Here is a 115,343-nt window from a genome sequence, read left to right on the forward strand (position 1 = left end):
CAAATTTCAACTGGTTTTTCTTCTTCCATTGGAGTTCCTTCAACGGCAACAAGTGCATTAATAGGCACTGATTCTGGTTGTGGGTTTAAAGTAGAAAGTGCTACTAGCATTCCTGCGCGGTCTTCGATGCTTTCTCCCATTCCGATAATTCCTCCACTACAAACAGTAACATTCGTTTTACGGACATTTTCTATAGTTTGTAAACGATCTTCAAATCCTCTTGTCGAAATAACGTCTTTGTAATATTCTTCAGAAGTATCTAAGTTGTGATTGTAAGCATATAAACCTGCTTCGGCCAAACGTTGTGCTTGATTTTCGGTAATCATACCTAGAGTACAACATACTTCCATATCTAGTTTGTTAATGGTACGAACCATCTCTAAAACTTGGTCAAATTCAGGTCCGTCTTTTACGTTTCTCCAGGCTGCTCCCATACATACGCGTGATGAACCTGTAGATTTTGCACGCAAGGCTTGTGCTTTTACCTGGCTCACACTCATTAAATCATTTCCTTCAACGCCAGTGTTATAACGTGCTGCCTGAGGACAATAGCCACAATCTTCTGAACATCCACCAGTTTTTATAGACAATAAAGTAGATACTTGAACCACATTTGGGTCGTGGTGTTCTCTATGAATGGATGCGGCTTCAAAAAGCAAATCCATCATAGGTTTATTATATATAGCAATAATTTCTTCTTTTGTCCAATCGTGTTTTGTAATACTCATTGAATTGTATTTTTTAATGGCTCAAAAGTAGTCAAATTGTTCAAAATAGCAATGCAATAGCTTTAAAAAGGGATTGGACAAAAAGAAGCTTTATGGATTAATCTGATGGATATTTTCTTTTCCAGAATAATAGTAATGAAAAGCTAACAATCATTACCGAAACGATTGCTTCAATAAATAAAGAAATAACATAAGTCATTACGGTAGCTTCTCCTGGATATAGTATGGTATAAGATAAACTTTCAATGAATTCATCACCACCTTTAGAATAAATATAGGCGGTTACACCAATAATACTTAAACTAATACCAATGAATCCCGTAACGAATGCTGAAATAGCATTTTTACCAAAATTGTTTTTTCCGTGTTTATAATTAGATTGTAAAGTTTTGTTGACTCCATAATAGACAAACAAGATATTCAGTAATCTTAAATAAAATACATCAGTAAGTTGGAGCATTTCAATCAACACAAAGTAAATAGCGATTCCTATAAAAATAATAATTCCGTTATATAATTCTTTTGGCAGTTTCATACGCTTAATTTTTTTAAGGTTAAAAAATAAATATTTGATATTAATTGGGCGTTCTCTATCAAATTTACGTAAAAAAAAGGAGGAATTTTAAAAAAACAGCAGTTTTTTATTGCAAATTAAGCGTATCTAGGTATATAAGCGTTTGCGTTTTGTCTTTCTCAATTTGCTCTTTCAATAATAGGATCGAATCAAATTTTTCTTCTCCCCGAATGCGTTTTAGTATTGAAACAGTTATTTTTTGATTGTATAAATCGCCTTCAAAATCTAAATAATGAATTTCAACAGATAAATCTTCGACGCCAACAGTAGGGTTGATGCCAATATTCATCATGCCATATATTTCTTGATTGTTGATTAGGCTTGATACAATATAAACTCCTTTTAGCGGAATAAGTTTGTAATCTTCCTCAATAGTAAGATTGGCTGTTGGAAAACCAATGGTTCTTCCGAGTTGTTTTCCTTTAATCACGGTTCCGGTCACAAAGTAGTTGTATCCTAGGTATTTGTTTGCTAAAATCATGTTACCCTCCTGAATAGCATTTCTAATTTTAGTGGAACTTACCGAAATTTCGTTGATTTCCTGAGCAGATATTTGTTCGACTTCAAAGTTGTATTTTTCTCCAAATTCAATCAAATTGTGGATGTCGGCCGTTCTGTTTCTTCCAAATCGATGGTCGTAACCAATAATTATCTTATGAATTTTAAATTGTTCGACCAATACCGTTTTTACAAATTCTTCGGCGGTTAATCTGGAGAAACTTTCATCAAAAGGATGAATAACTAGATTTTGTATTCCTAATTGTTCCAATAGACTTACTTTTTCAGAAATAGTGTTGAGTAATCTTATTTCTGAACGTTCTTGTAAAATCATTCTTGGGTGTGGAAAAAAAGTAAGTACAAGACTTTCGTATTCTTCGCCATGAGTATGCTGAATTACTTTTTCGAGTATTTTTTTATGTCCAATATGTACCCCATCAAAGGTGCCTAAAGTAAGGATTGTTTTTTTGGGAGAACTGAAATCTTTTATAGAATGAAAAATCTTCAAAGCAATTATTTTATAGTAGTGCAAATTTATGCTATCTTATTTGAATTTTAGGATATGCTGATTCTATTTTTTGAAGTATTTAGGTGGATTCTAACAAAAAAAGAAATATCATGTAATAAATCAACTGATTTCTCAGCTTTAATTAAAACCTATTTGGTGAATATATTTTGATTTAAATACTTTATTTTTGGAACTTAAATTTAGCTAGTCATGAAAATAAAAAGTCTATTCGTTTTTCTTTTATTGTGGTTTTCAGGTATTCATGCTCAAGAGAAAGAACCATGGAAAAGAATTAGTTCAACTACGAATAAACTTATTAGTAATTTAAATGTTAAGACTGCTGTTTTATTTCAATTGGATGAGGAAGTTTTAAACGAAAAACTTAAATTAATTCAGGATAAACAAGCCTTAAATACTACTATCGAAATTACAATTCCAAATGCTAATGGCGTTTTAGAAAAATTTTCAATTCACGAAGATTCTAATTTTGAACCTGAACTTCAGGCAAGATACCCAGATATTCGTTCTTATTCAGGAATTGGTATTACCGATGCAACTGCTTTCTTGAATTTTAGTATGTCTCCGCTAGGAATACAAACCATGATTGCCAGAAATGGAAATCAGATGGAATTTATTGAAAAAGATGCTGAAAACGAAGGTTTATATGTTGTTTTTGATTCTAAAAACAAATTAAAAGAACGCCTGCCTTTTAGTTGTACTACTGACAATGTGGTTAATTCGAACAAAAAAACAAACAGTCAAAGTGCAAAATTAGTTTCGAGCAATAAAACTTTTAGAACCTTACGATTAGCTTTGTCTTGTACGGGAGAATACGCTGTTTTTCACGGAGGTACTGTTAATGGCGCTTTAGCTGCTATGAATGCTACTATGACCAGGGTAAATGGGATTTTTAATAGGGATTTAGCGGTAAAACTATTATTGATTGCAAATAATAATCAGATTATATATACTAATGCTGCCACAGATCCTTATTCGGCAGCGAGTGCAGGTGTTGGAACTTCAACTACTCCAGGAGCTTGGAGTGCTGAATTACAAAATAATTTAACGAATGTTATAGGTAGTGCTAATTATGATATTGGTCATTTGTTTGGAGCAACAGGTGGTGGTGGAAATGCAGGTTGTATCGGTTGTGTTTGCGATGCCGACAAAGGAAGTGCCTATACTTCGCCGTCAAATAGTATTCCAAGAGGAGATGCTTTTGATATTGATTTTGTAGCTCATGAAATGGGGCATCAATTAGGAGCCAATCATACTTTTTCTCATGAAATTGAAGGAACTGCTGTGAGTGTGGAGCCAGGAAGTGGTTCTACTATAATGGGCTATGCAGGAATTACTACCGATTATGATGTAGAACAGCGTTCGGATGACTATTTTTCTTTTGCAAGTATTGCTCAAATCCAGAATAATTTGGCAACAAAAACTTGTCCAATTACTACAGTAATTAGTGCTAATGAGCCTGTGGTAAATGCAGGAGCTGATTATACTATTCCAAAAGGAACAGCCTTTGTTTTAAAAGGAACAGGAAGCGCCTCACCGTCGGTTACTTATGTTTGGGAACAAAATGATTCGGCTACATCTGCAAGTGGTGATTCTAGTATTGCTTTGAGTACCAAATCCAATGGTCCTTTATTTCGATCTTTTCCTCCTGTGAATACGCCAGTTAGATATATGCCTAGTTTCGAAAATGTATCTGCTGGAAAATTGACCAGCAGATGGGAATCGGTTTCTGATGTTGCCCGAACGCTTCATTTTGTTTTAACGGCTAGAGACAACGCTGCTGAGGGATTAGCTCAAACTATTTCAGATGAAATGGTAGTTAATGTAAGTGGAGCTGCTGGACCATTTGAAATTACTTCTCAAAATATAGATAATTTAAGTTGGTTTCAGAATTCGAATCAAAATATTACTTGGAACGTAAATGGAACTAGTAGTTTGCCGGGAGCTTCCAGAGTAAATATCAAGCTTTCTGTTGATAACGGAGTTAGTTTCCCAATTACTTTGGCTTCGGCTGTTGCCAATGATGGCTCTGAAACAATTACTGTTCCGGATGTTTCGGCTCAATTTTGTAAAATTTTGATAGAACCTACAGATAATATCTTTTATGCTGTAAATAGTAAAACCTTTGCAATAGGATATATAACCGAGTCCAGTTGCCAAACTTTTGATTTTGCAACGCCATTTGATATTCCAGAGCAAAGTAATTTTGCTACTAGAGAAATCGTAGTTCCTGCAACCAATTCTTTTGTTTCGGACCTAAATGTAAATGTAGATATTTCTCATCCTTATTTTTCCGATCTTCAAATGGAATTAGTAAGTCCAGAAGGAACGGTGGTGAAGTTGCTTTATAATGGCTGCGGAACAACAAATGGTCAATTAAAAGTTGATTTTGATGATGCAGGTGGAGATTTGTCTTGCGGAAACGCTACTTTGCAAACTGTAGCTCCTTTAGGTGTTTTGGGTAATTATAACGGCGAGAATCCAGAAGGAACTTGGTTGTTACGTATTCGGGATATTTTTACTAATGATAAAGGGGTTCTAAATGCAGCTTCGGTTACTATTTGTACTCAGGATTATACCTTAATAGCAGTTGATGAGATTAATAAAGATTTAAGAGTAAGTTCTAAGACTAATGATGGTAATTTTAATGTAAAATATATTAGTACTGCTGCTACAAGTGAGATTGAAATTTTGGTTTATGATGTTGCAGGGAAAAGATTGTTTGATGAAAAATATCCAAATAATGGGAATGTTAATCAAGATATTCAATTACCAAATAAACCTCAAGCAGGGATTTATTTTGTAGTTTTAATTGATGGAGGTGTTAAAAAAACAGCTAAAATAATTATCATATAAGAGCCTGTTTAAATTTATTTTTTTAATAAATTTTCTTTTTCCCCGTCCCTAAAGAGTGAAAAATTTATTAAAAATTCATCAAATATTACACCCTTTAGGGTTTGGGGAAATTAATTTTGATGAATTTTAAACAGGCTCTAACTCGAGATTCTTATTATGAAAAAGGCTGAAAATTTCTGTTTTCAGCCTTTTTTTTATTTTCCATTAAAAGAAGTCATGGTGTTTTCTAAACCTGCTGTTCCAAAAGATTTGATAATTTCAGAAGCTAATTCTAGCCGTTCGGGGAGTGCTTCATTTTCGGCAGCATTCCATTCTCCTAATACATAATCGACTTGTTTTCCTTTCTTAAATTCGTCACTAATTCCAAAACGAAAACGAGTGTAATCAGTTGTATTTAATGTGGCTTGAATACTTTTTAATCCATTGTGTCCTCCATCGCTACCTTTTTTTCTGATTCGTATGGTTCCGAAAGAAAGATTCAGATCATCCGTGATTACTAATAGATTTTCTAAAGGAATTTTTTCTTTTTCTAACCAATATTGAATCGCTTTTCCGCTCAAATTCATATAAGTATTGGGTTTTAAAAGTAAAAAGCTTCTTCCTTTGAATTTATATTCTGCCAGAGAACCTAATTTTACTGTTTGAAAATCAAGCCCTTCTTTTCGAGCTAAAAAGTCTACTATTTTAAATCCAATATTGTGACGTGTATTTACATATTCGGCACCAATATTACCCAATCCCACAATTAAATATTTTTTACTCACGTTTTTTATATTGTTTTTTTGGTGTTCGTGAACCTCCGGTTTCATATTGTCGATGTTCTCTTCTTTTGATGGTGATGAAAACAGTTTGGTGATCCATTTTATCATAGTGCAAAAATAAGTATAAATTTCAATTACAAGGGTCAATTTCAATTTCAATAATCAACTTAATGTGCATACTGTGGTTTACTTTTGTTTTTATATTGTACTTGTACTTAATTATTTGTTATTGGTATTGTTTCAAAAAAAAAGCACCAACCTTTCGATTGATGCTTTTAAGTATGATTGAAAAAAGATTATTTTTTCTTTCCTTTTGCAGGTGCTTTTGCTGCTTTTGCTGCTTCTTGAGCTGCTTTCATAGCCGCACGAGAGATCTTCACTTGACAAATAACAGTGTTATCTGGGTGCATGATTTTGAAATCAGGCGTAGGTACTTTAGTTACATATAACTTGTTACCCATATCAAGTGGAGTGATGTCAGCTTCAACAAAATCAGGAAGATTTTTAGGTAAAGCTTTAACTTTTAATTTACGGTTGTTGATACGTAAATCTCCACCAGCCATAACTCCTTTAGACTTACCAACGATTTTTACAGGAACTTCCATAGTGATTTCCTTGTCATCATACAATTGAAAAAAGTCAATGTGTAAAATTTTGTCAGAAACTGGGTGAACTTGAATGTCTTGTAAAATTGCATTGAATGATTTTCCTTTCTCAAGTTCGATCACAACTGTGTGAGCGTTTGGAGTGTAAACCAAGTTTTTGAATGCTTTTTCTTCTGCTGAAAAATGAACTGGTTGATCTCCTCCGTATAACACGCAAGGAACCGCTCCAGCATTACGTAAGGCTTTAGTCGCAACTTTGCCCACGCTTTCTCTTTCTGATCCTTTAATTGTAATCGATTTCATTTTAAATATTTATATAGTTATTAATTAAACTCTTTTTTTTAGCTCCAAGTACTTAGTCCCAAGTCCTTAGTTTTTAGTCTCTGGTTCATAGTCTAGTTCTCAGTTATCCACTAAGGACTATGTACTAAGTACTTTTTAGTTACATGATAAATTTTCCACTAATGGAATTGTTGTGTTGTACCATTTGCATTACTTCGGCAAAAAGAGGTGCACAACTCACGACTCTAATTTTCTTTGATTCTTTCTTTAATGGGATAGAATCCGTAACAATTAATTCGCTTAGTTTTGATTCTTCTATTCTTTCGTAAGCTTTTCCAGATAAAATAGCATGTGTGCAAATAGCTCTAACACTTAATGCTCCTCTTTCGATCATTAAATCGGCTGCTTTTGCTAATGTTCCACCTGTGTCAATCATATCATCAACAAGAATTACATTGCGACCTTTTACTTCGCCAATTAACTCCATGGTGTCAATAATGTTGGCTTCTTTTCTTTGTTTGTAACAAATAACCACATCCGATTCTAAGAATTTAGAATAAGCATACGCTCTTTTAGAACCTCCCATATCAGGAGAAGCAATGGTTAAATTTTCTAATTTTAAACTTTCTACGTACGGTAAGAATATTGTTGAAGCAAAAAGGTGATCTACTGGTTTTTCAAAGAATCCCTGGATTTGATCTGCATGTAAATCCATGGTCATGATTCTTGTTGCTCCCGCTGCTTCTAGCATTTTGGCAATTAGTTTTGCTCCAATTGGAACCCTAGGCTTGTCTTTTCTGTCTTGTCTTGCCCAACCAAAGTATGGCATAACTGCAGTAATGTGTCTTGCCGAAGCGCGTTTTGCAGCATCAATCATTAATAATAACTCCATTAAATTATCCGTATTTGGAAAAGTAGAGCAAACAATAAAAACGCGTAAACCTCTTATAGATTCTTCGTAAGAAGGCTGGAATTCACCATCACTATAATGTGACATAGAAACTTTACCTAATGGAATACCATATTCTTTAGAAATTTTCTCAGCTAGATAGACACTTTGTGAACAAGCAAAAATTTTAGCTTCTGGTTCTTTTTGTGACATTTAATTTGTTGTTTTTATTCCGCTGCGCTCCATACAATTTGGCTTTGCTTTTTTCTAAAGCTAAAATATGTATAAATACCTCGGGTGGAGTTAGTTAGTATATGCTGTTTTAACGAGCTGCAAATTTAGAAAATTAATTTAACTGTGAAAGTAAAATTTTAAGAAATTTTCTTAGAATCTTTAAGAATATTTTTTACATTTGCACCGTGTTAAAGGAAAAGATATTTAACTACCATTAAATATCTCTTTATTGCGTTGAGACAATTGTTTTTTTGTCTCTGTCTGCTAAGCCCGGATGGCGGAATTGGTAGACGCGCTGGTCTCAAACACCTGTGGGAAACCGTGCCGGTTCGACTCCGGCTCCGGGTACAAAACCGCTTCGAAAGAAGTGGTTTTTTTGTTTTTATACTTTTTTATTGTGGTTTTTTTGTTCGAAATAGACCTTGCCTAGAAGTTTTATTTGGAATAATAAACAAAATACTATTTTACTTCTAGAATTGTTTTCAGACTTGCATTTGTTGTAAATGTCAATTTTAATGTGCGTTTGCAGCTGTTTTTATGGATATACCCCTTGTATTGTATTGTAATACCCCTCTTTTCTTTTGAGGTGTTGCTTAAATTTGTAGTCCAGATATTATATTTTTATTTAGCTTGCTGCTTTAAGTTGAATTTAATGCATTTTTATGTGTTTTCAATTATTGTCAATAAGTTAGTTTAGAATAAAATTTCTGATGATATTAAAATTTAAAAATCCGAGTTAATAAAATAAAATGATAATGAAGAATATTGTAGTAGCGCTTGCTTTGTTTTTAAGTCTGCAAAATAATTTTGCCCAAAATAATGAATGGGAGAATCCTCAAATTGTTGATAGAGGAAAAGAAGAAGGAAGAAGTTCCTTTTTATTGTTTAGTAATGAAGCGGAGTTAAAAGCCAATAATCCTCAAAAATCAGAATTGTATCAAAGTTTGAATGGGAACTGGAAATTTAATATTGTTAAAAATCCATCTCAAAGACCGATGGATTTTTACAAAACAGAATTGAATGATAGCGATTGGAAAAACATTCAAGTGCCTTCCAACTGGGAAATCCAAGGTTATGATATCCCAATTTATACTAATGTTACCTATCCATTTCCTAAAAATCCCCCATTTATAACTGGAGATTATAATCCTGTAGGGACATACAGACGCAGTTTTACAGTTTCGGATTCTTGGAAAGATAAAGAAATTATACTTCATTTTGCATCAATTTCCGGTTATGCCAGAGTATTCCTGAACGGAAAAGAAGTAGGAATGACAAAGGCTTCTAAAACGCCTGCCGAATTTAATATTACTTCTTTTTTAACAAAAGGCAATAATTTGATTGCTGTACAAATATTTCGTTGGCATGATGGAAGTTATTTAGAAGATCAGGATTTCTGGAGATTAAGTGGAATCGAACGTGATGTTTATTTGCAAGCAATGCCTAAAACTACTATTTGGGATTATTTTGTAAAAAGCGAATTAGATTCTGAATATAAAAACGGAATTTTTAATCTGGATATAACTTTAAAAACGTTCGAAAATAATAAAATAAAAAATCCTGCGATAAAAGTGGATTTATTTGATAATGAAGGTAAAGTTGTTTTTTCGGAAAGTAAAAAAGTAAGTTCCAAAGAACAAAAAATTAGTTTTGAAAAAACCATTGAAAATGTAAAACAATGGAATGCCGAAACGCCAAATTTATACCGATACACCATTACTTTGCTTGATAATAAAGGAAAAGTAATCGAAATTGTCTCTAAAAAAACAGGTTTTAGAAAAGTAGAAATCAAAGACGCTCAATTATTAGTTAACGGCAAAGCAGTTTTGGTAAAAGGAGTAAATATTCATGAACATAGTGATACAAAAGGACATGCTCCAGATGCTGAATTAATGGTAAAAGACCTTCAGTTAATGAAGGAAAATAATATTAATGCTATCAGAATGAGTCATTATCCGCATGATACTCATTTTTATGATTTATGTGATGAATATGGCTTTTATGTAGTGGACGAAGCAAATATTGAAACCCACGGAATGGGAGCCGAGTTGCAAGGTTCGTTTGATAAATCAAAACATCCTGCTTATTTGCCAGAATGGGCTCCAGCGCATTTGGACAGAATTAAAAGAATGTTTGCATTTGATAAAAATCATCCGTCAATTATTATTTGGTCTTTAGGAAATGAATGTGGAAACGGCCCTGTTTTTTATGATGCTTACGATTGGTTAAAACAAGTAGATTCTACTCGTCCAGTTCAGTTTGAACAGGCTGGAGAAAATAGAAATACTGATATTGTAGCTCCTATGTATCCCGGTATTAAGAGCATGAAGGATTATGCAAGTGCCGACAAAAAGCGTCCGTACATTATGTGTGAGTATTCACATGCGATGGGTAATAGCAACGGAAATTTTCAGGAATATTGGGATATTATCAATAGTAGTAAACACATGCAAGGTGGTTTTATTTGGGATTGGGTGGATCAAGGATTGAAAACTAAAAATGAAAAAGGAATTACGTTTTGGGCTTATGGAGGAGATTTAGGCGGAGAAAAATTGCAAAATGACGAAAATTTCTGTGCGAATGGTTTAATAAGTGCCAATAGAATTCCGCATCCAGGTTTGTTTGAGGTTAAAAAAGTATATCAAAACATTCAATTTCAGTTGGATGATAAAGCTAATTTAGCAGTGACGAATCATTTTAATTTCACCAATCTTTCTAATTATACTTTTAAATGGGAGTTGATTAAAAATGGAAAAAAAGTAAAATCGGGAGAATTTAGTTTAGACGTAAATCCTGAAGAAACGAAACAAGTAGCTTTAGATTTAGGTTCACTTGATGGAAATTCAGAATGTTTTTTAAATGTTTTTGCAGTTTCAAAGGATGATGCTCCTTTGGTTATAAAAGGGCATGAATTTGCCAGAGAGCAATTTACAATTGGAAAAGGAAATTACTTTAAGAATACTATTGCTTCTGCAAAAAGTTCAGCAAAACTGAAGCATTCGATTAAAAGCAATGTACTTTTATTTGAAACCGAAACAATTATTGGAACATTCGATTTAAAAAAAGGAGAAATTTTGAAATATGGATCGAAAAAAGCAGAAGAGACAATGGTTAGCCATTTCCCAACACCGTATTTTTGGCGTGCTCCAACAGACAATGATTTTGGAAATAAGATGCAAAATAAATTAGTAGTTTGGAAAGAAGCATCAAATAATCCCACTGTTGTAAGTGTCAATTTAGATAAAAAATCTCCAGAAGGATTGCTCATAAAAGTAGTTTATCAATTAGCAAAAGTAGAAGTTCCGTATACAGTAGATTATTTAATTCAAAGTGATGGTTCAGTAAAACTTACTGCATCTATTGATATGACAGGGAAAGAATTGCCTGAATTGCCTCGTTTTGGAATGCGTTTAAAATTAAATGGAACTTATGATAATTTGAATTATTACGGAAGAGGACCTTGGGAAAATTATTCGGATAGAAATACGGCTTCGTTTATTGGAACTTATTCTGATAAAGTGATTAATCAGTTTACAAGAACTTATATTCGTCCTCAAGAATCAGGTTATAAGACTGATGTTCGTTGGTTGACTTTAAAAAATGATAAAGGGCAAGGTTTAAAAATAACCGGGCAACAGCCAATAGGTTTTAGTGCGTTAAATATTCCAACAGAAGATTTAGATCCGGGAAAATCCAAATCGCAACGCCACCCTTCTGATTTAGATTTGGATTCTAATGAAGCAGTTTACCTGCATGTAGATTACAAACAGAGAGGAGTGGGAGGAGATGATAGTTGGGGACGTTTGCCACATGATGAGTATCGATTGCTAGATAAAAAATACACTTATTCTTATGTAATTTCATTAGTTAATTAATTTAGCGTTTATTTATGTTTCTTTTGGAAAACCTATGATATTTATTCATAGGTTTTTCTAATTTTATGAATTAAACCACCGCTGTTTTATAACATTGATTAAATAATGTTAAAGCGAATCATAAAATTTGAATTAAAAAAATATACCAAACCAAAACCAAACTATATTTTGATAAATAGATTCTTGTCATTTTTTATGCTTTTTATCTGTTGTACGGTTAATTCACAGTTTGTGAATGGATTATCTGTGCCAAATGACAGTCATGAGAAGTATGAAATAGGATATATCGGCATTGAAAATGGATTGGCTAATAATGCAGTAACTTCAGTTTACAAAGATAAACGAGGTTTAATGTGGTTTGGAACTTATGATGGAGTAAGCAGGTTTGATGGTTACAATTTTCTGAATTATAGAAATGAACCACATGACGCTAATTCATTAATCAATAATAGAGTTGTAAGTATTTGTGGGACTCAAAATGAAATTTGGATAGGTACAAAAGGAGGAATAAGTGTTTATAATTATTTGACCAATCAGTTTAGTACAAGGCATTATATTAATCCCTTAACAGCTAAGAATGAAGTAATTGCTATTGCAATCAATGATATAAAAGATTATAAAAAAAGTATGTACATTGCTACTGCAGGTAGAGGGTTACTTTATTGTTCAGAAAATGAATCTAAAATCCATCCAGTTCCACTTTATGTAAACGGAAAAGTACAGTGGGATTACCATGTTCAGGGAATTGATTTCGATCAATCAGGTAGATTGTGGGGTTTTGTTCAGGGAGTTGGACTTGTGATGATGGAGTTTTCGGTAAAAAAATTATCTGTAGTTTATTCGGATATTTTAAGTGCTGGTTGTGTGTTTTATGATGGATTCTCAAATGTATGGGTTGCTACAGAAGCAGGTTTGTTAAAGTACAACACGGTTAATAAAACGTATCGGGTGTACCATAATCAAGAGGTTCAGTATCTTATTACTGATTTTATGTACAAACCAGACACAAAGGAACTTTGGATAGTTACTAATGGTAATGGAATTGTAAAGTATAATTTTACTTCAGATACTTTTTCTTTGCTAAGTGCCATTTTTAATAATGAAAAATTAAACAGTAATGCTGTTTCTTCTTTGTATTTAGATAGCGGGAATCGAGTTTGGATAGGCACTTTAAGAGGTGGTGTGAATAAAGTAGAAAGTAAAAAAAGTCCTTTTTTAACAATTTCGAGAAATGAAAAAATAAGCAACACATTACCCAGTGACTTTATTCTATCGTTATGTGAACAAGATAAAGATCATCTTTGGGTAGGTACAGATGGAGGCGGGGCTAGTTTATGGGATAAAAAGAACAATGTATTTACTAATTATTCCTATAGTCCAAATAACCCTAATTCACTGGCAAATAATTTTGTTGCTTCTATCGTAAAAGATGATAAAGGAGTATGGTTTGGAACTTATGGAGGAGGAGTTTCTCTTTTTAATTCTAAGACCCGAAATTTTAAGAGATATCAGCTTTTCAATCTCAGGTATAATATTGTTCAAAGAAATATCTGGGTACTTTTTAAAAGTAAAGATGGTGTTTTATGGGCTGGATCTCCTGATGAAGAAGGATTGTATCGCTACAATGATGCTACTGATCAATTTGATTTTGTAGATGCAAAAATTAGTGGGATTATTTCGATGGCAGAAGATACAAAAGGTAATCTCTGGTTAGGGAATTTTACTAAATTAATTAAACTCAATCCAAAAACATTGAAAAGCCAGAGTGTTGAGGTGAAATATCCTGTACGCTCCATTATTTCGGTATCTAATTCTAAAATGCTGATTGGCACAGAAGGAGGTGGTTTAATGATTTTTAATCCTCAAACTTTAACGAAGAGATTCCTGACTCAGCGAGATGGACTTTCCAATAATTCAATTTTAAATATTGTTCGGGATAATCAAGGTGCTTATTGGTGTAGCACTTATAATGGGATTTTTGTATATAATATTAATAATAATAAAATTACCAGTTATCATGATGTTGATGGACTTCAAAGCAATCAGTTTAATTATAATGCGGCGCTTAAACTTTCTACGGGGGAAATAGTTTTTGGAGGAATTAAAGGTTTTAATATTATTGACACAAAAATTAATAGTCAAACTCATGATTTTCCTAAACTAATTATTACTTCGATAAAAGTGAATAACAACGCTTTAGAAGAATCAGGATTAACCGCTTTTGGGGTAGACAAATTAATCCTTCCGTATGATGAATCGATGCTTAATATTGAATTTGCAGCATTAGAGTATAGTTTGCCCGAAAAAATATCGTATGCTTATTTTTTAGAAGGATGGGATTCTCAGTGGCATTATGTAGATAACATAAGAACTGCAAATTATTCCAGATTGACTGAAGGCAATTATACTCTGAAAATTAAATCTACAAATGCAGAGGGAATTTGGAATTCTAAAACCATTTTATTGCCTATTACCATATTGCCACCCTGGTATAGAAGTAATTTGGCTTACTTTTTATATGTATTAGCTATCGCTTTTGTAATTTATGTTGTTGATAAATACCAAAAAAAGCAAGCCCAACTTAAATATGAAGTACAACTTTCTCAAGATTTGGCTAAACAAGAGAAAGAATTGAACGAAAAAAAGTTAACCTTTTTCACAAATATTTCTCATGAGTTCAGGTCGCCATTAACCATGATTATAAATCCTTTGAAGGAAATAATTTATGGCAATAAACAGCAAATAGATTCAGGAGCTATAGAAATGGTTTATAGTAATTCGAGAAGATTATTGAGCTTAGTAGATCAGCTGCTGCTTTTTAGAAAAACAGAAACAGAAACAGGAAAACTTAAAATTGCACAAATTGATATTGTAGAACTTGGTAAAGAAGTGTTTAGTTGTTTTGTGCATCATGCCAAAACAAAAAAAATAGATTATAGTTTTAGTATTTCTGAAGAAAAACTATACGTTTATATCGATCGAGAAAAAATGGAAATGGCATTGTTTAATTTGATTTCGAATGCCTTAAAATTCACAGAGAAAGAAAATGGAGCTGTTGCTGTAAATATACGATGTGTGGGCAATGAGGTTCTAATAAATGTGGTTGATAATGGTGAAGGTGTTTCGGATGATGATAAAGACAAAATATTTAATTTGTTTTATCAATCCAATAGAAATATCAAAAATAATCGCAAAGGATTTGGTATAGGTCTTTATCTGGTAAAGCAATTTGTCAACCAACATCATGGAGAAGTAAGTTGTTATGATAATGAAAAAGGAGGAGCTATCTTTGAGATTAAACTGCTCCTAGGAAAAGAACATTTTGGAGATATCGAAATACGTGAAGATTTGAGCGATAGAACTTTGTTTTTAGAAGAAGTTTTGGAAGACAAAGTGATACAGGAAAATGTATTAGAAACGATTGAAGAGTTGGAAATCGACAATGATTTAGTAAAGGATGCTAAAAGTATTTTGATTGTAGATGATAATCCGCAAATAAGAAATTATTTAAAGCGAATATTGGCTTCTAAATATCGCATTACTGCTGTGGAAAATGCCGAAGCAGCATTAGAAATAATTAAAAAAATCCAACCCGATTTAGTTATTTCTGATGTGGTTATGGGAGACATGAATGGGGTAGCTTTTTGTAAACATATAAAAACAGATGAAGAGCTGAAACACATTCCTATAATATTGCTGACTGGAGGAACATCTGAAGACGTAAAACTGAAAGGAGCCGAAGTAGGAGCAGATGATTATATTACAAAACCATTTGATAATGATTATTTGTTAGCACGAATTAACGGAATTCTTACCCGCCGTGATAGTGAGCAGAATTATTTACTCAATTCGGTTACTAAAAATGTGGCAAGCCCGAAAATGTCAGATGAGGATAAAAAACTAATAGATAGAATTGTTGAAATAATTGATTCTAATTTAGATGTCGAAAGTTTTAATGTAAAAGATTTAGCAATTGAGTTAGGAATGAGTCATTCATTAATTTATAAGAAAATTAAAAAAATTACAGGAAAATCGGTTTCTGAATTTACACGAAATGTTCGATTGAGAAAAGTTGCTACCTTATTGATTACAACTGATTTGCAAATAAGTCAAGCTGCATCAATAGCCGGTTTTGGTGATATTAAGTATTTTAGAAAACAATTTCAGCAGTTTTATAATATGAATCCTTCTGATTTTAAGAAAAAATATCAAAATGTAAAAGATAATAAATATATATTGAATGAAAGTTTTTGGAAGTCTACTTGATTATAAATTTAGAGCAAGAAAAATTAGAAAATAAATTAAAATAACTATGATTAATTATCTAAAAAAAGTCGTTTTATTGATCTTCATCCTTTTTGGAATTAATAAAATTCAGGCACAGTCAAAAAAGCTTGAAAAAGATTCACCTGAAAAAGTACGTGCGTTTTTTGTCGCTTCTTTGGTTAAAATTGGAGATCCTGTTTTAGAGGCATTAAGTAAAAATCAATTAAAACAGTTAATGCCTGTCGAAAAATCACCAGGTGCTTGGGATGATAGAACACATGTAACTTATCTGGAAGCTTTTGGTAGGTTGTTGTCAGGTATGGCTCCTTGGTTAGAATTAGGTGCTGATGCAACGCCAGAAGGAAAACTAAGAGCAAAATATATTGATTTAGCTCAAAAATCAATTCAGAATGCAACGGATCCGAATGCTCCCGATTTTATGAATTTTGTAAAAGACAGACAACCTCTGGTTGACGCTGCTTTTTTTGCTCAAGCATTGCTTCGTGCGCCAAAACAACTTTGGGAGCCACTAGATGCAAAAACGAAAGAGAATGTTATTAAAGCTTTAAAATCATCTCGAGTAATTAAGCCATATCACAGTAATTGGTTGCTTTTTGCAAGTATGGTAGAAGCAGCAATACTTAAATTTGATAAGGATGAAGATAAAGAACGATTGAATTATGCTTTAGCTGAACATAAAAAATGGTATTTAGGAGATGGAACTTATGGTGATGGACCTGATTTTCATTGGGATTATTATAATAGTTTTGTTATTCATCCGATGCAATTAGACATATTGAAAATTGTAAATGAAAAAAATACCGACTATAAAACCGATTATGATACGGAGCTAAATAGAGCAAAACGTTATGCCGCTATCCAGGAAAGATTAATTTCTCCTGATGGCACTTATCCTCCTATCGGTCGATCATTAGCTTATCGATTTGGGGCTTTTCAATTGTTATCACAAATTGCACTTTGGAAAGAATTGCCAAAAGAAGTTACTCCAGCTCAAGTACGTTCGGCATTATATACAATGATTCACAATCAATTAAATGCAGCCGGAACTTTTGATAAAAATGGCTGGCTTCAAATTGGTTTTTATGGACATCAGCCTAATATTGGCGAAGGTTATATCTCAACAGGAAGTTTGTATTTGTGTTCCGAAGCATTCTTAGTTTTGGGGCTGCCAGCTACTGATTCTTTTTGGAGTGATGCCTATCAGCCTTGGACACAAAAGAAAATTTGGTCAGGACAAGAAATCCCTATTGACCATGCTTCAAAATAATAAACACCTAATCTAAATATAGTTATGAATTTTAAAAACTCATTTTTTATCCTAATGACTGCAGTTTCTCTAGTGGCTGTTAGTTGTAAAAGTACCGAGGTAAAACAAGGAACTTCTATTAAGCAATCTAAAGAAGAAGTAATTGCAATTATTGATAAAGTAAACAATCGTTGGCAAGATACACATCCTGAATTGGGTAATGCTTTCTGGAATGTTGCGGCTTATCACACTGGAAATATAGAAGCCTATAAGGTTACTAAAAACAAGAAATATCTTGATTATTCGAATGCTTGGGCGGAGAAAAATCAATGGATAGGAGCCAAATCCAATAATAAATCCGAATGGAAATACAATTATGGCGAAACGGATAAACATGTTTTATTTGGTGATTGGCAAATTTGTTTTCAAACGTATATCGATTTATACAATTTTACAGGAAAAAAAGATGATTATAAAATAGCTCGAGCTCGTGAGGTAATGGAATATCAAATGAGTACTTCGGCTACTGATTATTGGTGGTGGGTAGATGGCTTGTATATGGTAATGCCAGTGATGACGAAGTTGTATCATGCAACTGGTAACGAAATGTATTTAGAAAAACTACATGCCTATTTAACACATGCTAATAGCATCATGTATGATGATGAAACAAATTTGTATTTCCGTGATGCAAAATATGTGTATCCTAAACACAAAAGTGCCAATGGCAAAAAAGATTTCTGGGCAAGAGGAGACGGATGGATTTTTGCAGGCTACGCCAAAATTATCCAGGATTTACCAAATTCTTCTAAACATAAAAAAGAATATATCAATCGTTTTAAAGATATGGCCAAAGCTTTAGTTGCCGCTCAACAACAAGAAGGTTATTGGACAAGAAGTATTTTAGATCCAGAACATGCTCCCGGACCAGAAACTAGCGGAACAGCCTTTTTTACCTATGGTTTTTTATGGGGAATTAACAATGGGATTTTAGATAAAGCAACCTATTTCCCTGTAGTGGAGAAATCATGGAATTATCTAACTGGTTTTGCACTTCAAGCTGATGGAGCGGTAGGCTATGTTCAACCGATTGGCGAAAAAGCAATTCCTGGTCAAGTAGTCGATAAAAACTCCACTGCAGATTTTGGTGTTGGTGCTTTTTTATTAGCAGCATCAGAGATGTCTCGTTTTGTAAAATGATTTAATTAATTTTTAAGAGCCTTAAAAAGCGGTCTCGTTTCTAATGAAACGAGACCGCTTTTTTTTAACTTTTATTTATGAATAAAACCGTTATTTAGTGGTTTTTATCTTTTTGTCTGTTTCTTAATTAATTGATTATTATATAAAATTATTCTTATTTTAGGTGTAAAAATAAACATATTTTATTTGTAAAATACTAATTTGACCCTTAATTAATCTCATTTTACCCCCCTTTAGAAAATAGGTGTTATGTTAGATTTGTAATGTGAATTATTTGTTAATACATTCTGTTTTTCTAAAAGATATCAGAATTAATTTGGGCAGTATTCTAAACTTTTAAGAGGTTTAGGTTCTCTCTAATTGATTTAGAAGTATAATATGGGATGTCATGCTTTTTTTTGTAAGTGTTAAATAAACATTTATTTTTTATAAGTTATATAGATATGTTTTCATAAGAATACTAATTAATAACTAACCTAATTTAAATCATTAATTATATGGAATAGCCGTCTAAAGTATTTAACCAGTTTATCTACGAAAGTATAGTAAGAGTAGATAAGAAAAATTAACTAACCATTAAAATTAAAACCACACATGACAAACTTTATTAAATTAAAGAAAAAGACTCATAGCGTTTTAGAATTTGACCTGAAAAAGAATTTGACTACATTGTTAATTCTACTTTCTTTATCTCAAATTCAAGCGCATGAATTTAACGTTACAAGTGTAACAAAACTAAAGATAGCCCAGCAGCAAAGATCAATCAGTGGGCAGGTAACAGATGAAAATAATTTACCAATTCCAGGAGCAACGGTAGCTGTCAAAGGGACTCAAAATGGTGTAATGACAGATTTAGATGGAAAATTTACTTTAAAAATTAACGAAGGAGACAAAATATTAGTAGTGTCTTTTGTTGGTTATGAGTCAACTGAAACCTTAATTCTGACAAAATCAGTATTTGAAATCAACATCAAACCAAGTTTAGAAGGATTAAAAGAAGTAGTTGTTGTAGGTTTTGGAACTCAGAAAAAAGCCAGTATGGTGAGTTCAATTACAACTATTAATCCTAAAGAGTTAAAAGGACCTACAAGTAACTTAACTAATATGCTTGCAGGAAGAATTGCAGGTATGGTTGCTTATCAAAGAAGTGGAGAGCCAGGACAGGATAATGCTAACTTTTTTATTCGTGGTTTGGGTTCATTTGGTTCAGGAGCTTCTAATCCGTTAATATTAATTGATGGAATTGAGTCTTCTACAACTGATATGGCAAGATTACAGCCAGACGATATTGATGCTTTTTCGGTGCTAAAAGATGCAGCAGCAGCAGCAGTATATGGAGCCCGTGGAGCTAATGGAGTAGTGTTGATTACTACTAAGATGGGTAAAGATGGGATCACTAAGTTTAATTTTAGGGCAGAAACTAGAATGTCATCCAATTCTAGGAACTTTAATTTTGCTGATAACATTACCTACATGAAGTTAGCTAATCAGGCTAGAAGAACAAGAGATCCTTTATTAGGAGATCTTTACAATCAGAATAAAATTGATAGAACCGCAGCAGGAGATGATCCTTACTTGTATCCCAGTAACAATTGGATTGATGAATTAATCAAAGATTATACCGTAAATCAAGGCTATAATTTGAGTGTTAGTGGAGGTGGACAAAAAGCAAGGTATTATGTAGCCAGTACTTACAACGTTGATAATGGTGTACTGAAAGTAGATGGTTTAAATAATTTTAATTCTAATATTAAATTAAGAAATTATTCTTTAAGATCCAATGTGGACATGACATTGACACCTACTACCAAAGCAATTGTTCGTTTTTATGGTCAATTTGATGATTACAACGGCCCAGTAGGTGGTGGTGCTAATATTTTTAATCTTTCTATGTGGTCTAATCCAGTAGCATTTGCTAAAGTCTATCCTTCCAGTTATTTGCCTTTTATTAAACATCCTTTGTTTGGTGGTGCATTGACAGGAGGTACTACAGGTGCCATTTTAGTTAATCCTTATGCTCAAATGGTTCGAGGATACCAAGTGTCTAAAGCTTCTACAATACAAACACAATTAGAATTGCAACAGGATTTAAAGGCTATAACACCAGGTCTTAGTGCACGCACAATGGGGTATGTAAGAAGGTATTCTTATTTTGATGTTGCCAGACAGTATAATCCTTTTTATTATCAATCCTTCATAAGTCCCGTTACAGGAGAGCTTGAATTAAGTGTTATAAACGATGGCGGACCTGGTTCTGTAGGAACAGTGGGAACAGAATTTTTAGGTTATGCACAGGGAAGAAAAGATCTGGATTCTCGTATCTATCTTGAATCAGCGATTAATTATAATAGGACTTTTAGCGAAAAACATGCGGTAACAGGTATGTTACTCAATTTATTGTCAAGTTATGAGCAAGGAAATTCAGGTTCTGTAGAGAGTTCTTTACCTGCTAGGAATCAGGGGATTTCAGGACGTTTTACATATGGTTTTGATAATAAATACATGGCTGAATTTAATTTCGGGTACAACGGCTCAGAACGTTTTGCTCAAGGGAATCGCTATGGATTTTTCCCTTCTTTTGGTTTGGCTTATAATATTTCTAATGAGAAATTTTGGGAACCTATAAAAGATGTGGTAAGTAATTTAAAATTACGTACAACGTATGGTTTAGTGGGTAATGATAAAATTGGAGATGTAAATGATCGTTTTTTCTATTTATCCAATGTGACAATTGGAGATGGAAACTACGGTGCTGCATTTGGAGAACAATTTGGATTTTATCAACCAGGTGTTTTTGTAGGTCGTTATGCTAATAATAATATCGGTTGGGAAGAATCAAGACAACTCAATTTAGGTTTGGAATTTGAGCTGTATAATTCATTAAATTTTGTGGTTGATATTTACAAGCAGAATCGTACTAATATTCTTCAGCCAAGAACAAATATTGGTTCAACATTGGGGTTAACTGCCATTCCCGCAACTAATTTTGGTGAAATTGAAAGTAAGGGTATGGATATAGCCATTACCTATAATAAACAATTCAGTACTAATTGGTACACTCAGTTAAGAGGTAATTTTACGTATGCTACTAATGAAGTTTTGGTTTTTGATGAGATTAATTTTCCGGAAAATATGACTTATCGTTCCAGAATAGGTCAGAATTTTAATCAGGTGTATGGTTACATAGCGGAACGTTTATTTGTAGATCAAAATGAGGTAAATAACTCGCCAATGCAATTTGGGGATTACACCGGAGGGGACATTAAATACCGAGATGTTAACGGAGACGGTCAAATTACAGCTAGTGATATGGTGCCTATGGGGCATCCTACAACTCCAGAAATTGTATATGGTTTTGGTGGAACAGTAGGTTATAAGAAGTTTGATTTTAGTATTTTCTTTCAAGGAGTGGCACGTACATCTTTTTTTATAAATCCAGAGAATATTGCGCCCTTTGTATTGAATGGATCGTATCAAAATAATTTACTTAAAGTCGTAGCCGATGACCATTGGTCTGAAGATAATAGGAATTTGTATGCTTTTTGGCCTAGGTTGAGTAATACATTTGTTGAAAACAACAATCAAGTATCTAACTGGTGGATGCGTAATGGTGCTTTCTTAAGATTAAAATCTATAGAAGCAGGCTATAATGTTCCTGAAGAGTTTACTTCAAAAATAGGACTGAAAGGCTTGAGAATCTACTTTAGTGGAAACAATCTAGCTGTTTGGAGTAAGTTTAAATTATGGGATCCTGAAATGGGAGGTAGTGGTTTAGGGTATCCTATTCAGTCTGTTTACAATTTGGGATTAAAAGTTGATTTTTAAAAACACACAAGGTATGAAAACAAAAGATATAATTATTGAAAATAAGGTGTCACAAAAAAAGCGAAATTTTTTTGGTGTCATAATGGTTCTTTTTCTATTCGGTTTACAATCGTGTGAGAATACTTTTTTAGATGTAGTTCCAGACAATGTTACAACTTTAGAAAATGCTTTTACACTAAGAAATGAAGCTCAAAAATATTTATTTACCTGTTATGCCTATATTCCTAAAAATGGAGATGCAATTTACAACATAGGGATGTTAGCAGGAGATGAAACATGGGTAGCGCCTAATCGAGCTGCTGTAACCAGTTATGCTTTTAATATAGCAACTGGCACACAAAGAAGAGCTAATCCATATATGAATGCTTGGGAAGGTAATTACCAAGCTGCTGGACCAGCTGACCTTTATCCTCTTTTTGATGGAATCAGGCATTGTAACGTTTTTTTAGAAAATGTTGAAGACAGATCTAAAGTGCCAGATCTTTCAGAATCAGAGCGTTTAAGATGGATAGCTGAGGTTAAATTTTTAAAAGCCTATTACCATTATTATTTAATGCGTATGTATGGGCCTATTCCTGTAATTCGTGTTAATATTCCTATTGATGCTCCTGAAGAGCAAATTCAGGTATCTAGAGAGCCTATTGACGAAACAGTTGATTATTTAGTGAGTTTATTGGACGAGGCTTCAATTGGATTGCCTCCACAAATTACAGATACTCAAAATGAGTTAGGTAGAATCACAAGACCGATAGCGTTAGGTATTAAAGCGGAATTATTACTTACTGCGGCAAGTCCATTGTTTAACGGTAATAACGATATGGCGGGTTTCAATACTAAAGAAGGCAAGCCATTTTTTAATACGGTTTATGATGCTACTAAATGGAAAAGAGCAGCAGATGCTGCTAAAGAAGCTATCGATGCTGCGGAAGCAAGTGGGCACAAAATCTTTTACAAGAATGATGTTGCCTTTACGATTTCTCAAACAACAAAAACTAAGCTTGATATTACACAAGCAGTAACAGAGCGCTGGAATGATGAGATTATATGGTCAAACCCTAACAGTCGAACTTATGAATTACAACGTATCTGTATGATGCCTCTAGATGCTACAGTTGCACATACCCAAGCCAGAAAAGTGTTGTCACCAACTTTAGAGTCAGCAATGAATTTTTATACTAAAAACGGAGTGCCTATTGAAGAAGATAGAACCTTAACATTTGGGGATATTACTATATTAAGAGAGGCTACAGCTGACGATAGATTCAATATTAGGGAAGGGCATCGTACCTCAATAATAAATTTTGATAGAGAGCCGCGTTTCTATGCTGACCTAGGTTTTGATGGTGCTATTTTCTATAAGTTTGCTAGTGGTTCTGATGAGACAAAATATTTTATTAAGGCAAAATATCAAGATTATGCGGGTAGTGCCGATGCTTTTGATTTTAATGTAACAGGCTATTATATAAAAAAACTGATTAATTGGGAACAGAATTTCGGTGGAGGAACCCTATACAAAGAATACGCTTGGCCTGAATTGCGTTTGGCTGATTTGTACCTAATGTATGCCGAAGCATTAAATGAGGTTGATGGAAGATCGACAGATGAAGTGTTGCAGTATGTTGACCCTATTCGTTTACGTGCAGGATTAAATGGAGTTGTTGAATCTTGGACCAATTTTTCTAGTAATTCAACTAAATATACCACTAAAGAAGGTCTTAGAGAAATTATTCACAGAGAGCGAAGTATCGAAATGGCTTTTGAAGGAAAGAATTACTGGGATATTAGACGTTGGAAAAAAGCTACTCAGGAATTTAATGAGCCTGTAAAAGGTTGGAACGTTTTTGGAACGGCAGAAAGTAGTTATTACCAGATAAGAACTCTATACCAACAACGTTTTGTAGCGCCAAGAGATTATTTTTGGCCTATAGACGAAACTACACTTATTCAAAACCCTAATCTGGTTCAAAATCCAGGTTGGTAATAAAACCATAAAAATAAAACCATGAAATCAATTATAAAATCATCCATTTGGACATTTATATTGTCTCTAATTATGACTTTTGTAGCTTGTACTGAGGATCAAGGACCAAGACCTTTAGAAGGGAACTCTAATGCTCCAGCAGAAGTCACAAATATTACAGTTCAAAATTTACCGGGTAAAGTAAAGTTAACTTATACTTTGCCTTCTGATGACGATTTATTGTATGTTGTAGCACGATATACCTTAGAAAACGGAACTCCTATGGAAGCGAAAGCTTCTTACTATTCTAATTCTCTGCTTTTGGAGGGCTTTACAGGACAGTCAACTAATGAAGTTAAGGTTTATGCGGTAAATAGAAGTGAGACCGAATCAAAGCCAGTTACTGTAACGGTAGCCCCTCTAAAAGCCCCTGTTTACGATATTTATGAGTCATTAGTAGCGCAAGCTGATTTTGGAGGTATTCGTATCACTGCTGATAACCCAACCAAAGAAGAAATAGGTATTTTAGTGATGCAAAAAAATATTCAAGGGGATTGGGTACCACTTCGTACAAGTATTTATACTTCAGTAGATCAAATTGGGCAAAGTTTAAGAGGTTTTGAAGCCGTACCACAAGATTTTGCAATAGTTGTTAGAGACCGTTGGTTGAATTATACAGATACGCTATATACTAACATTGAACCATTGTTTGAGCAATTGATGCCTAAGTCTGCTTTTGCAGGAATTAAATTGGCCAATGATGCAAAAGTAATTGGGACTTATCCAGTTTCAAATATGTGGGATGGTCAGTTTTTGGAATGGTGGGGTTCTTATTTCACAGACAGAACAATTGATGTAGGGAATCATTTGGTAACCTTTGATATTGGTGCAAAAACAAAACTAAGCCGTTTGAGAATTTGGAATTTTTCGGAGCCTATTGGAGGTCAAAGAATGTACTACTATCTAGGGGCTATGAAAAAGTTTAGGATATGGGGTAGTAATACCTTGAATGACGGTACGCTTGACAGTAACTGGACCTTATTGGGGGAATATGAAATCAAGAAACCTTCCGGTTTGCCTTATGGACAGGAAAATAACGATGATCTTTTAGCCGCCAGAGATGGAGCGGATTATGAAATTGCCTTAGATAAACCTGCTGTTCGTTATCTTAGAATTGAGTGTATGGAAAACTGGATTGGAGGTAAGTTTATGGCTGTTTCAGAGGTACATGTTTATGGTAATCCTAATTTTTAAATCGAAGTATTATGAGTTTTTTAAAATATAAAGTATATGTAGTCATCTTGTTGGGATCTATTTTGAGTATATTTTCCTGTACAAGTGCTGATGAGTATTTAAAATTTACCGAAGGGGGAGCGATTTCTTATACAGGTAAGATAGATTCATTAAAGTTTTTTCCAGGGAGAAACAGAGTAAAGGTTGAGGGACTTATTATTTCAGATCCTAAGGTTAATCAAATGCGAGTATATTGGAACGCTAAAAAAGATTCAATTGTTGTACCAATCAATAGGTCTTCAGGGATTGATGAAGTATCCATTTTTTTAGAAAATCTTCCAGAGAATATTTATAATTTTGAAGTAAAAACTTTTGATGCTAAAGGAAACAGTTCCATTTCTCAAAACGTCAATGCTCAAACCTATGGAGAACGCTATCAAAACTCGATTGTTAATAGAGTTGTTGCTAATAATGTGCTTATAAATAGTGAATTGGTAGTTAATTTTGTAGCATTAAGTTCGGATTCTGGTGCTTTAGGTTCGGAGATTATCTATACAAATACAGCTGATGAAGAAAAAACAGTTTTTGCTGATATAGAGAATTTAAGTTTTGTAATTAATGATTTTAAAAGTGGTACTTCTTATAAATATAGAAGTCTTTACAAACCTGAAGAAAACGCTGTAGATACTTTTTTTACTGCTTATAATGAAGAAAGACCTGTTCCAACACCTGTTTTAATGAATGCAAAAGTTCCTTTTATTGCCTCATCTACTGATGGTGGAAGATGGGGGATTTTAGCAAATTGGAATTCTAATGCTGCGGTTAAAAATCATAATGGTTATGGTGGCTGGGATGAATGGAATGGTAATATTTTTAACGTGGAATCAGGTTGGGGATCTCCAGCTATAACTAATGGTAAAATTTATCAAACAGTAACTGCTGAGCCCGCTTTATATCAGTTAAAAGTTAAGTTGCGTGATACAAATCATGAAATTGGAGATGTAGGTGGAGCTTATTTTGTAATTGCAAAAGGAGATGGTTTACCTAACATTGAAAATCTTACAACAGCAGCTGAAGTTTTAGGTTACAAAAGGATTCTTGGTACATCTGGTTTAGATTATGTTATAGAGTTTACCGTTACAACGACTAGTCAGATTTCAGTTGGACAATTGACTACTCAAGCTGGTTCTACTCCTGGTCGTTTTTGTAATATCATTTCTTTTGAATTGGTTGTGGTAAAATAAATTGTTTTATTTTAAATTAAGTATGGTATATACTACCTATATGTGATATTTTTTAAAAAACATCTTGAATCTACTTTGAAAAAATATTAGTTGTTTTAAACAATAGCAATTGTGGAAATCCCTGTAATTTTCTTTACATCATGAAAGCAGATGGATTACCAAGTAATTAATTTAGAATTAAGATAATAAGTAGGTGTGTGTAATCAAGGCATAAATGGAGTCATTCATTTATGCTTTGTTTTTATCTAGTGATTTCACTTGAAACACTGGTGGGAACTGGTGTTGAAAACTGGATTTAATACATAGCTTTGAATTCCATGTTTTTTTAAAACAATCAGTTGAAAATATATAATTGGCTAGAAACAGAAAAAATTTCGGCTAAGCCAAAAAAATAAATTTTATATATGAAATTCTTTAAATTAATCTTCTTCTTATTTTTTGCTGTGCCTAGCTTTCTTTTTGGTGCTGATATTAAAATCACTAATCTTAAGGTAGAGAATGCTGTAACTCCTATTGGTCTTGATGTTTTGCAGCCAGTTTTTAGTTGGCAAATGGAAACATCAAATAAAAACAGAGGTTATTATCAAAACGCCTACCAAATTATTGTAACCAATAATTTAGGGGTTGAGGTTTGGAATACCGGTAAAGTGAAAAGTGGAGCATCCATTAATATCAAGTATAAAGGCGAGAACTTTAAGCCCGCAACTTTGTACAATTGGACAGTAAACGTTTGGGATCAAAAAGGAAAAAAATACTCCGCAAATTCTTGGTTTGAGACAGGTTTGTTGAACTCAAAAATGGTAACGAATTCTGATTCAGATAAAGAAATAATCGCTTGGTCCGGAGCAAAATGGATTGGAGGTAATGCCAATGATATAGTTTTGCATTCGCAATACCTTCCTGTTTTTGTTATCAATAGTACGATTCAACTCGATAAAAAATTGCAATCGACCAAAGCATCTTTAATTTATGGCGCTAACGATCAGCGTTTAATGGATCGAAATAAAAATCAGTACAAACTGGAAAACAAGAACGGTGAGAGTTACATTCAGGTCGAATTAGATATTGCCTCTTTAAATTCAGATGGTCAAGCAAAGCTGAATATTTATAGAGTGGGTTATCATGCAAGTGATAAAAAAGAAACTCCTTTTAAAAATTTTTCTATTCCGAATTCGATTATTAATAAAGAAAACAAATACAATCCGCATAATATAATTGTGCAAAGCTGTTTGGGAGTTACTAAAATTTATATCGATGGAAATTCAAAAGAAAATCAGGTAGCTAATTTCAATTTAAATCCATTAGGAGCTGGAGGCGATTTTATAGCTTTTCCTGTAGTGGGTGATATTGGTTTTTTAGTACCTAAAGGAGAAAAAGCACAGTTTTCTAAAATTGAAATTAAAAATTACCGAAGTCCTTCAAATGTGATTTTTTCTGACAATACTGCTACTTCAGGTATATTCTCGTCATTTAAAGAAGTAAGTGTTGAAAATAATAGCTATGCTGTAACTGGAGGAAATAATGGAGCTTTTGTTCTAGTTAATCCAAGTCAGAATTCCATGCCGATGTTGCGTACCGTATTTGGAATCGATTCTCCTAAAATAACTAAAGCACGATTGTATGTTACGGCACGTGGTATTTATGATGTGTACTTAAATGGAAAAAAAATAGGAGACGATTATTTTAATCCGGGACTAACACAATACAACAAAACCCATTTGTACCAGACCTATGATGTGACGACAAATATCCAGCAAGGAAATAATGTTTTGGGAGCCATTCTTGGAGAAGGCTGGTGGAGTGGCGGCAGCACATTTGTTGGTGATAACTGGAATTTTTTTGGTGATCGTCAATCAATGCTGGCTAAACTAGTAGTTACTTATGCTGATGGAAGCGAAAAAATTATCACAACTAATCCTGAAACATGGAAGTATTTTAATGATGGACCTGTAAAGTATAGCAGCTTCTTTCAGGGCGAAGTTTATGATGCTACAAAAGAAAAAGCAATTGATGGCTGGAGTACGCCTTCGTATGATGCTTCCTCTTGGCATCAGGCAGTAGCTATTGAAACAAATGGATTTGTAAGTCTGGAAGGAACGACTAATTTACCCAACTTCAATAATTTTACTGATGCTCAATTAATAGGGCAGTTTGGAACTACTGTTAAACCAATAAAAGAACTAACAGCTCAATCGGTTACGGAAGTTCGACCGGGTGTTTTTGTTTATGATATGGGACAAAACATGGTAGGCGTGCCAAAAATTATATTGAACAATGTAGCAAAAGGAAAAACCATCACATTGCGTTATGCCGAAGTTTTGTATCCCAATTTACCTGAATACAAAGGAAATGAAGATTTACTGATGCTTGAAAATGTAAGGGCGGCTATGTCGCAGGATATTTATGTAACCAAAGGAGGTAACGAAACCATTACGCCGCGATTTACATTTCACGGATATCGTTATGTAGAAATTACAGGCATAGAAAAACCTTTACCGTTAACCGATGTGAAAGGAACGGTGTTGAGTTCGATACATCAATTATCTTCTCATTACCAAACCTCAAATCCTTTGGTAAATAAATTATGGGAAAATATTACTTGGTCAACCTATGGTAATTTTCTTTCGATACCTACCGATTGCCCTCAACGCAACGAACGTTTAGGATGGAGTGGCGATATTTCGGTTTTTTCCCGAACTGCAGTTCATTTATCCGATGTGAAACAATTTCTGAAAAGGCACATGCTGGCAATGCGTGATATCCAGAGAGAAGATGGACGTTTTCCTGATGTGGCTCCAATAGGTGTTGGATTTGGAGAAACTTTGTGGGGAAGTGCAGGAATTACAGTTGCATGGGAAAACTATTTGCAATATGGAGATCTGAGTTTGTTGGAAGAGCATTACGAGGCTATGAAAAGCTATGCCGATTATCTAATTGCTGATATCGATAAGCAAACAGGTGTTTTAAAAGAAAAAGAAAGAAATACCTGGGGATCATTAGGAGACTGGCTGAGTTTAGAAGATTCTAAAAACGAAAAAACACTATTTTGGGAAGCTTACTTTATTTATGACTTGGAAATTATGTCTAAGGTGGCAACGCTATTAGATAAAAAGAAAGATCAGGAACATTTTTTAGAATATTACAAACAGCGTAAAGATTTTTTCAATAAAACCTACATTGATAAAGCAACAGGAAAGACTTCATTTAGAGGTAAAATTATAGACACGCAAACATCGTATGTGTTGCCTTTTGCCTTTAATGTTTTGGATAAAGAGAATTCAGATTTGGCTATAAAGCAGTTCGTAAATTCTATACAAAGAGAAAACAAAACAGATCAGGGTGTTGTTTGTCCACCTTATTCATTAATGACAGGATTTATTGGTACGGCTTGGGTCAATAAAGCGCTTTCGGATAATGGATATTCAAATTTTGCTTATCAATTATTACAAAATAAATCGTATCCTTCGTGGCTGTATCCTGTCACCCAGGGAGCTACGACTATTTGGGAGCGATTAAATTCGTATACCCATAAAGACGGATTTGGAGGAAATAATAATATGAATTCTTTTAATCATTATGCTTTTGGTGCGGTAGGAGCGTGGATGTATAATTATTCATTAGGAATCCTAAGAGATGATAATTCACCGGGATTTAAGCATTTTATTTTGCAACCCAAACCTGATACTACCGGACAAATGACTTTTGCAAATGGCTATTACGATTCGATGTACGGACGTATTGAAAGCAGTTGGGAAACCAAAAACGGCAAATATGAGTTCCGTTTTGTTGTGCCTGCTAATACCAATGCAACACTTTGTCTACCCGCTTTAAAACAAAGTGATGTAACGATAATTGGAAAAAAGAACGGAATCAAATTTTTGAACATAGAAAATAATAAGGCTGCTTTCGAATTAGAATCAGGAGAATATAGTTTTGAAACAGTGATGAGTAATTAAACTTAATTCAAGTTTAGTTTTTGTTATAAAAGTTTCTTAGAGTTTATAATATGTAGCATTTGGAAACATTTTGTTAAAGACTCTTTTTGACTTTTAAATTAATCTAGTGGTTATTTTAAAAAACTGGTAGGTACTGGTATACAACAACGGAGTTTATTTCTATTTTTGCTTTCTCAACCAACATAAATAAAAATAAACCATATTCTATGTCAACTTCTGAAAATAATTTATCCCGTTTAGATTCTACTGTTTCCCGTTTTTATGAATTAACTAATAAAAATGGAGCACAACTTAAAGTAATTCCTTTTGGAGCTACTCTTACAGCATTGAAAATTCCGTTGAAAAACGGTGAACTTGTTGATGTAGTTTTAGGATTCGATACTGTTGAAGGTTACGAAAAATCATTTCAATTAGATGGTTCTCCTTATATGGGAGCTACTGTGGGTCGTTATGCAGGGAGAATTAACGAAGGGAAATTCGAATTGAATGGTAAAAACTACCAATTGGCTATAAATAATGGTCCTAATTCTTTGCATGGAGGAATAGAAAATTTCAGCAAGAAAAACTGGAATGTAGATCAAGTAACAACTGGCGAAAATCCATCGATTACTTTGAGTTATGTTAGTGCAGCTAATGAAGAGAATTATCCAGGAGAACTTTCCGTAAGTTTGACTTATACTTTATCTGAGGAAAACGAATTGATTATCGAATACAAAGCAACTACTACCGAAGATACCATTATCAATTTAACACACCACAGTTATTTTAATCTTGACGGACATCAATCGGATGTTTCCGGTCAGGATTTAATTGTTCATGCACAAAAAGTAGTGGAAACCAGAGAAGATTGTATTCCAACTGGAAATATTCTGGAAGTGGCTAATACTGCATTCGATTATAGAACGGCTAAAAAATGTCCTAAAAGTATCGACAACACTTTTGTAGTGGATAATAACAACGAAGTAAAGGCTACGCTTTTTAGTCCTGTTACTAATTTAAAAATGGATGTTTACACAGATCAGCCTGGAGTTCATATCTATGTGGGTGGAAATTGTGGTCCTGATTTAAAAGGAAAAGAAAATGCAACCTATCATGCTTTAAGCGGAATTTGTTTTGAAACCCAAAATTTCCCGGATGCTCCAAATCACGCTTATTTTCCAAGTGCTGTTTTGAAAAAAGGAGATGTTTACAAACAGAAAACAACTTATAAATTCGAATCACTATGAGAGCCTGTTTAAATTTATAAGAAAAAAATTTTTCTTTTCCCCATCCCTAAAGGGTGAAAAATTTCTCGAAAATTCATCAAAATTACACCCTTTAGGGTTCGGGGAAATTAATTTTGATGAATTTTAAACAGGCTCTAAAAGAGTGAATTTACATAAAAATAAATCTAATACTACTTCAATTTCTAACCAATGAATGATATTTTAATTAATAAAACAATCAGCTATTTTAAGGAAAATTTTGGTGCTGAACCAACTAAAATAGTGCTTTCTCCAGGGAGAATCAACATCATCGGAGAACATATCGATTATAATGATGGTTATGTTTTGCCTGCTGCTATCGACAAGATTATTTGTTTTGCTTTTGCAAAAAATAATACCAATACTTCCAGGGTGATTGCTTTAGACCTGAATGATGAGTTTGAAATTGATGTTACGGCTGAGGTAAAATTAGACGATAATTCGTGGACAAATTACATTAGAGGAGTAATCAATCAATTAAAAATCAACGGATTTCAACTGGAAGGTGTAAACTGCGTTTTCAGTAGTAACATTCCTGTTGGTTCTGGATTGTCTTCTTCTGCAGCATTAGAATGTGGATTCTTATTTGGAATGAATGATTTATTCAATTTAAATATCAAACCAATTGACATTGCCTTGTTAGGACAAAAAGCCGAGCACTGGGTGGGAATCAAATGCGGAATTATGGACCAATTCTCCAGCGTAATGGGGCAGGAAGATAAAGTAATCAAGATTGATTGCCGCACTTTAGAATACACATATCATGATGCTAACTTTACCGATTATTCGTTGATTTTGTTTGATTCGAATGTAAAACACTCGTTGATGACTTCGGCTTATAACGAAAGAAGACAGCAATGTGAAGAAGGAATCGCCATTGTAAAAGCAAATTTTCCTGAGATAAAAAGTTTTAGAGATTGTACCGAACAAACAATTATTGATTTGAAAGACAAAATGAGTCATGACGTTTTTAGACGTTCTCTTTTTGTGGTGAAAGAAATCAACCGCGTGATTCAGGCTTGTGAAGCATTAGACAACGGAAAAATCGAATTGTTAGGTGAACTAATGTTTGCTACTCACGATGGATTGTCTAAAGATTACGAAGTAAGCTGCGAAGAGTTGGATTTATTAGTAGATTTGGCAAAAGAAGAAACTGCAGTTATTGGTTCAAGATTAATGGGTGGTGGTTTTGGAGGCTGTACCATCAACTTGGTTAAAAAAGGACAAGAGCAACAAATCAAAGATAAATTTTCGAAATTATACAACGAAGCTTTCGGAATCGAATTGAAAATTTATGACGTTAAAGTAAGTAACGGAACATCACTATACACAAAATAATGACTATGAGAAAGTTTGATATCAACGAAGATCCGCATAGAAGATACAATCCTTTAATTAACGAATGGGTTTTAGTTTCACCGCACCGTTCAAAAAGACCTTGGCAAGGACAAAAAGAAGCAGTAAATACTGTTGCTTTACCAGAATATGATCCGGAATGTTATTTATGTGCTGGAAATGTTCGTATGAATGGTGAAAAAAATCCAGATTACAAAGGTAGTTTTGTTTTCGAAAATGATTTTGCTGCACTTAAACAAGAACCAATTGATTTTGGTGGAAACGAAGAAGGAAGTTTCTTTAAAGCACAACCAGAAAGAGGAATCTCCAGAGTGGTTTGCTTTTCGCCAAGACATGATTTGACTTTACCGGAAATGGATGTGGATGGTATTGTAAATATTATTCAAACTTGGCAAAGAGAGTATACTGATTTGGGAGCTATTGATTACATCAATCACGTGCAAATTTTTGAAAATAAAGGAAGTGTAATGGGATGTAGTAATCCGCATCCACACGGACAAATCTGGGCGCAATCTTCTTTACCAACACAGGTTCAAAAAACGCAAGATAACTTAAAAGCTTATTTTGATAAAAATGGAACAAACTTGTTGCAGGATTATCTGAAAGAAGAATTAAAAGTAAAAGAACGCGTAGTTGTTGAAAACGATCATTTTGCTGCAATCGTTCCTTTTTGGGCAATATGGCCTTTCGAAACCATGATTGTCAGCAAGCGTCATATTACTAAAATCACTGATTTTACTGAAGATGAAGTAGCTGCTTTTGCTGTTATTTTGAAAAAATTAACTACAAAATACGATAACCTTTTCGAAACATCATTCCCTTATTCTTCAGGAATTCACCAGGCTCCAACAGATGGTGAAGCGCATCCGGAATGGCAATTTCACATGCATTTTTATCCGCCATTGTTGCGTTCGGCTTCAGTGAAAAAATTCATGGTAGGTTATGAAATGATGGGAGAATCTCAAAGAGATATTACACCAGAGAAAAGTGCTGAAATGTTGAGAAACTTGTCTGAGGTACATTACAAACAAAAATAACTAAATTATGAAAATACTTGTTACGGGAGGTTTAGGTTTCATAGGTTCGCATACAGTAGTCGAATTGCAAAATGAAGGTTTTGAGGTGGTTGTTATTGATAACTTATCCAATTCATCTGAAGACGTTTTAAAAGGAATTGAAGCTATAACAGGGAAAAAACCAATTTTTGAAAAACTGGATTTAAGAGAAAAATCGGTAGTTCAGGATTTTTTCAAACGCCATTCGGATGTAAATGGAGTAATTCATTTTGCGGCTTCAAAGGCAGTAGGAGAGAGTGTTGGAAACCCTTTGTTGTATTACGAAAACAACATTAATTCCTTAGTATATTTACTTCAGGAATTAGAGAAAAAAGAAAGTGCTAACTTTATTTTTAGTTCTTCTTGTACGGTTTATGGTCAAGCCGAAACAATGCCTATCAATGAAAATTCGGCAGTTCAAACTGCCATGTCTCCTTATGGAAATACCAAACAAATAGGAGAAGAAATTATTACTGACGCGGCTAAAATAAGTGGTATCAATGCTATTCTATTACGCTATTTTAACCCGATTGGTGCACATCCATCAGTTGAAATTGGTGAATTACCAATTGGAGTTCCACAAAATTTAGTACCATTTATTACACAAACTGGAATTGGATTGCGTAAAGAATTACTGGTTTATGGTAATGATTATCCAACGTCTGACGGGACTTGTGTTCGCGATTACATTCATGTTGTGGATTTAGCCAAAGCGCATGTTATTGCTTTACAACGATTATTGAATAAAAAGAACGAAGAAAAAGTAGAAACTTTCAATTTGGGAACAGGAGTAGGAAGTACAGTACTAGAAGTGATTCATGCTTTCGAAAAAGCAAGTGGTCAAAAATTAGCGTACCGAATTGTTGACAGAAGAGAGGGTGATATTACTTCGGCTTACGCTAATACCGATAAAGCTAATGAAGTACTGGGCTGGAAAACCCAATTAACTCTGGAACAAGCTATGGAAAGCGCTTGGAAATGGGAACAAAAAATAAGAAGCTAACGCTATTAAACCAAATAATAATTTTAAATAAGAATCTATGAGCTCAAGTCTCGAATTTGCAGATTATGCAGTATTCATCATCTACTTTTTAGTAGTATCTATTTACGGATATATTATCTATCGCAAGCGCGAAAAAAACGAACACGATGCTAAGGCGTATTTTTTAGCCGAAGGAACTTTAACTTGGTGGGCTATTGGAGCTTCACTTATCGCATCAAACATTTCTGCTGAGCAGTTTATTGGAATGAGTGGAGAAGGTTTCTTCTTAGGAATTGCTGTTGCCGCTTACGAGTGGGTTGCTGCAATTGCGTTAATTATAGTGGCAGTTTGGTTTATTCCTGTTTATTTGAAAAACAAGATTTACACCATGCCTCAGTTCTTAAAAACACGTTACAACGATTCAACGGCTTTGATTATGGCTGTTTTCTGGTTGTTTTTGTATGTTTTTGTGAACTTAACTTCCATTTTATATTTAGGAGCGGTTGCTATTAACGGATTAGCAGGAGGTGAATACCTGCATGTTATTATGTTAGGATTGGCTGTTTTTGCTTTGATTATCTCTCTTGGAGGTATGAAAGTAGTAGCTTATACGGATGTTATTCAGGTGGCAGTATTGATTATTGGAGGTTTGGTAACTTCTTATATTGCTTTAACTACAGTGGGAGAATATTTTGGAGTAGGTAAGGATGCTATCGCTGGATTTAATGTATTGATGGAAAAAGCACCCGAGCATTTCAAAATGATTATTCCAAGACCAACAGCAACTTCTACACAATTAGAAATTGATAAATACCTTACTTTTCCAGGGATGATGTCTTATTTAGCGGGTATTTGGATTATTAACCTGAACTATTGGGGATGTAACCAATACATTACGCAAAGAGCTTTGGGGGCTGATTTACAAACGGCTCGTACAGGGATTTTGTTTGCTGGTATATTGAAATTATTAATGCCTGTAATTGTAATGTTGCCTGGTATTGCTGCTTATGTTTTATACGAAGGAGGACACTTACCTCAATTAGTAGGAGGAAAAGACGGCGCTTATTCAGCGATGTTGACTTTCTTGCCAACAGGATTAAAAGGATTATCAGTTGCAGCTTTGACTGCTGCTATTGTGGCTTCGTTAGCAGGTAAAGTAAATAGTATTTCTACCATTTATACCTTAGACGTTCATAAAAAATACATTCAAAAAAATGCTTCAGACAGTGCTCAGGTAAACATTGGACGTTATGCCGTTTTTGCTTCTATGGTTCTTGCTGTATTGTTTACTTGGAATGATGTTTTAGGAATTGGTGGAGTTGGAGGATTTACTTACATCCAAAAATACACAGGATTCATTAGCCCTGGAGTTTTTGCTATGTTCTTTTTAGGTATGTTCTGGAAAAGAACAACAGGAACAGCGGCTATTGTGGGTGTAATTGCAGGTTTCTTATTATCGGTTTTATTCAACGAATTTGCACCAGCGATGTTTGGAAACGAAACGTTATTGTACACAGCTTGGCCAAATGGTAAAGGTGGATTTGAAATTCCATTCCACATTTGTATGGGATTATCATTCGTATTTACAATGTTATTGATGATTGGAATCAGTTTTGCAGGACCAAAAGTAAACCCGAAAGCATTCGAATTAGATACTGAAATGTTTAAGGTGAAACCACAAACAACAGTGTTAATCATTATTACATTATTAATTATCGCTGCTTTGTACGTGAAGTTCTGGTAAGAAATAAAGTGAGTTTTTAAATAAAAAAATGTGAAATCGAAGCAATTTGATTTCACATTTTTTATGATTGAAATAGAGTTTTTAAAATGTATTGTTTTGTTAGATTCGTTTTTACAATCTTTTTGGGCAATTGCCTCAGATAAAGATTATGGTTGGGTAAAACTATGCGTTCTGGGATGGTTCGACTTTGTCTGAAGTTATACGTGAAAATTTAAGGTTGATTTAGGTTTTGAAGTTGTTCAACCACTTCAAAAAAGTCTTTTAGGCTAATGTTGAAATAGTGGCAAATCTGCGAAAGTGTAGAGACAGTAATGTTGGTTTCGCCTTTTTCGATACGTGCGAGATGGATGCCAGTATCAAAATAAAAAACCTCTAAAGTCACATTTTGTCTTGCTCGTACCGATTTCAGAGCAAGTGCAATGACGTTGAGTAACTCTTTGTCCACGTATTGTTTTGTCATACGTGCAAAGTGCAAAATGTTTTATGAGTAAATAATTACATATTTGTCATTTTGATTTATATATTTGAGGGTCTTAAAAAACGGGAAAGGCGAAAACCGAATAGAGTAGGCAAAATAAAAAACTATAAAACTATGAACATTTTAAAAATTGTAAACGGTAAGTTAGAATTGAGAAAATCAAATGGTTCACTAATTCGGATTATACAAACATCAGGTGTTGTAAATGCCGATATTAAAAATGACGGCAGTTTGATTGTTATAACTAACGATAAAGGACAAGTTATTTTGCGGAAAGAAAATGCTGCTTTAGTTCGCATTATCTCTACGAGTAATAATACTAATGCAAAATTTAACGGAAACGATATCTTATTAACAAAAAGCAATGGTAAATTAGAAGTGAGAAAAGAAAACGGAAGTTTAATAAGAACAATGTAAATATATGGTTGAGAAAAACTTATCACAATTATTAGCCAAAATTACTTCCACAATTAAAGTTTATGAAAAACATGCTGAACTTTCTGGAGAAAATTTCAATATTTTCTCCATAATGGGAATGGAATCTGATGAAGTTCGAACACATTCTGCCGTAATTGGAGAGCTGTTAAATCCAAAAGGAAGTCATTCATTAGGAAGTAAACCTTTGGAATTGTTTTTAAATCAAATTTCATTTTTGCAAGATTTAATTTTAGATTGTAATTCATCAATTTGTCAGAAAGAAGTACATATTGGAAAAATTAATGAGGATAAAACAGAAGGAGGAAGGATTGATCTAATTGTAAAAGATAATGCAGGTGTAAAATTGGTGATTGAAAATAAAATTTATGCCACTGAGCAAAAAAATCAATTAAAGAGGTATAAAGAAAAATACTCTAATGCAAAAGTTCTGTATTTAACTTTAGATGGATTGGATAGTAAAGGGGATTTTAATGAATACCACATAATTTCTTATAAGAACCATATTTTAAATTGGATTGAAGCTTGTGCAAAAGAAGCTTTTGATAAACCAATGGTGAGAGAAGTTTTAAACCAATATGCATATTTAATAAGAAAGTTAACGAATCAATCAACTAATGTGGAAATGAAAGATGAAATACAAAAGATAATTAAAGATTACTATAGAGAGTCTGCCGAAATTTATAAAAATTTTGTGGATGTAAGGAATAGATTTGTTGAAGAAGCTTTTTATGAAATTAAAAACAGAGGAAATCTTCTTGGCAAGTGGAATATTGAATTTGATATATTAAATATTTGGAGTTCTAATACTTCACAAGCTTTACTTTTTTCTGACATAAAAGATTCTACAAATTTTTATTATTTGAGATACGAATATTCATCTTCAAAATTATTTTTAGGAATCGTTCCAAGAACATTAAAAAAAAGTGGTAAACGTTCGATTCAAAGAGAAGAAATACGTTTTTTAAATGACGTTGACTTTGTTACAGAATATTTAAATTTAAAGATGAAAGCTATAGATTATGTTATTAAAGTCATACAGAATTATATCGAAAATAATATATCAACATATAGTGCTCATAATATAAACGAGAAAGAATGAAAAAAATATTTACAATAATTGCAATTACGATATCTGTCTTAGGGAACGCACAAATTGAAGAAGCTATAGAGAAAATTACATTTAACAAAGAATATTTAGTTGATTTTAAAGGCAAAGAATTAGCAGTTACTAAAGACACCACAATTGTTAAATTGTCAAAGACACTAGAAATAACGAGTTTAGAATTACAATTATCACGTATAGAAGAGTCAATAAATAAGCCATTAGACTTTAAACAATATATGAAAAATGGAGAGCTTAAAATTCCTTTACCTCAATTTAGGCAACCTTATTATTCTGAAAAAACAATTTACAAGGCTAAATATGATTTTTCAAAGTATAGGGATTCACTAAAAACACAAGTTATAAGCAAACTAAATAAATATTTGGAAGATCGAAAAAATAATTTATCCTTAATAGTTTCGGTTGAGAACGATCTTTCACAAATTGGTTTTACATTTAGTAGTACAACTACTCAACGCTCAAGGAGTAGTACTTCATACACAGCTGGATTTACATCCTATAAAGTGGTTGTACAGTCATCAAAATTTTCAAGTGACAAACCAAGCAAAAAGGAAGTTCAAGATTTAATAACTCAATTAACTGAATATCAAATTGAATATCCAGTTAAATTAATAGAACCTACTGCTACTGAAATTGAATATACTAATATCAAGTCTAAACTAGAAAAAGAAATAGCAAAAAATACACGTAATGTAATTGATCAAGTGATTGATAAGTCTTTCAATATAGAAACACTATATGGAAAAACATTTGTATATGCATATCTTGATCCTTATAAAATTTACGAAAAATCAAATGGAAAAATTTTAAAATTAACTGAATCAGCAATAGTACTCAATAGGCATATGAATACGCATAGAGTAGTTGCGGATATTGAAAAAGCAAAATCTCTTGGTTATAATGTACAAGGGAATACAATTGTTTCAAAATCAGGACGTGTTTACAATTTAGAAATGAATTCATTAAATTATTTAATCGAGAACCCTGACTATTTCAGTAAAATTGATTTGGCAGTTAAAAATTATTTTGATAAAAAGAAAACGGCAAATAGCTATAATACCCAATTTGAGAAATATATTAGACTTTACAGAATAAATATTTTGAAAGGAATGAATAAAATTGATATCAACGCTTGGTATACACTAACATTAAAAGCAAGAAAATTACAATTTGAAATTGGAAAATTAAAGGAAGAATTGTATCAGACTTATGGACTAGTTTATCCAGGGTCGACCTCAGAACATGACAAGATTGATACTACTTATGCTGATGTTTTTGGATCAAATGTATTGTATTCATTGAATGCATTATCAATTCAGGAATAAGAACATAGTGTACTTTAATAACCAGATGGCTCGGATAATATTTTTTTAAAGTATTTTTCTAAAAAAGTGCGAATTAATTTTTATTAGTTCGCACTTTTTTTTATAATTGGAAGGGAATGGCTAAATGTTTTTTTTTCAATGTAAGCTCTCTCTCCTTTGGAGAAGGTTGGGGAGAGGATTTCACATTTTTTTTATCACATAGGTTACAATTCCCCAAATGATGAGTTCATTTTCTTCGGTTACTTTTATGGGAGTGTAGTTGCTGTTTTCGGGCATCAGGTAGAGACAGTCTTTTTGTAATTTAATGCGTTTTACGGTGAATTCTCCATCGATAAAACAAATAGCAATTTTGTTGTCCTGCGGTTCAATACTTCGGTCTACAATAAGTACGTCTTTGTCGTTGATACCAGCATCAATCATCGAATTTCCTTTTACTTTGATATAAAAGGTAGCCAGAGGATTTTCGCTTAATTCTTTATTTAAATCGATATTGTTCTCCATAAAATCAGCTGCAGGAGAAGGAAATCCTGCCGAAACACCATCTGGAATAAAAGGAATTTGTAATTCACTTTCATAATCGGGTTTATAGAAGCTGAGTTTTTGGTCTTTTTTCATTCGCATTTTATTTCGAGAATCTCTTTAAATTTAGTCGTATATTTTTTAGATAAAAGTTTCTGATTCATATCCCAGGTAAGTTTTAAATTTTGGGTTGCCAATTTTACTTTGGTATCGCCAATCTTCGTATTGAGTTGATCCATTACTTTCATCAGAGCCAAATGTTTCGGGTTTTCTTCTTCGAATAATTGCAATTGTTTTTGGTTTTCGCCAATAAGTTCGCTAACAATTACACCTGCTTTTTTAAATTTCAAATGTTCGTTGCCTTGATACAATTTTTTAAATAGTTCAATAGCCGCATTCGAAATTGTTAAAGTCGAATTAGTTCCATACGGCAATGTAATGGCACTATTAAAATAGTATTTGGATGTTTTTACGGTGTGTTTGTCAATCACGAGCATCACTATTATTGTATGGCAACAGGATTGTTGTTTGCGTAATTTCTCGGCGCAAACGGCGGCAAAAGTAGCGATACGTTCCCGAAGTAAATCAAAATCGGAGATTTGTTTAGGGAAACTTCGGGTAATGGCAATGCTTTTCTTTTGTACTGCAATAGGTTCTAAATCTAAAACGGATTTTCCTTCTAATTCTGCTTTTAAACGAAGACCAATAACACCCATTTCTCGTTTTATCCAGGCTTCGTGTTGTGGCTGTGTGAAATCTAGGGCAGTATTGATGTTTCTTAACTTTGCTTTTTTACGCATTCGGTAACCAATGCCCCAAACATCTTCAATTTTAGTCCATTTTAACGCTTTGATGCGTTTTTCTTCGGAGTCAATAACATAAACACCTTGGGTTCTGTTCTGGAATTCTTTAGCAATTTTATTGGCTACTTTCGATAAGGCTTTGGTTTCGGCAAATCCAATACAGATTGGAATTCCAATCCATTTTCGAACCCTATTTTTCATCTGGAGACCATAATCATGGTAATCTGGAATTGTTAAACCGTCGAAGTTTAGAAAGGCTTCGTCAATGCTATAAATTTCTATATTAGGCGTAAACTGATTTAGAATTTGCATTACGCGCTGACTCAAATCGCCATAAAGAGCATAATTAGAAGAAAAAAGTTTTACGTTTTTTTCTTTTACCAAATCTTTAATTTGAAATGCCGGAGCGCCCATTGGAATTCCGGCTGCTTTGGCTTCATAACTTCTGGAAATCACACAGCCATCATTGTTAGATAAAATCGCAACAGCTTTTCCGTTGAGTTCCGGTTGGAAAACACGTTCGCAAGAAGCATAGAAATTATTACAATCGACTAAAGCATACATGGTACAAAATTACGCAATAGAGTGGTTGCCAAATCCTGTTCTAAAGTTAATTTTTTAGGTATTTTGATGGCAATTTTCATTTTTTGAAATAATAAGAAAATTGTGTTTACAGTCAAAAACTATGTTATTTTACCTATTAACTGTTCTGTATTGTCATATTTCAACTAAAACGTTTTCGTAAAAGGTAATATAGCATAGAAATATGAAAAACCACTGTAGTTTAATTCTGTATTGCCACACTATCTTTGTCTCAGTTAAAAGAAGTATAAATCTAAAATTTCGAATTATGAAAAAGATTTTAAAACTAAGTTTCGTATTGGTAGTTGTTCTAATCGCTATGAATACTCGTGCAACTGGCGTTAAATTTTTTAAGAATGAAAAAGCTAGTCCAAAAAAGATGGTAACTTTTGCTCTAAATGATGTAAATAAAGCTAATGTATCTATTTATGATGCTAATGATAAATTGTTACATACAGAGAAAGTGTATACGTTGAATCTGAATCCACTTAAAAAAGAGGAAAAAATTGTTAAAACTTATGATTTTAATCCTCTAGCTGATGGAGTTTATCACATAGTAGCGGAGTCTAATACTAAGGTTATGAAATATGAGGTTCTTGTAGTGAATGAAACTGCAACTATCATGTCAGATCCTTATTCAGAAGTTTATAAAACGGTTGCGGTTAAATAATTAAGATTGGTTAGTAGTTAAAGAGACTCCTTTTTAGGGGTCTTTTTTTTGTTCAATAGTTTTTTGTTTTTTAGAAATGCAGATTAATTTCTATTTCACCTATTATTTTAAAGCGAATAGTATAAGTGAACTTAATAAAAAATAGTATCATGTGTAAGTATTGTCTTTTATTTTATTATTCTTGTATTGTTTTATAACTAGCTATTTAAGCTTCAAAAAAAATCCATGCAAAATAAAATTAGCTTTAAAGAAAAAGTTGGTTACGGCTTAGGAGATGCCGCTTCTTCAATATTTTGGAAGATTTTTAGCGTGTATCTTATGTTTTTTTATACGGATGTTTATGGTTTAGCACCTGCTGTAGTGGGGACAATGTTCTTAATAACTAGAGTTTGGGATTCTTTTTTTGATATTATAGTCGGAATTATTGCTGATAGAACTAAAACCCGTTGGGGCAAATTTAGACCTTATCTACTTTGGGTAGCTGTTCCGTTTGGGATAATTGGAGTGCTAACATTTTATACTCCGGATTTTGATGAAAAAGGAAAAGTCATTTATGCCTACATCACTTATTCATTAATGATGATGATTTATTCATTGATTAATGTTCCGTATGCCTCTCTTTTAGGCGTACTTTCTTCTGATAGAAAAGAGCGTAATATCCTGTCATCTTATAGAATGTTTTTTGCTTTTGGCGGAAGTTTGTTTGCATTGTGGCTCATAGAACCTTTGGTGAATCATTTTGGCGGAAGTTTAAAATCAGAATTGGGATGGCTTGGCATGATGATCTTTTTTGGTGTTATTACAACCATTTGTTTTTGGCTTTCTTTTTTATTGACTAACGAAAGAATTAAACCAATTGAGCAAAAAGTGAATTTAAAAGAAGATTTAAAAGATCTTTGGAAAAACAAACCTTTGTGGATTTTACTTGGAGCTGGAATTGGTACTTTAATATTCAATTCCATACGGGATGGTTCAGCCGTTTATTATTTTAAATATTTTATTGGCGGTAATGAAAGTTATACATTTACCCTGTTTTCTGAGCATTTTGTTATGACTCCTACTACGCTTTATCTAGTTTTAGGACAAGCGGCAAATCTTATAGGGGTTGTTATTGCTACACCTATTGCTAACAAAATAGGCAAGAAAAATACTTTTATGATAGCTACATTTATAATAGCTATTTTAAGTGTTTTGTTTTACTTTTTTGAGAAAAATGATGTGTTACTAATTATGATTTTTCAAGTAGTGATTAGTATTTGTGCAGGTTGTATTTTTCCTTTAATTTGGTCCATGTATGCTGATAGTGCTGATTATTCGGAATGGAAAACAGGACGCCGTGCCACAGGACTTATATTTTCGGCATCTTCCATGTCGCAAAAAATAGGATGGACTATTGGTGGTGCAGGCACAGGTTGGCTTTTAGGATATTATGGCTTTAAAGCCAATGTAGCTCAGAGTTTATTAGCCCAAAATGGCATTTTATTAATGATGAGTATTCTTCCAGCAATAGCGGCTATTATTGCGTTATTGTGTATTTTATTTTATCCTCTGGATGAGAAAAGATTACAAATTATAGAAGACCAACTGGCTAGTCGAAGATTAGCTTCTTAAAGCGCATTAAAATTCAAAATTAAATCCTTTTTGAGTTAATATGTCATAGATTTCCTGATCAAATTGGTATAATTTAGCCGCTCTATGCGAAACATCTTTTTGTCTTTCGTCTAAGGGTTTTAGTAATTTCATGTGCAATATTTTTCTTCTAAAATTAGACTTATCCATTTCGATGTCTAAAATTTCTTCATACAGTTTCATTAGCTGTAACAATGTAAATTTTTCAGGCAAAAGATTGAAACCAATAGGTGCTTGACGTACTCTATTACGCAAATGTTTTAGACTATAATCAATAATCTCGTTGTGGTCAAAAATTAAATTGGGTATGTTTTTAATCTTAAACCATTTGGCATCAGTTAATACTAAACTGGCTTTTAGTTTATCTTCTTCTCTTTTTATTAAAGCATAATAACCAATAGTAAGAACCCTTCTAAAGGAAACTCGATTGGGGTCTCCAAAAACTTTTAGTTGTTCCAAAAATACATTGTCTAAACCTGTAAGTTCTTCTAACAAGCGACTGGCAGCATTATCTATGCTCTCATCTTTTTTTATCCATCCTCCAGGAAGTCCCCATTCGCCTTTACTATCTCCTTCTCCGTGCTGTACTAAAAGCACTTCGAGAATTCCATCATTAAAACCAAATATAACACAGTCAATAGAGATATCATCAATAGCTGATCCTTCAACTATAGATGTAGATTCTGTATCATTTTTTTCACCTTTCATAAGATAATAATATTTTACGAAAATAATAAAATATATATAATATCTCTGTTTCTGTTTTTAATATTTACTAAATGTGTATAAATAAGCTATTTTAATTATACATACTATTTTTAATTACATAAAATTTTGTTAATGTAAAAAAAATGTCATACACTTGTAGTCAAAATAACCATAAGATGATTTTTGACTCATTAAGGCTGTTCGTTTTAGATAAAAAATGTTTTCTGATTTGAAAATAAATTTTAAAAGAGGATAGAAGAGAACAAGTGAATCAAGAATGTAAAAAAAAGCAATTAACTAAAATACTAACCAATTCTTAAATTATTATGAAAAGAAAATATTGTATTACTAAAACAATGTTACCCTATTTATGGTTGCTTCTGTTTAGCGTGTTCGCAATACAGAATGGGTTTGCTCAGGGGCAATCACAAACTGTAACAGGGACAGTCACCTCAGCTAGTGATGGTATGAGTGTTCCAGGAGCAAATGTTTTTGTAGAAGGAACACAAAATGCGACTTCTACGGATTTTGATGGAAAGTTCACCATTAATGCTACAGCTGGAGCTATTTTAAAATTTAGTTTCATTGGATTCAAAACACAATCTGTAACAGTAGGAACTCAAAAAACAATAAATGTTGTCTTGCAATCGGAAGCAGCAGATTTAAAAGAAGTGGTTGTAATAGGATATGGGACTCAAAAAAGAACAACTGTAACAAGTGCTATTACCCAAGTTAGTGGAGATAATCTTACTAGAACCAATACTGTAAATGCACTTCAGGCGCTGCAAGGACAAGCCGCTGGACTTCAAATTACGTCTACATCAGGACAACCAGGCGAGGGTTTAAATGTAGTAATTAGAGGTATAGGATCTACTTCGGGCAGTAGTCCACTTTATGTGGTAGATGGAATCCTTACGGGTGATATCTCTTATTTGAACAATTCAGATATTGAATCTATTTCTGTTTTAAAAGATGCCGCTTCTGCCGCTATTTATGGCTCGCAAGCTTCAAACGGAGTGGTTTTAGTAACAACCAAAAAAGGAAAACGAAATTCTGTTGGGAAAATCACTTTCGATCAATATTACGGTGTGCAATCAGTAGCTAGAAAGGTGGATATGCTAGACGCTACAGAATATGCCGTTATTTTAAATGAAGCAGCAATGAACTCAGGTAGAAATCCTTATTTTACTAATGCTCAAATTGCAGGATTAGGTAAAGGAACTAACTGGATGGATAAAATGTTGACAGATAATGCTGCTACTAAAAACATCTCATTTGGCGCATCAGGTGGTTCAGAAAATTCGGTTTATTCTACGTCTTTGTCTTATTTAGGACAAGAAGGAGTTGTAGGAGGAAAAGATTTATCTAATTATGAGCGTTATAATTTTAGATTTAATTCTGAGCATAAATTATACAAAGAGGTTGTTACATTAGGACAAAATTTGAGCTTTGCTTATATTAATAAAAACGGAATTGGCGTTGGGAATCAATACAACAACTCCTTGCGAAGTGCTTTTCAGGTAACTCCATTATTACCCATGTATGATGCCGATGGAAATTACTATGATACTACAAATAATAGTGAACCTTGGTTGTCAGGTGTAGCAAATCCTTATGCATTGATGGAGTATAACAATCAAAATGCAAGTAATAATCAAAAGCTATTAGGGAATGTTTATTTACAAATTGAACCTATCAAAAACCTGACATTAAAAACTACTTTGGGTCTTGATTATTATGCTGGCGAAGGTCATTCATATACTCCAAAATACCAGTTGTCCATTTATGCCAATAGGGCTTTTGATCAGGTTTCTCAAAACATGAACAAGGGGAAAACGCTTACTTGGGATAATTTATTGACTTACAAATTTGATGCGACTGAGAACAATCATTTTGAAATGATGTTAGGTACGTCTTCAATTAATTTTGACGGTACTTCGATACAAGCAAGTAATGCAGATGTGACATACAAAGATTTAGAACATGCCTGGTTAGACAACACAACTAATTCAGATGGTGCAAGAATAGGACTTAACGGTAGTAAAGAAGTGACTAAAAGAATGTCTTATTTTGGAAGGTTAAATTATAATTATAAAGAAACTTATTTGATCAACGCTACTTTTAGAATGGATGGATCTTCTATTTTTTCGAATGATAATCAATGGGGTTATTTCCCATCAGTATCTGGAGGTTGGGTTGTATCGAATGAAGAATTCCTGAAAGATTCTCAAGCAGTAAGTTTTCTTAAATTGAGAGCCAGTTGGGGACAGGTTGGGAATCAAAACGCAAGAGCTTTCCAATACCTATCACCAATAAAAACAAATTACACTAACTATAATTTTGGAGATACTGAAGGAGTTCTTACCCCTGGTGCATATCCAGACAGATTATCAAATCTTGGTTTAAAATGGGAAACTTCAGAACAAATTAACCTTGGCTTAGATGCCAGATTCTTAAACAATGCCTTGAGTGTTACTTTTGATGTTTACCAAAAAACAAACAAAGACTGGATAATTCTAGCGCCCATATTAGCTACAGCCGGAGCTGATGCCCCTTTTATTAATGGAGGAGATGTAGTGAATAAAGGAGCAGAATTAAGTCTAAATTATCAAAATAACATTGGTGATTTTAATTATAGTATTAGCGCAAACGGAGCTTATAATAATAACAAAGTGGGAGAAATTCCTAACGGTAGTGGTATTATTAATGGCTTAAGCAATGAGCTTTATGACAATGCAGGCGAATTTTACAGAGCACAAAACGGATTTCCATTAGGTTACTTTTGGGGATATAAAACAGGAGGTGTTTTTCAAAATCAGGAACAAATTGATAATTATAAATCAGAAGCTGGTGTAGTATTACAGCCTAATGCCACTCCAGGAGATCTTATTTATGTAAATACTAACGGCGATGATAAAATAGATGCTTTTGATAAAACAAAAATTGGTGATCCTAATCCAGATTTTACTTTTGGATTTTCTTTATCAGCAAATTATAAAGCCTTTGATTTTATCGTGATGGCAAATGGTGTAGCTGGAAACCAAATTGTACAATCTTATAGAAATCAATCGGGAGCTTATGGCAACTATACATCAGCAATATTAAACCGCTGGCATGGCGAAGGTTCTTCAAACACGATGCCTAAGGTTACAGAAGACAATAGAAACTTTACCCAATTTTCAGATTTATACGTTCAGGATGGCGATTTCTTAAGGATTAATACTGTGACTTTAGGATTTGATTTTGCAAAATTAAATCCGTCTAAACCATTTTTTGCAAGCCAGTTCCGACTTTACTTTTCAGTATTAAATCTTTACACTTTTACAAAATACAATGGTATGGATCCTGAAATTGGATTTGGTTCTTCAAATGATGATCAAAAATTTTCAACAGGTGTTGATGTAGGGTACTACCCAAGACCAAGAACCTACATGTTAGGATTAAATGTTAAACTTTAATAAATAAAAATTATGAAAAATACCTATTTATATATTTTCTGTTTGAGTTTATTGTCTCTAGGTTCTTGTAGTTTGGATACAGAACCTTTGGTACAACAAACAGACACAAATTTTTACAAAACTACAGAAGATGCTTATTCAGCATTAGTAGGTTGTTATGACGGTTTGCAAGTAGCTACCGGAGCAGCTGGTTTAGGAGTTCCTGTAATAAGCGAAGTAATGTCAGACAATTGTTTTGGTGGAACAGGTAATTCAGATGGATATAATTATGCAGCCATTGATGAGTTTGATATAAGTCGTTCTCCTGCGGATGTTGATTTGCTAAATGGAAATTGGATTGCTTATTATAAAGCGCTTTATCGTTGCAATATTTTCTTGTCTAAAATGGATCAAATTGATTGGAAAGATGATACCGTTTTAAGAAATACATACGAATCAGAAACTAAGTTTATCAGAGCCTATTTGTATTTCGAAATGGTGCGTTTGTGGGGAAATATTCCGTTATTAACAGAGGCTTCTTCTGAAAATATTCCGCAAGCCGATCCCGTTGAGGTTTATAAAGTAATAGCCGAAGATTTAGTGTTTGCTTCGAATAATTTACCATCAGCAGGATACACTTCTACAAACAGTGGACGTATTACAAAATGGGCTGCCAAATCATTATTAGCACGTGTTTATTTGTATTATACTGGATATTACGGTGCAACTGATTTAGTAGGAGTAGTAAACAAAGCACAAGCTTTAGGACACCTGGAAGATGTTATTTCATCTAGTGGACATGGCTTAGTGGATGATTTTGCCACTTTATGGCCAGCTGCTTCGGTAGAAGCGTATGCGGGAGAAAGTAATAAAGAAATTGTATTCTCAATAAAATACACTTATACTAGTGATTATGATGGCAATACCGATGGAAATCATTGGTTGGTTATGTTCGGAATGAGAGAGTTTTCATCTTATCCTTACGGACGCGGATGGGGAGTGACTGTAAATTCAAAATTATGGGATGCTTACAATGCGAATGATACAAGACGAGTGGCAACGATGATTGGAATTGATGAAGAAAACATTGATTTTGAAAAAATAAACAGCCAAAGAGAATATACAGGATATTACAACAAAAAATACACGCCAATGGTTGACGTAGATGGAGTGGATTTACCACTTACTTTAGGTAGTCAATTTTGGGATATCAGTCAATTTCAAGATTATGTGGTTATAAGATATGCTGATGTTTTATTAATGGCTGCCGAATTAGAAAGTGGAAATGCTCAGACTTATTTTGATGATGTAAGAAGAAGAGCTTACAAAGAGAATTTTACCTCTTTACCAGTAAATAAGGATAATATTTTAAAAGAAAGACATTTAGAATTTGCTCTTGAAGGCGTTAGATATTGGGATTTATTACGTCAGGGTATTGGTACCGCTTCTTCAACAATTGCTGAAACTACTACTTTATTAAACGGAGGTGTGGCAGGAACAAAAACCATTCAGGCAGCTAAAATTCAGGCTACAAAAGGATTACAGCAAATTCCTAATACTCAGATTACATTGTCTAATAATGTATTAAAACAAAATGCTGGTTGGTAATTTTAACTAAAATTGAAAGAAAAATGAAAAATATAAAATTATTAATGACGTCATTTTTGATGTTAGCAATGCTAGTATCATCGTGTTCACCTGACACCTATTCTTTAGACGCAGTAACTGATAAATCAGATATTCAATATGATATTGTTCAGGATTTTTCAGCAGATTCCGGAGGAAATACAGTAATAATGACCAATAAAACACCTGGTGTGGTGCTTACTTGGGATTACGTAACAGGCAAATCAAGCAAAGCTTCGCAAACCGTGAAATATGCTTTTAAAGGAGATTACACCATAAAAATTTCTGCGGTAACTGGTGGTGGAATTGTAGAACTAGATCCAGTAACAATTAGCGTTACAGACGATAATTTGAATTATGTTAATGATCCTCTTTGGACAGCATTGTCAGGAGGAGTGGGCGAAAAAAAATCATGGGTGCTTGATAATGGTAGGTATGGTATGGCACCAGGTGCAATGTCTTTTGCAGATCCAAGTTCAGTGGTAGAATGGGGTAACTTTACTCCAAACTGGGAACCTGAAGGAAATGCTATTTCCAGTACAGATGCTGATATGCATTGGGGTAGATACATGACATTTAGCCTTGATGGAGGGCCTTTTATGACTATCCATGAAACAAATGGAACTACTATTGAAAATGGAAACTATTTCTTAGATATTAATGCGCATACTTTAACTACTACGGGAGCAACTATATTAAGACCAGATAACTATATTGCTAATGCAAATAACTGGAATAATGAAATAAAAGTATTAACTCTTACTGAAAACCAGCTTAGAATTGCCATAATGAGAACTAATAGCGAAGGCCCATGGTGGTATATATGGAACTTTGTTTCTAAAGAATATGCAGATAATTATGTTCCTCCAGTTACAGCTCCTGTTTATGACGAAGGTTTCAATCCGACTTTTGCTCCAGGAGAATTGTTGACTATGCTAACTGGTGGAACAGGTGCAGGAAGAGTTTGGAATTTAGATGGAAAAGGTAATCCTATCGACTGGATTGGAAAAGGAAAAGGTTGGACTACTGATGCTTCCAGTTCTTACAATTGGGGATGGAATGACGATTGGACAGCCGTTGCAAATAATTCATGGATTCGTTTTGATCAATGGGGAGGAAAATTGAATTATACCCGAAGTCAAAATGGTGTGGTGACTTCTGGAATTTTCACCATAAATACAGAAACAAGTGAAATTAATTTAGGAAGTGAAACACTACTTCATAGTGGAGATAGCTGGATGAATCCAACTACAAATGTGATTAAAGTTGTGAAAGCTTTTAATACTGATTATCTTCAAAAAGGGATTTGGTTTGGAACTTCATACGATGCTAGTAAGGAAGAATGGTTTGTTTTCCATTACATTATTCCTTAAAGTGATAAATTAACTAAGTTTATAAATAACCTAGAAGTAGTTTTACTATTTCTAGGTTGTTTTAAAAATCATTCTATGTCTCAACTAACTTCATATCAAAAAATAACATTACTGTTTGTCTGTTTTCTTTTAATGTTAGCATGCGAAACATCACGTGATCAAAAATTCAATGATCGAAAAGTTTCTTTCAATTCAGATTGGAGTTTTTACCTGAATGATAGTATAAAAGATAATGATACCATTGGAACTGCAACTCAATGGAGAACTTTAAACGTTCCTCATGATTGGAGTATTGAAGGAAAATTTGATAAAAAAAGTCCCGCAGGATATGGAGGCGGAGCCTTAAATGGCGGTCTAGGTTGGTACAAAAAAACATTCAAAGTGGCTGTAGAAGACAGCACAAAAATAACATCAATCATTTTTGATGGTGTTTACAAAAACAGTGAAGTTTGGATAAACGGACATTATTTAGGAAAACGCCCCAACGGATATATCGGTTTTCAATATGATATGACTCCGTATTTAAAATATGGAGAAAACAACAACGAAATAATTGTAAAGGTTGACAATTCAAAACAACCCAATTCACGCTGGTATTCTGGATCAGGAATTTTTAGAAATGTCTGGTTAGAAACTACCGATAAATTACACGTAGCACAATGGGGAACGTATATTACGACTCCAAAAGTTTCTGCCGAAAAAGCTTCAGTAGAAATTGAAATAAGAATTAAAAATCAATATGCTGCTTCTAAAAAGGCAACAGTTACAACAACAATTTTTAAAGAAGATACTAAAGTAACTTCGGTTACTCAAGATATAACTATTGGAGGAAATTCGAATCAAACCATAAAACAAAATACTGAAGTGGAAACCCCAATTTTATGGTCAGTGGAAACTCCAGAATTGTACACAGCTGTTACAGAAATTTCGCTTGACAATAAAATCATCGATCAATACAAAACCAATTTCGGAATCAGGGATTTTAAATTTGATACTGAGAAAGGATTTATTTTAAACGGAAAACAGGTAAAAATAAAAGGAGTTTGCCTGCATCACGATTTAGGTCCGCTTGGTGCTGCAATTAATACGCGCGCTATCGAACGTCAATTAGAGATTATGAAAGAGATGGGTGTGAATGGAATTAGAACCACACACAATCCGCCTGCTCCAGAACTTTTAGATTTATGCGATAAAATGGGGTTCATTGTTATGGATGAAGCTTTCGATATGTGGAAGCAGACCAAAACCAAATACGATTACGGAAATGACTGGGACAAATGGCACAAGAAAGATTTAGTAGATCAATTGCTTCGTGACCGAAATCATCCTAGTATTTTTATATGGAGCATTGGAAATGAAATCCCGGAACAATGGAATGAAACTGGAGTTACAATTGCCAAAGAATTAGTGGCGATAACACGTCAGTACGATAAAACACGTCCGATTACAGCCGCAATGAATCCACCGGTAAATATGAATATTGATGACGTAACTTTACAATTCGAGAAAAATAATGTTCAGTTTAATGCCATTGCAAAATCGGGTGTTTTGGATCTTATCGGATATAATTATGCCCATCAAACCTATGAGCATCATCAAAAAAACTTTCCCAATACCCCTTTTATTGCAACCGAAACAACTTCAGGTTTGCAAACCCGCGGTTATTATGACTCGGTTTCGGATACCATAAAAAAATGGCCAGTAAGATGGGATCTTAAATTTACAGAAGGAAACCCTGATAATACGGTATCTGCTTACGATCAGGTTCAAACGCCTTGGGGATCCACCCACGAAGCAACATGGAAAGTGATTAAAAAGTATGATTTCCTTTCCGGAATGTACATCTGGACTGGTTTCGATTATATCGGTGAACCAACTCCGTACGAATGGCCATCAATTAGTTCGTACTTTGGAATTGTTGATTTGGCCGGTTTCCCAAAAGATGTCTATTATATGTACCAAAGCGAATGGACAGACAAAACTGTTCTGCATATTTTTCCACATTGGAACTGGAAAGCCGGGCAAACTGTTGATGTTTGGGCATACTACAATAATGCGGATGAAGTTGAACTTTTCCTTAACGGAAAATCAGTCGGAGTTCGTAGCAAAAAAGGCGATGATTTACATGTAATGTGGCGTATTCCTTTTCAAGCTGGAACACTAAAAGCTGTTTCTCGTAAAAATGGAAAAGTAGTTTTAGAAAAGGAAATCAAAACCGCTGGAAATCCAGCTTTATTAAAACTAACTGCTGACAGAAATAGCATTACTGCCGATGGAAATGATTTGTCTTTTATAACAGTTGATATAATGGATGCTAAAAATGTTTTAGTACCAACAGCAAACAATGAAATTTCATTTTCGCTAAAAGGAAATGGAAAAATCGTAGGAGTTTGCAGCGGTGATCCGGTAAGTCACGAATCGTACAAAGGATCAAAACATACTGCGTTAAGCGGAAAATGTTTAGTGGTTATTCAAGCAGGAAATCAAGCGGATAATTTAGAGTTAACCGCTAATGCCAAAGGACTACAATCCAAAACAATTACTATTACAACTAAATAAAATAAAAACTCAAAAAATGAAAAAGTTACAGTTAGCATCACTATCATTATTTGTTGGTTTGTTGTGGACACCAAAAGCGTCGGCACAAATTCAAAACGCTGAGATACTAAATGCACCTATCGATATTAGTAAAGATTTTGAGAACTATCTCAACACTTTTTATTTTGCCGATGAGCTAACAAAATTTGATCCTCAAACAGGAAAAGGAACCGTAAAATATTTACGCTATAATTATAAAACACGTCAGGCATTTAATAATATGTTAATGAAGCCAGACACCATTGCAGCGAATGAATTCCCTGCAACGGAATATGCAGCCAAACCAGAATTACCGTTTGAAATTCAGTTTGTGTCCGATCGTACTTTGCGTATCAAAATGACTTCTGGACCACAATTTCGTCCACAAAAAGAATCTTTAATGTTGGTGGATGGTGTAGCTCCAAATCATCCTGAATTATGGAAATCTTCTAAAATTGAAGGAGGTTATCAGTTTATAAGCAAACACGGAAAAGTGGAGATTTTAACCAAACCCTGGCACGTGAAAATTTATGACGAAAACGGAAAGTTGCTAACAAGCACCTTGCATAATTCGGATTTTGAAAATTCCTACACACCTGCTTTACCCTTTTCTTTTGTTCGAAGAAACAGCGATTATTCCAGAAGTATGGGAGCTGCTTTCAGCTTAGAACCAGATGAAAAAATATTTGGTTGTGGGGAATCATTTACGCAGTTCAATAAACGCGGTCAAAAGGTCGTTTTATGGACTGATGATGCAAATGGTATTCAGAATGAAACCATGTACAAACCGATTCCTTTCTATATGAGTAGTCGTGGGTATGGTGTTTTTATGCATCATTCAACTCCAATTACTGTTGATTTTGGAAAATATTTTGGTAGTGCTAACGAAATGTATATTGGTGATGATGAAGCCGATTTGTTTTTCTTTATTGGAGAACCAAAAGATATTTTGGATGAATACACTAATCTTACTGGAAAAGCTGCGATGCCGCCACTTTGGTCTTTCGGATTCTGGATGAGTCGTATTACCTATTTCTCTGAAAAAGAAGGTCGTGAAGTAGCTAAAAATCTACGAAAATATAAAATTCCAACAGATGTAATCCATTTTGATACAGGCTGGTTTGATGTGGATTGGAGAAACAATTATGAATTTGCAAAAGCACGTTTTGGTGATCCGGTTAAAATGATGGCTGATATGAAAGAAGATGGCTTTCAGGTTTGCTTGTGGCAATTGCCTTATTTTACTCCAAAAAACACCTTGTTTAATGAAATCATGGATAAAAATCTAGCAGTTAGAGACCGTAAAGGAAACTTACCTTATGAAGATGCAGTTTTAGATTTCTCAAACCCGGAAACAGTTTCCTGGTATCAGGCTAAATTGAAACATTTGTTTGACCAAGGGGTAAGTGTATTCAAAGTTGATTTTGGAGAAGCTGCTCCTGCTGAAGGAATTTATCATTCAGGAAGAACAGGTTTTTATGAACACAATTTATACCCGCTTCGTTATAATAAAGCGGTTGCCGAAATTACACAGAAAGAAAAAGGATATACTTTAATCTGGGCCAGAAGTACCTGGGCAGGATCTCAGCGTTACCCTTTGCATTGGGGTGGGGATGCTGAAACATCTGACGGAGCAATGTCTGCCGAATTACGTGGCGGATTGTCATTAGGTTTAAGTGGTTTTAGTTTTTGGAGCCATGATGTGGGTGGATTTGTGACCAAGTCACCTGAGAATTTATACAACAGATGGACACCATTCGGGATGCTAACATCTCACGTAAGAAGCCACGGAGAGCCACCAACAGAACCATGGCTGTATAGTAAAGAATTTTTGGAAAGCTTTAGAAGAGCTGATAATATGCGTTATGAATTAATGCCCTATATCTATGCTCAGGCTAAGGAAAGTTCAGAAAAAGGATTACCTATGTTGCGTGCTTTGTTTGTAGAATACCCTCAGGATGCCGGTTCATGGTTGGTTGATAACGAATATTTATTTGGCTCAAGCATGCTGGTTGCACCTTTGTTTGAAGATGTAACAGAAAGAGATGTTTATCTTCCGGCAGGAACATGGATAGACTACCAGACTAAAAAAGTATACGAAGGAGGATGGCATAAAATCAAAGCGGGAGAAATTCCAATTATCGTTTTAGTGAAAGATGGAACTGCCATTCCTCATATTGCATTGGCGCAATCGACAAAAGATATGGATTGGAGTACATTAACCTTAAAAGTATTTGCAACCGACAAAACTAATTTGGCTACAGCCAAAGTGTTTTTACCAAACGGAGATGATGTTCAGGAAATTACAGTTACTAAAAATGGTAATAATGTAGAAGTTGCTCCAAATGCTTTAAGTACAAAAACCACTTTTAAAACGGAGTGGACAAAATAAAAAATGAGCCATAGATTAAAAGAAATTAAAAATTAAAATCTGCCAGATCTGCAGAATCTGCGTGAAAATAAAATTCTTTTAATCTGGGCAAAAAATATAATTCCAAAAAAACATGAAAAACTATCTAATTCTCCCAGCTATATTGTTTTCAATAACATTTGGCTACAGTCAGAAAAACAAAAATGATTACGAACTGGCTTCGCCAAACGGACAGAATAAAATCAAATTCGAATTAGTGAAAAATGCTCCTAAATATGCTGTTTCACACGGAAAAACGGAAGTGATTACACCATCTGACATGGGATTTTTATTAAAAGGAAATGAAAATTTAAGTACGGATTTTGAAATCAAAAATGTAAAAACCACTTCATTTGATGAAACCTGGGAACAGGTTTGGGGGGAAAAGAAAAAGATCAGAAACAACTACAATCAATTGGTAGTTGAATTACAGCAAAAAGGTAAAAACAAACGCAAATTGGAGATTCAGTTTCGTGCGTTTGATGACGGAGTAGCGTTTCGATATGTGTATCCAAAGCAAAATGTGAAAGACAGTATTTTCATTATGGATGAAAAAACGACTTTTAACTTAAAAGAAGATGGAAAAGCCTGGTGGATTCCGGCATATCGTGAAAATCGCTACGAATATTTATATGAAAATTCTCCGGTAAGTACTTTAGATACCGTTCACACGCCATTGACTATTGAGGATAAAAGCGGATTGAAATTGAGTTTTCATGAAGCAAACCTGATTGATTTTGCGAGTATGACTTTGGTTAATACTACGGGAACTCAACTGAAATCTGATTTAGTGCCGTGGGCTGATGGTATAAAAGTTCGTGTAAAAGACACTTTTACGTCTTCCTGGAGAACCATTCAAATTGGAGAAAATGCAGGAGAATTGATCGATTCGTATTTAGTTTTAAATTTAAATGAACCGAATAAACTGGGAAATCCATCTTATGTAAAACCATATAAATATTTCGGAATCTGGTGGGGAATGCATATTGGAAAATATACTTTCTGGGAAAGCGACAAACAAGGCGCAACAACCAAAAATGCTGAAGAATATATTGATTTTACAGCAAAAGAAGGTTTCCATCATCTATTGATTGAAGGCTGGAACAAAGGCTGGACACCTGCCTGGTATGAAAACCACATGCACATGTTTAGCTTTACAAAAAGTGCCGATAACTTTGATTTAGAAAAAGTCGTGGAATACGGTAACAAAAAAGGTGTAGAACTTATTGGTTACCATGAAACAGGATCTAATTTGATTAATTATTTAAAGCAGATTGATGAAGGTTTTGCTTTATACAAAAAATTAGGAATTCATACAGTGAAAATCGGTCACGTAGGTTCTAAATTAAATATGAAAGAATGGCATCACGGACAATTTGGTGTTAATTACTTTAGATATGTTTTAGAGAAAGCAGCCAAATATGATTTAGCAGTCTTCTATCACGAACCAATAAAAGATACGGGAGAACGCAGAACCTATCCAAATATGCTGGCCAGAGAAGCAGCTCGTGGTCAGGAATACAATGCCTGGAGCGAAGGAAACCCGCCAAATCATGCTGTTATCTTACCATTTACAAGAATGTTGTCCGGACCAATGGAATATACGCCTGGAGTTTTGGATGTAGAAATCAAACAAGGCTATCCCGGGAAAAGAGTACACGGAACTACAGCACAGCAATTGGCGATGTACGTAGTGTATTATTCGCCAATCCAAATGTTGGCCGATCTTCCTGAGAATTATGTAGGTGTTCCTTCTATGCAGTTTCTAAAAGATGTCCCTACAGATTGGGCTGATACTAAGGTATTGAATGCCGAAATTGGAGAATACCTGACTACAGTTCGTAAAGATCAAAATAGTGCCGATTGGTATTTAGGAAGTATGACGAATGAAAAAGCCAGAGATTTAGAAGTTTCATTATCATTCTTAGATCCTAATGCCACTTACGAAGCTCAGATTTACGCTGATGCTGAAGGGACTGATGAAACACATAATCCAGAATCAGTAGCGATTTCTAAGAAAACGGTTAAAGCTTCAGATACCATGCAATTGCATTTAGGAGGAGCTGGTGGAACTGCCATTCGATTCAAAAAATTGTAATTTGAATGATGCGATAGAAAAGTTGCGTCTACTTCGATTTAAAAAAACAAACCAATTGGTCTTATTAGCGAGAAGATTCGCAACAATAAACTAAAACTAAAAAATCTATTAGCATGAAAAATAAAATTATATGTCTATCCGCTGCATTTGCATTTCTGGCATTTGCATCTTGTAAAAATTCGGTAAAAGACACTGGTTCTAATTCCGTACAAAAAGAAGAATACGTAGGGAAAGAAATAGGAAATCAATTTGACGCTGAGATTGATAAACTGGTTTCTCAAATGACATTAGAGGAAAAAATAGGCATGCTGCATGGTAATAGTATGTTTACTAGCGGAGGCGTAAAACGCTTAGGTATTCCTGAATTGAAAATGGCTGATGGACCATTAGGAGTTCGTGAAGAAATTTCTCGTGATAGCTGGGCTCCTGCGGGATTAACAAATGATTTTGCTACTTATTATCCTGCTGCGGGTGCTTTGGCTGCTACTTTTAATCAGGAAATGGCTTATACTTTCGGGAATAGCGTTGGCCAAGAATTACGTGCCAGAGATAAAGATATGTTGCTTTCGCCAGCTATCAATATTGTGAGAACGCCACTTGGAGGAAGAACGTATGAATACATGACGGAAGATCCTTTTTTAAATAAAAAATTAACAGTACCAATGGTTGTTGGCTTGCAGGATAATGATGTAATGGCTTGTGTAAAACATTTCGCGGCTAATAATCAGGAAACCAATCGTGATTTTGTTGATGTTCAAATTGATGAACGTACGCTTCGCGAAATTTATCTTCCTGCTTTTGAAGCTTCTGTGAAAGAAGGGAAGGCATATAGTATTATGGGAGCTTACAACAAATTCAGAGGCGAATATTTATGTGAGAACGATTATATGCTCAACAAAATCCTTCGTGATGAATGGGGATTTGAGGGAGTTGTAGTTTCAGATTGGGCTGCGGTTCATTCTACAGTAAAATCATTAAAAAGTGGTTTGGATATCGAAATGGGAACTCCAAAACCGTTCAATGAATTTTACTTAGCAGATAAATTAATCGGAGCAGCGAAGAACAAAGAAATCTCTGAAACAGAAATTGACAAACACGTAAAGAGAATTTTGAAAGTTTTGTTCCAAGTAAAAGCAATGGGAGGAAAAGAGCGTATAAAAGGTAGTTTGGCTACAGAAGCACACTATCAAGATGCGTATAAAATTGCAGCAGAATCGATTGTTTTATTGAAAAATGAGAACAATGCATTGCCATTAAAATTAGACGGAGTGAAATCTATTGCTGTTATTGGAAACAATGCCACTAAGAAAAATGCTTTAGGTGGATTTGGTGCAGGTGTAAAAACCAAAAGAGAAATTACTCCTTTGGACGGATTGAAAAATAGATTGCCAAGTTCAATTAAAATCAATTATGCCGAAGGATATTTAGAACGATATGAAGAAAAAAACAAAGGGAATTTAGGAAATATTACATCAACAGGTCCTGTAACAATCGACCAATTAGACCCAACCAAATTACAAGAAGCTATCGAGACAGCTAAAAATTCAGATATTGCCATTGTTTTTGCGGGTTCCAACCGTGATTATGAAACCGAAGCATCAGATAGAAGAGATTTACACTTGCCATTTGGACAAGAAGAATTAATAAAGAAAGTTGTAGCGGTTAATCCAAGAACTATTATTGTAATGGTTGCCGGAGCTCCTTTTGATTTAAATCAAGTACAGAAAGAAACTTCGGCTTTGGTTTGGACTTGGTTTAATGGTTCTGAAGGCGGAAATGCTTTGGCAGACGTATTATTAGGAAAAGTAAATCCATCGGGAAAATTACCTTGGACCATGCCAGTAAACTTAAAAGATTCTCCTGCACACGCCACCAATAGTTTCCCTGGTGATAAAGTGGTTAACTATGCCGAAGGGATTTTGGTGGGTTATCGTTGGTTTGATACCAAAAAAATAGAGCCTCTTTATCCATTTGGATATGGATTGTCATACACAACTTTTGCTTTCGAAAATGGGAAAACGGATAAAACGGAATATGCTTTAGAAGAAACGATTTCAATTTCATTGGATGTGAAAAACACAGGAAAAGTGGATGGTAAAGAAGTAGTTCAGGTATATGTTTCAAAACCAAATTCTAAAGTAGAAAGAGCTGCTCAGGAATTAAAAGGCTTTAAAAAAGTAATGGTTAAAGCAGGAAATTCAGAAAAAATAAGTATCCAAATTCCAGTTAAAGAATTAGCGTATTATGATGTAACTTCTAAAAAATGGGTTGTAGAATCTGGGAAATATACTTTGAAACTTGGAAATTCTTCTCGCTCTATTATGCAAGATATTGCTGTAAATGTTCAATAAATCCAGTAAAATCAGTACTAATTTTAAAATATTTAAAATGAAAAAAAACATGAGATTAAATATGGTTTTTGTTGTTGTAAGTTTTGTTTTATTTGCTTTCACTGCCTGTAGTAATGATTCGTCAGAAAAAGAGGAAACCATGGGGAACTTGCTTACCGCCAGTGTTGCTGAAATTGATCTTGATGCTGGAGGAGGTGGAACCAATGTAACTATTGAAACCACGGCTGATTCTTGGACTTTAACAAACACAGGCTCTTCCTGGGCTAAAGTAAGTAAGGTTTTGGGTTATAAAGGAGCAACAATTATACAAGTTACCGCATTAGAAAACACAACTGGAGTTACTCGAACAGCCAATTTGACGATTATTGCAGATAATACCGAAGAAGTTAAAATCACCGTTTCTCAACTTTCGAAAGAAGTTGAGGTTCCTGGATTGTTTCCGAGTTATAATGTAAATCCTATTGCTGCTGATGCTTCAGGAATGAGTAGTACTGCTGTACAATTGGCTGCTAAAATTAAATTGGGATGGAATATTGGAAATGCGCTGGAAGCTACAGGTGGGGAAACCGCTTGGGGTAATCCTAAGACAACTAAAGCTTTGATTGATTTAGTAAAAGCCAATGGTTTTAATGCAATCCGAATTCCGTGTTCTTGGAATCAAAATTTATCAAACTCTAATAAAGCTGAAATTAGTACTGTTTGGTTAAACCGGGTAAAAGAGGTAGTACAATATTGTATTGATAATGAGATGTACGTTTTAATTAATATCCATTGGGATGGCGGCTGGTTAGAAAACAATGTTACAGAAGAGCAGAAAGAGGCAAATAATGCTAAACAAAAAGCTTTTTGGGAACAAATTGCTACCCATTTTAGAGAATTTGATGAACATTTACTGTTTGCTAGTGCAAATGAACCTAATGTTGAAGATGCAACTCAAATGACTGTTTTAACATCTTATCATCAAACATTTATAGATGCCGTTCGATCTACAGGAGGAAAAAATGCTTACCGTACATTAGTGATTCAAGGCCCAACTACCGATATTGAAAAAACAAAAGAATTGATGACGATATTGCCTATAGATACAGTGACGAATCGAATGATGGTAGAAGTTCATTATTATGGGCCTTGGACTTTTGCGGGTTTAACCAAAGATGAATCCTGGGGTAAAATGTTTTATTATTGGGGAACAGGTTTTCATTCAACAACTGATGTGGAGCGAAATGCAACCTATGGAGAAGAAGCTGATTTGGAAAAAAATTTCAAACTAATGAAAACCCAATTTGTCGATAAAGGGATTCCGGTTTTATTGGGAGAATTTGGAGCAATCAGAAGAACAACTTTAACGGGAGATGATTTGATTTTACATTTAGCTTCAAGAGCCTATTATTTAAAAACAGTGGTAAAACAAGCTAAAGCTAATGGTTTATTACCTTTTTATTGGGATGAAGGAAGTACCGGAAATAATGGTTTCGGAATTTTCAAAAGAAGCGATAACACTGTTTTTGATGCTCAGGCATTAAATGCATTGCTGGACGGATTGAAATAGAAATTAATAATATACTTATAACACAGTTTGGATAAATAGTTTTTTGTCCAAACTGTGTTTTTTTATGATCATTGATTTATTCCAAAAACGATTTTAATTCATATCTGTATTCCGAAGCATTTTTTCCAGTAAATTCTTTGAATGATTTATTAAAATGACTAAAATTATTGAAACCACTTTCAAAAGCAATTGCCGTTATGCTGATGGGTTTTTCAGCTAATAATTTGCAAGCATGAACCAATCTGTAATCGTTTACGAATTTGGTAAAGGTTTTATGGGTTATTTTTTTAAAATATCTGCAGAAAGAAGGTACGGTCATGCTGACTTTATTAGCAATGTCTTCTAAACGAATAGGTTCTTTGAAATGGTCTTTTACATAATTAAAAATAGAATTGATTCTTTCATTGTCCTGAACGTGCATTTCCATTCGGAAACCTTCGGCGTTTAGAACCGTAGCGTCTTCGGTGGCTAATTCTAATTCATTCAAGATTTCGATAATACTTAATAATCTTTCAAATGGAGTTTTGTCTTCCATTTTTCCAATTTTCTTCCCAATCTTTCTTTTGGTTTTTCCACCAAAAGTAATTCCTGATTTGGCTTGTTGTAATAAATCCTTAATATTTCGCATTTCAGGAATCTCAAAAAAATGTTCTCCAAGGAAATCAGGTCTCATTTGGATTACAATTTCGTTTTTATTTCCCGTTAGTTCATCGGTAAAGCCACAATGCGGTAAATTACTGCCTATTAAAGTCAAATCGCCATTAGTATAATAGGAAATATGACTTCCTACCTGGCGTTTTCCTGCTCCACCATTTACATAAATCAATTCTATTTCTGGATGATAATGCCAAAAATGAGAATTGTAATTAATGTCATATTTGGTTAATGTGAACGAACTTCCAAAAGAAGGTTCTATGATTTTAAGAGTTGGTAGGTTTGATTTCATTTTGTTGGTTTTAGTTGGTTACACTAAATTAACAAAAAATATGTAATATTAACTATACTAAATTGCAGCGTTTTAGTATGAGGTAAAATAGCATACAAAATACAGAATTAATATTTTCAGTTATTGTATTTTATAAATGAGTCTTAGATTGTAATCATCCGCTCAAAGGAAGTATTCATCATGCTAATGAAAATAAATCTCTAGTGAGAATTTCATTAAGCGATTTTTTACAAGTTATGATTTGAAAATAATTTTGATGTTTTTTGAATAAAAATCTTAAAATTATTTTTTTGGCACGGATTATGATAAATAAACTATGGTTAGAAATTTGCTATTAGTTAGTAATTAATTAGTTTGTGTAGTTAATAAAAAAAGCTTCAGGTGGTTCTGAGGCTTTTTTTTGTTTTATAGAATTCCCATAATTCGATCCATCACCCAACTGGTATGAGTAGCTGTTTTTCCATTTGAAGGATGAATTCCAGTTCCGAAAAGCTGTTCTTTCATTTCTCCCACATGATTGAATTGTACGTTTTCAGGATGCTCTATTGTAAGCGTAACTACGCCGTTTTCATTTGTAAGTACTATTGGATCTTCATTAAAAACAGAAAAATCAATCGTTCCCTGACTTCCATATATAATTACTTTGTCTTCTCTGGTTGCAGTGCCAAAGTTCCAACTTCCTGTTCCTGTAATTCCGCTTTCATGCAGCCAACAAGCAACAAGAGCATCCTTAGCAGAATATAAATTTTGTTGATTCAGACTGATTCCTGAAACTTCTTTGATGTCTCCTAATAGGTAATTAAATAAATCCAATCCATGACTGGCTAAGTCATCAAAATAGCCTCCTTTAGCAACTTCAGAGTCTGTTCGCCAATTGTACAAACCAGATAAATCTTGTTCAGAAGCAGGTTTGCTCAAATGCCAATTGATGTGTCTAATATCTCCAATACTATTGGTTTCGAGCCATTTTTTTACTTTTTTAAATCTCGGTAAGGATCGTCTGTAATAAGCGGTAAAAAGTGGAATGTTTTTCGCTTCAAATGCTTCAGAAATGGCTTTGCTGTCTTCATAGCTTGGCGCCAATGGTTTTTCGATGCAACAAATTTTTCCAGCTTGGGCTACTTTTAATCCGTATAATTTATGCGAATCGGGTGGAGTAGCAATATAAATTGCATCTACTTCGGAATCGTTGATAAGAGCATCCGCATCGGAATAGTATTTTTTTATGCCGTGTCTTTTAGCATAATCAGCTGCTTTTTCGGCATCTCTTCGCATCACAGCAACAATTTCAAATCCTGCGGTTTTTTGATAAGCAGGACCACTTTTTTTTTCGGTTACATTTCCACATCCAATGATTCCCCATCGAATTATTTTCTCTTGATTGATAGCACTCATTTTAGTCCGTTTAATTACATCCATCAATACCGCAACTGTCGGCATCTGGAGCGTTCAAGATAGTAATTTTTGATTCAAATTGCCCTTCTTCCCAAACTTTTTCTAGTGTTTTCACAAAGGTTTCTTCGTGTTGTGCACCCGAAATAGCATATTTATTATCCAATACAAAAAACGGAACGCCTTGAATTCCTAACTTTTGTGCCATTTGTATGTCGTGTTGTACTTTATCAGCAAAGGCGTTAGTATTTAATACTTCGCCTACAGCATTTGCATCAAGTCCTACTTGTGTTCCCAGTTTAGTTAAAGTTTCTTTATTGTTTACGTCTTCTCCGTCTGTTAAATAGGCTTTAAAGAGCAGTTCTTTAAGCTCGTTGCCTAGCTGATGCTCTTTGGCTAAATGCAATAAACGATGTGCATGAAATGAATTAGCCATAACGGCTTTTTCAAAATGAAATTCTAATCCTGAGTTGGCTGCATTTTGAGTCATGTTTTCTAAGGACTCAATCGCCCAATCTCTATCTTTTCTATATTTTTCAGCAAGATGATCTGTTAAGTTATCGTCTTCTGATGCTACAAAGTTTGGATCAAGTTGAAAACTCTTCCATTCAATTTCAATGGCATCCTGATGTCCAAATTGATGTATGGCATTTTCTAATCTTCTTTTTCCAATATAACAGAACGGACACATGATATCCGACCAGATTTGTATTTTAAGTTTATTTTCCATCTTTATTCTTTATTAAAGAGTGATTATGTTTGTATATACAAATGTAACAAAAAGCTTTTGTAACTGTTTCTATTTTATACTTTTATTAGCAAAGATGTATCAACATGAAAACCTATGGAGAGAAAAAAATTACCGCAGAGAACGCTAAGTTTTTTATCCTTAGCTTTTATAAAAGCAAAGTTCGCAAAGCGTTGTATTGACTTAGCTTCGCGAACTTGGTGATTTTAAAAGTTTTTTAGATGAAAAAACTTAGCGCTCTCTGCGGTAAAAATAAACAGAGAGTATTTTTTTGTTTCTCCAAAACATTTAGCGTTGATCTGCAAAGATGATTTGGATGAGAGTGGTTTAAAATCAAAAAAACCATCAAAATTTACTTTGATGGTTTTTTGTATGAGGTATAAAATGATATTACAACAAGTCTAAAACAAAAGAAGGGAATAAACCTAAGGCAATATTTAAAACTATAGCAATTACAGCAACGGCATAATATACATTTGGAGTAGTGGTTTTAGCTTCATTAGGTTCTTTGGTATACATTGCCAAAATCAATTTGAAATAGTAACCCACACTAATGATAGAATTGATTACAGCAATTATAACTAAAGCAATAAATCCAGCTTGAACGGTTTGAGTGAATAAAAACAATTTAGCAAAGAAACCTCCAAAGATTGGAATTCCAGCCATAGACAATAACGAAGCCGTTAATATTGCTGCCATTAAAGGATTGTTTTTTCCTAAACCATGAAAATTAGTAATGTCTTCGTTTTCTTTGGTTTTGCAAACATATAAAATCACGCTAAAAGCAGCGATTCCAGCCAATGCATAAGCAGAAGTATAATACAATAAAGTTCCTGATGATTTTTCGGTGCTTAGTAAAGTCATTAACATAAATCCGGCATGTGAAATACCTGAAAAAGCCAAGATACGTTTTACGTTTATTTGGCGTAAAGCCATGATATTACCCACAGTCATTGAGGCAATAGATACAATTACAATTATCAATTGAAATGCTGGAGAAATATCAGCATTCATGGTTTTTACTAATTTGTATAAGGTGGCTATGGCAACAACTTTCGCTAAAGTACTCATTAATGCTGTAGTCAAAGCAGGAGAACCTTCGTATACATCTGGTGCCCAGAAGTGGAATGGAACAGCGGCAATTTTGAAAAGCATTCCAATAAAAATTAAAACAATTCCTATGGGAAACCAAATTGGTAATTCGGCAGAACGAGATAATTCGCTAATTTCAACAATGTCAAAACTTCCCATTGCACCGTAAATCAGGCAAATTCCAAAAAGAAGAATTCCTGATGCAAAGGAGCCCATTAAGAAATATTTCAAACCCGCTTCGTTACTTTTAATGCTTAATCGGTTGCTTGAAGCCAAAACATATAAAGCAATAGATAAAACTTCGATTCCTAAAAAGAACATCGCTAAGTTTCCAAAAGAAACCATAGCAACTGCTCCCGCTAATAAGAATATTTTTATGGCAATAAAATCGGAGATTTTAGTTTGATTTCCTTCATAAAATTTATGTCCTAAACTCACTAAGAAAATAGTAAGGATGATGAATAAACCTGAAAAGGCAGAAGAAAATTTACTTACAACAATCATATTGTTATAGTAAAAATTAGGAGCAGCATTATATTCAGATATATCTAATCCAAGTACCGCCAATAATCCAATAACGACAACTGGAATGATGGCTTTTCTAGCATCAAAAATTTCAAATAAAAGGCATAAAATACCTAATCCTATTATTGCTATTAATGTATTCATATTTTATTTTGTGATTCAGGATTTGAGCTTATAAACACGCAAATCTTTAGTTTGAATTTAATTTTTAATATTATTGAATTCTATTTATTGTTCTTAAAATCTGATCCAAACTAGGATTGATTAACTCATTAATTGGTCTTGGATACAATCCGAAAAAGAAAATAACCGCAATGATAATTACCAAAACTATGGTTTCATGTAAAGTTACATCGGCAAATACCTTTGTATTGGTTTCTCCAAGCATTACTTGTTGGTACATTTTCAACATATAATAAGCTCCTAATATAATTGTAGTTCCACCCAATACAGCAAACCATACATTAATTTGATACAAGCTATATAAAACCGTAAATTCTCCAACAAAGTTAAAAGTAGTAGGCAAGGCTACCGAAGCCAAAACCAAAATCATAAATAATGAAGCAAATTTTGGTGCTTGTGATCGAATGCCACCCATTTCGGCAATCACTCTGGTATCGAATCTTCTGTAAATGATTTCTGCTGCAAAGAACAATCCCACTACAACAAAACCATGCGAAATCATTTGTAAAACGGCTCCACGCAATCCGTCAATGTTTAAAGTATAACAACCTGCTGCAATTAATCCAACGTGTGCCAATGAAGAATAAGCCAATAATTTTTTCAAATCTTTTTGTCTTAACGCTAGAATCGAACCGTAGATTACACCTGCAATTCCTAAACCGATTAATATTGGTAAATAGGTTTTTGATGCAATTGGAGTAATTGGTAATTGCCAACGCAACACACTATACAATCCCATTTTTAGCATAATACCAGATAAAAGCATGGTTCCAACAGTTGGTGCTTTTTGGTACACTTTTGCCTGCCAGGTATGGAAAGGAATGATTGGAATTTTGATAGCATAAGCTAAAAAGAATGCCCAGAAAATCCAGAATTGTTCCATTCGGCTTAATTCCACTTTGTATAAATCCTGTAGCATGAAACTGCCTGCTTTTTGGTATAAATAAACAAAAGCAATTAGCATGAACAAAGATCCTGCAAGTGTGTAGATAAAAAATTTAACTACAGCTTTTTTACGTTCTTCAACTTCTCCATTACCCCAAATTAAAGCAATAAAGTAAATTGGAATTAATGCTAATTCCCAGAAGATGTAATACAAAAGTCCATCTGATGCTAAGAAAGTTCCTGTCATTGCAAATGACATAAACAAAATTAAAGCATAAAACGATTTAGCATTTTTATATTCATTTCCAAAAGAAGAATAGATAATTAAAGGAGTCAATGTCGAAGTCAATAATAGCATGATTAATGACAATCCATCGGCAGTTAAGGAATAAGAAACCAAAGGTTTGTTGATCCAAAATTTGAAAAAACTAATATTTGCTCCTGAATTATAAGCATTCAACAAAGCAATTGATATTCCTAAAGCAACTAAGCTGAATAATAATGCCACTTTTGAAGCCAGTTTATCACCAGCAAAATAAGTAGCAAATGCGCCAACAAGTAGTATAATTAATAGTAGTGATACGTTCATGATATAAAATTATTGAGCTAAAAATAAATAAGTTAATATGGCACTAAGTCCTAAAACAAATACAAACAAATAGAAACCAATACTTCCTGTTTGTAATTTCTTCCCTTGATAACTTAATTCGTTGGTTACTTTTCCTAATCCAAATACTAAAGATGATAAAGAAGTTTCGATATAATCTCTAAAGAATCTGGACAAGCCATTGATAGAATTTACAAAGATGACATTGTAAATCTCATCCACATAATATTTGTTGTACAATACTTTTGAAAAACCTGTAATTTCGGCATCTTCTGCTGGAACCTGGTTTTGTTTGATGTATTTTACAAATGCAATTGTAATTCCTATGATTCCACCAAGAACGGCAATAGCCATTAAAGCGTATTCTGTTGTTCCAAAATGATGTGCTTCGTGCACTTCTTTCGAAAATAAAGGCGCTAAATAACCATTCAGCCAGCTATTTGTTGGCAAACTAATCAAACCACCAATAGTTGCTAAAATGGCCAATACAATCAGCGGAAAAGTAATTAATCCCGGGCTTTCGTGTAAATGAGATTTTTGGTGTTCAGTTCCTCTGAATTCTTTAAAGAAAGTCAAATACAACAAACGGAACATATAAAAAGCAGTCATTAACGAAGCTAGTGAAGCAATAACCCAAAGTGCTATGTTATGATGAAAAGCAGTCATTAAGATTTCATCTTTCGAGAAAAATCCTGAAAAAGGAGGAATTCCTGAAATAGCTAAAGACGAAAGTAAGAAAGTAATAAAAGTGATTCCCATTACTTTTTTCAATCCACCCATTCTACGCATATCTTGTTCTCCGTGCAAAGCATGAATTACTGATCCTGAGCCTAAGAATAAACAAGCTTTAAAGAAAGCGTGAGTGATTACGTGAAAAACCGCAATTTCATAAGCTCCAAAACCTAAAGCTAAGAACATTAATCCCAATTGAGAAACCGTAGAATAAGCCAATACTTTTTTGATATCGGTTTGAACCAAAGCAATCGTTGCAGCAACTAAAGAGGTTACAGCACCTACAATAGCAATGATATTTTGTACTTCAGGAGCTAAATCAAATACATAATTCAATCTTGTAATCATGAAAATACCAGCAGTTACCATCGTTGCAGCGTGAATCAAAGCCGAAACTGGCGTTGGTCCAGCCATCGCATCAGGCAACCAGGTGTATAATGGAATTTGAGCCGATTTTCCACATGCTCCAATGAATAAAGCAAAGGCAGCAATCGAAATCATTGGGTCTGTATGAGATGCATTTGAGAAAGGAATTATTGATTCTAAGTTATGATAGTCTAATGTACCATAATTCGCTCCAAGAATAAAAATCCCAATCAACAATCCTAAATCTCCTATTCTGTTCATGATGAAAGCTTTCTTAGCAGCATCATTGTATTCCTGATTTTTATGCCAAAATCCGATAAGCAAGTAAGAACAAAGTCCAACGCCTTCCCATCCGATGAATAGTACTAATAAGTTGCTTCCAATAACTAAGGTAATCATGAAGAAGATAAACAAATTCAGGTAAGCAAAGAACTTGTGCATATTCTCATCATCATGCATGTAGCTGATAGAGTAGAGGTGAATTAAAGAACCAATTCCAGTTACAAAAAGCAACCATAAAATAGATAATTGGTCTAAAAGGAAACCAAAATTCACATGGAAATTACTAATTTGAATCCAATTGAATAATTCAATTTGTACTGCTTCTTTGGTTTCGCTTATTTGAAGAAAAAAGACAAGAGTAGCAACAAATGAAACCGCAACAGTCAATGTTCCAATAATTCCTGAAGCCGATTTTCCAATCTTTTTCCCAAAGAAAATATTAAATAAAAATCCTAAAAAAGGAGCTAATAATAAGAGTAAAGCTAAATTCGTATTCATTATCGTTTATCCTTTTAAGTTTTTTAAATTATTAATATCAATCGAACCTAAATTTCTAAAAATCGATACCAAAATCGCTAAACCTACAGCAACTTCAGCCGCAGCTACAGCCATAGAGAAAAACACAAATATTTGTCCTTGTGCATCCTGATGATAGGTCGAAAATGCCACGAATAAAAGATTTACTGCGTTTAACATAATTTCGATCGACATAAATACGATGATGGCATTTCGTCTGTATAAAACTCCAAATACTCCAATACAAAAAAGTATTACAGAAAGGAAGATATAGTTCTCGATGCCTATTTCATTTAAAATATTAGTCATTTTATTTCTCCGTTTTTTCTTTTTTAGACAATAATACAACTCCAATCATCGCTGTTAAAAGCAAGATAGAAGCAAATTCAAAAGGAACCATGTATTCGTTCAATAAAACACGTCCTAAAACCTTTATAGATTGATAATCTTCGCCAGTAGCAATATATTCTCCTTCAATAGGTTTTGAATTAATAAAAATCAAAATCAAAACAATACAAATCAAACAAAAAGAAACAATAGCTCCTAATCGCGTAATACGAGGTTTATGAACTTCATTTTCCTTATTCAAATTCATTAACATGATGGTAAATAAGAACAAAATCATAATGGCTCCCGAATAAACAATAACATGAACAATAGCTAAAAATTGAGAATTCAATAGTAAATAATGTCCCGCTATAGAGAAAAAGGAAATTACTAAGTAAAGCGCACTATGAATAGGATTTCTACTAAATATTGCCAAGAAAGCGGTAATTAACGTAATAAACGATAAGAAACAAAATATAATTTGTACAGGAGTTGCGTTAGCAAAATCAGGAATATGTATCATTTAGTTAGCGTTATTAAGTTGAGCATTTTTGATAGCCATATCTAACGGCATTACTAATTTATCTTTTCCAAAAATAAAATCTTCTCTTTCATAACTAGAAGGAACTAATACTTTTGAAGTAGTCAAATAAATAGCGTCTTTAGGACAAGCTTCTTCGCACAATCCACAAAAAATACAACGCAACATATTAATCTCATATATCGAAGCATATTTTTCTTCTCTGTACAAATGTTTTTCATCCGCTTTGCGTTCAGCAGCTTTCATAGTAATGGCCTCTGCCGGACAAGATAAGGCACACAATCCGCAAGCAGTACAGTTTTCTCTTCCTTGTTCGTCGCGTTTCAACATGTGCTGACCACGATATACTGGACTCATAGTACGTACTTGTTCTGGATACTGAATGGTAACCTTTCTTGAAAACAAGTGTTTCAACGTAATGATTAATCCTTTTACAATTGCAACAAGATACAAACGCTCTAAAAAAGTCATCTCTTTATTAGAGACTTGTACTTTTCTTCCCGATAAGGATATGGTTTCTATTGACATCTTTATTTTATTTTTTATTTGAAGCTAATCCTGCTTTCCGTTTCAATCTTTTTAGTTTTAAAGAAAAAACTAAAAAGGATTTCCACTTCAATCAGGGCTAGTGCTACTCTTTGCTTATTTAAAATCCTAAAAATACTGCTATTTCGTGTCTCAAAATTACAATTCCTGTAATCACAATATTGACAATCGATACCGGAATTAATATTTTCCACCCTAAATTCATCAATTGATCGTATCTAAATCTTGGAATAGTCCATCTTACCCACATATAGAAAAAGATGAAGAAACATATTTTTGCAAATAATACTCCAATTCCTATTACGTTTGCCAAATTTACCCCCACGTTTTCTACCATCCAACTCATTCCTGGATAGTTATAACCTCCAAAGAATAAAACAGCAAGAATTGTAGAAGAGATAAACATACTTGCATATTCAGCAAATAAATAGAATCCCATTTTCATCGATGAATATTCGGTATGATAACCACCAATTAATTCACTTTCGCATTCCGCTAAATCAAATGGCGTTCTGTTCGTTTCCGCAAAAGAACAAATCAAAAAGATTAAGAATGACAGCGGTTGGTAAAATACATTCCAGCTCATTCCCGATTGTTGCAAACTAATTTCTCTTAAGCTTAAAGTTCCTGTCATCATCAATAATGCAATTAATGATAATCCCATGGCAATTTCATAAGAAACCATTTGAGAACCCGCACGAACCGCTCCCATCAAAGAAAACTTATTATTCGAAGCCCATCCTCCAATCATGATGCCGTAAATACCAATAGAAAGAATAGCCAAAATGTATAACAAGGCATTGTCAATATCAGCCGCTTGCAGAATAATATCTCTTCCAAAAAGATGAAATTTATCTCCCCACGGGATTACTGCACTGGTCATTAAAGCCATGCTCATCGAAATTGCCGGACCTACAAAAAACAAAAATCTGTTTGGGGTATCAGGTTCAAACTCTTCTTTCGAAAATAATTTCATTCCATCAGCAAGCGGTTGTAATAATCCGCCCCAACCTGCACGGTTTGGTCCTACACGATCTTGTAAAAATGCTGCAACTTTACGTTCAGCCCAAGTAGAGTACATTGCCATAATCATTGTAACGGCAAAGACAACCAGAATGATAACACTTTTTTCTATAATAATTGTACTATCCATTTTTTATAGATTACCATTTTTAAATTCTTCTTGCTCTTCTTTCTCCAAAGGGATAGCAGTCATACTGATTTTTTTACGGTCTTGCTCTCTTCCTTTTAGAATTCCTTCTTCGGTAGCAATATGAACTGTATCTAATTTTTGAGTATAATTATTTTGATTGATAACTGAATCTTTATCGAATTTTCTTGGCCCTTCAATTACCCAATCCGCTGGATCTTTGTGGTCAAAACGACATTCATTACAAATAAAATCTTCTACTTCGTGGTATTGGTCTTTTCTACCAGTAACTCTTTGGATTTCATTTCCAAACATCCAAACCGTAGTTTTTCCGCAACATCCCGGAGTAGTACACTCTCTGTGAGCGTTGAAAGGTTTGTTAAACCAAACTCTCGATTTAAAACGGAACGTTTTATCAGTCAGCGCTCCTACAGGACATACATCAATCATGTTTCCTGAGAATTCGTTGTCAATAGCTTTAGAAATACAAGTTGAAATATTAGCATGATCGCCACGGTCTAAAACTCCGTGAACTCTGTTGTCTGTCAATAGATCAGCGACTTGAACACAACGTTGGCATAAAATACAACGATTCATATGTAATTGGATATTTGGACCAATATCTTCTGGTTCAAATGTTCTCTTTTCTTCTATAAAACGAGTTTTCGATTTTCCGTGTTCAAAGCTTAAATCTTGCAAATCACATTCTCCAGCCTGATCGCAAATAGGGCAATCCAGCGGGTGATTGATTAATAGAAATTCAGTAACAGATTGACGTGCTTCACGCACTCTATCTGAATTTTTACTATTGATTTCCATACCATCCATACATCCTGTTACACAAGATGCCATTAATTTTGGCATTGGTCTAGGATCGGCATCGCTACCTTTGGCAACTTCAACTAAACAACAACGGCATTTTCCACCGCTTCCTTTTAGTTTAGAATAATAGCACATCGCAGGTGGAACTGATTCTCCTCCTATCTTACGAGCCGCTTGCAAGATGGTTGTTCCTGCTTCAACTTCAATTTCTTGACCGTCTATTGTTACTTTCATCTTTTCCTCTCCCCAACCCTCTCCAAAGGAGAGGGAGTCATTGGGTTAATTATTAAGTTATTACTTTCTCCAAACATTCCTCCCCTTTGGGGAGGCTAGGTGGGGATTAAACTGTTTGTTTGCTTACCAAATGTTTTACTTTATTAAAAGGCTCAGTAACAAAATGATTTCTGTTCTTTACTCTTTCTGGAAAACGAACATGGTATTCAAATTCTTCTCTAAAATGACGAATTGCTGCTGCCACTGGCCATGATGCTGCATCTCCAAGCGGGCAAATGGTATTTCCTTCAATTTTAGACTGAATACTCCACAACAAATCAATATCTTCTTCACGACCCTGACCGTTTTCAATACGCCACAATACTTTTTCTAACCATCCTGTTCCTTCACGGCAAGGTGTACATTGTCCGCAAGATTCATGGTGGTAAAAACGAGCAAAATTCCAAGTGTTACGTACAATACAAGCCGTATCATCATAAACAATAAATCCACCCGAACCTAACATAGAACCTGTTGCAAATCCGCCATCACTTAAAGATTCGTAAGTCATCAAACGATCTTCGCCATTAGCAGTTTTAAAAATTAAATCGGCTGGTAGAATTGGCACAGATGAACCTCCTGGAACTAAAGCTTTCAAAGGTCTGTTCGAACTCATTCCACCTAAATATTCATCAGAATTCATGAATTCATCTACGCTTAAACCTAATTCGATTTCGTAAACTCCAGGGTTTTTTACATGCCCAGAAGCCGAAATTAATTTGGTTCCTGTTGATCTTCCAATTCCTATTTTTGCATAATCATCACCAGAATTGTTTATAATCCATGGCACTGATGCTATTGTTTCTACATTGTTTACCACTGTTGGATTAGCCCACAATCCAGATACTGCCGGGAATGGTGGTTTGATACGGGGATTTCCTCTTTTTCCTTCTAAGGATTCAATCAAGGCAGTTTCCTCTCCACAAATATAAGCTCCTGCTCCACAGTGAACGTGTAGTTCTAAGTCATAACCTGAACCTAATATATTTTTCCCTAACCAACCCGCAGCTTTTGCTTCGGCAATGGCTCTTTCTAATATTTTAAAAACCCACATGTATTCTCCACGAATGTAGATGTACGAAAGGTTTGCACCCAAAGCAAAACTAGAAGTAATCATTCCTTCGATCAATAAGTGAGGAATAAATTCCATCAAATAACGATCTTTGAATGTTCCTGGTTCCGATTCATCGGCGTTGCAAACTAAATGTCTTGGTTTTCCTGATTTTTTGTCAATAAAACTCCATTTCATTCCAGCTGGGAAACCCGCTCCACCACGACCACGAAGTCCTGATTTTTTTACTTCCTCAACCACTTCATCCGGAGTCATGGCTTTTATTGCTTTCTCAACAGAAGCGTAACCACCTTCTTTACGATATACTTCGTAGGTTTTGATTCCAGGTACGTTGATTTTGTCTAATAATATTTTTTTTGACATCTTATTTATCGTGTAATATTATTTTATTATCTCGGCAATCAGCAATAATCTGATCGATTTTTTCTTTAGTCAAATGTTCTTTGTAGAAATCCCCTAATTGCATCATTGGAGCGTATCCACAAGCACCTAAGCATTCTACACCTCTTACTTCAAAAAGTCCGTCAGCAGTAGTTTCGCCAATGCCTATACCCAGTTTTTCGCAGGTATAATCCATTAAATCTTCAACTCCTCTTAAACAACAACATGAAGTTTGGCAAAATTCAAACATGTATTTCCCAATAGGTTTTAGGTTGTACATGGTATAGAAAGTAGCTACTTCGTAAACTTCAATAGGTAATATTCCAAGAATTTCGGCAACCTTATCCATTAATGCAATGCTCAACCAGTTGTCATGAGCATCTTGAACTTCGTGCAAAACAGGCAATAAAGCCGATTTTTTCTTATCTTCAGGATAATGACTAAGCAATTCATTGATGCGATTCATCAATGATTCCGTCATATTTATTTCTTGTTCGTAATGTTTTCTTTCCATTTTTCTTCTAAATCTGAAATCCTTATGCGTCTAATTCTCCGGCAATTACATTTAAACTGGATAAAATAACAATGGCATCTGATAATAATGCCCCTTTTATCATTTCTGGATAAGATTGGTAGTAAATAAAACAAGGTCTTCTAAAGTGAAGTCTGTATGGTGTTCTACTTCCGTCAGTAACCAGATAGAATCCTAATTCTCCATTTCCTCCTTCTACCGGATGGTAGATTTCGGCAACTGGAACAGGAACTTCTCCCATTACAATTTTGAAATGATAGATTAAAGATTCCATATTGTTGTAAACATCTTCTTTTGGAGGCAAATAATAATCAGGAACTTCAGCATGGTATTCGTTTCCTTCCGGCATTTTGTCTAAAGCCTGACGAATAATGCTCAAACTTTCCCAAACTTCGGCATTACGAACACAAAAACGATCGTATGTATCTCCCGATTTTCCTACTGGAACTTTAAAATCAAAGTCTTCATAAGAACTGTAAGGTTGCGCCACACGAACATCATAATCAACACCCGCAGCACGTAAATTTGGTCCAGTAAATCCGTAAGCCATGGCGCTTTCGGCAGAAATAGCACCTACATTTACGGTTCTGTCTATAAAAATTCTATTTCTTTCAAATAGGTTTTCAAATTCTTTCCAGGCAACTGGGAATTCTTCTAAGAAAACGTCTAGTTTTCTAAAAGCTTCTGGTGACCAGTCTCTTTCAAAACCACCAATTCTTCCCATATTTGTTGTTAAACGAGCACCACAAATTTCTTCGTAGATTTCGTATACTTTTTCTCTAAATTGGAAAACATAAAGGAAACCAGTATAAGCACCCGTATCAACTCCTAAAATGGAATTACAAATCAGGTGATCGGTAATTCTTGCCAATTCCATTACAATAACTCTTAAATATTGGGCTCTTTTAGGAACTTCAACACCTAGTAATTTTTCTAAAGTCATCCACCATCCCATATTGTTGATAGGAGAGGAGCAATAGTTCATACGATCCGTAAGAGGAGTAATTTGGTAAAATGGACGATTTTCGGCAATTTTTTCGAAAGCTCTATGGATGTAACCAATAGTTGGTTCAGCATCTAAAATTCGTTCCCCATCCATCAACAGAATGTTTTGGAAAATTCCGTGAGTAGCTGGGTGAGTCGGACCTAAATTCAAGATTGAAAGCTCGTTTCCGTCTTCGTTTAGTTGCTCTTTTATTATTTTAGCATAGCGATGCTCTGGTGGTAATAATAGTTCTGACATTTATAGAATGTGAAAAATTATATTATTGTTTTTTTAGCAATTGTCTACTGTTCTTCCAAAGAAACGGTCGTCTTTATCGGTTCTTCCGCCGTCTTCCATTGGGAATTCCTTACGCATTGGAAAAGAAATCATTTCATCCATATTCAAAATACGTTTCAATTGTGGATGACCAATAAAGTTTACACCGAAGAAATCATAGGTTTCTCTTTCCATCCAATTGGATGATAAGAAAATATTCGAAATTGTTTTGATTTCAGGATTTTCTCCGTTAATAAAAGCTTTTATTCGAACGCGTTTGTTTTCGTACCAATTGTGCATGTGGTATACCACTGCAAATTGTCTTTCTACTGGATTATCTGGATAATGAACACCGCATAAATCAGTTAAAAAATGAAAGCGTAAATCAGTATCGTTTTTTAAGAATAAAATGATAGCGGTATTTTTATTAGCATTGATTTCGAAAGAAAAAATATCTCTTTCCTCCTGGAAATTAAATACATCTCCACCGAAAGTTGCGGCTAATTTTTCTTGTATAGCTGTGTTTTCTAATGCCATTTTATTTGATATTATAAGAAGCTAATAATTCTTGATACTCTGGTGAACTTCTTCTTCTTACCGATTCTGTTTTTACTAGTTCTTGTAATTTCATCACACCATCAACAATTTGTTCTGGTCTTGGCGGACATCCTGGAACATAAACATCAACTGGAATTACTTTGTCAATTCCTTGTAGAACCGAGTAAGTATCGAATATTCCACCTGATGAAGCACAAGCTCCAACAGCAATTACCCATCTAGGTTCAGACATTTGTTCGTAAACCTGACGTAAAATAGGAGCCATTTTTTTAGAAATTGTTCCCATTACTAATAACATATCGGCTTGACGAGGAGAAAAACTTACACGCTCTGAACCAAAACGCGCCAAGTCATAATGAGATGCCATAGTGGCCATAAATTCAATACCGCAACAAGAAGTTGCAAAAGGCAACGGCCAAAGTGAATTGGCACGAGCCAATCCTACTACATCATTTAGTTTTGTGGCAAAAAAACCTTCACCTACAACACCTTCAGGAGGGGCAACCATATTTATTTTTGAATCGCTCATTTTATAAAATTTATAAGTTATGAGTTGTAAGTTCATAGCTTAAATTTAAAATCAATTTTTAATTTCAAAACCTTCTTATTCCCCTTTAGGGGTTAGGGGTTTATTCCCATTCGATAGCTTTCTTTTTGATGATATAGAAAAAACCAACTAAAAGTAAAGACATGAAAATGATCATTTTTACCATTCCTTCTAATCCAAGTTCTTTGAAGTTAATAGCCCACGGATAAAGGAAAATTACTTCAATGTCAAACAATACAAACAAGATAGCTACAAGGAAATATTTTACAGAGAATGGAATACGAGCATTTCCTACCGATTCAACTCCGCACTCAAAATTTTTATCTTTTATAACGGAATTTCTTTTTGGACCTAATTTTCCAGAAATAATGATGGTAGCTACTACAAACCCGATGACAAGCATTGCCTGCATAAGAATGGGTAAATAATTGAATTGATCAGATTGCATATATAATGGATTTTGTGCTAAAATAAGTCACAAAGATATGCTTCAATGTTATAAAACACAAGCAGACTATCAAAATTAGTGCTTGGTTTTAAGAGGTTTTTTAGTAGTTTTTAATGATTATAAATAAGATTTTTTATGTTTCTTAAAAAAAACTAAAAATTTAACTTTTAATTGTATAAAAAAAACGTCCCGATACAATCGAGACGTTTTTAAGCATTCGTAACAAAAAAAATATTTTGTTTAGATTACTGCAACTTTAGCAGCAACTTTTCCTTTTCTTCCTTCTTCTTCTTCGTAGCTAACTCTGTCACCTTCGCGTAATTCTTCCGCGTTGATTCCTGAAGCGTGAACAAAAATGTCTTTTCCTGTTTCTTCGTCTGTAATGAATCCGTAACCTTTTGATTCATTGAAAAATTTAACTGTACCTGTACGCATTGTAATAGTAATAATAATTTATAATAAGGCAAATGTAAGGTTTAATTACATACGAAAATGATTAATATCAAAATTTTTCATAAAATAATTGATATTCAGTGTTTTCACGCCGTTTCGAAAGGGATTTACTATAAATTTAATTGGATGTGTAATTCGTTTAATTGCGTGTTATCAATGGCTGATGGAGCATCAATCATTACGTCTCTTCCTGAGTTGTTTTTAGGGAAAGCAATGAAATCTCTGATAGTTTCCTGACCTCCTAAAATAGCCACTAATCGATCTAATCCAAAAGCCAATCCACCGTGTGGCGGTGCTCCAAACTGGAAAGCATCCATCAGGAATCCGAATTGTGCTTTGGCTTCTTCTTCGCTAAAACCTAGATATTTAAACATTAATTGTTGCGTTGTTTTATCGTGAATACGAATAGAACCACCTCCAATTTCGTTTCCGTTCAAAACCATGTCGTAAGCATTAGCACGAACTTTTCCTGGTTCAGTTTCTAATAGTTTCATGTCTTCTGGTTTAGGCGAGGTAAATGGATGATGCATAGCATGGTAACGACCGCTTTCTTCGTCTAATTCTAACAATGGAAAATCAACTACCCAAAGTGGTGCGAAAACAGCTGGATTACGCAATCCTAAACGTGTGGCTAATTCCATTCTTAAAGCACTTAATTGCGCTCTGGTTTTGTTAGCTGATCCCGAAAGTACAAAAATCATATCGCCAGCTTTAGCTCCAGTTACTTTTGCCCAATTGACTAAATCCTCTTGATCGTAGAATTTATCTACCGATGATTTGAAAGTTCCGTCTTCGTTGCATTTGGCATACACCATTCCTGATGCACCCACTTGAGGACGTTTTACCCAGTCAATTAATGCATCAATTTCTTTACGAGTGTAATTTCCAGCTCCTGGAACAGCAATTCCAACTACTAATTCAGCAGCATTAAATATTGGAAATTCTTTGTGTTGTGCAAATTCGTTTAATTCTCCAAATTCCATCCCAAAACGGATGTCTGGTTTGTCATTTCCGTAAGTTTTCATAGCGTGCTCGTAAGTCATGCGAGGAAATTTTTCTACTTCAATTCCTTTTATTTCTTTTAGCAAATGACGAGTCAGTCCTTCAAAAATATTTAAAATATCTTCTTGTTCTACAAATGCCATTTCGCAATCGATTTGTGTAAACTCAGGTTGTCTGTCGGCACGTAAATCTTCGTCACGGAAACATTTCACAATTTGGAAATATTTGTCCATTCCACCTACCATCAATAATTGTTTGAAAGTTTGTGGCGATTGTGGCAACGCATAAAATTGCCCTTCATTCATTCGGGAAGGAACAACAAAATCTCTCGCTCCTTCTGGCGTAGATTTAATTAGATAAGGTGTTTCTACTTCGCAGAAATCCAAGTCAGATAAATATTTACGTACTTCCATTGCCACTTTGTGACGGAATAACAAGTTGTTTTTTACAGGATTTCTTCTGATGTCTAAGTAACGGTATTTCATTCGAATTTCTTCTCCACCATCTGTTTCATCTTCAATTGTAAAAGGAGGAGTCAAAGAAGTATTTAAAATTTTGAAATCCTTAAATAGAACTTCTATATCTCCGGTAGAAATATTTTTATTTTTATTTTCTCTTTCTCTTACATTTCCTTTTATTTGGATTACCCATTCCCTTTGGACAGATTTAATGTTATCAAATCCTTTTTGTTCTGGATTATGAATTTGAAGATTTTCAATTTTTAAAATGTCCTCAATATAATCTTCAGTGTTTGTAGAATTATCTACGACAATTTGTGTAATTCCATATCTATCTCTTAAATCAATAAAAGTAATTGATCCAAATTTTCTAACAGTTTGCACCCAACCCGCAAGTGTAACTTCGGTGTTTATGTGTGAGGCGTTTAACTCGCCACAGTTATGACTTCTATACATTTCGAAAAATTTAATTATTTGGTTTATAAGTCAGAAAAAAAGACTCGGCTGCAAATTTAGAACTAATTATGTACATTGAATTGAGAAAATTGATTTTTTAATGCTTTGAATAATCTGGGGTTTTAATTTCCAATGTTAAGTTTTCGTTCAATGTTATTAAATTGTTACCAAATTGTTTTTTTAATGTAAATTAATATGTAATTTTGATAAAAGAAACCACATAAAATTTTGTATTATGAAAAAATATATAGTTATCGGAGCAGTATTAATCACAGGAATGATTTTTGCACAAACACCTAAACCGCAGTTAGAAGCCGTGGGAAATAAAGTAAAAGCTACTTATTTTCATGAAAATGGAAAAGTACAACAAGTAGGTTTTTATGAAGACGGAAAATTAGATGGAAAATGGACATCTTATGATAATGAAGGAAACAAATTAGCTATTGCTGAGTACAATAAAGGAGAGAAAGTAGGAAAATGGTTTTTCTGGAATGATTCTACTTTAAGTGAAGTAGATTATGCTAATAACCAAGTTGCTTCTGTTAAAAATTGGAAAAAACAAGCAATCGCTAACGTGGATTAAATTTAAAGTTGTTAATTGAAAAAAAAAGGCTTTTCCAGATTTTTGGAAAAGCCTTTTTTAATGTCCTTATTTTTTTGGTTTACTACTTTTTAATTTTAAAGTTGCGTATAATGTTATAACTGACAGAATAATCCAAAAAACATCTACAAAAAACGGTTGAAATTGATGGTTGCTGTATGAAACCCAAAACCAATTTCCCGTTTTGATTCCGTTTGTAATTGGAATTAAAAAACCAAGAATACTTCCCGAAAGCAAACAAAACTGATTGGTAAAACGATTGTTTTTCTTTAGAATAAAAAAGATACTCAATAGTAACCAACTGATAAAGTACACTGCATACGTATTATCTTGTCCTAATGGATAGCAAACTTTAGCTATAATAAAAGTCAATGCAGTAACAGGAAACATACTCAAACAAATGGCTAAGTAAATGCGAACTACAGCTTCGTTGAAACGTCTTTTTTTCTCAGGCATGTTTTTCTTGTCTCTGGCAACAAGCCAAATCATCACTCCAGAAATGATTACAAAACAAGATAAAATTCCTAAAACAAAACTGATGATTTTTAACCCGTAACCGCCATAATCTCCAAAATGGATGCGGTATAAAATGTTTTTCACACTATCTAAATAAGTAGTTTGGGTTATAGGATCTTTTTTAGAAACGACTTCGCCAGTGGCAACTTTATAAACCATTTCACCAATACCAGTGAATTTTTTGCCATAGTCAATTTCTCCTTTAACTAAAACGTGCATGTTAGCGTCTCCGTAGTTTTGAATTTCGACACGAGTAATATTAAAATCATCCCAGTTTTTTTTAGTAGCAGCAACCATTTCATTAATACTAAATGATTTGGTTAAAGCTTTATATTCAAAAGGATAATCAGTTCCTGAATATTTTAATTCTTTGTATAATTTGTCTTGATCTCCTTGGTAAAGCAGTTGGACACTAGGTGCTACCATTAATAATTTAATCATAAAAAAAGCGCCAGTAACTGCATATACAAATTGAAAAGGCAAACCTAACATTCCTAATGAAGTATGTGCATCAGTCCACAAGGTTTTTAATTTTTCTTTTGGACGGAAAACATAAAAACTAGAGATGATTTTTTTCCAATGCACTAAAACTCCTGTTACAATTGCAAATAGAAAAAACAAAGCAATAAATCCAGATAAATAGTAGCCATAAGGATAGGGGATTTGTGCCAGGAAATGCAAACGATAAATAAATTCACCTAAATTATAGGACTCAGCATAAGTAGTCGTTTTGTAAGTCGAATTATTTAAAATTAGGTATTGTGATTCTTTCCCTTTTTTAGAAGCCAAGCTGTCTTTTGAAGCTTCCAAAGAGGTGCCTACGCTATGTTCATTTTGAGGCTGGTAAAAACTAACTTTTCTACCATGCAAATCATAAGTGGTGTCCAGTACTTTTAAAGCCTGATCGAAATTTAATTCTATTTTACTGGTCACCGAAGTAGGTTGACCGCTTTCCCAACTTGCAATATCTTCTTTAAAAAAAGAAAACGAACCTGCGAAAAAAATCACGTACAAAACCACACTAATAACAATGCCGCTAACGGTGTGTGTATGAAAAAAGATATTGTAATTTCTATTGTTCATGGTTTATTTTGCTATTGGATTATAGGTTTGACCTAAATAAAGTATTCCCAAAAAAAGTAGGCTGATTCCAAGATAGATTAACCAAATTTTCCAGCCATTTTTAGCTAAAAATGCTACTACCATAAGTGCTACCCAAACGATAAAACCGCTAAAAGCCATTGTTATCATGATGTTGGCTCTATTAAACCAACTGGCAAGTGCCAAGTGAAAACTGATAGAAACCAAGTAACCACCTAAAATTGCTGCGGTTATTTTGGCAAAACGTTGCCATTTGGATTGTGTTAAATATTTTGGATTTGCTGGCATAATAGGAATTAGTTATAGCATTCAATAAAAGTAGCCATTGCAAATAGTATAAAAACAAACGATGGTTTTATAATTTTTAATGGACTTAAAATAATAATCAAGCTCCCGATGGTCATTAATAATATGAAATAGATTAAAGTTCCTGATCCTATGGCTTGTTCTAGTAACAAAACAAAAAAAGCACTTAGTAACAATAAAAAACCAAAATATTTAGTGGATCTAGTATTTTTTTTAATCCATTGTTCAAATCCTTTATCATACGAAACATAGGTTTTTTTAGAAGTATAATAAAGTGCATAAAAACCAATGAATATAAGAAAACTTACAATTGAAATCATAACTTTTATATTTAGAATCCACTTACTTAAAATGGATTAAGTAAGCGGATTTTGTTTTATTATATTAAAATCTATAAGAGAAGCTTGCAGCTACAGTTCTAGGATCTTTTGGGTGAATGGTTGACCAACCATCATAAATTTCTTCATCCGTAATGTTATTTACTTTAAGTGTGATAGTAAATTTTTCAGCAGTGTAAAACAACGATGAATTTAATTCAGTGTATTCAGGAATAGTGAAAGTTCCTGCGATAGCTCTGTTCATAATTTTGTTATCACCAACATAATTTCCTCCAAATCCTAAACCAAAACCTCTTAATACGCCATGAGTAAATTTATAACTTGCCCAAAGGTTAGCTAAGTTTCTTGCTCCAGCGCTTTCTGATCTAAAACCTACAAAATCAACATCTCCTTTTGTTAAGACTGCGTCATTGTAGCTGTAACCTAAAATAATGTTCAAGCCACTTACAGGATTAGCTACAAATTCAGCTTCGAAACCTTTATTTTTTTGTCCTCCGTCCTGAAAATTTTGTATTTCAGTAGCACTAGTTCTAATACTGTAAGCTTTATCAGTTACTCTAATGTCATAATAGCTTAAGGTGGCATATAATTTATCTGAAAATAAATTTAATTTGGTTCCCACTTCAATTTGGTTTGCATGTTCTGGATTAAAAACTACCGGAGTTCTTATTGTACCGCTTACGTTTTCTGAAGGAGCGACATTACTAAATCCGTTCATGTAATTTGCAAAAAGAGAAACTTTATCCAAAACAGGTTGGTAAACCAATCCAAATTTTGGTGAAAATGCAGTTTGATTGTAGCCACCATTATCAGCATTCATAAAACGATCCACACGTACACTTGCCATGGCTGATAATTCAGGTAGAATGTTAATTACGTTAGATACATAAGCACTATAAACTTCTTGCTTGGTTTTGTTATTGTTTCTTGGGCTGTCGCCAACAATTGCATCTGAACCAGCCTTAGTCAAATCTCCAGTATCCCCGTTAGAAGGGCCAAAAATAGCATTGAAAGAAGGCAAGTCATTACCTATATAAATGTATCCGTTACCGAAGTATCCTGAACCATAATCAGCAGTTGTTCTTTTAAAATAATCTAAACCAGCCACAATTCGGTTTCTTACATTTCCAATTTTAAAATCACCAATGAAATTTTGTTGAATATCGGTTGTTTTATTTTGATTATCTTGATAGTTAAATTGACGACCTAAAACAATTCCTTCAGTAATGGAAGGGAAAAACTGTGTTCCTTCATACAAGTAAGCATAATTCCCTTTTGATTTTGCTGAACTGTTAGAGAATACAGTTTGTGAAGTCCATTGGTCAGAAAGCTTATAATTCATTTGAGTCTGAATGTTATAAGAAGGTGTTTTTATGGTTAATTCGTTACTTGTATACGAACGATTGTTATCATAGTTTAATTCATCAATATTATGAACTCTTAATGGAGCAGCCCGATCTAAAAACAACATGGTTGGGTTTGTAGATTCGTTGCTCATGAACTCTGTGTTTACTAAGAATGATAATCTATCGTTTACTTCATAAGATAGGGAAGGAGCAATAAAGAATGATTCTCTAAATCCAGCATCTTGAAAACTTTCTCGTTTGCTATAAGCTGAGTTGACTCTGAAATTTAAACTTTTTTGTTCATTCAAAGGAGTGTTTATATCTACGGTTGCACGATGTAATCCATAGCTACCTACGGTATAATTTACTTCACCACCGAATCCTTTATAAGGTCTTTTTGTAGTAGTATTGATTAATCCTCCATAAGATATTAAGCTGCTGCCAAATAAAGTTCCTGATGGTCCTTTGATTACTTCAATTCTATCGATATTTGCTGGATCTAAACTTCCGTTTGTTAGTCCAGGTAATCCATTTACAATAGTGGCTTGTACAGGAAAACCTCTAAGTGAATAATAACTTGCTCCATCACCACCACGACCAGTAGAAGCCCATAATGGAGTTATACCCGGAACATTTTTTAATGCATCATCAAAGTTAGTTACTACTTGTTCTTTTAATAATTCATTAGTAACGGTTGTATAAACTTGTGGGTTTTCAAGGTTTTTAAGGGGTAATCTTGAAACTTGTGGATTTTCTTTTCTGGCAAAATGATTTTTTTTGCTTCCATTAACGGTTACTTCAGTCAGTTCTTCTGAGTTGTAATTAATTTTAGCATTTTGTGTTAATTCCTGCCCCTCTGCTAAATTAATCTTAAGCTCTTTTGTAATATATCCAATAGCTGAGATTTTTAAAGTGTAACTTCCAGGCTTAACATTTTTAATTTTATAATTTCCGTTCTCATCAGTTACAGTTCCTAATCGGGTGCCTTTTAGGATTACAGAAATGTTTTCGGGAGATTGGTCGTTATTTAAGGTTATTTGTCCTGTAATTGTTCCTTTTTCTTGAGCCCAAGTTCTATTGGAAAATAATAGAATAAATAATGAAGTTAAAATAACCAGTGCAAATTTCGTTTTCATTTTATTTAGAATTGTTTTTGATAGCGCAAAAGTAAATACCGAAACGTTATAAACCAAACAATTTTAATTTATTCTAAATAAGAAAAACAAAATAATTTGAAATTTTATTAAAATTTAAGAATAGTGTTTAAGTAGTTAATTTTTAAACAAGAAAGCCTGCACATTAAATTGTGCAGGCTTCTTTAATTATTGAAGTTTTGAAAATTAAACTGTGTGTTTCGGGTTAAAACCGTCTTCGCTTAATTCTGTATGATCATAATCGGCAACCATTTCAGCTTCGTAATCGACTTTTTCTCCTTTTGAGAACTTACGAATTAATTTTTCCATGATTTCATAAATTACTGGAACAATAATCAGGGTTAAGAATAGAGAGGAGATTAATCCACCAATAATTACCCAGGCTAAACCATTTTTCCATTCTGCTCCAGCTCCAGAAGCCAATGCAATAGGGAACATACCAAAAACCATCGCAATTGTTGTCATCAAAATTGGACGCAAACGAGCGTGATTGGCTTGAATTAATGCCGTTCTAATAGATTCACCTGCCGCTCTTCGTTGGTTGGTATAATCGACCAACATAATCGCGTTTTTACAAACTAATCCAATCAACATGATGATACCTAAAATGGTAAAGATGTTTAATGAGTTGTTTGTTAAAGCTAAGGCTAGCATCGCTCCAATGAACGAAAGCGGAATAGCAAATAATACTACAAATGGGTGAGCAAAACTGTCATATAAACCTACCATTACTAAGTAAACTAAGATAATAGCGGCTAATAACGCAATTCCAAGTGTACCAAAACCTTCCGATTGGTTTTCCTGATCACCACCCCAAATGTAGCTTACACCAGTTGGTTTTTCTAATTTATCCAGTTTTTCCTGCCATTGTGTTACAATTGTTCCAGCTGGTACTCCAATGTTTTGACCCTGAACTGTAACCGAAGCCGTTTTGTCTCTACGCTCTAATTTACTTGGACCAGAACCTTCAGTGATACTAGCAAATTGAGATAACTTTATTTGTTGACCTTGATCGTTAATAAAAATTAAATTACTTACATCAGTGATGTTTTTTCTGTCGAAAGCATTGTACTTAATGTTGATATCATATTCATATTCACCAGCTCTAAACTTACCATCTGTATTTCCGCTGTATGCTGTTTGCATGGTCATACCAACTGTTTGTAATGTCAATCCAAGTGCCGACATTTTATCACGGTCTACCTGAACGTTAATCTCAGGATTTCCATCTTCAACAGTTAATTTAATCTCAGTTGTTCCAGGAATAGTACGCAATTCAGCTTCTGCTAATTTGGCAAATTTCATCGCACTTTCCACATTTGGACCAGTAACAATCAATCCTAAAGTTGCATCTTCAGCAGTACCCAAAATACCTACAGGAACCGTTTTTACTTTGGCACCAACCAATACTTTTTCCAACTGGCGTTTCATTTTTGCAGCAAAAACAGAAGCATCATCAGTACGTTCTGATTGTTCAATCATTTTTACATTGATCTCCGCTTTGTAAGAAGTTGCCTGGGAAGCACCCATACCTTCAGAAGTTTGACCTACAGTTGTAATTTGGCTAAAAACATATTCCTGTGATTTCAAATAAGCTTCTGCTTTTTGAGTCATAAAGTTAGTTTGTTCCAATGAAGCATCTTTTGGTAATTCGATTTGAACTAAAAATTCTCCACTATCTGATGCAGCAAAAAATTCCCCTCCAATAAATCCACCACCTATTAATCCAATTGTAGAAGTAAAAAACAATACTAATACGACTAAAATGGTCTTAATGTAATGATCCAAACACCATTGTAAGATTTCAGTAACCCAGTTTGTAAAACGAGTTAATTGTTTTTCGAAAGCAAGAATAATTCTTCCAAAAAGATTTTTCCCTTCAATATGTTCTAATTTTCCAAAACGAGAAGACAACCAAGGAATAATAGTAAATGAAGTTAAAAGGGATAGCAAAGTAGAAATTACTACCGTCATACAAAACTGTGTAATAATATTAGATACTAATCCAGAACTCATTGCAATTGGTAAAAATACCACCACAATTACTAAGGTGATCGAAGTTACGGTTCCACCAATTTCGGCTGTTCCATCATAAGAGGCACGAATACGGCTTTTCCCCATTTCCATGTGCCTGTAAATATTCTCCAGTACCACAATCGCATCATCCACAAGAATACCTACAACAAGTGATAATCCTAGTAAACTCATTAAGTTTAAGGTGTATCCTAATAAGTAAATACCAATAAAAGTAGCAATTAACGATGCAGGAATAGAAACCATTACAATCAATGAGTTTCTAATACTGTGAAGGAAAAATAACATTACAAGAGCAACCAGAATTACCGCAATTAATAAATCATGTAATACAGAGTCAGCCGCTTCAAGCGTAAAAATAGTACTGTCTTTTGCAATGGCTAATTTTAGTTCATTTACCTTATAATCTTTTTCTAAAGTCGCAATCGTTTGTACTAATTGTTCACTTACCGCAACTGCATTAGCATCCGATTGTTTTATAATTTGTAATATAATGGCGCTTTTTTGATTAACACGAGCTACTTTTTCAGCAATTTTTTGAGTATCTTGTACATCGGCAATATCTTGTAAACGAACTTGAATTCCGTTTTGAGAAGAGATTACTAAGTTTCTTAATTCGTTAACATTTTTGTATTTACCTGCTAAACGAATTAATATTTTTTGTTCACGGGTTTGGATATTTCCAGTAGGGAAATCCAAGTTAGAAGCTAAAATAATTTGTTGTACCTGTGGTACTGACAGCCCATAACCCTGAAGTTTTGTAGCATCAATATTTACCTGAATTTCACGTTCCTGACCACCAATGATGTTTACCTGAGCGACACCTTGTACACGAGATAAAACAGGAGCAATCTTTTTGTCAATTAAGTCATAAAAAGCAGCTTCATCCATTTTGCCATTGGCTCCAATAGTCATAATTGGTAAATCACTCAAAGAGAATTTTGTTAATGAAGGCGGATCGGCATCATCAGGTAAGTCACTTAGAATGGCATTGATTTTTCGTTGCGCATCATTCATCGAATTGTCAGCATTTGCTTCAGATGTCAATGTTATCGATACAATCGAAAGACTTTCATAAGATTTAGAATCTATCTTTTTGATGTTTTCTAAGGATGCAATCGCATCTTCAATCTTTTTAGTAACGGTGTTTTCAATCTCACTTGGAGAAGCTCCCGGATAAACCGTAGAAACCGTGATTACATTGGTCTCAAATTTCGGAATCAATTCATAGCCCAGTTGGCTGTAACTGAATATTCCTCCAAGGATTAGTATCGTAAACAGAACGATAACTAACGACGGACGTTTTATGGATATTTCTGCTAATTTCATATGTTTCTTTTAATTTTATTAAGTCCTTAGTTTTTTAGTCCTTAGTCCATTGTAGGCTATTTAGTTTAACTAATTCTAAGGACTAAGACTCTGTACTAATTACTTTTACTTAATAACTTCTACCGAATTTCCGTTTTGCAAGTTAATTTGACCAGTTGTAATAACTGTTTCACCATCAGATAAACCGTTTAAAATTTCAACTTTATCACCTAAAATTCTTCCTGCAGTAACTGTTTTTAGTTTTGCAATTCCATTTTCAACCACAAAAACCTGATTGCTGCTTACACTACCTACAAATGCATTTCTAGGGACTACAGTTAAAGTTTGTTTTTGTTGCGATGCTTTAAATACAGCAGTTCCGTACATACCTGCTTTTAGGTCATTGTTAGCATTGTTTGAAATTTCGATTTCCACTGGAAAATTCAAACTGTTATCTGCTTTAGCAGCAATAAAAGTAATTTTACCTGCAAATTCCTTGTTTGGATATACACTTGTAGTAATACTAATAGTGTTGCCCACTTTTAAACTTGCTACTTGAGATTCGTTTACAGTAACATTCAATTTTAGTTTGTTAACATTTACAATTTCGAATAATTCAGTAGCAGGCATTGCTGATAACATAGATCCTGGCTCGATGAATTTTTTATTGATAATTCCGCTTATTGGAGCTTTAATTCTAGTATCACCAATGTTGATTTTTGCTTGTTTGTAATTTGCTTCAGCATTAATCAAGGCTACTTTTGCCTGATCTAATTGTTGTTTTGTTACACCACCTGTTTTGTAAGCGTTGTCAAAACGGCTGTAATCTGATTTTGCATTTTGGTAAGCAGCTTCAGTAGCTTGTGCGCTAACATTGATAGCATCTCCTCTCATGATTGCTAAAGTTTGTCCCACTGATACGCGGTCTCCTTCTTTAGCTAATACTTTAACTATTTTTCCTGATTTTTCAGCAGAAAATGTTAATTCTTGTTTTGGCTCGAAGTTTCCATTGGCAACAAAATCTAAATTAACTTCTTCTGTTTTTACGGTAGCCACTTTTACAGAAATACTAGCATTTTTTTCAGCAACAATAGCAATTTTTGCTTCGTTTTCTTCCTTGTTCTTCGTTAAAATATATCCTATTAAAGCTAGAGCAGCAATAATTACAATTCCGATAGTTATGTTTTTTTTCATCTTAGTTATTTAATAATGTTCTTAGTTCTCCTTTTGATTTTATTAGTTTAATTTCTGCTAGTTTGTAATCTAAAATGGCAGCAGTGTAGTTGTTTTGTGCTTCTGTCGAAGCATTTTCAGCATCCAGTAAGTCAGTTAATGATGCTAAACCTTGTAAATAATTATTGTTGATATTTTTAAGGATTTCATCAGCTAATCTCATGTTCTCTTTTTGATTTTCTAGCGTAATGATGCTGTTATCAATTTGAGTTTTAGCATTTTTATAATCTAAATCTAATGATAATTGTGTGTCTTTAATATCTTCTTGAATTGTTCTTAGTTCCACATCAGCTTGTCTTACTTTAGCTCTGGTTCCAAAACCCGTAAAAAGAGGTACTCTTAAATTTAATCCTATACTGGAGAAATCAGACCAGTAAACCCCATCTGAAGGTTTTGCAAACCAAGGCATTTGTGGTCCCTGACCAATATAGTTGTAATTTGCAGAAAGAGAAAGTGTAGGATAGTAACCCGCAATTACTGATTTTTTTTGCAATACCAATAATTCTTCTTGTTTTTTCAAGATTAAGTATTCCGTTCTGTTAGCCACATTTGGAGTTTCTGAAAAAGCAGCTGGTGTAACTTCAAATTCCGATGCTGGAATATTGATTTCAGCATCAATAGACATTCCCATGTAAAATTTCAAAGCATTTTCTTGTAATTGTACTGAATTGATAACTTGTTGTCTTTGGGTATTGATGTTCGATAGATTTACAGTCATTCTATCTAAGTCAATTTTTTTAGCTAATCCGTTGTCAAATTGACCTTTAACAATATCACGAACCTTAGTAGTTGTTTTTAAATTACTTTCGGCTAATGCTAATTTTTGACGTAAAACATAAACTTGGTAGTAATTGTTGGCTACTCTTTCAATAACTTGTTCCTCAGTTAATTGATTGTTAATTTGGTAAAACTCGCGTGTCGTTCTTGCTGCTTTCAAGCCCGTAAAAACCGATTGGTCAAACAAAGCTTGTGTTAAAGAAACTCCAGCCGTAGAAGTCCATTTTTGTCCTAACGGCGCTAAAAGTGTAGTTCCAGGAGCACCAAAAAAATCTCCTGGTAAAGCATTTAGTTGTAAAATAGGATTGTAAGTCAAATTTCCATTTGCAGAAATTTGTGGTAAAGCTCTTGAGCGAACTTCCTGAATTTGGTATTCGCTGTTTTCAATTTGTAATAGTGCTTTTTTAGCTTCGGCTTTGTTCTCTAATGCATATTTTATGGCATCCTTGAGTGTCAGCGTTGTTTTTTCTTGTGCATTTGTAATCGTTACAAATGATAGAATAGTTAGTATTAGTAATTGCTTCATTATTTAGTTATATTAAGTAAATTTTTCTCTAATTCAATAACCCCCTCAGGCGTAGCCATGGCTCTGGTATGATATTCTAAGGCTTCAAGTTCTAATTGATAGGCTTCTCTTTCTGATTGTGTGTTCTCGTTAATGTTGAAAATTAAATAGTAATAAAACTTTACATAGGCTTCAACATTCAGGTCTTTTCGATACAAATTTTGAGCAATTCCTTTTTCAATGTTTTGTCTGAAACAAAATTCACATTCTTCAATTTGAAACTTTAAAGCATTTCGATAAATTTCAGGATAATGTTTTTTTAATTGAAATATAGGTGAAGTATCTGAAGATTTAAACATCTCACCAAACATGCGTCTAATTTCAAAATTTTCTTCAATTGCATTGTAGTTTTTTGAAATTGCATCATTTATAAGTTCATGAACTTTTGTGTGAATTAAATGTACACTCTCTTCAATTAGTATCTCTTTGTTGCAAAAATATTTGTAAATAGTTTTTTTAGAGATGCACATTTCGCCCGCTATGTCATCCATAGTGATACTTTTAAAACCTAGTTTTAAAAACATTTCGCCTGCTTTAGATATAATCTTCTCTTTCATTTTATTTTTAATTCTGTTATTATAATTTCCAATGATTAAATGCTAAATTCCACATTAGCCACCAGTTTTATGTCTTGTCCTGTTGATAATCCGTTGTTAGTGTTATAAGAATTTGATGCAAGTCCAAAATCGTTTCTATTAATATCGGCTGTGAGTTCAAAAGATACTTTTTTCTCGCCATCTAAATAATCTGTTTCTATCAATTCTACATCCAGTTCTACAGTTTTAGTGATGTTTTTGATGGTTAAATCTCCTTTCAGAAAATTGATGTTTTTGTTGATTTTTTGAAAAGAAGTCGATTTGAAACTGATTGTAGGATATTGGTTGACATCAAAAAAATCATTCAGTTTTAAATAGTTGCTAAACTGTTCTAGTTTTGATTCTCTGTTTTTAACGTCTAATGAAAATGCGATGGTTGCATCTTCAATTTCATTGTTGTTAAAATGAGCATATCCTTGAAAACTATTGAAATTCCCTCCTAAATAAGCAATTATTGAATGTCTCATTCTGATTAAAACATCAGATTGGTTTGAATTAACGCTCCATTTTGTTTTCATAATTCTTTTAGTATTTGTAACGACCAATCTGTTTTTGTTTGAAAGGCTTTATTTTAAGCGCCTCCGAATTTAATTGTTAAATTCTGGTGCAAATATAGAACGGAAACTTTAAACACCAAAATAGTTTCCGTTGTTTTTTTTAATAATTTAACATTTCATTGATAAACGAAGTTTGTAATCCAGTGTGAATGCTGTAAATTAGCCCGAAAATTATTTTTATGCACGCCGTAAGTCAGTACCAAGAGTTTTTAGCCGAATACCTGGAGTCGAAATTAGAAGTTAAAGAACCAAGAAATTTATACGAACCTATACATTATATATTAGATCTTGGAGGAAAGAGAATTCGTCCTGTTTTAACACTAATGAGTGCTGAGATTTTTGGTACTTCCTATAAGAAAGCTTTGTCGGCAGCATTAGCTGTAGAGGTCTTTCATAATTTTTCTTTAGTTCATGATGATATTATGGATGACGCGCCTTTACGAAGAGGAAGTGTTACCGTGCATGAAAAATGGGACACGAATACGGCTATCTTATCTGGTGATGCAATGCTGATTTTAGCATACCAACATTTCGAATATTACAAACCTGTTATTTTTAGAAAATTAGCCAAGTTGTTTAGTAGGACAGCTTTACAGGTTTGTGAAGGTCAGCAAATGGATGTGGATTTTGAAGTTCGTCAGGATGTGACCATTCCGGAATACATGAAAATGATTGAATACAAAACGGCAGTTTTGGTTGCAGCAGCTATGAAAATGGGTGCAATTATTGCCGAAACTCCTAAAAAAAATGGAAACTTGATCTATGATTTTGGCTTAAATTTAGGATTAGCATTTCAACTGCAAGACGATTATTTAGATGCTTTTGGTGATCCAAAAACTTTTGGAAAACAATTAGGCGGAGACATTATAGAGAATAAAAAAACGTATTTGTACTTAAAAGCAATTGAGTTTGCCAGTGAATCAGATAAACAAAAATTAACCGATTTGTTTTCGACTCAATTGGAAGATAACTCAGCTAAAATTACTGATGTAAAAGAAATTTTCATCAATTCTGGCTCTGCTACTGCTATACAAAAAGCAATTGAAGAATACACTTTTAAGGCTTTTGAAACTTTAGAAAAAATGAGTATTGGCGATAAAAAGAAACAAATTCTTCGCTCTTTTGGAGAGAATTTAATGGGAAGAAAAGTTTAATTTCTGGTGCATAAAAGAGCTTATTATGGATGCTATATTCTTTAAAGACAAAAAGCAGAACACAAATATACCGCTGTTTTTTGCTATTGGCTTTCCTTTTTTTACTCTTTTGGCTTTAGGAATAGATAGTGTTTATTTCGCAATAACTTATTTTGACGGAAGACAAATCACCAATTTTTTAGCAATAACTTATTTCTCTTTTTTCTTTTGGTTTGCTAATTCTTACCTCAGAAAATTAATGTTTGTAATGGTTTTTCTATCTTATATAGGAGAATTGATTTTTTGCAATCTACTAGGAATGTATCATTATAGGACGGCGGTTATTCCATTTTATGTTCCTTTTGGTCACGCCATTGTTTATGCTTCGGGCTATGTTTTTGCAAATACTGAATGGGCGCTTCAAAATGATAGAATCCTAAAAAAATATTTTGCTATTGGTTTTTCACTACTCTTTTTGTCTGTCGGTATTTTTTTGAATGACATTTTTTCGTTGATTTCTGGAGTTCTTTTCTTCCTGCTATTAAAAAAGAAAAAATGGGAGAACTTGTATTATTTTATAGCACTGTGCGTTATATTTATTGAATTAGCAGGGACATATTTCCAGTGTTGGAAATGGATTCCGAAAATTTTTGGATCAATTCCAACGGTTAATCCGCCTATGGGAGCTGTTTTTTACTATGCTGGAGGAGATGTTCTTTTGGTGAAAATTGTAGCGCTTTGGCAAAATAAAAAATTAAAACAAATAATACCTTCTTAAATGAATTTCATCACGCCAACATCAACCGATTTATTGCTTTCTGAGGCCGAAAGTGAAAACTTGTATCTTAAATTAATTGAGCAAATCAATAAGGATTTTAATTTGGCAAATGAGGGCATTGATTTTCCAATGAGTATTTCTCCTGATGAATTAAAAATCCAATTGCACGAGAAAGTCTATCGATTGATTCAGTATAAATTTGCTGAATATTTGAATCTGCTTTATGTTATCGATGTTTCCGAAGAGGAAATCAAGAAACTAGATGGATCGGATTTGGTTATTTTAGCAGAACAAGTTGCTTTTTTAATTCTAAAAAGAGAATGGCAAAAAGTGTGGTTTAGGAATAATTTTAAATAAGTTGCTGAGAAGCTAAGATACTGAGGTGGTAAGATTTGTTTTTGAATCTTGTGTTTTTTTTATTTCTTCTTTTAGTTCTTGAATATCAGAACGACTTTTTTCTCCTAAAACATATTTTAGTTCTTCAAAATCTATCTTCTTTTTTATGTAATATTCAATTAGAATAGGTTTTGTTTTTTGAAAATCATTAGAATTTATTAGTTCGAAAAAGATCTTAATAGGAGCTTTTGATTTGAGAAAAATAACTAAATAATTGTTGGTTCCGTTTGAGAGAGCTGGGCCGACATTTCCTCTAGTGTAATTAATCAGTTTTCCAATGTAATCATCGTTTGAAATCTTAATGGAATTGATTTCGTATAATGAATATTGTTTGTTATCTATAATTATAAATTCTTTTTCAAAAACTAATTCTCCTTCTAGAATTCCTCTGAGTGGCTCTATTTCAGTAAGACTTTTGAGTTTTAAGAAAATTCCGGCTATCATTACAATTACTGCAAGCCATAGGAAAGTAAGGTCGACGAGGTTGAGTAATTTTCCGAAGATATAAGAGAATCCTATAATTGAGAATAATACACAATAATATATTTTGTTGATACTCCAGTAAAATTTTTTAGATTTTTTGAAAATTGCAAATTTATTCATGATTTTTCTTTGAACAATATCATTGTATGTTGGTTTTTAATCTTAGAAACTTAGCTTCTCAGAAACTTAGCAACTTCCTCAAAAATAAAACCGTACAAAAGGCATAAATGCATCGCTGTAAGCACTTTTGTTGTCATCATGTAAAACATTGTAACGAGCACCAATAGTTACATTTCCATTGCGGTAACCAGCTCCTAAAAATAAACCAGTATTCCAAAAGTCATTGCTAAAATCATTGTTGCCTATTCCTTTTACATTTACTCTCAATTGTTCCAGTTCTGCCGAAAGTTGAATTTCAGGAATGGGATTGAATAAGGTAATTAAGCTTCCTCCATATAAATTAGAATTGTATGAATTTCTCACTTTGACATAGGTGTATTGCGCGCCTAAACCTACGGCGAAATATTGGTTCACATTATAGATAGCACTTGGGGCAACCGAAATGTCGGTGAAACCAGAACCCAAACTTAATCCTAATCCTCCTCCAAATTGTACATTTTGCCAAAAATTACTACTGGATTCAAAGGTAGAATTCTGGTTTTGAGCCGATAATTGGAAAGAAAAAAATACGAATAAGGCAATCAATGTTAAATTTGAAAAGCCTACGGCATGTTTTTTTGTCATAAGTAGTAAGGTATTTAACATTTTAATAGTTAAAAGTGTTTTAATTTAAAGGTAAATTTAGTTGATTATTGTACTTTTGCCAAACTATTTTAACAAAAAGTATATTCACTAACATTATGGATAGGTTTTCATTTTTAAATGCAGCGCATACCGAATTTTTCGCTCAATTATACGATCAATATTTAGAAAATCCAGATAGCGTAGAGCCTAGCTGGAGAAGTTTTTTTCAAGGTTTCGATTTTGGAATGGAAACGTATAATGACGAAAATCCAATTCAATACAATAGAGAAGTAGCTCCAGTTTCTTCAGTAGCTTCAGCTCCAGTAGATAATAGTAAAATATCAGAACAGCTTCACAAAGAATTCAATGTTGTGAAATTGATTGACGGATACCGAACTAGAGGACATTTGTTTACAAAAACAAACCCTGTTAGAGAGCGTAGAACTTTTTCTCCAAATTTAGATTTAGAAAACTTTGGTCTTTCTTCAGCTGATTTGAATACTACATTTGATGCCGCAAAAATATTAGGTTTACAACCTTGTTCTTTGTCTCAAATTATCAATCACTTAACTACAGTTTACTGTCAGCATATTGGTATCGAATACATGTATATTCGTAGGCTGGAAATTGTGGAGTGGATTCAACAACGATTGAATATCAATGAAAATCGCCCTACTTTTTCTGCTGATGAGAAAAAGGGAATTTTGAATAAATTAAATCAAGCGGTTTCTTTCGAGAACTTCTTGCATACTAAATATGTAGGTCAAAAACGTTTTTCTCTTGAAGGAGGAGAAACTATTATTCCAGCTTTAGACGCTTTAATTGAAAGAGCTGCCGAAAAGGGAGTGGAGCAATTCGTAATGGGAATGGCTCACCGTGGTCGTTTGAACGTTTTGGCTAATATTTTTGGTAAATCTACTCAGGATATTTTCTCTGAATTTGACGGAAAAGATTACGATAAAGAATATTTTGACGGTGACGTAAAATACCACTTAGGACTTACTGCTGATAAAATTACCAAATCAGGTAAAAAAATCAATATCAATTTAGCTCCAAATCCTTCGCACTTAGAAACTGTAGGTGCAGTTATCGAGGGAATTACAAGAGCAAAACAAGATAAATATTTCCCAGATGATTTTTCTAAAGTTTTACCTATCGCCGTTCACGGAGATGCTGCTATTGCAGGACAAGGTATTCTTTATGAAATTATCCAAATGGCTCAATTAGACGGGTACAAAACAGGAGGAACCATTCATATTGTAATTAATAACCAAGTTGGTTTTACAACTAACTACTTAGATGCACGTTCTTCTACTTATTGTACAGACGTTGCTAAAGTAACGTTGTCTCCAGTATTGCACGTAAACGCTGATGATGCAGAATCTGTAGTTCATGCAATGCAATTTGCATTGGATTTCAGAATGCAATTTGGACGTGACGTATTTATTGACTTATTAGGATATAGAAAATATGGCCACAACGAAGGTGATGAACCTCGTTTTACACAACCATTATTGTATAAATTAATTGCTAAGCATCAAAATCCAAGAGATCTATATGCTGAAAAATTATTATCTGAAGGTGTAATCGATGCAAATTTGGTTAAAACTTTAGAAAAAGAATACAAAGACGATTTAGATCAAAATTTAGAAGCTTCTCGTAAAAAAGATTTGACTATCATTACGCCATTTATGCAAAATGAATGGAATGGTTTTAAACAGGTTTCTAATGATATTATGTTGCAAAAAGTAAATACTACGGTTGAAAAATCAACTTTAGATTCTATTATTGCAACAGTTTCAACTTTACCATCAGACAAAAAATTCATTAACAAAATCAATAAGATTGTTACTGATAGAAAAACAGGATACGATAACAATACTATCGATTGGGGAACTGCTGAAACATTAGCTTACGGTTCGCTTTTGACAGAAGGATATGATATTCGTATTTCAGGTCAGGATGTAGAGCGTGGAACTTTCTCGCACCGTCATGCTGTGGTAAAAGTAGAAGATTCTGAAGAAGAAGTGGTTTTGTTGAACAACATCGAAAACAAAAAAGGAAACTTCCACATCTTTAACTCTTTCTTATCAGAATACGGAGTATTAGGATTTGATTACGGTTATGCTTTAGCGAATCCAAATGCTTTAACCATTTGGGAAGCACAATTTGGAGATTTCTCTAACGGAGCTCAAATTATGATTGACCAATACATCTCTTGTGGAGAAGACAAATGGAACAATCAAAACGGATTAGTAATGTTGTTGCCACACGGTTACGAAGGTCAAGGTGCCGAGCACTCTTCGGCACGTATGGAGCGTTACTTGCAATTATGTGCACGTCACAATATGTATGTTGCTGATTGTACAACACCAGCTAACTTCTTTCACTTGTTGAGAAGACAAATGAAAACAAGTTTCCGTAAACCATTAGTAGTTTTTTCTCCAAAAAGTTTGTTGCGTGATCCAAGATGCGTTTCAACAGTTGAAGAATTGGCAAGTGGAGAATTCCAGGAAACTATTGATGATACAACGGTAAACAAAGCCGATGTAAAAACATTAGTTTTTGTTACAGGTAAATTCTATTACGATATTGTTGCCGAAAGAGAAAACAACGGAAGAAATGATGTTGCAGTTGTTCGTATCGAACAATTATTCCCTTTGCCAGTTGAACAATTAAAAGCAATTATTGCTCAATATCCAAATGCAGATGATTATGTTTGGGCACAAGAAGAGCCTAAAAACATGGGAGCTTACAGCTTTATGTTAATGAATTTCGATCTTGTAAAATGGAGATTGGCTTCTCTAAAAGCCTATTCAGCTCCTGCAGCAGGAAGTTATACAAGAGCAAAACGCCGTCATGCAGATGCCATCAGAATGGTATTTGATAAAAATTTATTTAGATAGTCATTGCGAGGAGTTGCGAGGTACGTGGCAAAGTAATCTCATTAAAGTATTTTTTTTTCAGAAGCTATTTCCTGCTGTCCGCTGTATCTTTTTTCTTTTTAAAGAAAAAAGAAAAAGGATGCCGCTACCATTAGGGCTAGATTTAAATATAAAGAATAACGATTCATAATTAAAAAATAAAATTCATAATTTAAAATATAAGGACATGATTTTAGAAATGAAAGTTCCATCACCAGGGGAATCTATTAAAGAAGTTGAAATCGCCACTTGGTTAGTAAAAGATGGGGATTATGTTGAAAAAGATCAAGCTATTGCTGAGGTAGATTCAGACAAAGCTACATTAGAATTGCCTGCTGAAGCAAGTGGTATTATTACCCTAAAAGCAGAAGAAGGTGATGCAGTAGCAGTAGGAGCAGTAGTTTGTCATATTGACACTGCAGCAGCTAAGCCATCAGGTTCAGCTCCAGCAGACGAAGCCCCTGCAGCGGCTCCAAAAGCTGAAGCACCAGCTAAAACAGAATCAACTGAAGCTAAAGCAGCACCAGCGGCTCCGGCAGCGCCAGCAGCTACTTATGCAACTGGAACACCATCTCCAGCAGCTAAAAAAATATTAGATGAAAAAAATATCGAGCCTGCTTCAGTTACTGGAACTGGAAAAGGTGGAAGAATAACTAAAGATGATGCGGTAAATGCAGTGCCATCAATGGGAACTCCTACAGGAGGTAACCGTGGTTCTGAGCGTACTAAATTGTCTATGTTGCGTCGTAAAGTAGCAGAACGTTTAGTTGCTGCTAAAAATGAAACAGCCATGTTGACTACTTTTAATGAAGTAAACATGACGCCAATTAATACTTTGCGTAATGAATACAAAGATGCATTCAAAGCAAAACACGGTGGTGTAGGTTTAGGATATATGTCATTCTTTACAAAAGCGGTAACAAGAGCTTTAGAATTATATCCTGACGTAAACTCTATGATGGACGGTGATTATAAAGTAGCTTATGATTTTGCTGATATCTCTATCGCAGTTTCTGGACCAAAAGGATTAATGGTTCCTGTAGTTCGTAATGCTGAAAATTTAACTTTCCGTGGAATTGAAGCTGAAATCAAAAGATTAGCTATCAAAGCTCGTGATGGTCAAATTACTGTTGATGATATGACAGGTGGAACTTTTACAATCACTAATGGTGGTGTATTTGGTTCTATGTTGTCTACACCAATTATCAACCCTCCTCAATCAGGAATTTTAGGAATGCACAACATTATTGAGCGTCCAATTGCTGTAAACGGTAAGGTTGAAATTCACCCAATGATGTATGTGGCTCTTTCTTATGACCACAGAATTATCGATGGTCGTGAGTCTGTTGGTTTCTTAGTTGCTGTAAAAGAAGCTTTAGAGAATCCAGTAGAATTGCTTTGCGGTGGAAACCCTAAAAAAGCATTTGAATTGTAAAAAAGAAAATTCAAAATATTTAAAATCCCAAATTCCAATTTTTTCAGGAGTTTGGGATTTTCTTTTTATATTCGAAAAATATATTATGCGTAAAACACCCCGCCCTACGGGCACCCCTCTTAAAAAGAGGGGAAGTTTAGCGTGTATTAGGAATGTCTCTTTTTAAGAATGTTGGATTTCCCTTGGTAGCGTTGAGCAGAAGGTTGGAAATATAAGAAAAGAAGAAAATTGTAATCTTTATTTGTAATGCAATTTTTTAAAAATGATGGATTTCCCCTCCTCAGGAGGGGTGCCTGTAGGGCGGGGTGGTTACTATACATAAAACAAGAAATAAGCCTGATTATGAAACCTGAAATTCTTACTTATATTCATGAGAGACCCATTTATAGGAGAAGTATCGGATTATTGCCGTGCAATAAAGCATTAAATGGCAGAGCCAAAGCTTTGCGAAAAGCAGGAGTTTTGTCGGAAGTTATTTTTTGGAGACAAGTACGAAATAATACTTTTTGGTCAGTTGATTTTGACCGGCAGAGAATTATAGGTAGTTTTATCGTTGATTTTTATGTAAAATCTCTTGGTTTGATTATAGAAGTTGATGGCTCGAGTCATGATGATAAACAGGAATATGACTTTATGAGAGAGGAGTTTTTAAATAATTTAGGACTAGCTGTTTACAGGATTTCTGATTTTAGAGTGAAACATGATTTAAATAATGTGATGAAAGAATTAGAGAATTATATTATTGAGAAATTTGGTTAATTATTATAAAACGATATAAATAGAAAATTATGAAAATCAAATTGTTATTACTCACTGTGGTTTTTGGCTTAGGTTCTGTATTTGCCAATCCGCCAGCTAAAAAACGGATTTTAGTTTATACTAAAAACGGAAAAGGCTATGTGCATAAAAATATTCCTTTTAGTGTGGAAGCCTGGAAGAAAATTGGCGAAGCAAATAAACTGATTGTTGATGTTTCAGATGATCCGGCAGTAATGAATACCGAAAATCTGGCAAAATATAGTTGTCTGGTTTTTTCGAATACCTGTAATGCTATTTTTGATACTGAAGAACAGAAACAAGCATTGGTAGATTACATTCATGCTGGTGGTGCTTTTGTAGGCATTCACAGTGCTTCTGATTCTGAGAAATCCTGGCCTTGGTTTGCAACAATGGTGGGTGGGAGATTTAAAAGACATCCTGCTTTTCAATCTTTCGAAATAAAAGTGATTGATAAAAATCATCCTTCGACTTCGATGCTTGGCGAAACTTGGACAAAAGAAGATGAATGTTATTATATGAATGAATTCAACCCGAATATTCAGGTGCTTTTAGCTGCCGATATGCGAACGGTAAAAGACAGTGAAAAAGAAGTTTATCCAGGACGTACTTTTGGCGATTATTTGCCATTGGCATGGTGTCATGAGTTTGAAGGTGGTAGGGTATTTTATACCGCTTTAGGACATGACAGTAAGGATTATGTTGATCCTGTGTTTATAGAGCATCTCACAGGAGGACTTTTGTGGGCTTTAGGCGAAAATTCCAAAGTGTCCCATTCGAAGAAAAAATCCAGAAAATAAATAACAAAGCCTTCTTTTGATTAAAAAAAGAAGGCTTCGTTTTTATAGTTTTATACTTTCTATAATAGAAGTTTTATTTTCATCGGTTATGATACCGCCTTTAGTTATTTGACCTCCTTGAAGGAAATAATAAGAATTGGATAATTCGAGTGCGAAACCTACAAATTGCTCTACTAAAAGTACTGAAACGTTCAGTTCTGAGGTAACTTTCTTTAGTATTCTACCTATTTCCTGAACAACATTAGGTTGAATACCTTCGGCAGGTTCGTCTAATATTATCATTTTTGGATCTATCACAAGCATTCTTGCAATGGCTAATTGCTGTTGTTGACCACCACTGAGCATTCCGCCTTTTCGTTTGTTAATTCCTTTTAAATCTGGAAAATAATCATAACCTATTTCTAGTGCTTTTTTTAAGTTCATTTTTCGAACTTCGCAACCTAGTAATAAATTTTCTTCTACAGTTAGATATGGAAAAATCATTCGCCCCTGAGGAACGTAGCCAATTCCTAACTGGGATATGGTTTCTGAATCCAGCTTAGAGATGTCTTTTCCATCAAAAATAATTTCACCATTAGAAGAAGGCAACAAACCCATAATGGATTTCAAAAGAGTGGTTTTACCCGCTCCGTTGCTTCCTATTATTGAGCAAATTTCGTTTTTAGGTACCTTAATGTTGATATCGTGAATGGCTGCGGTTTCGTCTGAATATCCTGCGGTCAAATTTTTTATTTCTAACATTTTTTTTAAATTATAATGGTGAGAATAGTTGGGATGATGACAGATGCAATCTATTTTTGTCTTCCCAGATAAATTTCAATCACCTGTTGGTTGTTTACAATTTGGTCAAAAGTACCTCGGTCAATAATCATTCCTTCGTGCATAACAAGAACAGAGGTCGAAAAATTGCTCACAAATTTCATGTCGTGTTCTACCACAAAAACAGTCCGTTCTTCGGCAATTTGGGTCAGTAATTCCCCGGTTTTGTCTCTTTCGTTAGGAGACATTCCTGCAATGGGTTCATCGACTAATAATAGTTCGGGTTGATTGATGATAGACATTGCGATTTCTAACCATTGTTTTTGTCCGTGTGACAAAGAGCCGCTAATGGCATATTTGAATCCTAACAGGTTTAATTTCTGAAGTGTTTCATCTATAATGGCTTCTTGCTCTCCTGTGATTTTGTAATTGAAGAGGTACCAGATAGTTGATTTTCCAGAAATTAATGCCAATTTCATATTCTCATACACGGTTTGAGTATTGAAAATAGTTGGGTTTTGAAATTTTCGACTAATACCTTGATGAACAATTTTTTCGGGTTTGTTATTTTGAATCTGAATATCGCCTTTGTAAATAATTTTCCCTTTTGATGTTTTTACTCTACCGCAAATAGCGTCCAAAATAGTGGTTTTTCCTGCTCCATTAGGACCAATTATAAATTGAACGCCCTTAGCTGGAAAATCGATATTGATATTGTTTAATGCTTTATAGCCATCAAAATTGACTTCAACATCATACATACCTATAATTGGGTCAACAAGTCTGTGTAGTTTCTTATTCATTTTGTGCTTTATTAAATGTTTTTTGGAACCATTTTTTTTCCATCAAGCTTCCTACAATTCCTTTTGGAACTATTATGGTTGCAGCTATAAATAGGAAACCATAAAAATACCACCAGTATTCAGGCATGGATTCTGAAAAACTAGTTTTAGCATAATTAATTACTAATGCTCCAACAATAGGGCCTAATAAAGTGGCTCTTCCGCCGATGGCTACCCAAATAACAAATTCGGTTGACATTAAAATACTCATTATAGAAGGAGAAATAATTCCAACAATTGGTACAAATAAAGCGCCAGCTACACCCGCAATTGCTGCCGAAGTAGCAAGCGTAAGTATTTTGAAAGAATCGGTCTGGTATCCTAAAAAGCGAAGTCTTGTTTCTCTGTCTCTAATGGCTCTAATGATAACTCCGCCATGTGTATTTAGCATGAATTTTACAATAAAATAAACCACAATCAAAACTAATACAGCAATTAGGTAGAGTATTTTAATTAAAGTTGGATCGCTTAATGTGTAGCCAAATAACCCATCAAAACCAGTGATTCCGTTAGAGCCTCCAGTAAAACCTTGTTGTCCTACAAAAAGGATAGACATAATTAAGGTTATGGCTTGACTTATAATGGTAAAATAAACTCCTTTTGTTCCGGATTTGAAAAGAGGAATACCCACAAGTAAAGCCAGTGCTACAGGTAATATAATTACCATTGCTAAGGCAAAAGGAAGGTACTGGAACGGTTTCCAAAACCAAGGAAGTGTTTCTATTCCTGACCATTCCATAAAATCAGGTAAGGGTTGTGATTGTAGTTTCAAGTACATGGCCATGGAATATCCACCAAGGGCAAAATAAACACCGTGTCCTAGACTTAAAATGCCGCTATATCCCCATAATAAATTGATAGAAATTGCTACAATAGAAAAAACTATGAATTTGCTCAATAATGAAAGACGGAAATCAGATAATACAAAAATGGGAATTATTACCAGTAATGCAATTAGTAAAATGGCTATTATTTTTTGTTTCATTTTTTATAATTCAAAAGATTAATCAATGGTACGATCCTTCATAGGTGATAGTCCTTGAGGTTTGTACTGAAGGGTAATAAGTACTAAACATAAAATAATCACTTTGGCCATACTCGAAGTAGTAAAGTTTTCGATAAAAGGACTGCTGATTCCAATTAATAAAGCACCTAAAATAGATCCTCTTAAGCCTCCAATTCCTCCTAAAATTACCACTAAAAAGGTGTCAATAATATAATTTTGTCCTGTTGATGGTCCGATGGAACCTAGCATGGAAATACAAATCCCTGCAATTCCTGCAAGACCACAACCGAATGAAAAGGTAAATGAATCGGCTTTTTTGGTATTGATACCAATGCAAGCTGCCATAGAACGGTTTTGCATTACAGATTGAAGAATCCTCCCTTTAGGTGTTTTGTACATAAAATAATAAACAAAAAGGCAAACCAAAACCGAAATTAAAATAATGAAAATTCGGTTGAAGGGTAAAGTAATAGCTTCGGTTATTTTCCAGCCTTCATTTAGAATTTTAGGCATTGGTGCATTAACATTATTCGATCCAAAAATATTTCTTGCTACCTGTTGTAGAATTAAACTAACTCCCCAAGTGGCTAAAATACTGTCTAAAGGTCGGGCGTATAATCGTTTTATAATGAATTTTTCGACCAGAAAACCAATTCCGAATGAGAGTATAAACGAAAGGAAAAAGGCTATTATTAAAGTAAACCATGTTCCTTCGCTTCCCAATACTAAACTTACAATGTAGCTGCTATAACAGCCAATCATTATAAACTCACCATGGGCAAAATTGATGACTCCCATCATCCCAAAAACAATACTCAATCCAATTGCTGTAAGTAAAAGAATAGAACTGATACTTAATCCGTTAAATAAAAATGGTAGAAATTCTCCCATGACTTTTTTTGTATAAAAGCAAACAGATTACATGAATTAATAAGACTCATGCAATCCATAAGCTGAAAATTAATTTTTAAAATAAAGTAACACCAAGTAATCCTGTCATTGTATGATTAATTGGGCTGGCAACTGCACCAGCACTTGCTTTAATGCTGTAGTTTTCAGTAATTTTTATTGGCTTACTTATATTTACTCCAATTTCATTAAATCCTGAACTTTTAGCATCAGCAACAGATTGATCTGTCCACTGCCAAAAAGTATCTCCTTCATCACTGTTTAATGCAAAACCATAAGAAACATAAGGACTAACAGTTATATTGTTTTCAAAGCTAATGTCGTAGGAAGCTTTGAAATAAGAAGAAAGACGTTGAGAATCATCAGCATTTCTGTCTCTTCCTGCTACAATTGTAGATAGAAATAAATTCAGGTTTGTTTTAGGAATAGTGTAGGCTAATGACAAATCAAAGAAATGTCTCGTTCCATCTCCATAATTAAAATAGTCGGATTGCGAATGATCTCCATAAGCTGCATAAGCAGGAGAAGCGGTGTAATCACTATAGTTGTATATGTCCCAAAGAGCAATACTTAGTCCAAATTTAGTGGTATAGGAAACATACAAATCGACGTCTTTCCAAATTCCAGCCAAGCCATATCCGTTCCAGGTACCTACTTCTAAGCCTTTGTATTTAAAACTAGCTTGAGCAGCTATAATTGGGTCTGGACCCACAGCATAACCTCTCCAGTACCATTGGTTGTGAATTGAGGCAGTTAAATTAAATTCTCCTTTATCTTGTGCAAAAAATACTGTAGTAGATAATATGGCAACGAGTGTTAATAAAATTTTCTTCATAAATGACTTTTTCAATTGATTTTAAATGGCTTCTTTTATTGAATGTTACCTGGAGCAATCACTTTTTTGTTAGTAGCGATACTTGGAAAAGGATCGGCTTTAATCATCTCTGGAGATTGGTACAGGATGTCAAATTGTCCTTTGTCATTGGCTTTACCAATCATGAAGTTTTTGATAGTATGGTTTGTAACGGGATCAATTGAAACTTTTCCTTCTGGAGCTTCAAAACTAACTCCGCCAATTGCTTTTTGTACATCAGCTGGTTCAAATGAGTTGGCTTTTTTTACTGCTTCAGCCCAAAGGTAAACTCCAAAATAAGCTGCTTCAATTGGGTCATCAGTAACTTTATCCGCACCGTATTTAGCTTGGTATGCTTTGATAAATTTTTCGTTGGCTTCGCCTTTCATGCTCATAAAATAATTCCAGGCAGTTAATTGGTCTTTCATAATATCAATTCCAATACCTTTTAATTCAACTTCGGCAATAGAGAACGACATACAAGTTACAGCAGGAGCAACTAATCCGTTAGATTTCATTTGTTTAAAGAAACCAATGTTACTGTCTCCGTTTATTGTGTTTAAAACAGCATCGGCACCAGAACTTTTTATTTTTTGAACAATAGAAGTAAAGTCTGTATGTCCTAGTGGTGCATATTCTTCGCCTACTATTTCATATCCTTCTTGTTTTAATTTGGCTTTGATAATTTTGTTAGCTGTTCTTGGGAATACATAATCTGAACCTACTAAGAAGAATTTTTTCTTTCCTTCTTTAATCATATAATCCACAGCAGGAAGGATTTGTTGGTTAGGAGCAGCTCCAGTATAGATTACATTTTTAGAAGCTTCCATTCCTTCATATTGCACAGGGTAGAACAATAAGTTATTTTTAGATTCAAAAACAGGTAAAACTGCTTTTCTACTTGATGAAGTCCAACAGCCAAAAACTGCTTTTACATTATCCTGATCGATTAATTTAGTTGCTTTTTCGGTAAATGTTGGCCAGTCCGAAGCGCCGTCTTCTATAATAGGTTCGATTTTTTTTCCTAAAATACCTCCTGCGGCATTGATTTCTTCAATAGCTAATAAGGTTGCGTTTTTACAATCCGTTTCAGAAATTGCCATTGTTCCAGATAAGGAATGCAGGATACCTACTTTTACGGATTCTGCGTCGTCTTTATTTTCGGTTGATGTGCTTTTTTTACATGATGCAAGTAGTGCTACGGTTGTAAGTGCTAAAATGATTTTTTTCATAAGGCTTATATTTATTTTTGGTTTCTACTCGAACAAAATTATAATTATTTTAACAATGACCCTCTAAAAAAAAGGGGTTGTGTAGAATAATTATTATATTTTTACTTTAACACCCCTATTTTTTTTGTATTTTCTTTTTGAAATGATTTTTTTAAGAAATAAGTATTTTGGGCTGTTTTATTTAAAATGTTCTGTTGTGGATTCGGATTTCAATGAAAAATAATGATATTTTTGTAGCCTAAGATTAATATACACGCCATGCATCTAAGTCCAAAAGAAATAGAAAAATTGCTCTTGCATACCGCTGGAGAAGTTGCTCATAAAAGAAGAAAAAGAGGTCTGAAATTAAATTATCCAGAAGCAATTGCTCTAATAAGTTCAGAACTTTTAGAAGCAGTGAGAGATGGAAAAACAGTTGCTGAGCTCATGCAATACGGAACTACAATTCTTAGCCGTGAAGATGTTATGGAAGGAGTGCCAGAAATGATACATGATATTCAAATTGAAGCAACTTTTCCTGATGGAACTAAATTAGTAACCGTTCATAATCCAATAAAATGATACCAGGCGAATATATTTTAAAAGAAGAACCAATTCAAATTAATGTTGGTAAGAGGACAGTTGTTATCGAAGTAACTAATACGGGAGATCGTCCTATCCAGATAGGTTCTCATTTTCATTTTTTTGAAGTGAATAAAACGATGAATTTTGATCGAATGAAAACACTTGGAATGCGATTGAACATTGCTTCGGGAACAGCAGTGCGTTTTGAGCCTGGTGAAGAAAAAGAGGTAGAATTGGTCGAGATAAGCGGCGATAAAATTATTTTTGGTTTTAATAATTTGATTGACTCCGATAGTATGGCTTTGGATACAGAAGCAATTCAGGAAAAGTTAAACCATTTTCTAAAACCTTAATTCGATATGAGTATAGAAATTAACAGAATAAAATATGCCAATATGTTTGGTCCAACAGTTGGTGATAAAGTGCGTTTAGCGGACACGGAATTGTTTATCGAAATTGAAAAGGACTTTTCCATATATGGTGAAGAAGCTAAATTTGGTGGCGGTAAAACCATTCGTGATGGAATGGCACAATCTGCCAGAGCAACCAGAGATGAAGGCGTACTTGATTTTGTAATTACCAATGCTATGATTATTGATCATTGGGGAATTGTAAAAGGAGACATTGGTATTAAAGACGGGAAAATTGTTGGAGTAGGAAAAGCTGGAAATCCAGATACGATGGATGGGATTACCGAAAATATGATTATTGGTGCTTCAACCGAAGTACATTCGGGAGCAGGATTGATTGTTACAGCAGGAGGAATAGATACACACATTCATTTTATTTGTCCTCAACAAATAGACCATGCTTTGTACAGCGGAGTTACCACCATGATAGGTGGAGGAACAGGTCCAGCTGATGGAACAAATGCAACAACTGTTACACCAGGAGCCTGGAATATTCAAAAAATGTTAGAAAGTGCCGAAGCTTTTCCAATGAATTTAGGTTTTTTTGGAAAAGGAAACTGTTCGACACTTGCTCCGCTTGTAGAACAAATTGAAGCGGGAGCTTTAGGATTAAAAATTCATGAAGATTGGGGCGCTACACCAGCCACAATTGATGCTTCGTTGAAAATAGCCGATGAATACGATATTCAGGTTGCTATACATACTGATACACTTAATGAAAGTGGTTTTTTAGAAGATACCATTAAAGCCATTGATGGAAGGGTAATTCATACTTTTCATACTGAAGGAGCAGGTGGAGGACATGCTCCCGATATTATCAAAGCAGCCATGTATCCTAATGTTTTGCCTTCCAGTACTAATCCAACGCGTCCATTTACCATCAATACTATTGATGAACATTTAGACATGTTGATGGTTTGTCATCATTTAGACAAATCAGTTCCTGAAGATGTATCTTTTGCTGATTCCAGAATTCGTCCTGAAACAATTGCTGCAGAAGACATTTTGCACGATTTGGGTATTTTTAGTATGATGAGTAGTGATTCTCAGGCTATGGGAAGAGTAAGTGAAGTGATTATCAGAACTTGGCAAACAGCTCATAAAATGAAAATTCAAAGAGGATTTTTACCAGAAGATGAAACGAATAAAAATGATAATTTTAGAGTAAAAAGATACATTGCAAAATACACGATTAACCCTGCTATTTCACACGGAATTTCTAAACATGTAGGCTCTATAGAACCTGGAAAGCTAGCCGATTTAGTTTTATGGAAACCAGCGATGTTTGGTGTAAAACCCGAAATTATTATCAAAGGAGGAATGATTATAGCGGGCAGAATGGGAGATCCAAATGCTTCAATTCCTACACCACAACCCGTAATTTATCGCCCAATGTTTGGGGCTTACGGCAAGGCTTTACACAAAACTTGTGTTACTTTTGTTTCGAAAATTTCGATTGAAAACAAAACAATCGAAAAATACGAATTAAATAAAATCATTCTTCCAGTAGAAAATTGCCGAAATATAGGAAAGAAAGATTTGATTCATAATGATAAAACACCGCTTATTGAAGTCAATCCTGAGAATTATAAAGTAACGGTTGATGGCGAACACATAACGTGCGAACCTTTGAAAGAAGTACCAATGGCACAAAGATATTTTTTATTTTAAATGATTATTACCACTAAAATTCAACCCGAAGTACTCAGTCTTGAACCGAAAACAGAAATTTTAATCGATTTTGAATGGTTTGAGACTAATAAACGCATCCAGCACAAAACTGCGAGAGACGGAAAAAGTTTTCGGATGAAATTCTTGAACGAAAATCCAAATTTAGCACAAGGAGAAATTCTAAGTCAGGAGGAAGATAAAAACTATGTAGTCAATATTCTTCCTTGTGATTGCTTAGTTATTGTTCCCAAAAATAATTTTGAAACAGCTTCTATTTGTTATGAAATAGGAAACAAACATTTGCCTTTGTTTTATGAAGACGAAGCGTTGCTTGTTCCTTTTGAAAAACCACTTTTTCGACAACTTTCAGCAATGGGATTTGAAGTGCATGAACAAAAAAGAGTGTTGTTGACTCCTTTAAGAACTTCTGTGGCGCCACATGGAGAAAGTGGTACTTTGTTCTCTAAAATAATGAATTTAACTCAAAAATAATGAAAAGCTCCTTGTTGCATCTATTGCATCTTTCTGATCCAACTTTGCCTATTGGTGGGTTTTCTCATTCTTATGGTTTGGAAACCTACACCCAAAAAGAAATAGTAAAATCAGTAGAGAGTGTTCAGGTGTTTTTGACTGAAATTTTAACGCATAGCGTTTTGCCTAACGAAGCTTCCTTTATTAGTCTGGTTTACGATGCTTGTGAGCAAAATGACTGGGACAAAATTATTGCTTTGGATACGTTGTGTAATGCCTCGAAATTGCCAAAAGAAATTAGAACCGCTAGTCAGAAACTGGGAATTCGTTTGATGAAAATTTTTAATCCTTTAATCCAAACCCAATTAACCCAAGAGTTAGAATTGGCTTTAAAAAACAAAAGCATTTATGGTCATTATTGTATTTTGTACGCCATTTATGCACACGAATTAAAAATAGAAAAAAAAGAAGCTTTAGAAGGATTTTTCTATAATACAGCCATTGGTTACATTACTAATGCAGTAAAATTAATTCCTTTAAGCCAGGATTCTGGACAAGTGCTGTTGTTTCAATTGTTAACTGTTTTAGAAAATCTGACTCAAAAAGCGTTAGAACCTAATCTTGATTTACTAGGGATGAGTTGTAGCGGATTTGATATCCGGGCAATGGAGCATGAAAATTTATATTCAAGATTGTATATGTCTTAAAAACAAAAAGATGGAAAGAAATTATATAAAAATAGGAGTTGCAGGACCTGTAGGATCAGGAAAAACAGCTTTAATTGAACGATTAACACGAGAATTAGCTTCGAAATATTCGATAGGAGTAATTACCAATGATATTTATACGCAAGAAGATGCCGAATTTTTAACTAAAAACAGTTTGTTGCCTTCTGAGCGAATTATTGGAGTAGAAACCGGCGGTTGTCCTCACACTGCCATTCGGGAAGATGCGAGTATGAATTTAGAAGCAGTTGATGAATTATCGGAACGATTTCCTGATATTGAATTGATTTTTATCGAAAGTGGCGGCGATAATCTTTCGGCTACTTTTAGCCCTGATTTAGCCGATCTGACCATTTTTGTAATTGATGTTGCCGAAGGAGATAAAATTCCAAGAAAAGGCGGTCCAGGCATTACCCGCAGCGATTTGCTGATGATTAACAAAATTGATTTAGCGCCTTATGTCAATGCCGATTTAGGAGTAATGGAACGTGATGCCCGAAAAATGAGAAATGGAAAACCTTTTGTTTTTACTAATTTAATGAAAAAAGAAGGCTTGTATGACGTTATTGGCTGGATCCAGAAATACGCCCTTTTAGAAGAGGTAAACGAACCTAATTTAGTCCGATGATTTCAAGAGTCAGTATAGAGTCGGAAGTAAAAAATGGAATTACCCAGTTGAAATCGGCTTTTTTTAATACTCCTTTTAAAGTGGTAGATATTCGTGAAGATAAAAAAAATCCTTTGTTGGAACTTATTTTGATGAGTTCTTCGCCAGGAGTTTTAGATGAAGACGAATTGTATTTCGATTATACTTTAAATGAAGGAAGTCAACTAGAAATTACAACTCAGTCTTTTCAACGGTTGTTTACCATGGAAAAAAGTGCTTTTCAGGAAACAAAAGTAAGAATCAAAGAAAATGCTTTTTTGTCGTACCTGCCACATCCATGCGTGCCTCATAAAGGCTCTGATTTTAAAAGTAGTAATGCCATTCATTTAGTTGGAAATTCCTCTGTTCTCTGGGGCGAAATTTTTACTTGCGGCAGAAAATTAAAAGACGAAGTTTTCGAATTCAAACAATTTCAGTCGGTAACAAAAATATATAAAGAAGATAAATTAGTGTTCTTTGAAAATTTATATTTAAAACCATCTGAATCTAATCCAATGAATTTAGGACAGTATGAGGGGTTTACGCATCAGTTGAGTTTGGTTTTTTTGAATGATTTATGTGAAATAAAAGGTTTAAAAAAACAGCTGGATTCTTTTTTAAATGATAAAAATTGTGTGTTTGGAATTTCAGAAACACCAACCAATGGATTAGTAGTGAAAATTTTGCATGACAAAGCTGAAAAACTAATGTTGTGGATGAAAGAAATAACTAAAATTATAAAAGAACATGGACTTTAATTTAATTTGTCTCACTGTAATTTCGATAAGTGCATTGCATACATTTAGTGGGCCGGATCATTATTTACCCTTCATTGTTTTATCCCGTTCTAAAAAATGGAGTTTAAAAAAAACAGTGCTTTGGACTTCTTTATGTGGTTTGGCTCATGTATTGAGTTCGGTGATTCTAGGATTGTTGGGAATCTTTTTAGGTTGGACTTTATCTAAAACTTTTGATATCGAATCCATTCGCGGGGGATTTGCTTCCTGGATGTTATTCCTTTTTGGCGTGGGATATGTATTGTATGCACTTTATAACATAAATAGAAATAAAGTTCACAAACATTTTGATACTTCAGACGAAGGCGAAATTTATGTTTTTGAACATCAACACGGGCAAACCGTAGCGCCAAATCAACGCTATAAAGTTACGCCTTGGGTTATGTTTTTTATTTTTGCTTCTGGTCCAAGTGAGCCAATGATTCCATTAATTATTTATCCTGCTATAGATTATTCTTTAGTTGAGGTTGGAATTTTAATTGTAGTTTATACTTTGGCTACTGTTTTAACCATGCTTATCATGGTTTTAATTGGTTTTTTTGGTACAAATTCCATTAATTATAAAGGATTTGAAAAATATATCGAACTCATTAGTGGTT

At 33.9% G+C, this 115,343-nt stretch carries 90 protein-coding genes and 1 tRNA gene (2 of these 91 cut by a window edge); 45 read left to right on the plus strand and 46 right to left on the minus strand.

Going from position 1 to position 115,343, the window contains the following annotated elements; all coding sequences use genetic code 11:
• The 3 genes from bioB to AAGV33_RS02380 form a co-directional block, all read right to left on the minus strand.
• Window positions 1-728, minus strand: partial view of a biotin synthase BioB gene (bioB, locus tag AAGV33_RS02370; protein ID WP_373390313.1) — the 5' portion only. The gene continues 358 nt to the left of window position 1, outside the view; the window shows 728 of its 1,086 coding nt (coding positions 1-728); it begins with the start codon at window positions 726-728; its stop codon lies beyond the left edge, outside the window.
• A gap of 97 nt (window positions 729-825) precedes the next feature.
• Window positions 826-1,263 carry a hypothetical protein gene (locus AAGV33_RS02375; RefSeq protein WP_373390314.1) on the minus strand — a complete coding sequence of 146 codons (438 nt, stop codon included), beginning with the start codon at window positions 1,261-1,263 and terminating at the stop codon, window positions 826-828.
• A gap of 106 nt (window positions 1,264-1,369) precedes the next feature.
• Window positions 1,370-2,308, minus strand: a complete 939-nt coding sequence (locus AAGV33_RS02380; RefSeq protein ID WP_373390315.1) for a bifunctional riboflavin kinase/FAD synthetase — start codon at window positions 2,306-2,308, stop codon at window positions 1,370-1,372.
• A gap of 210 nt (window positions 2,309-2,518) precedes the next feature.
• Here AAGV33_RS02380 and AAGV33_RS02385 point away from each other — a divergent pair, with 210 nt between their 5' ends.
• Window positions 2,519-5,182, plus strand: a complete 2,664-nt coding sequence (locus AAGV33_RS02385; protein WP_373390316.1) for a reprolysin-like metallopeptidase — start codon at window positions 2,519-2,521, stop codon at window positions 5,180-5,182.
• A 194-nt stretch (window positions 5,183-5,376) separates the two neighbouring features.
• Here AAGV33_RS02385 and pth read toward each other — a convergent pair whose 3' ends face one another.
• The 3 genes from pth to AAGV33_RS02400 all read right to left on the minus strand — a co-directional run bounded on the left by pth (window position 5,377) and on the right by AAGV33_RS02400 (window position 7,932).
• Window positions 5,377-6,051 carry an aminoacyl-tRNA hydrolase gene (gene pth / locus AAGV33_RS02390; protein WP_373390317.1) on the minus strand — a complete coding sequence of 225 codons (675 nt, stop codon included), beginning with the start codon at window positions 6,049-6,051 and terminating at the stop codon, window positions 5,377-5,379.
• 188 nt (window positions 6,052-6,239) lie between these two features.
• Window positions 6,240-6,851, minus strand: a complete 612-nt coding sequence (locus AAGV33_RS02395) for a 50S ribosomal protein L25/general stress protein Ctc (RefSeq protein ID WP_373390318.1) — start codon at window positions 6,849-6,851, stop codon at window positions 6,240-6,242.
• A gap of 139 nt (window positions 6,852-6,990) precedes the next feature.
• A complete protein-coding gene (locus AAGV33_RS02400; RefSeq protein WP_373390319.1) occupies window positions 6,991-7,932 on the minus strand; it encodes a ribose-phosphate pyrophosphokinase in 942 nt (313 codons plus the stop codon).
• Between the two features lie 289 nt (window positions 7,933-8,221).
• Between AAGV33_RS02400 and AAGV33_RS02405 the strand changes: the two genes are divergently transcribed.
• The 15 genes from AAGV33_RS02405 (at window position 8,222) to AAGV33_RS02475 (ending at window position 37,160) form a co-directional block, all read left to right on the plus strand.
• Window positions 8,222-8,301: transfer RNA gene (locus AAGV33_RS02405), tRNA-Leu, on the plus strand.
• Window positions 8,302-8,708: 407 nt separating this feature from the next.
• Window positions 8,709-11,828, plus strand: a complete 3,120-nt coding sequence (lacZ, locus tag AAGV33_RS02410) for a beta-galactosidase, LacZ type (protein WP_373390320.1) — start codon at window positions 8,709-8,711, stop codon at window positions 11,826-11,828.
• Between the two features lie 231 nt (window positions 11,829-12,059).
• Window positions 12,060-16,094: a hybrid sensor histidine kinase/response regulator transcription factor gene (locus AAGV33_RS02415; protein ID WP_373390321.1), complete on the plus strand. Its 4,035-nt coding sequence runs from the start codon at window positions 12,060-12,062 to the stop codon at window positions 16,092-16,094.
• Window positions 16,095-16,140: 46 nt separating this feature from the next.
• Window positions 16,141-17,382, plus strand: a complete 1,242-nt coding sequence (locus AAGV33_RS02420) for a DUF2264 domain-containing protein (RefSeq protein WP_373390322.1) — start codon at window positions 16,141-16,143, stop codon at window positions 17,380-17,382.
• Window positions 17,383-17,406: 24 nt separating this feature from the next.
• Complete coding sequence (locus AAGV33_RS02425) at window positions 17,407-18,561, plus strand: glycoside hydrolase family 88/105 protein (protein ID WP_373390323.1); 1,155 nt, start codon at window positions 17,407-17,409, stop codon at window positions 18,559-18,561.
• 594 nt (window positions 18,562-19,155) lie between these two features.
• Entirely contained in the window at window positions 19,156-22,386 is a 3,231-nt protein-coding gene (locus tag AAGV33_RS02430) for a SusC/RagA family TonB-linked outer membrane protein (protein WP_373390324.1), read from the plus strand.
• A gap of 13 nt (window positions 22,387-22,399) precedes the next feature.
• Entirely contained in the window at window positions 22,400-24,367 is a 1,968-nt protein-coding gene (locus AAGV33_RS02435) for a RagB/SusD family nutrient uptake outer membrane protein (protein ID WP_373390325.1), read from the plus strand.
• Window positions 24,368-24,388: 21 nt separating this feature from the next.
• Window positions 24,389-25,600, plus strand: a complete 1,212-nt coding sequence (locus AAGV33_RS02440) for a DUF4959 domain-containing protein (protein ID WP_373390326.1) — start codon at window positions 24,389-24,391, stop codon at window positions 25,598-25,600.
• 11 nt (window positions 25,601-25,611) lie between these two features.
• Window positions 25,612-26,823 carry a DUF4998 domain-containing protein gene (locus AAGV33_RS02445; protein WP_373390327.1) on the plus strand — a complete coding sequence of 404 codons (1,212 nt, stop codon included), beginning with the start codon at window positions 25,612-25,614 and terminating at the stop codon, window positions 26,821-26,823.
• A 404-nt stretch (window positions 26,824-27,227) separates the two neighbouring features.
• Complete coding sequence (locus tag AAGV33_RS02450; RefSeq protein WP_373390328.1) at window positions 27,228-30,779, plus strand: family 78 glycoside hydrolase catalytic domain; 3,552 nt, start codon at window positions 27,228-27,230, stop codon at window positions 30,777-30,779.
• 206 nt (window positions 30,780-30,985) lie between these two features.
• Window positions 30,986-32,005, plus strand: coding sequence for an aldose epimerase family protein (locus AAGV33_RS02455; RefSeq protein WP_373390329.1), 1,020 nt, complete (start codon window positions 30,986-30,988; stop codon window positions 32,003-32,005).
• Window positions 32,006-32,194: 189 nt separating this feature from the next.
• Window positions 32,195-33,361 carry a galactokinase gene (gene galK, locus AAGV33_RS02460; protein ID WP_373390330.1) on the plus strand — a complete coding sequence of 389 codons (1,167 nt, stop codon included), beginning with the start codon at window positions 32,195-32,197 and terminating at the stop codon, window positions 33,359-33,361.
• Window positions 33,362-33,366: 5 nt separating this feature from the next.
• Window positions 33,367-34,416: a UDP-glucose--hexose-1-phosphate uridylyltransferase gene (locus tag AAGV33_RS02465; protein WP_373390331.1), complete on the plus strand. Its 1,050-nt coding sequence runs from the start codon at window positions 33,367-33,369 to the stop codon at window positions 34,414-34,416.
• Between the two features lie 7 nt (window positions 34,417-34,423).
• The gene (gene galE, locus AAGV33_RS02470) at window positions 34,424-35,437 is read left to right on the plus strand and encodes a UDP-glucose 4-epimerase GalE (protein ID WP_373390332.1); all 1,014 of its coding nucleotides are present in this window, start codon (window positions 34,424-34,426) and stop codon (window positions 35,435-35,437) included.
• Window positions 35,438-35,474: 37 nt separating this feature from the next.
• Entirely contained in the window at window positions 35,475-37,160 is a 1,686-nt protein-coding gene (locus AAGV33_RS02475) for a sodium/sugar symporter (protein ID WP_373390333.1), read from the plus strand.
• A gap of 211 nt (window positions 37,161-37,371) precedes the next feature.
• Here AAGV33_RS02475 and AAGV33_RS02480 read toward each other — a convergent pair whose 3' ends face one another.
• Complete coding sequence (locus AAGV33_RS02480; RefSeq protein ID WP_373390334.1) at window positions 37,372-37,620, minus strand: helix-turn-helix domain-containing protein; 249 nt, start codon at window positions 37,618-37,620, stop codon at window positions 37,372-37,374.
• Between the two features lie 132 nt (window positions 37,621-37,752).
• Here AAGV33_RS02480 and AAGV33_RS02485 point away from each other — a divergent pair, with 132 nt between their 5' ends.
• The 3 genes from AAGV33_RS02485 to AAGV33_RS02495 are packed head-to-tail and all read left to right on the plus strand — an operon-like array spanning window position 37,753 to window position 40,524.
• Window positions 37,753-38,055 carry a hypothetical protein gene (locus AAGV33_RS02485; RefSeq protein ID WP_373390335.1) on the plus strand — a complete coding sequence of 101 codons (303 nt, stop codon included), beginning with the start codon at window positions 37,753-37,755 and terminating at the stop codon, window positions 38,053-38,055.
• A 4-nt stretch (window positions 38,056-38,059) separates the two neighbouring features.
• Window positions 38,060-39,175: a PDDEXK-like family protein gene (locus tag AAGV33_RS02490; protein WP_373390336.1), complete on the plus strand. Its 1,116-nt coding sequence runs from the start codon at window positions 38,060-38,062 to the stop codon at window positions 39,173-39,175.
• Window positions 39,172-40,524: a hypothetical protein gene (locus tag AAGV33_RS02495; RefSeq protein WP_373390337.1), complete on the plus strand. Its 1,353-nt coding sequence runs from the start codon at window positions 39,172-39,174 to the stop codon at window positions 40,522-40,524. The genes AAGV33_RS02490 and AAGV33_RS02495 overlap by 4 nt, the downstream gene beginning before the upstream one ends.
• A 180-nt stretch (window positions 40,525-40,704) precedes the next feature.
• Here the strand turns inward: AAGV33_RS02495 and AAGV33_RS02500 are convergent, their stop codons facing one another.
• A complete protein-coding gene (locus AAGV33_RS02500; RefSeq protein ID WP_373390338.1) occupies window positions 40,705-41,145 on the minus strand; it encodes a LexA family protein in 441 nt (146 codons plus the stop codon).
• A complete protein-coding gene (locus AAGV33_RS02505; protein WP_373390339.1) occupies window positions 41,136-42,410 on the minus strand; it encodes a Y-family DNA polymerase in 1,275 nt (424 codons plus the stop codon). Before AAGV33_RS02505 ends, AAGV33_RS02500 begins: the two co-directional genes overlap by 10 nt.
• Before the next feature lie 286 nt (window positions 42,411-42,696).
• On the opposite strand from AAGV33_RS02505, the gene AAGV33_RS02510 reads away from it, so the two are divergent.
• Window positions 42,697-43,098 carry a hypothetical protein gene (locus AAGV33_RS02510; RefSeq protein ID WP_373390340.1) on the plus strand — a complete coding sequence of 134 codons (402 nt, stop codon included), beginning with the start codon at window positions 42,697-42,699 and terminating at the stop codon, window positions 43,096-43,098.
• Window positions 43,099-43,323: 225 nt separating this feature from the next.
• On the plus strand, window positions 43,324-44,709 hold the full coding sequence (locus AAGV33_RS02515) for an MFS transporter (protein WP_373390341.1): 1,386 nt from the start codon (window positions 43,324-43,326) through the stop codon (window positions 44,707-44,709).
• A 6-nt stretch (window positions 44,710-44,715) separates the two neighbouring features.
• On the opposite strand, the gene AAGV33_RS02520 is transcribed toward AAGV33_RS02515, so the two are convergent.
• Window positions 44,716-45,435, minus strand: a complete 720-nt coding sequence (locus tag AAGV33_RS02520) for an NUDIX hydrolase (protein WP_373390342.1) — start codon at window positions 45,433-45,435, stop codon at window positions 44,716-44,718.
• A 356-nt stretch (window positions 45,436-45,791) separates the two neighbouring features.
• On the opposite strand from AAGV33_RS02520, the gene AAGV33_RS02525 reads away from it, so the two are divergent.
• The 8 genes from AAGV33_RS02525 (at window position 45,792) to AAGV33_RS02560 (ending at window position 62,856) form a co-directional block, all read left to right on the plus strand.
• Window positions 45,792-48,893: a SusC/RagA family TonB-linked outer membrane protein gene (locus tag AAGV33_RS02525; RefSeq protein WP_373390344.1), complete on the plus strand. Its 3,102-nt coding sequence runs from the start codon at window positions 45,792-45,794 to the stop codon at window positions 48,891-48,893.
• 12 nt (window positions 48,894-48,905) lie between these two features.
• The gene (locus tag AAGV33_RS02530; protein WP_373390345.1) at window positions 48,906-50,480 is read left to right on the plus strand and encodes a RagB/SusD family nutrient uptake outer membrane protein; all 1,575 of its coding nucleotides are present in this window, start codon (window positions 48,906-48,908) and stop codon (window positions 50,478-50,480) included.
• Between the two features lie 23 nt (window positions 50,481-50,503).
• Window positions 50,504-51,871 carry a hypothetical protein gene (locus AAGV33_RS02535; RefSeq protein WP_373390346.1) on the plus strand — a complete coding sequence of 456 codons (1,368 nt, stop codon included), beginning with the start codon at window positions 50,504-50,506 and terminating at the stop codon, window positions 51,869-51,871.
• 75 nt (window positions 51,872-51,946) lie between these two features.
• Window positions 51,947-54,430, plus strand: a complete 2,484-nt coding sequence (locus AAGV33_RS02540; protein ID WP_373390347.1) for a glycoside hydrolase family 2 TIM barrel-domain containing protein — start codon at window positions 51,947-51,949, stop codon at window positions 54,428-54,430.
• Window positions 54,431-54,446: 16 nt separating this feature from the next.
• Window positions 54,447-56,840, plus strand: coding sequence for a glycoside hydrolase family 31 protein (locus tag AAGV33_RS02545; protein WP_373390348.1), 2,394 nt, complete (start codon window positions 54,447-54,449; stop codon window positions 56,838-56,840).
• 112 nt (window positions 56,841-56,952) lie between these two features.
• Complete coding sequence (locus AAGV33_RS02550; RefSeq protein ID WP_373390349.1) at window positions 56,953-58,956, plus strand: glycoside hydrolase family 97 protein; 2,004 nt, start codon at window positions 56,953-56,955, stop codon at window positions 58,954-58,956.
• Window positions 58,957-59,069: 113 nt separating this feature from the next.
• Window positions 59,070-61,307 (plus strand): glycoside hydrolase family 3 C-terminal domain-containing protein, encoded by a 2,238-nt coding sequence (locus AAGV33_RS02555; protein ID WP_373390351.1) that lies wholly within the window; start codon window positions 59,070-59,072, stop codon window positions 61,305-61,307.
• Window positions 61,308-61,344: 37 nt separating this feature from the next.
• Window positions 61,345-62,856, plus strand: a complete 1,512-nt coding sequence (locus tag AAGV33_RS02560; protein WP_373390352.1) for a cellulase family glycosylhydrolase — start codon at window positions 61,345-61,347, stop codon at window positions 62,854-62,856.
• 76 nt (window positions 62,857-62,932) lie between these two features.
• Here AAGV33_RS02560 and AAGV33_RS02565 read toward each other — a convergent pair whose 3' ends face one another.
• The 19 genes from AAGV33_RS02565 to aspS form a co-directional block, all read right to left on the minus strand.
• Window positions 62,933-63,802, minus strand: a complete 870-nt coding sequence (locus AAGV33_RS02565) for an AraC family transcriptional regulator (protein WP_373390353.1) — start codon at window positions 63,800-63,802, stop codon at window positions 62,933-62,935.
• 405 nt (window positions 63,803-64,207) lie between these two features.
• Window positions 64,208-65,197 (minus strand): Gfo/Idh/MocA family protein, encoded by a 990-nt coding sequence (locus AAGV33_RS02570; protein ID WP_373390355.1) that lies wholly within the window; start codon window positions 65,195-65,197, stop codon window positions 64,208-64,210.
• Window positions 65,198-65,207: 10 nt separating this feature from the next.
• Window positions 65,208-65,924 (minus strand): DsbA family oxidoreductase, encoded by a 717-nt coding sequence (locus AAGV33_RS02575; protein ID WP_373390356.1) that lies wholly within the window; start codon window positions 65,922-65,924, stop codon window positions 65,208-65,210.
• A 408-nt stretch (window positions 65,925-66,332) separates the two neighbouring features.
• Entirely contained in the window at window positions 66,333-67,703 is a 1,371-nt protein-coding gene (locus AAGV33_RS02580) for an NADH-quinone oxidoreductase subunit N (RefSeq protein ID WP_373390357.1), read from the minus strand.
• 70 nt (window positions 67,704-67,773) lie between these two features.
• Window positions 67,774-69,216 (minus strand): complex I subunit 4 family protein, encoded by a 1,443-nt coding sequence (locus AAGV33_RS02585; protein WP_373390358.1) that lies wholly within the window; start codon window positions 69,214-69,216, stop codon window positions 67,774-67,776.
• A 9-nt stretch (window positions 69,217-69,225) separates the two neighbouring features.
• On the minus strand, window positions 69,226-71,112 hold the full coding sequence (gene nuoL, locus AAGV33_RS02590) for an NADH-quinone oxidoreductase subunit L (protein ID WP_373390359.1): 1,887 nt from the start codon (window positions 71,110-71,112) through the stop codon (window positions 69,226-69,228).
• A 6-nt stretch (window positions 71,113-71,118) separates the two neighbouring features.
• Complete coding sequence (nuoK, locus tag AAGV33_RS02595) at window positions 71,119-71,439, minus strand: NADH-quinone oxidoreductase subunit NuoK (protein ID WP_073243864.1); 321 nt, start codon at window positions 71,437-71,439, stop codon at window positions 71,119-71,121.
• 1 nt (window position 71,440) lies between these two features.
• Complete coding sequence (locus AAGV33_RS02600) at window positions 71,441-71,980, minus strand: NADH-quinone oxidoreductase subunit J family protein (RefSeq protein WP_373390361.1); 540 nt, start codon at window positions 71,978-71,980, stop codon at window positions 71,441-71,443.
• Window positions 71,981-72,526, minus strand: a complete 546-nt coding sequence (locus AAGV33_RS02605) for a NuoI/complex I 23 kDa subunit family protein (RefSeq protein WP_373390362.1) — start codon at window positions 72,524-72,526, stop codon at window positions 71,981-71,983.
• 118 nt (window positions 72,527-72,644) lie between these two features.
• Window positions 72,645-73,697, minus strand: a complete 1,053-nt coding sequence (gene nuoH, locus AAGV33_RS02610) for an NADH-quinone oxidoreductase subunit NuoH (protein ID WP_373390363.1) — start codon at window positions 73,695-73,697, stop codon at window positions 72,645-72,647.
• A 3-nt stretch (window positions 73,698-73,700) separates the two neighbouring features.
• Complete coding sequence (locus AAGV33_RS02615; protein WP_373390364.1) at window positions 73,701-74,750, minus strand: NADH-quinone oxidoreductase subunit G; 1,050 nt, start codon at window positions 74,748-74,750, stop codon at window positions 73,701-73,703.
• Between the two features lie 106 nt (window positions 74,751-74,856).
• Window positions 74,857-76,224, minus strand: coding sequence for an NADH-quinone oxidoreductase subunit NuoF (gene nuoF / locus AAGV33_RS02620; RefSeq protein WP_373390365.1), 1,368 nt, complete (start codon window positions 76,222-76,224; stop codon window positions 74,857-74,859).
• Window position 76,225: 1 nt separating this feature from the next.
• On the minus strand, window positions 76,226-76,756 hold the full coding sequence (locus AAGV33_RS02625; RefSeq protein ID WP_373390367.1) for a complex I 24 kDa subunit family protein: 531 nt from the start codon (window positions 76,754-76,756) through the stop codon (window positions 76,226-76,228).
• A 22-nt stretch (window positions 76,757-76,778) separates the two neighbouring features.
• The gene (locus AAGV33_RS02630) at window positions 76,779-78,017 is read right to left on the minus strand and encodes an NADH-quinone oxidoreductase subunit D (protein ID WP_373390368.1); all 1,239 of its coding nucleotides are present in this window, start codon (window positions 78,015-78,017) and stop codon (window positions 76,779-76,781) included.
• 33 nt (window positions 78,018-78,050) lie between these two features.
• Window positions 78,051-78,572, minus strand: coding sequence for an NADH-quinone oxidoreductase subunit C (locus AAGV33_RS02635; RefSeq protein ID WP_373390369.1), 522 nt, complete (start codon window positions 78,570-78,572; stop codon window positions 78,051-78,053).
• A gap of 1 nt (window position 78,573) precedes the next feature.
• On the minus strand, window positions 78,574-79,122 hold the full coding sequence (locus tag AAGV33_RS02640) for an NADH-quinone oxidoreductase subunit B (protein ID WP_373390370.1): 549 nt from the start codon (window positions 79,120-79,122) through the stop codon (window positions 78,574-78,576).
• Between the two features lie 100 nt (window positions 79,123-79,222).
• Entirely contained in the window at window positions 79,223-79,588 is a 366-nt protein-coding gene (locus AAGV33_RS02645) for an NADH-quinone oxidoreductase subunit A (protein ID WP_373390371.1), read from the minus strand.
• A gap of 240 nt (window positions 79,589-79,828) precedes the next feature.
• Window positions 79,829-80,023, minus strand: coding sequence for a cold-shock protein (locus tag AAGV33_RS02650; protein ID WP_007137066.1), 195 nt, complete (start codon window positions 80,021-80,023; stop codon window positions 79,829-79,831).
• A gap of 128 nt (window positions 80,024-80,151) precedes the next feature.
• A complete protein-coding gene (gene aspS, locus AAGV33_RS02655) occupies window positions 80,152-81,957 on the minus strand; it encodes an aspartate--tRNA ligase (protein WP_373390373.1) in 1,806 nt (601 codons plus the stop codon).
• A gap of 235 nt (window positions 81,958-82,192) precedes the next feature.
• Between aspS and AAGV33_RS02660 the strand changes: the two genes are divergently transcribed.
• Window positions 82,193-82,540 carry a toxin-antitoxin system YwqK family antitoxin gene (locus AAGV33_RS02660; RefSeq protein ID WP_373390374.1) on the plus strand — a complete coding sequence of 116 codons (348 nt, stop codon included), beginning with the start codon at window positions 82,193-82,195 and terminating at the stop codon, window positions 82,538-82,540.
• 66 nt (window positions 82,541-82,606) lie between these two features.
• Here the strand turns inward: AAGV33_RS02660 and AAGV33_RS02665 are convergent, their stop codons facing one another.
• From AAGV33_RS02665 to AAGV33_RS02705, 9 genes are all read right to left on the minus strand, one after another.
• Window positions 82,607-84,157 carry a PepSY-associated TM helix domain-containing protein gene (locus tag AAGV33_RS02665; protein WP_373390375.1) on the minus strand — a complete coding sequence of 517 codons (1,551 nt, stop codon included), beginning with the start codon at window positions 84,155-84,157 and terminating at the stop codon, window positions 82,607-82,609.
• Window positions 84,158-84,160: 3 nt separating this feature from the next.
• Complete coding sequence (locus tag AAGV33_RS02670; RefSeq protein WP_373390376.1) at window positions 84,161-84,463, minus strand: hypothetical protein; 303 nt, start codon at window positions 84,461-84,463, stop codon at window positions 84,161-84,163.
• Between the two features lie 8 nt (window positions 84,464-84,471).
• Complete coding sequence (locus AAGV33_RS02675) at window positions 84,472-84,801, minus strand: hypothetical protein (RefSeq protein WP_373390377.1); 330 nt, start codon at window positions 84,799-84,801, stop codon at window positions 84,472-84,474.
• Window positions 84,802-84,865: 64 nt separating this feature from the next.
• Window positions 84,866-87,301: a TonB-dependent siderophore receptor gene (locus tag AAGV33_RS02680; protein WP_373390379.1), complete on the minus strand. Its 2,436-nt coding sequence runs from the start codon at window positions 87,299-87,301 to the stop codon at window positions 84,866-84,868.
• Between the two features lie 204 nt (window positions 87,302-87,505).
• Entirely contained in the window at window positions 87,506-90,682 is a 3,177-nt protein-coding gene (locus AAGV33_RS02685; RefSeq protein ID WP_373390380.1) for an efflux RND transporter permease subunit, read from the minus strand.
• A 105-nt stretch (window positions 90,683-90,787) separates the two neighbouring features.
• On the minus strand, window positions 90,788-91,855 hold the full coding sequence (locus AAGV33_RS02690; protein ID WP_373390381.1) for an efflux RND transporter periplasmic adaptor subunit: 1,068 nt from the start codon (window positions 91,853-91,855) through the stop codon (window positions 90,788-90,790).
• Between the two features lies 1 nt (window position 91,856).
• Window positions 91,857-93,197 carry a TolC family protein gene (locus AAGV33_RS02695; RefSeq protein ID WP_373390383.1) on the minus strand — a complete coding sequence of 447 codons (1,341 nt, stop codon included), beginning with the start codon at window positions 93,195-93,197 and terminating at the stop codon, window positions 91,857-91,859.
• Window positions 93,197-93,793, minus strand: coding sequence for a TetR/AcrR family transcriptional regulator (locus AAGV33_RS02700; protein WP_373390385.1), 597 nt, complete (start codon window positions 93,791-93,793; stop codon window positions 93,197-93,199). Before AAGV33_RS02700 ends, AAGV33_RS02695 begins: the two co-directional genes overlap by 1 nt.
• Before the next feature lie 35 nt (window positions 93,794-93,828).
• Window positions 93,829-94,350 (minus strand): YceI family protein, encoded by a 522-nt coding sequence (locus AAGV33_RS02705; RefSeq protein ID WP_373390387.1) that lies wholly within the window; start codon window positions 94,348-94,350, stop codon window positions 93,829-93,831.
• A 218-nt stretch (window positions 94,351-94,568) separates the two neighbouring features.
• Here AAGV33_RS02705 and AAGV33_RS02710 point away from each other — a divergent pair, with 218 nt between their 5' ends.
• The 3 genes from AAGV33_RS02710 to AAGV33_RS02720 are packed head-to-tail and all read left to right on the plus strand — an operon-like array spanning window position 94,569 to window position 96,657.
• A complete protein-coding gene (locus tag AAGV33_RS02710) occupies window positions 94,569-95,543 on the plus strand; it encodes a polyprenyl synthetase family protein (RefSeq protein WP_373390389.1) in 975 nt (324 codons plus the stop codon).
• 25 nt (window positions 95,544-95,568) lie between these two features.
• Window positions 95,569-96,300 (plus strand): hypothetical protein, encoded by a 732-nt coding sequence (locus AAGV33_RS02715; RefSeq protein WP_373390390.1) that lies wholly within the window; start codon window positions 95,569-95,571, stop codon window positions 96,298-96,300.
• Window positions 96,301-96,657, plus strand: a complete 357-nt coding sequence (locus AAGV33_RS02720; RefSeq protein WP_373390391.1) for a hypothetical protein — start codon at window positions 96,301-96,303, stop codon at window positions 96,655-96,657.
• 12 nt (window positions 96,658-96,669) lie between these two features.
• On the opposite strand, the gene AAGV33_RS02725 is transcribed toward AAGV33_RS02720, so the two are convergent.
• Together AAGV33_RS02725 and AAGV33_RS02730 are read right to left on the minus strand one after the other, a co-directional pair.
• A complete protein-coding gene (locus tag AAGV33_RS02725) occupies window positions 96,670-97,299 on the minus strand; it encodes a hypothetical protein (RefSeq protein WP_373390392.1) in 630 nt (209 codons plus the stop codon).
• A 78-nt stretch (window positions 97,300-97,377) separates the two neighbouring features.
• A complete protein-coding gene (locus AAGV33_RS02730) occupies window positions 97,378-97,923 on the minus strand; it encodes a hypothetical protein (protein WP_373390394.1) in 546 nt (181 codons plus the stop codon).
• Window positions 97,924-98,039: 116 nt separating this feature from the next.
• Here AAGV33_RS02730 and AAGV33_RS02735 point away from each other — a divergent pair, with 116 nt between their 5' ends.
• The 4 genes from AAGV33_RS02735 to AAGV33_RS02750 all read left to right on the plus strand — a co-directional run bounded on the left by AAGV33_RS02735 (window position 98,040) and on the right by AAGV33_RS02750 (window position 103,859).
• Complete coding sequence (locus AAGV33_RS02735) at window positions 98,040-100,829, plus strand: 2-oxoglutarate dehydrogenase E1 component (protein WP_373390395.1); 2,790 nt, start codon at window positions 98,040-98,042, stop codon at window positions 100,827-100,829.
• A 205-nt stretch (window positions 100,830-101,034) separates the two neighbouring features.
• A complete protein-coding gene (gene odhB / locus AAGV33_RS02740; RefSeq protein WP_373390396.1) occupies window positions 101,035-102,282 on the plus strand; it encodes a 2-oxoglutarate dehydrogenase complex dihydrolipoyllysine-residue succinyltransferase in 1,248 nt (415 codons plus the stop codon).
• Between the two features lie 342 nt (window positions 102,283-102,624).
• Window positions 102,625-103,041 carry an endonuclease domain-containing protein gene (locus AAGV33_RS02745; RefSeq protein WP_373390397.1) on the plus strand — a complete coding sequence of 139 codons (417 nt, stop codon included), beginning with the start codon at window positions 102,625-102,627 and terminating at the stop codon, window positions 103,039-103,041.
• 29 nt (window positions 103,042-103,070) lie between these two features.
• On the plus strand, window positions 103,071-103,859 hold the full coding sequence (locus AAGV33_RS02750) for a ThuA domain-containing protein (protein WP_373390398.1): 789 nt from the start codon (window positions 103,071-103,073) through the stop codon (window positions 103,857-103,859).
• Between the two features lie 42 nt (window positions 103,860-103,901).
• On the opposite strand, the gene AAGV33_RS02755 is transcribed toward AAGV33_RS02750, so the two are convergent.
• The 6 genes from AAGV33_RS02755 to urtA form a co-directional block, all read right to left on the minus strand.
• On the minus strand, window positions 103,902-104,600 hold the full coding sequence (locus AAGV33_RS02755) for an ATP-binding cassette domain-containing protein (protein ID WP_373390399.1): 699 nt from the start codon (window positions 104,598-104,600) through the stop codon (window positions 103,902-103,904).
• A 50-nt stretch (window positions 104,601-104,650) separates the two neighbouring features.
• Window positions 104,651-105,421, minus strand: coding sequence for an ATP-binding cassette domain-containing protein (locus AAGV33_RS02760; protein ID WP_373390401.1), 771 nt, complete (start codon window positions 105,419-105,421; stop codon window positions 104,651-104,653).
• Window positions 105,414-106,445: an urea ABC transporter permease subunit UrtC gene (gene urtC, locus AAGV33_RS02765; protein ID WP_373390402.1), complete on the minus strand. Its 1,032-nt coding sequence runs from the start codon at window positions 106,443-106,445 to the stop codon at window positions 105,414-105,416. Before urtC ends, AAGV33_RS02760 begins: the two co-directional genes overlap by 8 nt.
• A gap of 18 nt (window positions 106,446-106,463) precedes the next feature.
• A complete protein-coding gene (gene urtB / locus AAGV33_RS02770; protein ID WP_373390403.1) occupies window positions 106,464-107,357 on the minus strand; it encodes an urea ABC transporter permease subunit UrtB in 894 nt (297 codons plus the stop codon).
• 76 nt (window positions 107,358-107,433) lie between these two features.
• Window positions 107,434-108,210, minus strand: a complete 777-nt coding sequence (locus AAGV33_RS02775; protein ID WP_373390404.1) for a hypothetical protein — start codon at window positions 108,208-108,210, stop codon at window positions 107,434-107,436.
• Between the two features lie 35 nt (window positions 108,211-108,245).
• Complete coding sequence (urtA, locus tag AAGV33_RS02780) at window positions 108,246-109,460, minus strand: urea ABC transporter substrate-binding protein (protein WP_373390405.1); 1,215 nt, start codon at window positions 109,458-109,460, stop codon at window positions 108,246-108,248.
• A 258-nt stretch (window positions 109,461-109,718) separates the two neighbouring features.
• Here urtA and ureA point away from each other — a divergent pair, with 258 nt between their 5' ends.
• The 8 genes in view from ureA to AAGV33_RS02820 are tightly spaced (at most 10 nt apart) and all read left to right on the plus strand, a layout consistent with a single transcriptional unit that may run on beyond the window.
• Window positions 109,719-110,021 (plus strand): urease subunit gamma, encoded by a 303-nt coding sequence (gene ureA, locus AAGV33_RS02785; RefSeq protein WP_373390407.1) that lies wholly within the window; start codon window positions 109,719-109,721, stop codon window positions 110,019-110,021.
• Window positions 110,018-110,377 (plus strand): urease subunit beta, encoded by a 360-nt coding sequence (gene ureB, locus AAGV33_RS02790; RefSeq protein ID WP_373390408.1) that lies wholly within the window; start codon window positions 110,018-110,020, stop codon window positions 110,375-110,377. Before ureA ends, ureB begins: the two co-directional genes overlap by 4 nt.
• A 6-nt stretch (window positions 110,378-110,383) precedes the next feature.
• Entirely contained in the window at window positions 110,384-112,105 is a 1,722-nt protein-coding gene (ureC, locus tag AAGV33_RS02795; protein WP_373390410.1) for an urease subunit alpha, read from the plus strand.
• Window positions 112,106-112,597 (plus strand): urease accessory protein UreE, encoded by a 492-nt coding sequence (locus AAGV33_RS02800; RefSeq protein ID WP_373390412.1) that lies wholly within the window; start codon window positions 112,106-112,108, stop codon window positions 112,595-112,597.
• Window positions 112,597-113,283, plus strand: a complete 687-nt coding sequence (locus AAGV33_RS02805) for an urease accessory protein UreF (RefSeq protein WP_373390414.1) — start codon at window positions 112,597-112,599, stop codon at window positions 113,281-113,283. The genes AAGV33_RS02800 and AAGV33_RS02805 overlap by 1 nt, the downstream gene beginning before the upstream one ends.
• 10 nt (window positions 113,284-113,293) lie before the next feature.
• Complete coding sequence (gene ureG / locus AAGV33_RS02810) at window positions 113,294-113,929, plus strand: urease accessory protein UreG (protein WP_373390415.1); 636 nt, start codon at window positions 113,294-113,296, stop codon at window positions 113,927-113,929.
• The gene (locus tag AAGV33_RS02815; RefSeq protein ID WP_373390416.1) at window positions 113,926-114,705 is read left to right on the plus strand and encodes an urease accessory protein UreD; all 780 of its coding nucleotides are present in this window, start codon (window positions 113,926-113,928) and stop codon (window positions 114,703-114,705) included. The genes ureG and AAGV33_RS02815 overlap by 4 nt, the downstream gene beginning before the upstream one ends.
• On the plus strand, window positions 114,695-115,343 hold the 5' portion of the coding sequence (locus AAGV33_RS02820; protein ID WP_373390417.1) for a hypothetical protein. 47 nt of this gene lie beyond the right edge of the window; only the first 649 of its 696 coding nucleotides appear in the window; its start codon is at window positions 114,695-114,697; the stop codon falls past the right edge of the window. Before AAGV33_RS02815 ends, AAGV33_RS02820 begins: the two co-directional genes overlap by 11 nt.

Origin of the sequence: Flavobacterium magnesitis, from assembly GCF_041729735.1 — a bacterium.
GTDB classification, from domain to species: domain Bacteria; phylum Bacteroidota; class Bacteroidia; order Flavobacteriales; family Flavobacteriaceae; genus Flavobacterium; species Flavobacterium magnesitis.

Excerpts from the sequence above, each read along its gene's own strand:
- AAGV33_RS02475 (WP_373390333.1), top strand. The coding sequence starts at position 35,475 with ATGAGCTCAAGTCTCGAATTTGCAGATTATGCAGTATTCATCATCTAC.
- AAGV33_RS02530 (WP_373390345.1), top strand. The coding sequence starts at position 48,906 with ATGAAAAATACCTATTTATATATTTTCTGTTTGAGTTTATTGTCTCTA.
- AAGV33_RS02420 (WP_373390322.1), top strand. The coding sequence starts at position 16,141 with ATGATTAATTATCTAAAAAAAGTCGTTTTATTGATCTTCATCCTTTTT.
- AAGV33_RS02575 (WP_373390356.1), bottom strand. The coding sequence starts at position 65,924 with ATGGAAAATAAACTTAAAATACAAATCTGGTCGGATATCATGTGTCCG.
- AAGV33_RS02710 (WP_373390389.1), top strand. The coding sequence starts at position 94,569 with ATGCACGCCGTAAGTCAGTACCAAGAGTTTTTAGCCGAATACCTGGAG.
- AAGV33_RS02805 (WP_373390414.1), top strand. The coding sequence starts at position 112,597 with ATGAAAAGCTCCTTGTTGCATCTATTGCATCTTTCTGATCCAACTTTG.
- AAGV33_RS02510 (WP_373390340.1), top strand. The coding sequence starts at position 42,697 with ATGAAAAAGATTTTAAAACTAAGTTTCGTATTGGTAGTTGTTCTAATC.
- AAGV33_RS02730 (WP_373390394.1), bottom strand. The coding sequence starts at position 97,923 with ATGACAAAAAAACATGCCGTAGGCTTTTCAAATTTAACATTGATTGCC.
- AAGV33_RS02505 (WP_373390339.1), bottom strand. The coding sequence starts at position 42,410 with ATGTATGCTTTAGTCGATTGTAATAATTTCTATGCTTCTTGCGAACGT.
- AAGV33_RS02400 (WP_373390319.1), bottom strand. The coding sequence starts at position 7,932 with ATGTCACAAAAAGAACCAGAAGCTAAAATTTTTGCTTGTTCACAAAGT.
- ureC (WP_373390410.1), top strand. The coding sequence starts at position 110,384 with ATGAGTATAGAAATTAACAGAATAAAATATGCCAATATGTTTGGTCCA.
- AAGV33_RS02570 (WP_373390355.1), bottom strand. The coding sequence starts at position 65,197 with ATGAGTGCTATCAATCAAGAGAAAATAATTCGATGGGGAATCATTGGA.
- aspS (WP_373390373.1), bottom strand. The coding sequence starts at position 81,957 with ATGTATAGAAGTCATAACTGTGGCGAGTTAAACGCCTCACACATAAAC.
- ureA (WP_373390407.1), top strand. The coding sequence starts at position 109,719 with ATGCATCTAAGTCCAAAAGAAATAGAAAAATTGCTCTTGCATACCGCT.
- AAGV33_RS02800 (WP_373390412.1), top strand. The coding sequence starts at position 112,106 with ATGATTATTACCACTAAAATTCAACCCGAAGTACTCAGTCTTGAACCG.
- AAGV33_RS02685 (WP_373390380.1), bottom strand. The coding sequence starts at position 90,682 with ATGAAATTAGCAGAAATATCCATAAAACGTCCGTCGTTAGTTATCGTT.
- AAGV33_RS02495 (WP_373390337.1), top strand. The coding sequence starts at position 39,172 with ATGAAAAAAATATTTACAATAATTGCAATTACGATATCTGTCTTAGGG.
- lacZ (WP_373390320.1), top strand. The coding sequence starts at position 8,709 with ATGAAGAATATTGTAGTAGCGCTTGCTTTGTTTTTAAGTCTGCAAAAT.
- AAGV33_RS02625 (WP_373390367.1), bottom strand. The coding sequence starts at position 76,756 with ATGGAAAGAAAACATTACGAACAAGAAATAAATATGACGGAATCATTG.
- nuoL (WP_373390359.1), bottom strand. The coding sequence starts at position 71,112 with ATGAATACGAATTTAGCTTTACTCTTATTATTAGCTCCTTTTTTAGGA.
- AAGV33_RS02670 (WP_373390376.1), bottom strand. The coding sequence starts at position 84,463 with ATGCCAGCAAATCCAAAATATTTAACACAATCCAAATGGCAACGTTTT.
- AAGV33_RS02690 (WP_373390381.1), bottom strand. The coding sequence starts at position 91,855 with ATGAAAAAAAACATAACTATCGGAATTGTAATTATTGCTGCTCTAGCT.
- AAGV33_RS02550 (WP_373390349.1), top strand. The coding sequence starts at position 56,953 with ATGAAAAACTATCTAATTCTCCCAGCTATATTGTTTTCAATAACATTT.
- galK (WP_373390330.1), top strand. The coding sequence starts at position 32,195 with ATGAATGATATTTTAATTAATAAAACAATCAGCTATTTTAAGGAAAAT.
- AAGV33_RS02675 (WP_373390377.1), bottom strand. The coding sequence starts at position 84,801 with ATGATTTCAATTGTAAGTTTTCTTATATTCATTGGTTTTTATGCACTT.
- AAGV33_RS02680 (WP_373390379.1), bottom strand. The coding sequence starts at position 87,301 with ATGAAAACGAAATTTGCACTGGTTATTTTAACTTCATTATTTATTCTA.
- AAGV33_RS02395 (WP_373390318.1), bottom strand. The coding sequence starts at position 6,851 with ATGAAATCGATTACAATTAAAGGATCAGAAAGAGAAAGCGTGGGCAAA.
- AAGV33_RS02815 (WP_373390416.1), top strand. The coding sequence starts at position 113,926 with ATGATTTCAAGAGTCAGTATAGAGTCGGAAGTAAAAAATGGAATTACC.
- nuoK (WP_073243864.1), bottom strand. The coding sequence starts at position 71,439 with ATGACTAATATTTTAAATGAAATAGGCATCGAGAACTATATCTTCCTT.
- AAGV33_RS02700 (WP_373390385.1), bottom strand. The coding sequence starts at position 93,793 with ATGAAAGAGAAGATTATATCTAAAGCAGGCGAAATGTTTTTAAAACTA.
- AAGV33_RS02535 (WP_373390346.1), top strand. The coding sequence starts at position 50,504 with ATGAAAAATATAAAATTATTAATGACGTCATTTTTGATGTTAGCAATG.
- AAGV33_RS02735 (WP_373390395.1), top strand. The coding sequence starts at position 98,040 with ATGGATAGGTTTTCATTTTTAAATGCAGCGCATACCGAATTTTTCGCT.
- AAGV33_RS02490 (WP_373390336.1), top strand. The coding sequence starts at position 38,060 with ATGGTTGAGAAAAACTTATCACAATTATTAGCCAAAATTACTTCCACA.
- AAGV33_RS02745 (WP_373390397.1), top strand. The coding sequence starts at position 102,625 with ATGAAACCTGAAATTCTTACTTATATTCATGAGAGACCCATTTATAGG.
- AAGV33_RS02755 (WP_373390399.1), bottom strand. The coding sequence starts at position 104,600 with ATGTTAGAAATAAAAAATTTGACCGCAGGATATTCAGACGAAACCGCA.
- AAGV33_RS02660 (WP_373390374.1), top strand. The coding sequence starts at position 82,193 with ATGAAAAAATATATAGTTATCGGAGCAGTATTAATCACAGGAATGATT.
- AAGV33_RS02750 (WP_373390398.1), top strand. The coding sequence starts at position 103,071 with ATGAAAATCAAATTGTTATTACTCACTGTGGTTTTTGGCTTAGGTTCT.
- AAGV33_RS02450 (WP_373390328.1), top strand. The coding sequence starts at position 27,228 with ATGAAATTCTTTAAATTAATCTTCTTCTTATTTTTTGCTGTGCCTAGC.
- AAGV33_RS02665 (WP_373390375.1), bottom strand. The coding sequence starts at position 84,157 with ATGAACAATAGAAATTACAATATCTTTTTTCATACACACACCGTTAGC.
- AAGV33_RS02515 (WP_373390341.1), top strand. The coding sequence starts at position 43,324 with ATGCAAAATAAAATTAGCTTTAAAGAAAAAGTTGGTTACGGCTTAGGA.
- AAGV33_RS02485 (WP_373390335.1), top strand. The coding sequence starts at position 37,753 with ATGAACATTTTAAAAATTGTAAACGGTAAGTTAGAATTGAGAAAATCA.
- AAGV33_RS02440 (WP_373390326.1), top strand. The coding sequence starts at position 24,389 with ATGAAATCAATTATAAAATCATCCATTTGGACATTTATATTGTCTCTA.
- AAGV33_RS02615 (WP_373390364.1), bottom strand. The coding sequence starts at position 74,750 with ATGAAAGTAACAATAGACGGTCAAGAAATTGAAGTTGAAGCAGGAACA.
- AAGV33_RS02540 (WP_373390347.1), top strand. The coding sequence starts at position 51,947 with ATGTCTCAACTAACTTCATATCAAAAAATAACATTACTGTTTGTCTGT.
- AAGV33_RS02635 (WP_373390369.1), bottom strand. The coding sequence starts at position 78,572 with ATGGCATTAGAAAACACAGCTATACAAGAAAAATTAGCCGCAACTTTC.
- ureB (WP_373390408.1), top strand. The coding sequence starts at position 110,018 with ATGATACCAGGCGAATATATTTTAAAAGAAGAACCAATTCAAATTAAT.
- AAGV33_RS02430 (WP_373390324.1), top strand. The coding sequence starts at position 19,156 with ATGACAAACTTTATTAAATTAAAGAAAAAGACTCATAGCGTTTTAGAA.
- AAGV33_RS02375 (WP_373390314.1), bottom strand. The coding sequence starts at position 1,263 with ATGAAACTGCCAAAAGAATTATATAACGGAATTATTATTTTTATAGGA.
- AAGV33_RS02560 (WP_373390352.1), top strand. The coding sequence starts at position 61,345 with ATGAAAAAAAACATGAGATTAAATATGGTTTTTGTTGTTGTAAGTTTT.
- ureG (WP_373390415.1), top strand. The coding sequence starts at position 113,294 with ATGGAAAGAAATTATATAAAAATAGGAGTTGCAGGACCTGTAGGATCA.
- pth (WP_373390317.1), bottom strand. The coding sequence starts at position 6,051 with ATGATAAAATGGATCACCAAACTGTTTTCATCACCATCAAAAGAAGAG.
- AAGV33_RS02565 (WP_373390353.1), bottom strand. The coding sequence starts at position 63,802 with ATGAAATCAAACCTACCAACTCTTAAAATCATAGAACCTTCTTTTGGA.
- AAGV33_RS02775 (WP_373390404.1), bottom strand. The coding sequence starts at position 108,210 with ATGAAGAAAATTTTATTAACACTCGTTGCCATATTATCTACTACAGTA.
- AAGV33_RS02605 (WP_373390362.1), bottom strand. The coding sequence starts at position 72,526 with ATGTCAATAGAAACCATATCCTTATCGGGAAGAAAAGTACAAGTCTCT.
- nuoH (WP_373390363.1), bottom strand. The coding sequence starts at position 73,697 with ATGGATAGTACAATTATTATAGAAAAAAGTGTTATCATTCTGGTTGTC.
- AAGV33_RS02445 (WP_373390327.1), top strand. The coding sequence starts at position 25,612 with ATGAGTTTTTTAAAATATAAAGTATATGTAGTCATCTTGTTGGGATCT.
- AAGV33_RS02435 (WP_373390325.1), top strand. The coding sequence starts at position 22,400 with ATGAAAACAAAAGATATAATTATTGAAAATAAGGTGTCACAAAAAAAG.
- AAGV33_RS02645 (WP_373390371.1), bottom strand. The coding sequence starts at position 79,588 with ATGCAATCTGATCAATTCAATTATTTACCCATTCTTATGCAGGCAATG.
- galE (WP_373390332.1), top strand. The coding sequence starts at position 34,424 with ATGAAAATACTTGTTACGGGAGGTTTAGGTTTCATAGGTTCGCATACA.
- AAGV33_RS02760 (WP_373390401.1), bottom strand. The coding sequence starts at position 105,421 with ATGAATAAGAAACTACACAGACTTGTTGACCCAATTATAGGTATGTAT.
- odhB (WP_373390396.1), top strand. The coding sequence starts at position 101,035 with ATGATTTTAGAAATGAAAGTTCCATCACCAGGGGAATCTATTAAAGAA.
- AAGV33_RS02500 (WP_373390338.1), bottom strand. The coding sequence starts at position 41,145 with ATGCGAATGAAAAAAGACCAAAAACTCAGCTTCTATAAACCCGATTAT.
- AAGV33_RS02695 (WP_373390383.1), bottom strand. The coding sequence starts at position 93,197 with ATGAAGCAATTACTAATACTAACTATTCTATCATTTGTAACGATTACA.
- AAGV33_RS02630 (WP_373390368.1), bottom strand. The coding sequence starts at position 78,017 with ATGTCAGAACTATTATTACCACCAGAGCATCGCTATGCTAAAATAATA.
- AAGV33_RS02580 (WP_373390357.1), bottom strand. The coding sequence starts at position 67,703 with ATGAATACATTAATAGCAATAATAGGATTAGGTATTTTATGCCTTTTA.
- AAGV33_RS02705 (WP_373390387.1), bottom strand. The coding sequence starts at position 94,350 with ATGAAAACAAAATGGAGCGTTAATTCAAACCAATCTGATGTTTTAATC.
- AAGV33_RS02640 (WP_373390370.1), bottom strand. The coding sequence starts at position 79,122 with ATGAGCGATTCAAAAATAAATATGGTTGCCCCTCCTGAAGGTGTTGTA.
- AAGV33_RS02650 (WP_007137066.1), bottom strand. The coding sequence starts at position 80,023 with ATGCGTACAGGTACAGTTAAATTTTTCAATGAATCAAAAGGTTACGGA.
- AAGV33_RS02480 (WP_373390334.1), bottom strand. The coding sequence starts at position 37,620 with ATGACAAAACAATACGTGGACAAAGAGTTACTCAACGTCATTGCACTT.
- AAGV33_RS02425 (WP_373390323.1), top strand. The coding sequence starts at position 17,407 with ATGAATTTTAAAAACTCATTTTTTATCCTAATGACTGCAGTTTCTCTA.
- AAGV33_RS02715 (WP_373390390.1), top strand. The coding sequence starts at position 95,569 with ATGGATGCTATATTCTTTAAAGACAAAAAGCAGAACACAAATATACCG.
- AAGV33_RS02520 (WP_373390342.1), bottom strand. The coding sequence starts at position 45,435 with ATGAAAGGTGAAAAAAATGATACAGAATCTACATCTATAGTTGAAGGA.
- nuoF (WP_373390365.1), bottom strand. The coding sequence starts at position 76,224 with ATGTCAAAAAAAATATTATTAGACAAAATCAACGTACCTGGAATCAAA.
- urtB (WP_373390403.1), bottom strand. The coding sequence starts at position 107,357 with ATGGGAGAATTTCTACCATTTTTATTTAACGGATTAAGTATCAGTTCT.
- urtC (WP_373390402.1), bottom strand. The coding sequence starts at position 106,445 with ATGAAACAAAAAATAATAGCCATTTTACTAATTGCATTACTGGTAATA.
- AAGV33_RS02525 (WP_373390344.1), top strand. The coding sequence starts at position 45,792 with ATGTTACCCTATTTATGGTTGCTTCTGTTTAGCGTGTTCGCAATACAG.
- AAGV33_RS02545 (WP_373390348.1), top strand. The coding sequence starts at position 54,447 with ATGAAAAAGTTACAGTTAGCATCACTATCATTATTTGTTGGTTTGTTG.
- AAGV33_RS02585 (WP_373390358.1), bottom strand. The coding sequence starts at position 69,216 with ATGAACGTATCACTACTATTAATTATACTACTTGTTGGCGCATTTGCT.
- AAGV33_RS02385 (WP_373390316.1), top strand. The coding sequence starts at position 2,519 with ATGAAAATAAAAAGTCTATTCGTTTTTCTTTTATTGTGGTTTTCAGGT.
- AAGV33_RS02455 (WP_373390329.1), top strand. The coding sequence starts at position 30,986 with ATGTCAACTTCTGAAAATAATTTATCCCGTTTAGATTCTACTGTTTCC.
- AAGV33_RS02720 (WP_373390391.1), top strand. The coding sequence starts at position 96,301 with ATGAATTTCATCACGCCAACATCAACCGATTTATTGCTTTCTGAGGCC.
- urtA (WP_373390405.1), bottom strand. The coding sequence starts at position 109,460 with ATGAAAAAAATCATTTTAGCACTTACAACCGTAGCACTACTTGCATCA.
- AAGV33_RS02600 (WP_373390361.1), bottom strand. The coding sequence starts at position 71,980 with ATGATACATATTCCTGATTTTGCTAACGCAACTCCTGTACAAATTATA.
- AAGV33_RS02465 (WP_373390331.1), top strand. The coding sequence starts at position 33,367 with ATGAGAAAGTTTGATATCAACGAAGATCCGCATAGAAGATACAATCCT.
- AAGV33_RS02555 (WP_373390351.1), top strand. The coding sequence starts at position 59,070 with ATGAAAAATAAAATTATATGTCTATCCGCTGCATTTGCATTTCTGGCA.
- AAGV33_RS02725 (WP_373390392.1), bottom strand. The coding sequence starts at position 97,299 with ATGAATAAATTTGCAATTTTCAAAAAATCTAAAAAATTTTACTGGAGT.